The sequence below is a fragment of the Pseudaminobacter soli (ex Li et al. 2025) genome (assembly GCF_003012705.1).
Taxonomy (GTDB): domain Bacteria; phylum Pseudomonadota; class Alphaproteobacteria; order Rhizobiales; family Rhizobiaceae; genus Pseudaminobacter; species Pseudaminobacter soli.
In genome coordinates this window covers 398,735-511,391 of sequence record NZ_PXYL01000002.1, presented here as the reverse complement: position 1 = coordinate 511,391, position 112,657 = coordinate 398,735, and the positions used below count along the sequence as shown (strand labels likewise).

General features: G+C 63.0%; 109 protein-coding genes (2 of these 109 cut by a window edge). 51 read left to right on the top strand and 58 right to left on the bottom strand.

The genetic code is table 11. The features are described 5' to 3' along the window. Positions 1–441 carry the 5' portion of an efflux RND transporter permease subunit gene (locus C7I85_RS05975; protein ID WP_106723012.1) on the bottom strand. 2,694 nt of this gene lie to the left of the window's left edge, so only the first 441 of its 3,135 coding nucleotides appear in the window; its start codon is at positions 439–441; its stop codon lies beyond the left edge, outside the window. A gap of 6 nt (positions 442–447) precedes the next feature. Then, entirely contained in the window at positions 448–1,506 is a 1,059-nt protein-coding gene (locus C7I85_RS05970) for an efflux RND transporter periplasmic adaptor subunit (protein WP_181257098.1), read from the bottom strand. Positions 1,507–1,786: 280 nt separating this feature from the next. Between C7I85_RS05970 and C7I85_RS05965 the strand changes: the two genes are divergently transcribed. Continuing rightward, positions 1,787–2,512: a response regulator gene (locus C7I85_RS05965; RefSeq protein ID WP_106723104.1), complete on the top strand. Its 726-nt coding sequence runs from the start codon at positions 1,787–1,789 to the stop codon at positions 2,510–2,512. Positions 2,513–2,523: 11 nt separating this feature from the next. Continuing rightward, positions 2,524–3,759, top strand: coding sequence for an ATP-binding protein (locus C7I85_RS05960; RefSeq protein ID WP_342587289.1), 1,236 nt, complete (start codon positions 2,524–2,526; stop codon positions 3,757–3,759). A gap of 46 nt (positions 3,760–3,805) precedes the next feature. Here the strand turns inward: C7I85_RS05960 and C7I85_RS05955 are convergent, their stop codons facing one another. The 4 genes from C7I85_RS05955 to C7I85_RS05935 form a co-directional block, all read right to left on the bottom strand. Further along, positions 3,806–4,831, bottom strand: a complete 1,026-nt coding sequence (locus C7I85_RS05955) for a formate dehydrogenase subunit gamma (protein ID WP_106723009.1) — start codon at positions 4,829–4,831, stop codon at positions 3,806–3,808. A 58-nt stretch (positions 4,832–4,889) separates the two neighbouring features. Further along, positions 4,890–5,489, bottom strand: a complete 600-nt coding sequence (gene fdh3B, locus C7I85_RS05950) for a formate dehydrogenase FDH3 subunit beta (protein ID WP_106723008.1) — start codon at positions 5,487–5,489, stop codon at positions 4,890–4,892. A gap of 10 nt (positions 5,490–5,499) precedes the next feature. Next, positions 5,500–8,409, bottom strand: coding sequence for a formate dehydrogenase subunit alpha (locus C7I85_RS05945; RefSeq protein WP_106723007.1), 2,910 nt, complete (start codon positions 8,407–8,409; stop codon positions 5,500–5,502). Between the two features lie 226 nt (positions 8,410–8,635). Continuing rightward, the gene (locus C7I85_RS05935; protein ID WP_106723005.1) at positions 8,636–9,292 is read right to left on the bottom strand and encodes a TorD/DmsD family molecular chaperone; all 657 of its coding nucleotides are present in this window, start codon (positions 9,290–9,292) and stop codon (positions 8,636–8,638) included. A 284-nt stretch (positions 9,293–9,576) separates the two neighbouring features. Here C7I85_RS05935 and C7I85_RS05930 point away from each other — a divergent pair, with 284 nt between their 5' ends. Together C7I85_RS05930 and C7I85_RS05925 are read left to right on the top strand one after the other, a co-directional pair. Beyond that, on the top strand, positions 9,577–10,086 hold the full coding sequence (locus tag C7I85_RS05930; RefSeq protein ID WP_106723004.1) for a DUF3305 domain-containing protein: 510 nt from the start codon (positions 9,577–9,579) through the stop codon (positions 10,084–10,086). Beyond that, positions 10,073–10,666: a DUF3306 domain-containing protein gene (locus C7I85_RS05925; protein WP_106723003.1), complete on the top strand. Its 594-nt coding sequence runs from the start codon at positions 10,073–10,075 to the stop codon at positions 10,664–10,666. Before C7I85_RS05930 ends, C7I85_RS05925 begins: the two co-directional genes overlap by 14 nt. A 21-nt stretch (positions 10,667–10,687) precedes the next feature. Here C7I85_RS05925 and C7I85_RS05920 read toward each other — a convergent pair whose 3' ends face one another. From C7I85_RS05920 to C7I85_RS05910, 3 genes are all read right to left on the bottom strand, one after another. Beyond that, the gene (locus C7I85_RS05920) at positions 10,688–12,721 is read right to left on the bottom strand and encodes a 4Fe-4S binding protein (RefSeq protein WP_106723002.1); all 2,034 of its coding nucleotides are present in this window, start codon (positions 12,719–12,721) and stop codon (positions 10,688–10,690) included. Between the two features lie 114 nt (positions 12,722–12,835). Beyond that, positions 12,836–13,027 carry a hypothetical protein gene (locus C7I85_RS05915; protein ID WP_106723001.1) on the bottom strand — a complete coding sequence of 64 codons (192 nt, stop codon included), beginning with the start codon at positions 13,025–13,027 and terminating at the stop codon, positions 12,836–12,838. 106 nt (positions 13,028–13,133) lie between these two features. After that, positions 13,134–13,616 (bottom strand): Lrp/AsnC family transcriptional regulator, encoded by a 483-nt coding sequence (locus C7I85_RS05910; RefSeq protein WP_106723000.1) that lies wholly within the window; start codon positions 13,614–13,616, stop codon positions 13,134–13,136. Positions 13,617–13,720: 104 nt separating this feature from the next. Here C7I85_RS05910 and C7I85_RS05905 point away from each other — a divergent pair, with 104 nt between their 5' ends. Continuing rightward, positions 13,721–14,932 carry a diaminopropionate ammonia-lyase gene (locus tag C7I85_RS05905; protein WP_106723103.1) on the top strand — a complete coding sequence of 404 codons (1,212 nt, stop codon included), beginning with the start codon at positions 13,721–13,723 and terminating at the stop codon, positions 14,930–14,932. 90 nt (positions 14,933–15,022) lie between these two features. Then, complete coding sequence (locus C7I85_RS05900; protein WP_106722999.1) at positions 15,023–16,183, top strand: M20 aminoacylase family protein; 1,161 nt, start codon at positions 15,023–15,025, stop codon at positions 16,181–16,183. A gap of 36 nt (positions 16,184–16,219) precedes the next feature. Here C7I85_RS05900 and C7I85_RS05895 read toward each other — a convergent pair whose 3' ends face one another. After that, the gene (locus C7I85_RS05895) at positions 16,220–16,765 is read right to left on the bottom strand and encodes a GNAT family N-acetyltransferase (protein ID WP_106722998.1); all 546 of its coding nucleotides are present in this window, start codon (positions 16,763–16,765) and stop codon (positions 16,220–16,222) included. Positions 16,766–16,916: 151 nt separating this feature from the next. Here C7I85_RS05895 and C7I85_RS05890 point away from each other — a divergent pair, with 151 nt between their 5' ends. Continuing rightward, positions 16,917–18,614, top strand: coding sequence for a pyrroloquinoline quinone-dependent dehydrogenase (locus C7I85_RS05890; RefSeq protein ID WP_106722997.1), 1,698 nt, complete (start codon positions 16,917–16,919; stop codon positions 18,612–18,614). A 71-nt stretch (positions 18,615–18,685) separates the two neighbouring features. Further along, positions 18,686–19,291 (top strand): c-type cytochrome, encoded by a 606-nt coding sequence (locus tag C7I85_RS05885; RefSeq protein WP_106722996.1) that lies wholly within the window; start codon positions 18,686–18,688, stop codon positions 19,289–19,291. On the opposite strand, the gene C7I85_RS05880 is transcribed toward C7I85_RS05885, so the two are convergent. The 9 genes from C7I85_RS05880 to C7I85_RS05840 all read right to left on the bottom strand — a co-directional run bounded on the left by C7I85_RS05880 (position 19,273) and on the right by C7I85_RS05840 (position 29,735). Next, positions 19,273–20,376, bottom strand: coding sequence for an ankyrin repeat domain-containing protein (locus tag C7I85_RS05880; protein WP_106722995.1), 1,104 nt, complete (start codon positions 20,374–20,376; stop codon positions 19,273–19,275). The two genes, C7I85_RS05885 and C7I85_RS05880, sit on opposite strands and share 19 nt — an antisense overlap. 95 nt (positions 20,377–20,471) lie before the next feature. Then, positions 20,472–21,653 (bottom strand): substrate-binding protein, encoded by a 1,182-nt coding sequence (locus tag C7I85_RS05875; protein ID WP_245444821.1) that lies wholly within the window; start codon positions 21,651–21,653, stop codon positions 20,472–20,474. 43 nt (positions 21,654–21,696) lie between these two features. Then, positions 21,697–22,398 (bottom strand): ABC transporter ATP-binding protein, encoded by a 702-nt coding sequence (locus tag C7I85_RS05870; protein ID WP_106722994.1) that lies wholly within the window; start codon positions 22,396–22,398, stop codon positions 21,697–21,699. A gap of 2 nt (positions 22,399–22,400) precedes the next feature. Beyond that, a complete protein-coding gene (locus C7I85_RS05865; protein ID WP_106722993.1) occupies positions 22,401–23,105 on the bottom strand; it encodes an ATP-binding cassette domain-containing protein in 705 nt (234 codons plus the stop codon). Continuing rightward, positions 23,102–24,088: a branched-chain amino acid ABC transporter permease gene (locus C7I85_RS05860; protein WP_106722992.1), complete on the bottom strand. Its 987-nt coding sequence runs from the start codon at positions 24,086–24,088 to the stop codon at positions 23,102–23,104. The genes C7I85_RS05865 and C7I85_RS05860 overlap by 4 nt, the downstream gene beginning before the upstream one ends. Then, complete coding sequence (gene urtB / locus C7I85_RS05855; RefSeq protein WP_106722991.1) at positions 24,085–24,942, bottom strand: urea ABC transporter permease subunit UrtB; 858 nt, start codon at positions 24,940–24,942, stop codon at positions 24,085–24,087. The genes C7I85_RS05860 and urtB overlap by 4 nt, the downstream gene beginning before the upstream one ends. Positions 24,943–24,945: 3 nt before the next feature. Next, entirely contained in the window at positions 24,946–26,067 is a 1,122-nt protein-coding gene (locus C7I85_RS05850) for a class II histone deacetylase (protein ID WP_106723101.1), read from the bottom strand. Between the two features lie 143 nt (positions 26,068–26,210). Further along, positions 26,211–28,922: a LuxR C-terminal-related transcriptional regulator gene (locus tag C7I85_RS05845; protein WP_106722990.1), complete on the bottom strand. Its 2,712-nt coding sequence runs from the start codon at positions 28,920–28,922 to the stop codon at positions 26,211–26,213. Positions 28,923–29,153: 231 nt separating this feature from the next. After that, the gene (locus tag C7I85_RS05840; protein ID WP_181257097.1) at positions 29,154–29,735 is read right to left on the bottom strand and encodes a L,D-transpeptidase; all 582 of its coding nucleotides are present in this window, start codon (positions 29,733–29,735) and stop codon (positions 29,154–29,156) included. Positions 29,736–29,937: 202 nt separating this feature from the next. Here C7I85_RS05840 and C7I85_RS05835 point away from each other — a divergent pair, with 202 nt between their 5' ends. Continuing rightward, positions 29,938–30,639, top strand: a complete 702-nt coding sequence (locus tag C7I85_RS05835; protein ID WP_106722989.1) for an MgtC/SapB family protein — start codon at positions 29,938–29,940, stop codon at positions 30,637–30,639. Between the two features lie 291 nt (positions 30,640–30,930). Here C7I85_RS05835 and C7I85_RS05825 read toward each other — a convergent pair whose 3' ends face one another. Beyond that, a complete protein-coding gene (locus C7I85_RS05825; protein WP_245444820.1) occupies positions 30,931–33,108 on the bottom strand; it encodes a cation:proton antiporter in 2,178 nt (725 codons plus the stop codon). Between the two features lie 263 nt (positions 33,109–33,371). Then, the gene (locus C7I85_RS05820; RefSeq protein ID WP_106722986.1) at positions 33,372–34,613 is read right to left on the bottom strand and encodes an ROK family transcriptional regulator; all 1,242 of its coding nucleotides are present in this window, start codon (positions 34,611–34,613) and stop codon (positions 33,372–33,374) included. A gap of 194 nt (positions 34,614–34,807) precedes the next feature. Here C7I85_RS05820 and C7I85_RS05815 point away from each other — a divergent pair, with 194 nt between their 5' ends. The 5 genes from C7I85_RS05815 to C7I85_RS05795 all read left to right on the top strand — a co-directional run bounded on the left by C7I85_RS05815 (position 34,808) and on the right by C7I85_RS05795 (position 39,979). Beyond that, positions 34,808–36,046, top strand: a complete 1,239-nt coding sequence (locus C7I85_RS05815; RefSeq protein WP_106722985.1) for an extracellular solute-binding protein — start codon at positions 34,808–34,810, stop codon at positions 36,044–36,046. A 76-nt stretch (positions 36,047–36,122) separates the two neighbouring features. After that, positions 36,123–37,004, top strand: coding sequence for a carbohydrate ABC transporter permease (locus C7I85_RS05810; RefSeq protein ID WP_106722984.1), 882 nt, complete (start codon positions 36,123–36,125; stop codon positions 37,002–37,004). Then, complete coding sequence (locus C7I85_RS05805) at positions 37,004–37,849, top strand: carbohydrate ABC transporter permease (RefSeq protein WP_106722983.1); 846 nt, start codon at positions 37,004–37,006, stop codon at positions 37,847–37,849. Before C7I85_RS05810 ends, C7I85_RS05805 begins: the two co-directional genes overlap by 1 nt. Next, positions 37,846–38,868, top strand: a complete 1,023-nt coding sequence (locus C7I85_RS05800; protein ID WP_106722982.1) for an SIS domain-containing protein — start codon at positions 37,846–37,848, stop codon at positions 38,866–38,868. Before C7I85_RS05805 ends, C7I85_RS05800 begins: the two co-directional genes overlap by 4 nt. A gap of 37 nt (positions 38,869–38,905) precedes the next feature. Continuing rightward, positions 38,906–39,979 (top strand): ABC transporter ATP-binding protein, encoded by a 1,074-nt coding sequence (locus C7I85_RS05795; protein ID WP_106722981.1) that lies wholly within the window; start codon positions 38,906–38,908, stop codon positions 39,977–39,979. Positions 39,980–40,007: 28 nt separating this feature from the next. Here the strand turns inward: C7I85_RS05795 and C7I85_RS05790 are convergent, their stop codons facing one another. From C7I85_RS05790 to C7I85_RS05765, 6 genes are all read right to left on the bottom strand, one after another. Further along, complete coding sequence (locus C7I85_RS05790; protein ID WP_106722980.1) at positions 40,008–40,841, bottom strand: ABC transporter ATP-binding protein; 834 nt, start codon at positions 40,839–40,841, stop codon at positions 40,008–40,010. Next, the gene (locus C7I85_RS05785) at positions 40,838–41,686 is read right to left on the bottom strand and encodes an ABC transporter ATP-binding protein (protein WP_106722979.1); all 849 of its coding nucleotides are present in this window, start codon (positions 41,684–41,686) and stop codon (positions 40,838–40,840) included. The genes C7I85_RS05790 and C7I85_RS05785 overlap by 4 nt, the downstream gene beginning before the upstream one ends. A 3-nt stretch (positions 41,687–41,689) precedes the next feature. Then, complete coding sequence (locus C7I85_RS05780) at positions 41,690–42,544, bottom strand: ABC transporter permease (protein WP_106723099.1); 855 nt, start codon at positions 42,542–42,544, stop codon at positions 41,690–41,692. A 10-nt stretch (positions 42,545–42,554) separates the two neighbouring features. Then, positions 42,555–43,499: an ABC transporter permease gene (locus C7I85_RS05775; RefSeq protein WP_106722978.1), complete on the bottom strand. Its 945-nt coding sequence runs from the start codon at positions 43,497–43,499 to the stop codon at positions 42,555–42,557. 88 nt (positions 43,500–43,587) lie between these two features. Further along, entirely contained in the window at positions 43,588–45,177 is a 1,590-nt protein-coding gene (locus tag C7I85_RS05770; RefSeq protein ID WP_210203022.1) for an ABC transporter substrate-binding protein, read from the bottom strand. Between the two features lie 21 nt (positions 45,178–45,198). Then, the gene (locus C7I85_RS05765; protein WP_106722977.1) at positions 45,199–47,202 is read right to left on the bottom strand and encodes a CocE/NonD family hydrolase; all 2,004 of its coding nucleotides are present in this window, start codon (positions 47,200–47,202) and stop codon (positions 45,199–45,201) included. A 133-nt stretch (positions 47,203–47,335) separates the two neighbouring features. Between C7I85_RS05765 and C7I85_RS05760 the strand changes: the two genes are divergently transcribed. Then, positions 47,336–48,124: a helix-turn-helix domain-containing protein gene (locus C7I85_RS05760; RefSeq protein ID WP_106722976.1), complete on the top strand. Its 789-nt coding sequence runs from the start codon at positions 47,336–47,338 to the stop codon at positions 48,122–48,124. A 7-nt stretch (positions 48,125–48,131) separates the two neighbouring features. Here C7I85_RS05760 and C7I85_RS05755 read toward each other — a convergent pair whose 3' ends face one another. The 5 genes from C7I85_RS05755 to C7I85_RS05735 form a co-directional block, all read right to left on the bottom strand. Beyond that, complete coding sequence (locus C7I85_RS05755) at positions 48,132–49,754, bottom strand: aminotransferase class V-fold PLP-dependent enzyme (RefSeq protein ID WP_210203021.1); 1,623 nt, start codon at positions 49,752–49,754, stop codon at positions 48,132–48,134. A 94-nt stretch (positions 49,755–49,848) separates the two neighbouring features. Next, positions 49,849–50,310 carry an Lrp/AsnC family transcriptional regulator gene (locus C7I85_RS05750; protein ID WP_181257106.1) on the bottom strand — a complete coding sequence of 154 codons (462 nt, stop codon included), beginning with the start codon at positions 50,308–50,310 and terminating at the stop codon, positions 49,849–49,851. Between the two features lie 177 nt (positions 50,311–50,487). Beyond that, positions 50,488–51,696: a 3-oxoadipyl-CoA thiolase gene (pcaF, locus tag C7I85_RS05745; protein WP_106722973.1), complete on the bottom strand. Its 1,209-nt coding sequence runs from the start codon at positions 51,694–51,696 to the stop codon at positions 50,488–50,490. Between the two features lie 2 nt (positions 51,697–51,698). Continuing rightward, positions 51,699–52,496: a CoA-transferase subunit beta gene (locus C7I85_RS05740; protein WP_106722972.1), complete on the bottom strand. Its 798-nt coding sequence runs from the start codon at positions 52,494–52,496 to the stop codon at positions 51,699–51,701. Then, positions 52,493–53,350, bottom strand: a complete 858-nt coding sequence (locus tag C7I85_RS05735; protein WP_106722971.1) for a CoA transferase subunit A — start codon at positions 53,348–53,350, stop codon at positions 52,493–52,495. The genes C7I85_RS05740 and C7I85_RS05735 overlap by 4 nt, the downstream gene beginning before the upstream one ends. A gap of 132 nt (positions 53,351–53,482) precedes the next feature. On the opposite strand from C7I85_RS05735, the gene C7I85_RS05730 reads away from it, so the two are divergent. Continuing rightward, positions 53,483–54,253: an IclR family transcriptional regulator domain-containing protein gene (locus tag C7I85_RS05730; protein WP_106722970.1), complete on the top strand. Its 771-nt coding sequence runs from the start codon at positions 53,483–53,485 to the stop codon at positions 54,251–54,253. A 27-nt stretch (positions 54,254–54,280) separates the two neighbouring features. Here C7I85_RS05730 and C7I85_RS05725 read toward each other — a convergent pair whose 3' ends face one another. Continuing rightward, complete coding sequence (locus C7I85_RS05725; RefSeq protein ID WP_106722969.1) at positions 54,281–55,012, bottom strand: GntR family transcriptional regulator; 732 nt, start codon at positions 55,010–55,012, stop codon at positions 54,281–54,283. 214 nt (positions 55,013–55,226) lie between these two features. Between C7I85_RS05725 and C7I85_RS05720 the strand changes: the two genes are divergently transcribed. Both C7I85_RS05720 and C7I85_RS05715 read left to right on the top strand, forming a co-directional pair. Further along, on the top strand, positions 55,227–56,240 hold the full coding sequence (locus C7I85_RS05720) for an SIS domain-containing protein (protein ID WP_106722968.1): 1,014 nt from the start codon (positions 55,227–55,229) through the stop codon (positions 56,238–56,240). A gap of 83 nt (positions 56,241–56,323) precedes the next feature. Next, positions 56,324–57,136 carry a PfkB family carbohydrate kinase gene (locus C7I85_RS05715; RefSeq protein WP_106722967.1) on the top strand — a complete coding sequence of 271 codons (813 nt, stop codon included), beginning with the start codon at positions 56,324–56,326 and terminating at the stop codon, positions 57,134–57,136. Between the two features lie 40 nt (positions 57,137–57,176). Here the strand turns inward: C7I85_RS05715 and C7I85_RS05710 are convergent, their stop codons facing one another. From C7I85_RS05710 to C7I85_RS05690, 5 genes are all read right to left on the bottom strand, one after another. Further along, entirely contained in the window at positions 57,177–58,061 is an 885-nt protein-coding gene (locus C7I85_RS05710; RefSeq protein ID WP_106722966.1) for a DMT family transporter, read from the bottom strand. Further along, positions 58,051–59,022: an amino acid ABC transporter permease gene (locus C7I85_RS05705; RefSeq protein ID WP_106722965.1), complete on the bottom strand. Its 972-nt coding sequence runs from the start codon at positions 59,020–59,022 to the stop codon at positions 58,051–58,053. Before C7I85_RS05705 ends, C7I85_RS05710 begins: the two co-directional genes overlap by 11 nt. A 19-nt stretch (positions 59,023–59,041) precedes the next feature. After that, positions 59,042–60,322 (bottom strand): NAD(P)/FAD-dependent oxidoreductase, encoded by a 1,281-nt coding sequence (locus C7I85_RS05700; RefSeq protein WP_106722964.1) that lies wholly within the window; start codon positions 60,320–60,322, stop codon positions 59,042–59,044. A gap of 64 nt (positions 60,323–60,386) precedes the next feature. After that, a complete protein-coding gene (locus tag C7I85_RS05695; protein WP_106722963.1) occupies positions 60,387–61,214 on the bottom strand; it encodes a transporter substrate-binding domain-containing protein in 828 nt (275 codons plus the stop codon). A 274-nt stretch (positions 61,215–61,488) separates the two neighbouring features. After that, positions 61,489–62,358 carry a MurR/RpiR family transcriptional regulator gene (locus tag C7I85_RS05690; RefSeq protein ID WP_106722962.1) on the bottom strand — a complete coding sequence of 290 codons (870 nt, stop codon included), beginning with the start codon at positions 62,356–62,358 and terminating at the stop codon, positions 61,489–61,491. Positions 62,359–62,502: 144 nt separating this feature from the next. On the opposite strand from C7I85_RS05690, the gene C7I85_RS05685 reads away from it, so the two are divergent. Genes C7I85_RS05685 through C7I85_RS05665 form a run of 5 tightly spaced genes read left to right on the top strand, consistent with a single transcriptional unit; the run spans position 62,503 to position 67,781 of the window. Then, positions 62,503–63,753, top strand: coding sequence for an ABC transporter substrate-binding protein (locus C7I85_RS05685; protein ID WP_106722961.1), 1,251 nt, complete (start codon positions 62,503–62,505; stop codon positions 63,751–63,753). A 57-nt stretch (positions 63,754–63,810) separates the two neighbouring features. Then, positions 63,811–64,725: a carbohydrate ABC transporter permease gene (locus C7I85_RS05680; protein ID WP_106722960.1), complete on the top strand. Its 915-nt coding sequence runs from the start codon at positions 63,811–63,813 to the stop codon at positions 64,723–64,725. Positions 64,726–64,727: 2 nt separating this feature from the next. Further along, the gene (locus C7I85_RS05675) at positions 64,728–65,564 is read left to right on the top strand and encodes a carbohydrate ABC transporter permease (protein WP_106722959.1); all 837 of its coding nucleotides are present in this window, start codon (positions 64,728–64,730) and stop codon (positions 65,562–65,564) included. Between the two features lie 22 nt (positions 65,565–65,586). Then, entirely contained in the window at positions 65,587–66,789 is a 1,203-nt protein-coding gene (locus C7I85_RS05670) for a trans-sulfuration enzyme family protein (RefSeq protein ID WP_106722958.1), read from the top strand. An 8-nt stretch (positions 66,790–66,797) separates the two neighbouring features. Then, positions 66,798–67,781 (top strand): carbohydrate kinase family protein, encoded by a 984-nt coding sequence (locus C7I85_RS05665; protein ID WP_106722957.1) that lies wholly within the window; start codon positions 66,798–66,800, stop codon positions 67,779–67,781. 447 nt (positions 67,782–68,228) lie between these two features. Here the strand turns inward: C7I85_RS05665 and C7I85_RS05660 are convergent, their stop codons facing one another. The 11 genes from C7I85_RS05660 to pcaD all read right to left on the bottom strand — a co-directional run bounded on the left by C7I85_RS05660 (position 68,229) and on the right by pcaD (position 77,873). Continuing rightward, positions 68,229–68,945 (bottom strand): ABC transporter ATP-binding protein, encoded by a 717-nt coding sequence (locus C7I85_RS05660; RefSeq protein ID WP_106722956.1) that lies wholly within the window; start codon positions 68,943–68,945, stop codon positions 68,229–68,231. Further along, positions 68,926–69,690: an ABC transporter ATP-binding protein gene (locus C7I85_RS05655; protein ID WP_106722955.1), complete on the bottom strand. Its 765-nt coding sequence runs from the start codon at positions 69,688–69,690 to the stop codon at positions 68,926–68,928. Before C7I85_RS05655 ends, C7I85_RS05660 begins: the two co-directional genes overlap by 20 nt. Further along, positions 69,690–70,691: a branched-chain amino acid ABC transporter permease gene (locus C7I85_RS05650; protein ID WP_245444819.1), complete on the bottom strand. Its 1,002-nt coding sequence runs from the start codon at positions 70,689–70,691 to the stop codon at positions 69,690–69,692. The genes C7I85_RS05655 and C7I85_RS05650 overlap by 1 nt, the downstream gene beginning before the upstream one ends. Further along, positions 70,691–71,554 carry a branched-chain amino acid ABC transporter permease gene (locus C7I85_RS05645; protein ID WP_106722954.1) on the bottom strand — a complete coding sequence of 288 codons (864 nt, stop codon included), beginning with the start codon at positions 71,552–71,554 and terminating at the stop codon, positions 70,691–70,693. Before C7I85_RS05645 ends, C7I85_RS05650 begins: the two co-directional genes overlap by 1 nt. Before the next feature lie 66 nt (positions 71,555–71,620). Beyond that, the gene (locus tag C7I85_RS05640) at positions 71,621–72,793 is read right to left on the bottom strand and encodes an ABC transporter substrate-binding protein (RefSeq protein WP_106722953.1); all 1,173 of its coding nucleotides are present in this window, start codon (positions 72,791–72,793) and stop codon (positions 71,621–71,623) included. A 151-nt stretch (positions 72,794–72,944) separates the two neighbouring features. Beyond that, complete coding sequence (pobA, locus tag C7I85_RS05635) at positions 72,945–74,114, bottom strand: 4-hydroxybenzoate 3-monooxygenase (protein ID WP_106722952.1); 1,170 nt, start codon at positions 74,112–74,114, stop codon at positions 72,945–72,947. 107 nt (positions 74,115–74,221) lie between these two features. Then, entirely contained in the window at positions 74,222–75,274 is a 1,053-nt protein-coding gene (locus tag C7I85_RS05630; RefSeq protein WP_106722951.1) for a 3-carboxy-cis,cis-muconate cycloisomerase, read from the bottom strand. 15 nt (positions 75,275–75,289) lie between these two features. Further along, the gene (pcaG, locus tag C7I85_RS05625) at positions 75,290–75,907 is read right to left on the bottom strand and encodes a protocatechuate 3,4-dioxygenase subunit alpha (RefSeq protein WP_106722950.1); all 618 of its coding nucleotides are present in this window, start codon (positions 75,905–75,907) and stop codon (positions 75,290–75,292) included. A 1-nt stretch (position 75,908) separates the two neighbouring features. After that, positions 75,909–76,664 carry a protocatechuate 3,4-dioxygenase subunit beta gene (gene pcaH / locus C7I85_RS05620; protein ID WP_106722949.1) on the bottom strand — a complete coding sequence of 252 codons (756 nt, stop codon included), beginning with the start codon at positions 76,662–76,664 and terminating at the stop codon, positions 75,909–75,911. Beyond that, positions 76,661–77,068, bottom strand: coding sequence for a 4-carboxymuconolactone decarboxylase (gene pcaC / locus C7I85_RS05615; protein WP_106722948.1), 408 nt, complete (start codon positions 77,066–77,068; stop codon positions 76,661–76,663). Before pcaC ends, pcaH begins: the two co-directional genes overlap by 4 nt. After that, a complete protein-coding gene (gene pcaD, locus C7I85_RS05610; RefSeq protein WP_106722947.1) occupies positions 77,061–77,873 on the bottom strand; it encodes a 3-oxoadipate enol-lactonase in 813 nt (270 codons plus the stop codon). The genes pcaC and pcaD overlap by 8 nt, the downstream gene beginning before the upstream one ends. A 94-nt stretch (positions 77,874–77,967) precedes the next feature. Between pcaD and pcaQ the strand changes: the two genes are divergently transcribed. Then, positions 77,968–78,885 carry a pca operon transcription factor PcaQ gene (gene pcaQ, locus C7I85_RS05605; RefSeq protein ID WP_106722946.1) on the top strand — a complete coding sequence of 306 codons (918 nt, stop codon included), beginning with the start codon at positions 77,968–77,970 and terminating at the stop codon, positions 78,883–78,885. Positions 78,886–78,958: 73 nt separating this feature from the next. Here the strand turns inward: pcaQ and C7I85_RS05600 are convergent, their stop codons facing one another. Continuing rightward, complete coding sequence (locus tag C7I85_RS05600) at positions 78,959–80,551, bottom strand: ABC transporter substrate-binding protein (protein WP_106722945.1); 1,593 nt, start codon at positions 80,549–80,551, stop codon at positions 78,959–78,961. A 14-nt stretch (positions 80,552–80,565) separates the two neighbouring features. Next, positions 80,566–81,222 carry a helix-turn-helix domain-containing protein gene (locus C7I85_RS05595; protein WP_245444818.1) on the bottom strand — a complete coding sequence of 219 codons (657 nt, stop codon included), beginning with the start codon at positions 81,220–81,222 and terminating at the stop codon, positions 80,566–80,568. A 177-nt stretch (positions 81,223–81,399) separates the two neighbouring features. On the opposite strand from C7I85_RS05595, the gene C7I85_RS05590 reads away from it, so the two are divergent. The 7 genes from C7I85_RS05590 to C7I85_RS05560 all read left to right on the top strand — a co-directional run bounded on the left by C7I85_RS05590 (position 81,400) and on the right by C7I85_RS05560 (position 86,314). Further along, on the top strand, positions 81,400–82,485 hold the full coding sequence (locus C7I85_RS05590; RefSeq protein ID WP_245444817.1) for an ABC transporter permease: 1,086 nt from the start codon (positions 81,400–81,402) through the stop codon (positions 82,483–82,485). 9 nt (positions 82,486–82,494) lie between these two features. Beyond that, a complete protein-coding gene (locus tag C7I85_RS05585) occupies positions 82,495–83,403 on the top strand; it encodes an ABC transporter permease (RefSeq protein WP_106722942.1) in 909 nt (302 codons plus the stop codon). Continuing rightward, the gene (locus tag C7I85_RS05580; protein WP_106722941.1) at positions 83,400–84,236 is read left to right on the top strand and encodes an ABC transporter ATP-binding protein; all 837 of its coding nucleotides are present in this window, start codon (positions 83,400–83,402) and stop codon (positions 84,234–84,236) included. Before C7I85_RS05585 ends, C7I85_RS05580 begins: the two co-directional genes overlap by 4 nt. Further along, positions 84,233–84,973, top strand: coding sequence for an ABC transporter ATP-binding protein (locus C7I85_RS05575; protein WP_106723096.1), 741 nt, complete (start codon positions 84,233–84,235; stop codon positions 84,971–84,973). The genes C7I85_RS05580 and C7I85_RS05575 overlap by 4 nt, the downstream gene beginning before the upstream one ends. Before the next feature lie 123 nt (positions 84,974–85,096). After that, positions 85,097–85,504, top strand: coding sequence for a fluoride efflux transporter CrcB (gene crcB / locus C7I85_RS05570; protein WP_106722940.1), 408 nt, complete (start codon positions 85,097–85,099; stop codon positions 85,502–85,504). Beyond that, complete coding sequence (gene crcB / locus C7I85_RS05565; protein ID WP_106722939.1) at positions 85,501–85,974, top strand: fluoride efflux transporter CrcB; 474 nt, start codon at positions 85,501–85,503, stop codon at positions 85,972–85,974. Before crcB (C7I85_RS05570) ends, crcB (C7I85_RS05565) begins: the two co-directional genes overlap by 4 nt. A 1-nt stretch (position 85,975) precedes the next feature. Beyond that, positions 85,976–86,314 carry a DUF190 domain-containing protein gene (locus C7I85_RS05560; RefSeq protein ID WP_106722938.1) on the top strand — a complete coding sequence of 113 codons (339 nt, stop codon included), beginning with the start codon at positions 85,976–85,978 and terminating at the stop codon, positions 86,312–86,314. 20 nt (positions 86,315–86,334) lie between these two features. Here C7I85_RS05560 and C7I85_RS05555 read toward each other — a convergent pair whose 3' ends face one another. Both C7I85_RS05555 and C7I85_RS05550 read right to left on the bottom strand, forming a co-directional pair. Beyond that, positions 86,335–88,323, bottom strand: coding sequence for an FAD-dependent oxidoreductase (locus tag C7I85_RS05555; RefSeq protein WP_106722937.1), 1,989 nt, complete (start codon positions 88,321–88,323; stop codon positions 86,335–86,337). 44 nt (positions 88,324–88,367) lie between these two features. Then, positions 88,368–90,404 carry an NADH:flavin oxidoreductase gene (locus tag C7I85_RS05550; RefSeq protein ID WP_106722936.1) on the bottom strand — a complete coding sequence of 679 codons (2,037 nt, stop codon included), beginning with the start codon at positions 90,402–90,404 and terminating at the stop codon, positions 88,368–88,370. Between the two features lie 127 nt (positions 90,405–90,531). Between C7I85_RS05550 and C7I85_RS05545 the strand changes: the two genes are divergently transcribed. The 6 genes from C7I85_RS05545 (at position 90,532) to C7I85_RS05520 (ending at position 95,738) form a co-directional block, all read left to right on the top strand. Then, positions 90,532–91,188: a TetR/AcrR family transcriptional regulator gene (locus tag C7I85_RS05545; protein WP_106722935.1), complete on the top strand. Its 657-nt coding sequence runs from the start codon at positions 90,532–90,534 to the stop codon at positions 91,186–91,188. Then, positions 91,188–91,985, top strand: coding sequence for a pyrroline-5-carboxylate reductase family protein (locus C7I85_RS05540; RefSeq protein WP_106722934.1), 798 nt, complete (start codon positions 91,188–91,190; stop codon positions 91,983–91,985). Before C7I85_RS05545 ends, C7I85_RS05540 begins: the two co-directional genes overlap by 1 nt. Before the next feature lie 163 nt (positions 91,986–92,148). Next, positions 92,149–93,150, top strand: coding sequence for an ABC transporter substrate-binding protein (locus C7I85_RS05535; RefSeq protein WP_106722933.1), 1,002 nt, complete (start codon positions 92,149–92,151; stop codon positions 93,148–93,150). Positions 93,151–93,257: 107 nt separating this feature from the next. Beyond that, positions 93,258–94,145, top strand: coding sequence for an ABC transporter permease (locus C7I85_RS05530; protein WP_106722932.1), 888 nt, complete (start codon positions 93,258–93,260; stop codon positions 94,143–94,145). Continuing rightward, complete coding sequence (locus tag C7I85_RS05525) at positions 94,138–95,193, top strand: quaternary amine ABC transporter ATP-binding protein (protein WP_106722931.1); 1,056 nt, start codon at positions 94,138–94,140, stop codon at positions 95,191–95,193. The genes C7I85_RS05530 and C7I85_RS05525 overlap by 8 nt, the downstream gene beginning before the upstream one ends. A gap of 164 nt (positions 95,194–95,357) precedes the next feature. Beyond that, entirely contained in the window at positions 95,358–95,738 is a 381-nt protein-coding gene (locus tag C7I85_RS05520) for a YbhB/YbcL family Raf kinase inhibitor-like protein (RefSeq protein WP_106722930.1), read from the top strand. A 60-nt stretch (positions 95,739–95,798) separates the two neighbouring features. Here the strand turns inward: C7I85_RS05520 and C7I85_RS05515 are convergent, their stop codons facing one another. Continuing rightward, a complete protein-coding gene (locus tag C7I85_RS05515) occupies positions 95,799–96,458 on the bottom strand; it encodes a peroxiredoxin (protein WP_106722929.1) in 660 nt (219 codons plus the stop codon). Between the two features lie 263 nt (positions 96,459–96,721). On the opposite strand from C7I85_RS05515, the gene C7I85_RS05510 reads away from it, so the two are divergent. Genes C7I85_RS05510 through C7I85_RS05500 form a run of 3 tightly spaced genes read left to right on the top strand, consistent with a single transcriptional unit; the run spans position 96,722 to position 99,585 of the window. Beyond that, positions 96,722–97,273, top strand: coding sequence for a MaoC family dehydratase (locus C7I85_RS05510; protein WP_106723095.1), 552 nt, complete (start codon positions 96,722–96,724; stop codon positions 97,271–97,273). A 6-nt stretch (positions 97,274–97,279) separates the two neighbouring features. Further along, positions 97,280–98,440 (top strand): CaiB/BaiF CoA transferase family protein, encoded by a 1,161-nt coding sequence (locus C7I85_RS05505; RefSeq protein ID WP_106722928.1) that lies wholly within the window; start codon positions 97,280–97,282, stop codon positions 98,438–98,440. 23 nt (positions 98,441–98,463) lie between these two features. Beyond that, complete coding sequence (locus C7I85_RS05500) at positions 98,464–99,585, top strand: extracellular solute-binding protein (RefSeq protein ID WP_181257105.1); 1,122 nt, start codon at positions 98,464–98,466, stop codon at positions 99,583–99,585. Between the two features lie 21 nt (positions 99,586–99,606). Here the strand turns inward: C7I85_RS05500 and C7I85_RS05495 are convergent, their stop codons facing one another. Next, positions 99,607–100,446 (bottom strand): amidohydrolase family protein, encoded by an 840-nt coding sequence (locus C7I85_RS05495; protein WP_106722926.1) that lies wholly within the window; start codon positions 100,444–100,446, stop codon positions 99,607–99,609. A gap of 63 nt (positions 100,447–100,509) precedes the next feature. Further along, complete coding sequence (locus C7I85_RS05490; RefSeq protein WP_106722925.1) at positions 100,510–101,295, bottom strand: IclR family transcriptional regulator; 786 nt, start codon at positions 101,293–101,295, stop codon at positions 100,510–100,512. Positions 101,296–101,460: 165 nt separating this feature from the next. On the opposite strand from C7I85_RS05490, the gene C7I85_RS05485 reads away from it, so the two are divergent. The 11 genes from C7I85_RS05485 to C7I85_RS05435 all read left to right on the top strand — a co-directional run bounded on the left by C7I85_RS05485 (position 101,461) and on the right by C7I85_RS05435 (position 111,746). Next, entirely contained in the window at positions 101,461–102,780 is a 1,320-nt protein-coding gene (locus C7I85_RS05485) for an extracellular solute-binding protein (RefSeq protein WP_106722924.1), read from the top strand. A 125-nt stretch (positions 102,781–102,905) separates the two neighbouring features. Continuing rightward, a complete protein-coding gene (locus C7I85_RS05480; RefSeq protein WP_181257095.1) occupies positions 102,906–103,844 on the top strand; it encodes a carbohydrate ABC transporter permease in 939 nt (312 codons plus the stop codon). 2 nt (positions 103,845–103,846) lie between these two features. Next, entirely contained in the window at positions 103,847–104,716 is an 870-nt protein-coding gene (locus C7I85_RS05475) for a carbohydrate ABC transporter permease (protein WP_106722923.1), read from the top strand. 2 nt (positions 104,717–104,718) lie between these two features. After that, positions 104,719–105,816: an ABC transporter ATP-binding protein gene (locus C7I85_RS05470; protein WP_106722922.1), complete on the top strand. Its 1,098-nt coding sequence runs from the start codon at positions 104,719–104,721 to the stop codon at positions 105,814–105,816. Between the two features lie 2 nt (positions 105,817–105,818). After that, complete coding sequence (locus tag C7I85_RS05465; RefSeq protein WP_106722921.1) at positions 105,819–106,934, top strand: mandelate racemase/muconate lactonizing enzyme family protein; 1,116 nt, start codon at positions 105,819–105,821, stop codon at positions 106,932–106,934. Beyond that, the gene (locus C7I85_RS05460; protein ID WP_106722920.1) at positions 106,934–107,263 is read left to right on the top strand and encodes an L-rhamnose mutarotase; all 330 of its coding nucleotides are present in this window, start codon (positions 106,934–106,936) and stop codon (positions 107,261–107,263) included. Before C7I85_RS05465 ends, C7I85_RS05460 begins: the two co-directional genes overlap by 1 nt. Continuing rightward, a complete protein-coding gene (locus tag C7I85_RS05455) occupies positions 107,256–108,329 on the top strand; it encodes a Gfo/Idh/MocA family protein (RefSeq protein ID WP_106722919.1) in 1,074 nt (357 codons plus the stop codon). The genes C7I85_RS05460 and C7I85_RS05455 overlap by 8 nt, the downstream gene beginning before the upstream one ends. A gap of 1 nt (position 108,330) precedes the next feature. Next, a complete protein-coding gene (locus C7I85_RS05450) occupies positions 108,331–108,780 on the top strand; it encodes a MaoC/PaaZ C-terminal domain-containing protein (RefSeq protein ID WP_106722918.1) in 450 nt (149 codons plus the stop codon). A 28-nt stretch (positions 108,781–108,808) separates the two neighbouring features. Beyond that, positions 108,809–109,540 carry an SDR family oxidoreductase gene (locus C7I85_RS05445; RefSeq protein ID WP_106722917.1) on the top strand — a complete coding sequence of 244 codons (732 nt, stop codon included), beginning with the start codon at positions 108,809–108,811 and terminating at the stop codon, positions 109,538–109,540. A 48-nt stretch (positions 109,541–109,588) separates the two neighbouring features. Next, positions 109,589–110,434 carry a fumarylacetoacetate hydrolase family protein gene (locus tag C7I85_RS05440; protein WP_106722916.1) on the top strand — a complete coding sequence of 282 codons (846 nt, stop codon included), beginning with the start codon at positions 109,589–109,591 and terminating at the stop codon, positions 110,432–110,434. Positions 110,435–110,468: 34 nt separating this feature from the next. Further along, positions 110,469–111,746, top strand: coding sequence for an L-fuconate dehydratase (locus C7I85_RS05435; protein WP_106722915.1), 1,278 nt, complete (start codon positions 110,469–110,471; stop codon positions 111,744–111,746). Between the two features lie 41 nt (positions 111,747–111,787). Here the strand turns inward: C7I85_RS05435 and C7I85_RS30900 are convergent, their stop codons facing one another. Both C7I85_RS30900 and C7I85_RS05430 read right to left on the bottom strand, forming a co-directional pair. Continuing rightward, positions 111,788–111,961 carry a hypothetical protein gene (locus C7I85_RS30900; protein ID WP_181257094.1) on the bottom strand — a complete coding sequence of 58 codons (174 nt, stop codon included), beginning with the start codon at positions 111,959–111,961 and terminating at the stop codon, positions 111,788–111,790. Between the two features lie 96 nt (positions 111,962–112,057). Beyond that, positions 112,058–112,657: the 3' portion of a hybrid-cluster NAD(P)-dependent oxidoreductase gene (locus tag C7I85_RS05430; RefSeq protein WP_106723093.1), read on the bottom strand. 498 nt of this gene lie beyond the right edge of the window; the window shows 600 of its 1,098 coding nt (coding positions 499–1,098); the start codon falls outside the window, past its right edge; the stop codon is at positions 112,058–112,060.

Genomic DNA, 112,657 nt, shown 5'->3' with positions numbered 1-112,657 from the left:
GGACGCCTCGACCACGAAGGAGAGCAACGCGTTGCCGCTGGCGTTGACACGCGTGACCACCGGTTCCGAAGCGCCGGCCGGCAGGTCGGCCTGCACACTGGAAACTGCGTTGCGGACGTCGTTGGTCGCTTGTTCGGGATCTGTGTTCAGCGCAAACTCGACGGTGATTGTGGCCGAACCCTCGTTGAGGCTTGTGGAGGCGTCGTCCACGCCATCGAGCGTGGCGACCGCGTTCTCGATCACCTGCGCGACCTGGACTTCCATCTCGCTGGGCGCCGCACCCGGCTGGGAGACCGAGACGGTAACGGTGGGTAGGTCGATATCGGGTGTGTTGTTAATGCGGAGTTGCATGAAGCCCCAGATCCCCGCCACCGTCAGCGACAGGAACAGGACGATGGTGGGAACCGGATTGCGGATCGACCAGGACGAGATGGCATTCATTCTGGATTACTCCGCGCTCGCGGTCGCCGCGCTGTCGCTCACGCGAACGAGGTTGCCGTCGCTCAGGAAGCCGGCCCCGGAGACGACGATGCTCTCTCCCTCGGAGAGGCCGGATAGAATGGCGACGCGGCCGCCCGCTCGTTGGCCGGTTTCCACGCTTCTCGACTTGACCTTGCCGTCGTCGCCGAGCACGAAAACAGCGGGCTTGCTGCCGCGCCAGACCAACGCGTTCTCGGCAACCGTCAGCGCGGGCCGGTTCGAGGCGTCGATCGAGACGCGGGCGAACATGCCCGGCTTGAGCCCGGCGCCGTTTTCCAGAGCGATCCGGACGGTGCCGAGCCGGGTAGCCCGATCGACCTTTTCTGCGACGGACGATACCGTGCCCGCGCTGATCCTGCCGGCGGCATCCGTCACGGTTGCCTTCTGGCCGCGTGCAATGGAAGGCAGGTCCTTGTCGGGGAGCCGCACTTCGACCTCCAGTCGGTCGTCTCGAATGATTGTCATGAGTTCAGTTCCCGCCTGAACGATCGAGCCGACCACGGCGGGCTTGCTGGCAATAACTCCATCGAAAGGCGCGGTGATCTCGGTCCGGTCGACTTGGACCCTGATCCGATTGGCCGCAGCTTCTGCCTGGGCCACTTGCGCACGGCCTGTCTGCACAGCGGTCGCCTTTCCTTCGGCGGTCTCGACGCTGACCGCGCTGCTCTTGAGCAGCTTTTCGGCGCGGGCCGAGGCCATTTCGGCGGACGCCAGCGTGGCGCGTGCCTGCTCGATTGCAGCCTCCTGCTCGGTGAGTTGCGCCCTAAGCAGCGAGCTATCGAGGCGCGCGAGCACGTCTCCCTTCTTCACGCGGTCGCCTTCCTCGACGAGGACTTCGGTCAACTGCATGCCGCCGGATTCAGTGCTGATAGCGGCTTCCTGCCAAGCAGTCACCGAGCCGGTGCCAGCGACGACCGAGGCGACCTGTTCGGCCTGGACCGGCTCGACGGCTACCGTCAGTGAGGCCGCTTGCGAGGCCGCCGGCTCATCAGTTGGGGCTACGGAATTGGGCCGGCCATAGGCCATGAAGATCGCCGAGACTGCCGCTAGAGCAGGGAGCGTCCCGACAAGAAAATATCGTCTACGCATTATCTTGTTCATATCCTCGTCCGTGGTGGCGGTGAGAATAGGAAGCATCCTTTGCTGCGATGCGTCGGTTTGTTTCTCGGCGTGTCCCGCAAAGGCGAATATGTATCTGAATGTTGCTGATGGCCGGGCAGCAACATTCGGTTGCAAAATTGTCGCGCGGGTTCTCCGCGAGAGACCCTATAATTGCCTCCGAACAGACCGCAACGAGCACAAGCTGATGCAGCAGGCACCGCATATCCTTGTCGTCGACGACGATCGCGAAATCCGAACCCTCCTGAGCCGCTACCTGGATAGTCAGGGTTTTCGCGTGTCCGTCGCTGCGGACAAGCGCGAGTGCGAACAGAAAATGGCGTCCGGCCACTTCGACCTGATCGTACTGGATGTGATGCTGCCGGATGGCTCGGGGCTCGACATCTGCCGGGGCCTGCGTGATCAAACACCTCATATGCCGGTGATCCTGCTTACCGCCTTGAAGGAAGACGTCGACAGGATCGTCGGGCTGGAGCTCGGCGCGGACGACTATCTGGGCAAGCCGTTCAATCCACGCGAGCTTACGGCACGGATACGCGCTGTCCTGCGGCGAACCGCCTCGGAAGGCGCGACCGGCCCCCGCGCCCAGGGCTATCGTTTCGCCGGCTACACGCTCGAGCCGGACACCCGCCACATCACCGGACCCGAAGGGAGCCCTGTCGATCTGACTGCAGCGGAGTTCGATCTGCTTCAGGTCTTTCTCGAAAGACCTGGCAGGCTGCTTTCGCGCGACCAGCTTCTTGACCTGACGCAAGGCCGCGAGCGCGACCCGACGGATCGCTCGATCGACGTTTTGATGAGCCGGTTGAGGCGCAAGCTGGGCGAAGCTCCGGAAAGACCGCTGTTCAAGACAGTGCGGAATGGCGGCTACCAATTCGCCGTGCGTGTCGAAGCAGTGGACGCCCAGCCATGACTTCGCTTCGCATGCGCATCGCGCTACTGTTGATCGTGGCGATCATAACCGTCGTCGGCTTGGCTACGCTTGCCGCCGTCAGCGTCATCGGCGAACCTGAGCCCGAGGGGGGCTTGCAGCCCGTCTTGCGCCAAGTCGAATTGCTTGCTCGCGTCGCGTCCGAAAACGGCGAGCGTGCGCGCGCTGCCGGAATTGACATTCGCGACCAGCCGGCCGCGGGTCAACAGGACGCGAAACTTACCCGCATTCTCGGGAACACACTGCGAGACCGTGGAGCGGCGCCCGCCGCTGTCGTGACCTCTACGCCTGGCCGCGTGGGCAAGACCGCTTCCGTGCAATTGCCGGACAGTCACTGGCTGGTTGTCGACTTCCCTGACTTCTCGCCCCCACGGGATGCCTGGTTCGTTCTGGCCGGCTGGATAACGCTGATCGTGCTCGGGGTCACGGTCGTTGCCCTGTACTTCACGTCCGTGCTGACTCGTCCGCTCGAGATGCTGCAGGCGGCGGTGGCGAGGATTGGGCCCGACGGCGTGCTGGCGCCGCTGCCCGAGACAGGTTCGGGCGAGCTGCGCGCGACGGCGCGCGCGCTCAACCATCTATCGGCCCGGCTCAAGGCCGCCATGGAGGGGCGCATGCGCCTGGTCGCCGCCGCCGGCCACGATCTGCGCACGCCGATGACCCGCCTGCGCTTGCGCGCGGAATTCCTCCCGGAGGAAGACCGCGAGAAGTGGCTGAATGACCTGGACGAACTGGACCGCATCGCCGACAGCGCCATCAGCCTGGTGCGCGAGGAGGTGCAGTCGCAGGACCTCTCTGAGCCCGTAGCGCTCGACAGGCTGCTAAAAGAAATCGTCTCCGAGCTGACCGCGCTGAAGCTTCGGGCCAGACTAGTGAGCGCCGATCAAGCTTGCGTACGGGCGGGCGCGCTCAACCTTCGGCGGGCGTTGCGCAACCTCATCGTGAACGCCGCCACACACGGCAAGGGCGCGACCGTCGAGCTCCAAACAAGCAATGGTCAGGCCATCGTCACCATCAGTGACGATGGCCCCGGCATCCCCCCAGAGCTTTTGGACAAGGCATTCGAGCCATTCTTCCGGGTCGACCCAGCGCGCCGGCAGTCCGTCCCAGGTGCGGGCCTTGGCCTAGCAATCGCAAAAGAGATCATCGATCGCTACGGTGGGACGATCACACTCGCCAATCGTCCTGGAGGCGGTCTCGTCCAGAAGATCGCGTTCAACCGCGCCTGACCAAGAAAGCGCCGTCCAGGCCGGTTCTCTGATGAGAGCTTCGTCGTTACTCGGCGGGTGTCGACCGCAAATCCTGTTCGGGTAGCTTGTCGGCCTTGACCTCCTTCTCGAGCCAAAGGCTGTGGTGCTCCTTCGCCCAGTTGACATCCACGGTGCCCTTCCCCATCGCCTCGAAGGCACCTTGCATGCCGATCGTCCCGATATAGATGTGAGCGAGCATCACCGCGAAGAACAGCACAGCCACGATGGAATGAACCATGTGGGCCGCGTGCATGTTGCCTATGTCGGTGCCGTAGAAGGGAAAGATCAGCACATAGCCGCTGATAGCCACTGCCGCACCACCCAGCACGACTATCCAATAGACGGCCTTCTGGCCGGCATTGAACCTATCCGCTGGCGGATGGTCGTGGCCGACAATGCCGCCACCTCGCTTCAGCCATTCGACGTCTGTCTTGTTGGGAATGTTCCCTCCCAGCCACATCAGGAAGATGAGCACCACGCCAATAGTGAAAGGGAAGCTGAGATAGTTGTGCGCATACTTGGCCCACTCGGACCACGTCGAAAAAGCGTCATGCCCCATCAATGGCATCAGCAATTTCTTGCCGAAGGTTATGTTGAGGCCCGTAAGTCCGAGAATGATAAAGCAGGTTGCTGTCATCCAGTGCACGAAACGCTCGAAGGCATTGAAGCGCACGATGGTGCGGCCAGAGCGGCCGCTTTCCAGCCGCACCATGCCGCGCGTCAGATAGAATGCGACCAGGATGACGAGCATGCCAAGTATCGCAATGGCAGCGATCCATCGCAGTGCGATCTCATGAAAGGCGCGCCATTCCCTGCCGGCTGGTTGAATCAACACCGCGGCCCTCTTATCGGGTATGATGATGCGTCCGGTGATACGCGGCTCCTGCTGCAGAAGCTGTTGCTCGGTCACGCCTTGCGCTGTCGGATTGATGATCGTCGTCGCGGGTTGCTGCGTTTGTTCCTGAGCGCTGATGGGAGAGGAAAGCATCGTCAGTCCCGCGAGAACGCAAGCGCCTGCGATATTGCGAATTGCGGCGGCAAGACTGCTCATGTCTCATCCTCCCTTGCTCATCGTTGGCGGTCGCAGCACCCTGGCCGCGGCGGGGCCATTACGATTTGCTGACCTCTTCGCCATAGGCGGTCTTCCATCCCCAGGCGCCTGAGCTGTAGCCGCGCTGATCCACCCGTTCGCGGAATATCTGCTCGATGACTTCGCCGTCGCCGGCCAGAAGCGACTTGGTCGCGCACATCTCGGCGCACAGCGGCAGCTTGCCTTCCGCGAGGCGATTGGCCCCGTATTTCTCATACTCCTCCTTGCTGCCGGTCGGCTCCGGCCCACCGGCGCAGTAGGTGCATTTGTCCATCTTGCCGCGCGAACCGAAATTGCCGAGGCGCGGATATTGCGGCGCGCCGAAGGGACAGGCGTAGAAGCAATAGCCACAGCCGATACACTGGTCCTTGTCATGCAGCACCACGCCGTCGTCGGTGGTGTAGATGCAGTTGACCGGACACACCGCCATGCAGGGCGCGTCCGTGCAGTGCATGCAGGCCATGGACACCGAGCGCTCGCCCGGCAGGCCGTCATTGATCGTAACCACGCGGCGTCTGTTGATGCCCCACGGCACCTCGTGTTCATTCTTGCAGGCGGTGACGCAGGCATTGCATTCGATGCAGCGCTCGGCATCGCAGAGAAACTTCATCCGTGCCATTCTAGCCTCCTTACGCCGCCGCGATCTGGCAGAGCGTGGCCTTCGGTTCCTGCATGCCGGTTGCCGGGTCGTAACCGTAGGTGGTCATGGTATTGGCGCTTTCGCCAAGCACTATCGGGTCAGCGCCTTCCGGATAGTTCGGGCGCAGATCCTCGCCGCCGAACCAGCCGCCGAAGTGGAAGGGCATCCAGGCCACGCCCTTGCCCACTCGCTCCGTCACCAGCGCCCGCACCTTGGCCTTCGAGCTGTTCTCCGCGCCCGTGACCCAGACCCAGGCGCCGTTGACGATGCCACGTTCACCGGCATCGGCAGGATTGATCTCGATGAACATGTTCTGCTGCAGTTCGGCGAGCCAGGGATTGGAGCGTGTCTCCTCGCCGCCGCCCTCGAACTCCACCAATCGGCCCGACGTCAAGATGAGCGGGAATTGCTTGGCGACCTGCCTATCCACCGCCGATTTCTGTACCGAGAAGCCGATGTTGGGCAGGCGGAATTGCACCTCGTCCTGTCGCGTAGGATACTTCGCCACCAGGTCGACGCGCGGCGTATAGATCGGCTCGCGGTGGACGGGGATCGGGTCGGGCACGCCGAAGGCGTTCATGCGGGCGCGCGCATTGCCATACGGTAGACACCCGTGCTTCATCGCCACGCGCTGGATGCCGCCGGAGAGATCGGTCGACCAAGAAACCGCATCAGCCTTGTCGCCGCCGATCTGCTGGATGGTTGCGAGCTCGTCGGGTGCCAAGTCGTGGTCCCAGCCGAGCTTCTTGAGCACCCCATAGGTGAATTCGGGATAGCCGTCCTGGATCTCTGAGCCGAGCGAATAGGAGCCGGACGCCAGCAGGTTGACACCGTCCCGCTCCACGCCGAAACGAGCGCGGAATGTGCCGCCGCCGTCCATCACGTGCAGGTTGGTGTTGTAGAGCAGCGCTGTGCCGGGATGCTTCAGTTCGGGCTTACCCCAGCACGGCCACGGCAGGCCATAATAGTCACCCTTGGCCGGCCCGCTCGTGGCGCGCAGCGTCACCAGGTCGAAATCCTTCTGGTTGGCCATGTGCAGCTTGAGCCGCTCGGGCGACTGTCCGCAATAGCCGGTGCTCCAGCTGCCGCGGTTCATCTCGCGCAATATGTCCTCGGCTTCCGGCAGATTGTTCTCGACCTTGATGTTCTTGAACATCTTGTCGGCGAAACCGAGCCTCTGGGCGACCAGATACATGATCTCCAGGTCGTCCTTGGCCTCGAAGCTGGGCTTAACGATTTGCTCGCCCCATTGCAGCGAGCGGTTGGAGGCGACACGCGAGCCCTTGGCCTCGAACTGGGTGCAAGCCGGCAGGAGCCATGTTCCGTCCTTGCGTCCGGCCTTGACTGACAGCGACGCCCAGGTCGTCGGGTGGGGATCGACCACCACCAAAAGGTCGAGCTTGGCCAGCGCCTTCAGCGATTCCGGGATACGGGTGATGCTGTTGGAGGCGTGCCCCTGCACGAACATCGCTCGCACATTGTCCTTCTGATGCACCTGGTCCTTCGGCAGCAGCACCGCGTCGAACCAGCGTGTCAGCGGTATGCCCGGCGCCTCCATGATTTCCTTGCTGTCGAAGCGCGATACGAACCAGTCGTAGTCCACCTGCCAGACGCGCGACCAATGCTTCCAGGCGGTATCCTTGAGGCCGTAGTAGAAGGGCAGCGTAACGATATCGAGGCCGACATCGGTGGCGCCCTGAACGTTGTCATGCCCACGCAAGATGTTGGCGCCAGTGCCGGGTTTGCCGACATTGCCCGTCAGCAGCAGCAAGATGCAGCTGGTGCGAACATTGGCAGTGCCCACCGTGTGCTGGGTCTGCCCCATGCACCAGATAAGCGTAGCCGGCTTTTCGGTGGCAAACAGCCTGGCGATGTGTTCGACCTGCGCGCCCGGCACGCCAGTGACGCGCTCGACTTCGTCGGGCGGCCATTTCTCGATTTCCTTCAGCACATCGTCATAGCCATAGACGCGGCTCTGGATGAATTCCTTGTCCTCCCAGCCGTTCTTCACGATGTGCCACATCAGCCCGTAGAGGAAGGGAATGTCCGTTCCCGGCCGCAGCCGCACATAGTCGGTGGCGTGGGCGGCCGTGCGCGTCATGCGCGGGTCAACCACGATCATGTTGGCGTTATTGAGCTCCTTGCCCTCCAGCATGTGCTGCATGGCGACCGGATGGGCCTCAGCCGCATTGCTGCCGACATAGAGCAACGTCTTGGCGTTGCGCATGTCGTTGATGCTGTTGGTCATGGCCCCATATCCCCAGGTGTTGGCGACACCGGTGACGGTGGTGGAATGGCAAATGCGGGCCTGATGGTCGGTGTTGTTCGTGCCCCAGAAGGCGCCGAGCTTACGGAACAGATAGGCGCCCTCGTTGGTGAACTTGGCCGAGCCCAGCCAGTAGACGGAATCCGGCCCCGACGTGCCGCGTATCTGCATGATCTTGTCGCAGATCGCGGAGATCGCCTCGTCCCAACTGGCCCGCTGCCACTCGCCATTGACCATCTTCAGCGGGTATTTGAGGCGCCGGTCGCTATGCACCAGCTCGCGCACGGACGCGCCCTTGGCGCAATGCGAGCCACGATTGATGGGGCTGTCGAAGCTCGGTTCCTGGCCGATCCAGACGCCGTTGGAAACCTCGGCTGTGACCGTGCAGCCGACTGCGCAATGGGTGCAGACGTTCTTGCGGATCTCGACGGTGGCACCGGGCGCCGGCGGCGGCCCCGCCCTGGCCTTGCGCATATTGGCGAGCGGCAGGGCGCCGATGGTTGCAAGCCCTGCGGCTGCGAGCCCGGAGCGGCGCAGGAAGCTGCGTCGGTCGAGGCGCGCGAGGCCCTGTCCTTCGGCGAATGCTGCAAGATGGGTTTGACGAACGGGGCGGTCTGAACGCTTGATGAGCATGTCACTCTCCCCGGCCCGGATAGCGGTTGACCCGGTAGTAGGTCTTCACGTGCTCGGTCTTGCGGTAAAGGGACCTGGTCCGCTCCTCACGGCTTTCGCTGGCGGCCTGGGCTTCCTTGCCTTGTGTAGTTGCCATTGCCAGGGGAGAGAGAGCGAGAGCCCGTAGAAAATCACGCCGTCGCACGTTGTTTTCGCTTCTATTTGCCATCCTTCGCCTCCGATCCCGTCACGCCGGCAGGGCAAATGCCTCCGTCTCGATTTCGATGAACAGGTGTCCCAGCCGACCAACTTGTCTGTAGAAATCGCAGCCCGCCGAGCGCTCCAGATCCAAGAACAGGCGACCAAGCCATGGCTTCAGATGTCTGTCGAAAAATGCCGCCTGAACTGTCGCATCCACTGCGCCGTAGGTGTTGAGGGCAAAGCCGGCCATGACCTCGCACAGCAGCGCGCCGTGGTCTTCCGGTTCGGCATTTCCTTGGGCGCGTTCAATTCCGAGCCGGCGCAGGTCGCCGCGCAACCGAGCGAGCGGGCGCTCGTTGACAAACCCGGTGAGATAATAAGAGGCATAAGGCAGAAGCACGCTTCGACCGACGCCAATGAACAGCCGGAAGTGATCCCGCTCTAGGTCATCTGGGTCGCTCTCACGCGCGGCCGCTGCGAGAGCGCTATGCGCACGACCAAGCTGGGTTCCGTCGCCCTCAATCGCGGCCAGTCGCTCCAGCAACTCACGGTCCGGTGGATGGAGGAGCAGCCTTGCGAGCAGGATATATTCCTGCGCGCGGGCGCGGTCGACCTCGTCGTCCGATCCCGCATTTCTCCCTTGCCCGGCGGGAGGTACAATCCAGCCCGGGTCCGAAACAAATTGCGCTGCGGCGACTCTCATCTCACCGCTCCGGTCGACACAAACGCGCTAAGCGACGCGGTTTCCCACAATCTGCGCGAAAGCCCTAACGCGATGGGAATTATGCACGTGCATCGCTCCACCGCCTCAAGGCGGCGAGGCACCGTTGATGAAAATGCGGCGTCTGCTTGCAGTTGAGAGTCTACCGAAAAGCTTCAGACGTCAACTACAATAGATAGGACTTTCGTCCCACTGGGGTGCGGCCACGCGAGAAAAGCATTATCTTTCTCAAGGAAGACTATGGAGGCGGTAGGTTGAGTAACCCGATGCCGCATCTCAGCATCCCGGCGGGGATCGTGGTGGAACGACGCAAGGCCGCGTCTTCCTGGATCGATTTCACGTGGCGGCCCGTGTCGGTCCTCGCGGGCGAGCCGGTTGCCGAGCCCGGCACATGCCTCAGCGACGACGGAGAAACCGCAACCTTCTATGCCGGCGTCGTACATTTGGACCTCTACAGGACCGAATCCGACCGCTACCGCGACAATCTTACGTCGCCCCGACCTTCCGTGTGGGTGGCGATCGTCGCGACCGACGGTGCTCCGCTCTGCTCCGTTGTCGCGGCTACGATCGATCCCGCGGAAGGCGAGGCACTGTCGGAGCCAGGCACTTTGGTAGAGGCGGTTCCGCTGCCGCTTGCCATTGCCGAGTGGATAGCGGAATTCGTGGCGCGCCATCCGGTCGAGGAGAATTTCGTCAAACGTAAGCGGGATCGCGCCGACCCCGAAGCGCTGGCGCGCCGGTTGCCAACTCTCGAGAAAAACGATGGCCGAGAATGAAGGCGTATTCACACGCTGGTCGCGCCTGAAGCGGCGGGCCACGGAAGGGTCCAGGAAGGCCGGCGAACCCGAGCCGCCCGAAACCGAGAGCGCTCCGAGCGCCACCGACGAAGCTGCTGCCGATCTGACGCAACTACCGTCGCTCGATTCCATCAATGCAACCACCGATATTCGGGGATTTCTTGCGGCTGGCGTTCCAAAGCACCTACGCAACGCTGCGCTACGACGCGCTTGGTCTGCCGACCCTGCGATCCGCGACTTCATCGGCCCAAACGAGAATTTCTGGGACCATTCCACCGGGAATGTCCCAGGTTTCAAGCAACTCGCATCATATGCATCTTCCCGATTGCTTGCGCAGGCTCTCGACGGGGAGCCCCGCAAGGAAACAGGCGGTGAGCCAGTGACCGCCATCTCGGAAATATCGGGCTCCGCGCAGCCCTCCCAACCGAAACGATCTGCAATTCCCGACGATAGAAGTGAGACGACGCACAACACGTCAGAAGATGCAGCCAAACAGCAACCGGCGGACAACCGCGCCCGCCATCACGGCGGCGCCGTCCCGCATTTCGACCAGAAATGAGGTCGCTGCAAGATCTCGATTTCAATGTTTGTCGCGACCGTCCTTTTCGGCATCACGCGCCCGCAGGAAATCGTCGGTGGTGAGAATTGGTCGCCGCTGCGGCGCCGTTGGGTCGAAGCCTTCATGCACCATCGCGATGGCGCGGCAATTCTCGCACATGCGCACCAGATCGATGTGACCGGCATTTTCGCCGCGATACATCCAATGCTTTTCCTCGAGTTTCGCCACGATACGCTCGATGGTGCTCTTGGTGCCGAAGGGAGTGCCGCAGGAAATGCACAGGAACGGCTCCTCCTCCTTCAAAGTGCGGCGCGGTGCTTGCCAGGCTGCGAAATCGAGGCGCGGATCGAGCGTGATGGCGTCTTCCGGACAGGTCGCCTCGCACAGTCCGCATTGCACGCAGACGATCTCATCAAAGCGCAGCATGGGACGGTCCGGCTCAGCCGAAAGCGCTCCGGTCGGGCAGGCCGTGACACATGAGTGGCATAGCGTGCAGCGCTCGACATCCAGCGTGACGCTGCCAAAAGGAGCGCCATTCGGCAGACCAACCCGCTCGACAGGCACGGGCGCCCCGCGGCGCATTTCGCTAAACGCTGTCTCCATGAGGCTCCGGCGACCGCCAATCGGCAGGAACGACGAAGGTTCAGCTGCCTCGATCCCCTCGGGGATCGCATCGAGGCCAATGCGCAACTGGTCGGGATCATCGGTCTGAAGGATGCGGATGGCATCTTCGCCAAAGCCCAGGGCGGCAACCGCTGCCCCTGTCCAGCCCACCAGCCGCCGCAAACCCTCAATGTCATGTTGGGGTCGATCACGCGTCAGGAACACCGCGCCGGTCCCGCCATAGGCGAAGATCGACGCGATGCTTTCCGGACCGACCTGCGTAACCTCGTTGACGCGAAATGGAATGACATTGGCCGGCAGGCCGTCACCGTGGCGAGCGAGCGCGTCGATCAGCGCTTCGCCGTGATCGCCATCATGAAACAGGATGATGGCTTGCCTGCCCCCAGCGACGCGATAGGCCGCAAGCATAGTGCGCAAGCGCTCTGTGAGGCTGTCCGGCCCCGGCATCGCGTAGCTCGCAGCACCCGTGGGGCACGCCGCCGCGCAAAACCCGCATCCGCCGCAGATGGCCGGGTCGATAACCACGACATCGCCACTGGGCGTAATGGCCCCGGCTGGACACAGGTCGAGACAACGATGGCAGCCGACGATGCCTGACCGCGAGTGGGCACAGAGCGATGCATCGAACTGGACGAAGATCGGCTTGTCGAAAGTGCCGACGAGCTCACTCGCCCGGAAGATCGCCTTTTCCACCGCGACAGGGTCACGCGGATCGGCGCGCACATAGCCCGCACGTAGGTTTGGCGCAGGGAAGAGCGGCGCATTGCCCGTCAGATCGAGGATGATGTCGCAGTTGGAAATCGCGCCATCGCGCGACTTACCGAAGCGCAATACGTCGCGTGAAGATGGAGATGGAAAGGCAAAGCCGTCTATCGTCAGTTCGAAAGCGCCGAGATGCCCCCGCGCGGTGCGGATGTCGCCCTTGAGCACGGGAAAATCATTGACGCGGCGCGGCACGATATTTTCCGGGTGCGTAAGAAGCACGGTAATGTCGAGCCTCTCTGCAAGCCGGCGGCCGGCCTCGATCGCCACATCGTCGCGACCATAGATCAAGATGATGCCATCGCTCTCGAAGGTGATCGGGGCAAAGGGCTCTTCCGGCTGCGCACCGGCAAGCAGCGCCGCCGCTTTGGGCCCCGCCAGTTCGGCTGCATCCGACCAGCCGCCATTCTCTCGGATATTGGTGAAGATGAGGTCCGCGAAGGACGCTTCGGCGGCTGCCTCGCGAAACAGCGGTGCCTCCTGCGTGCAGGCTACCGTAACGGGTTCGCCCCGCGCAATCGCTTCCCTGAACAGCGGCAGGTCGGCGCCGCACAGCTGATCCGCCTGGGAAATGCCGCAGGAGCCGCAGCCCCGCGCAATCGCCTCGCGATCGAGCGGCATCGACCTTTCGCAACTGCAGATCAAGAGATGCCTTTTCGCATCGCTCATTTCTGCTCCTCCGCGCCTCAGCGCGTCAACGGCCGTCGCCCGCCATGTTTCCCAGCTTATATTCTTATCCAGCGACCAAACATAAGGGAAATATCGACGCCGGCCGGCCTGCGGTTATCCCACTTGCGGATGAGCCGAGGCCGTATCTTTCCAGGCGTTCCCTATCAGGTTGTGACCCGGGTTGCCGACGCGGGTACTGGACGTCGCGAAAGCTTGGTAGACGGGCTTCTGGATCGCGGCGAGCCCAAATAAGCCGGCAATTGCGATGATGATCGCGATAACCACTGCAGTGATAAAGGCTTTCATGACCTTGTTCCCACCTGCGTGCCTATTTTCAACTATGGACCTTGCCCGCGCCAAATCAAGACTTGTGTGATGGCTGGTCACGTTGCTAGCAGTCGAACTTGGCCGGTCAGCTATCTACCTGAACGCTTAGTCCCACCTTGACCCGGTCCATCGCAACAAATGTCCGGAAGCGTTTGACGTTGTTGTTGCCAAAGAAGAGACGCCGCGTCAGAGCCTCATAATCGGCCATCGTCGGGACAACGATGACAAGAATGAAGTCGGCCTCTCCGGTCACATAGTAGCATTGCTGGATTTCCGCGGCGGCCGCGAACTCCCTTTTCGCCTCTTCGATCTGGTCGGCCGTTTCGCTGATGACCTCCACCTCGACAAAGATGGTGATGGCCTGACCGACCGCCACCGGATCGAGGACGGCGACGTTCGCTTGGATAACCCCGTCTTCCGCCATCCGCTTGATCCGCCGCTGCACGGCAGGTGCTGACAGGTTGACAACCTCACCGATGGTCCGCTGCGGCGTGGTGTTGTCCTTCTGAAGAATGGCCAGAATCTTGCGGTCGAAGGTATCCAGTTGCGGCTGAACGGGTTTGCTCAAGTACCACCTCTAATGAAACAAACTTGCAATTCGGTCGCCAATTATCAGCGCACATTTCGCCCTGCGTGCAATAAGTTTCAGCAGCAAACTGAAAGGAGGCGATGATGTTTCTGCTCAACACCACTCCCGACTACCGCAGACCACTCGATCCGAGGGACGCCGAAACGCTTGGTGTCGCCTCAGCCGAGGAGGTCGAGCGCCAACTCGCCTTCCGAGACAATCATGCCGAAACGCCTCTCGTGGCGCTTCCCGGACTGGCCGCGGAGATCGGCGTCGCCGCGATCCACGTCAAAGACGAGGGCCATCGCCTTGGGCTGGGAAGTTTCAAGGCGCTCGGCGGAGCCTATGCGGTGATCCGGCTTGTTCTTGAGCACGCCGAAAAGGAACTCGGCCGCACGGTCGATATCACGGAGCTCCATTCGTCTGAGGTCCGCGCCGTTGCGCGCGCCATGACGGTGGCCTGCGCGACAGACGGCAACCACGGCCGGTCGGTTGCGCAAGGCGCGCAGCTTGTCGGCGCGCGAGCGGCAATTTTCGTTCATTCCGGCGTCAGCGCCGAGCGCGTCGCAGCCATTGCCCGCTTTGGCGCGGACATGATCCGCGTCAATGGCACCTATGACGATTCCGTCCGGGAGGCCGCCCGCGTAGCCGAGGCCAAGGGCTGGACTATCGTCTCTGACACGTCCTGGCCAGGCTACGAGCGCATTCCCGGATTGGTGATGCAAGGCTACACGGCGCTCGTGCGCGAGGCCTTGCGGAAAATGCCGGAACCGCCGACCCATGTGTTCATCCAGTCCGGCGTTGGCGGCATTGCCGCGGCGGTGGCCGGCCACCTCGCGATCAAGTTGGGCGACCGCCGCCCCATTTTCACGGTCGTCGACCCCGCCCGATCGGCCTGCATCGTTGAAACGGCGCGCGCGGGACATCCGGTGACGGTTGCTCATGGGGAGCCGACCGTCATGGCCATGCTCGAGTGCTACGAGCCCTCGCTTGTTGCCTGGCGTGTTCTCTCCCGCGTCGCCGATGCGTTCATGACGGTCGATGACGAGGATGCGATCGCGGTCATGCGGCGGCTGGCCAATCCTGTCGCCGCCGACCCGGCCATCGTCGCCGGCGAAAGCGGCGGTGTCGGGCTGGCCGGACTAGTGAAGGCCGTCGCCGATCCCGCAATCAAGGCCGCACTGCGCATCGACGCAGACGCGCGCATCTTCGTGGTGAACACGGAAGGGGCAACCGATCCGGGCAAATACCAGGAGATCGTCGGGCTCGCTCCTGCTGCAGTGGCGGCGAAGAATGAGGCAGGAGCCGAAGCGTGAGCAGGGAACACACGGCTGACGGAGACCGGGTCGCAGGAGCCAATATCCTTCTTGACGTCGTTCGCCAACTTGCAACGAAGGATAGCTGACATGACCGTCGACAAAAATGCGCTTGTTGGGGAAATGACCGCCTGGCGGCGCGACCTGCACGCCCATCCTGAATTTGGCTTCGAGGAAAAAAGGACCTCGGCTTTCGTGGCGCAGAAGTTGCGGGAGTTCGGGCTCGACGAAGTCGTCGAAGGTGTTGGCGGAACGGGCGTCGTCGGAACGCTGCGGTGCGGGAGCGGCAACCGCGCCATCGCCCTTCGCGCCGACATGGATGCGCTGAGGATCGCCGAACAGGGTAACCTAGCCTATCGATCCCAGAGTCCGGGCGTCATGCATGCGTGCGGCCATGATGGCCATACGGCGATGCTGCTCGGCGCGGCCAAGATACTGGCAGAAGAAGGTGGCTTTGACGGCACGGTCCGCTTCATTTTCCAGCCTGCCGAGGAATGGGGCAAAGGGGCGCTGGCCATGCTCGACGATGGCCTGATGCAGCGATTTCCCTTCGATGAAATCTACGGCATCCACAATATGCCTGGCCTGCCGACCGGGCATTTCGAGACCCGTCCCGGCCCGATCATGTCGGCGGAGGACAATTTCGAGATCGTCCTGAAGGGCGTCGGCGGCCATGCCGCGCGCCCGCACTCGGGCAACGAAGTGCTGGTCGCGGCCTGTGCGCTGGTGACCAATCTCCAGACCATCGTGTCGCGGCGGCTCAGCCCCGCCGATATCGGCGTCGTCTCGGTCACGGAGCTCATCACCGACGGCACGCGCAATGCGCTTCCGGGGCTGGCCCGCATTCTCGGCGACGCTCGCAGCTTTCGCCCGGAGGTCAGCGCGGCAATCGAAAGCCAGATGCGCATCATCGCGGAAGGGACGGCAATGGCCCACAATGTTTCAGCCGAGGTCACATATACGCGGGAGTTCGTGCCCCTGGTCAACGACGCTACACTTGTCGACGAAGCTTTCGCCGCGGCGTCAGAGATTTTCACCTCCGAAAACATCGCGATAGCGGCGGAGCCGATGACCGGTTCAGAGGATTTCGCCCGTTTTCTTGCTCATGTCCCTGGCTGTTTCGTGTTCCTCGGCAACGGCGTGGACTCCGCGCCCCTCCACAACCCCAACTACGATTTCAATGACGACGGGCTTATCCACGGGGCAAGCTTCCATGTCGGCATTGCTCGCAGACGGCTGAGCGCTCGGTGAGCCAATGCCGAGCCGCTCTAGGTGGATTTGCGGTGTCTAACTGATGGCGGGCGTCGAGAGCACGTAGCGCCGCTGCGTGATTTCCTGCCCGCGTGGACGTGATACCACGCGAGCGGTGTCGAGCGGCTGAAACCCAAGTTTCAGCAGTACATTGCCTGACGCCTGGTTGTCGGCGGCGTGGCCGGAGCGAAGTTTCGACAGGCCGATCGCGCCGAATGCAAACCGCACCACGGCCTGCGCCGCCTCCAAGGCATAGCCGCGCCCGCAACTGACCCGTTCGAACCAATAGCCGAGCTCGGCCTCTCGCCCGGAGATTTCGTCAATGTCGGCTACTCCAATGAGCCTTCCCCGCAGCTCGACGGCGAACCGATAGGCCTCGCCCCCCGCCCATTCGCGTTCATGGTCGGCGAACCAGCGCCTGATTTCCTCTCGATCCGGAGGAAATGAGGCCATGCGCAGCATCCGCGTCACCTCCCAGTCAGACTGGATTTCGAACGCGCGCTCCGCATCGGCAGCGCCGGTCGGGCGTAGAACGAGACGCTCGGTGACAATCCGGCAGGGAGGGATAGGAGCAGAGTTCATCAGTCAGTCCCTAGCTATGGTTTTCAGTGGTTGGTGAGATCACTTCCACCCTTGCGGCCGTCGCTTGACGCTGCGGAATGTGATAGGTTGTAGGTTCCGTTCGCTCTAGACGAGCGTTTTGTCAGCACACTGAGTGCTGAGGGAGGAAATCATGACATACTGGTCGAAGAAACGCGCTGGTGGCGCGGCCGCCTGCGTATTTGCCATGCTGGCTGGAACCATCTCGGTCGCGTCGGCTCAGGAAGCAAGGACACATACCCCGGTCACCCAAGACATGCTGAACAAGGCCGAGAGTGACGGCAACAACTTCCTCCATACAAATGCGAACTATAACCAGACCCGCTACTTCCCCAATCAGCAGATCAACAAGGACAACGTCAAAAACCTGCGGCCGGCCTGGATCTTTCAGACCGACGTCGTCGAGACTATGGAAACGACGCCAATTGTCGTCAATGGCGTCATGTATGTGACGACGGCCTTTGACCATGTCTACGCGCTGGATGCGCGCACCGGTGAACAGATCTGGCAATACAAGCACCCGATGGGCCAGATCACGACCTTCTGCTGCGGCCCGAACAACCGAGGCGTCGCCGTCTTTGGAGACAAGGTGTATCTGGGGACACTCGATGGTCAGCTCGTAGCGCTCAATGCCCAGAATGGATCGGTCGCCTGGAAGAAGGATGTCGCAGACCCGGCCCTCGGCTACAGCGAGACGATGGCGCCGACCGCCGTCGACGGCAAGATTCTCATCGGCACCAATGGCGGCGAATACGGCATCCGTGGTTTTGTGAAGGCCTATGATGCGGAGAAGGGCGACCTTCTTTGGACGTTCAATACCATCCCGGAAAAGACCGTCGGCGTCTGGGCCACGCACGATGCGACCGGTCGTGATCTGCATCGCGACATTAAAGCGGAAAAGGCCGCGCTCGCGAAATCGGGCGATCCATACAAGACGTTGGGCGGTGGTGTGTGGCAGAACCCTGCGGTCGACCTGGATACCCGGCGCATCTACTTCGTGGTCGGCAACCCGTCCCCCGACCTGGACGGCTCGCTCCGGCCCGGGGACAACCTCTACACGGACTCGCTCGTCTCGGTGGACCTCGATACGGGCAAATATGTCTGCCATTTCCAGTACATCCCCCACGACGTATGGGACCTTGACTCGGTCAGCCCGCCGATCATCACTCAGGTTAAGACCGACACCGGCGAGACGGTGAAGGGCATCCTGCATGGCGGCAAGACCGGGCACGTTTACGTGAACAAGGCGGACGACTGCAGTCTCATCCGCTTTTCCGAGGCCATGGTCCCGCAGGAGAACATGTGGACTCTGCCGACGGCCAAAGGCGCTCGAATGCTTCCTGGCGCCAATGGCGGCGTGGAATGGTCGCCGATGGCGATCGACGCCGACCATTCGCTTGCCTATGCGATCAATCTAAACCAGCCGATGACGTATCAGGTGGAAAGCACACCTTATCCCGAGGGCAAGTTGTGGCTCGGCGGCGCCTTCAAGGTCATTCCCACAGAAGAGCAGTGGGGTAACGTAACGGCGGTCGACTACAACACCGGCAAGATTCGGTGGCAGGCGAAGACCGAGCAACCGATGATTGGCGGCGTGCTTGCCACCGCTGGCGGTCTGGTGTTCACAGGTGAAGGCAACGGCCTGTTCAAGGCCTATAACGCCGAGAATGGTGACGTATTGTGGAGCTTCCGCGCCGGTGCCGGTGTCAACGCTCCGCCGGCCTCCTACACGGTAGATGGTGAGCAATACATCGTCGTAGCCGCCGGCGGCAACACGCAGCTGGACTACAAGCGCGGAAACGCCATCGTCGCATTCAAGCTTGCTCAATAGGAAGCTCTGCTTCCGACAGGCGAAGCGCTTTTGCGCTTCGCCTTCCTTGCGCCCACACTGGAGAAGTAGCAATGCGAGCCGTTTACCTAGGAAGCATGCCGGTATTCGTGGCGGTCCTCGCGCTGTCGGTCGGCCACCCCACAAATGCGCAACAGGCTACGGTTACATCTCCTCCGCCGGAGATCGCGGACAAAGTGCAACTATGCGCGAGCTGCCACGGCGCAGACGGAAAACCGGTCGTCGAAAAGGTGCCGATCATCTTTGGCCAGCACATGTTCTATCTTCTCACCGAGCTCAAGGATTACCGGGCGGGTCGCCGCGCCAACGAGATCATGGCTCCGATCGCCGCCCAGCTTTCCGATGACGAAATGAAAGCGCTTGCGACCTATTTCGCGGCTCAGCCCTGGCCGAACTATTCGGAAGTCAGCAGCCCGGAGGACAACGCGCGGGCTCAGAGCCTCGCTGTCGAGGGGCAGTGTACCCAGTGCCATCTCGGAGGAATGCTGGGCGACAGCCGCAACCCCCGCCTCAACCACCAGAAGGTCGACTATCTGACCCAGACGATGACCGATTTTCGGGGTGGTGTCCGCAAGAATGCCGCGGCCATGGCAGCTATTGTCAAGGACTGGTCCGACGCCGACATAGCAGCGATGAGCCACTATCTCGCCGGGCTCTGACCGGTCGGCTGCGTCTGAAGCGCCTCGAGCACGGCAGCATCTGACGCAAGATCGGCGGCTGTTTTCCCTTGTCCGTCCCTCAAGGTCGCATCAGCGCCATGTGCCAACAGCCATCCGACCATTTCGGCATGTCCGCGCTCTGCCGCGATCATCAAAGCCGAACGTCCCCGGTCGTCCACGGCATGGACGCTCGCGCCGCGCGCCACCAGTAGCTCCGCCGTTTCGAGACCATCATGCGCGACAACGATATTCGGGTAGCCGGCGGCCCACATCAATGCCGTCAGCTTGTGTGCATAGACCCTATTCACGTCAGCGCCAGCATCGAGCAGCATTCGCACGATCGGCGTCAGGCCCTTCGCCGCAGCATAGACGAGCGGACCTTTGCCGGTTCCGTCCGGCTCATTCGGATCGGAGTGACGATCCAGCAGGACACGCACGAGCTGCTCGTCGCCGTCGAACGCGGCAGTGGCCAGCAAAGTCGACCCGCGTGGAGCGAGGCCGGTGGTCGAAGCCCCGCGTTCCAACAGAAGTAGCACCACGTCGTGGCGCTGGCGTGCAATCGCAAGCGCCAAAGCTGTCGAGCCGTCCAGATTGGCATGATTGATCTCGGCGCCCCTATCGAGGAGCAATCCGACCAACTCCTTGTGGCCGCTTTCTGCGGCGTAATGCAGCGCCGTGTTGGACACGCGGTCGCGTGCGAACACGGAAGCGCCGCGGTCCAGGAGTTCCAGCAGGACCGGCGTGCAACCTAAATCGGCTGCCCGAAACAGGAAACTGTTGAGGCGGGCGGGATTGAGTTGGCTTTCGGCCTGCACAATGCGTCCTTGCAGCCAGCCACAGGTTAGCGGATTGAAGTCGCTGCCCTTCTCTGCAGCTGAGGCAATTTGGCTGCAGGCGAGCACAAATGCGGTTGCAAGAACTACACGACCGCGCACAGAACGCTCCCATGAACTCTTGGCCACCTCAAATATAGATGAAGTTGAGTGGTTTGTCCGGGCTCCTTTTCTGCGGATCGACGATTCCCGTCGCCTGGTCCGGTTGTCGTGACTGCCTCCGGTGGCTCTGGAACGGAGGCTCCGGCTCATCTTCGCTCTCTGCAGAGGCTACGATGAACCAGAACTCCCCCGATCTCAGTAAACCCACCTTGATCCGGTCACTACTGATGGGACAGGCGCCCACGTTACAAGGTGCAGTAAGGAGTCACCGGCTTTATCGTGCCAAAATCGCTGACGATCTCGTAGCTGACACCGTCTTCCAGCGCCTTACCGATATAGGAGTGGCAAAGCGTGTGGTTGTTGGTGGCATCGACCCTGACCGTTCCTTGCGGCGCCTCGAATTCCACCTTGGGCAGGGCGGCCAGCACCTCCGCATCCGCGAACGAACCAGCCTTTTCCGCGGCCAGGGCATAGAGGTGAAGGCCGTTATAGCCGGCTTCGCCGATACCGTTCACCATCTTCTCCTGGCCGAACTTCTCGCGGAAGCTGGCGATGAACTTCTTGTTCACGGGATTGTCCAGCGACATCCAGTAGGGCTGCGGCGCGTAAGTGCCGGCGGCCACGCCTGCGGGCAGCGCGTCCTTGTTGAACACCTCGTCGAGCGGCGCGATGAGCGGCTGCTTCACGTCGAAGCTGCGATACTGCTTCAGCTGCGTGACCGCGTCATTGCCGACGACCATCGACCAGACAACATCCGGCTTCAGGTCGCGGATCTTCTGGAATGCCGGGCCGAAATCCGTGGTGCCAAACGGACAATAGTCCGCGCCGACGATCTTGCCGCCGACCTTTTCGTAGGCTGCGGTGATAGCCTCGGTCATCTTCTGCGGCCAAGCATAGTCGGATGCCATGACGTAGATCGTCTTGCCCAGGTTTTCGGCCACCCAGGGCATCATCGGATCGACCTGCTGCATGGGGATCGGGCCGGTTGCCACGAAATACTTGTCGCATTCCCCGCCCTCGAAATTCGTCGGGTAGAAGAAGAGCTTCTTGGCGCGCGACGTGACCGACAGAGTGGCGCTGCGCTCGGGCGAGATGATGGTGCCCATCACGACATCGACCTTGTCCTGGTTGATGAGCTTGCGGGCCTTGTCGACGGCTCCCTTGGTCGTGGTCTGGTTGTCTTCGATCACCAGTTCGACCTTCCGTCCGCCGATACCGTTGGCGGCATTCAGCTCGTCGGCCGCCAGGCGATAGCAGTTGAGCAGCGTTTCGCCGAGAATGGCCTGAAGCCCGGTGATCGGTATCGACAGGCCGACCTTCATCGTGTCGGCTGCGCGCAGGATGCCAGGCATTCCGATTGCGGAAGCGGCCGCGAACGCGCCGCCAGCCTTGATGAGGGTTCGCCTGTTCAGGATAAGCTTTGTCATTGTTATGTTCCCCTTCGAATTTCGAGCGGGCACGATGCACGCTCTAGAGAGCCAGTAATTCTTTGAGAATAGTCTCGTCAGCCAGTTCGGCCGGCGTTGCCGAATGCACGATCTTGCCCTTCTCGATCACGAAGCAGCGATCTGAAGCCTGGAGCGCGAGATCCAGATTCTGTTCCACCAGCACGACGGCGAGCCCGCGTTCGCGAGCGATGCGCGGAATAATGTCCGCGATCGACTGGACGATATTGGGCTGGATGCCTTCCGATGGCTCGTCGAGAAGCAGGACGGAGGGGCGACCGCACAAAGCCCGACCGATTGCCAGCTGCTGCTGCTGGCCGCCGGAAAGAGTGCCTGCGATCTGCCCTTGCCGTTCGCGCAAGATCGGGAAGTAGTGGAACACATCTTCTGGAATGCCCTGCCCACCGCGCAGACTAGCCGCGCGGGTTCCCACCTCGAGGTTTTCGCGAACCGTGAGGGCGTTGAATATGCCTCGCCCCTGAGGCACATGCGCAATTCCGGCCCGCGCGCGGCGGAAGGCCGGCAGGCGGATCAGCTCTTGCCCATCGAGCGTGATGGAGCCGGAAGTGGCACGCAGCCAGCCCGCAATGACGCGCAGCATCGTCGTTTTGCCGGCACCGTTGCGACCGAGCAGTCCTACAACCTCTCCGGCCTCGACCCGCAGGTCGATACCGTTCAAAACGGGCAGAGCGCCATAGCCGCCGGAAAGTCCGCGGATCATCAGCATCCTCAGCGCCTCCCCAGATAGACGTTGCGGACCGTCTCGTCGGCTTCGATCTCGCGGAACGGTCCGCTGCGCAGCTTGCGGCCCTGGTGAAGCACCAGCGTTTCGCAATCCAGCGCACGGACGAAGCGGATGTCGTGCTCCACCGCCACGATCGAGAACTCGCCTTTCAGTCGCAATAGCAGTTCTGCAGTGGCGAGCGTTTCCTGCGGCGTCATGCCGGCAGTCGGCTCGTCGAGGAGCAGAAGCTTGGGGCCGATTGCGATTGCCATGCCGATTTCCAGCCATTGCTTCTGCCCATGGGCGAGTTCTCCGGCAAGCTTACCGGCAACCCGGTCGAGTTGGACGAGCTCCAGCAATTCCTTTGTGCTTCGCGCCGCCGATGCGGTTCCCCAGCGGGCGACGTCGAGGTTCTCTTCGACCGACAGCGAGGGAAAGACAGACGGTATCTGGAATTTGCGCGCAACGCCGAGCCGCGCGATGCGGTTGAGGCCGAGCCCAGTGATCGATGTTCCGGCAAAGAGGACCGAACCTTGAGACGGTCGCAGGGTGCCCGTCAGCACATTGAGGAAGGTGCTTTTGCCGGCGCCGTTCGGCCCGATAATGCAGGAAAGCTCCCGCTCGCCCACGGCATAGTCGATGCCGTCCAGTGCCTTCAGACCGCCGAAACGGACGCCGATGCCTGATGCTTTGAGCAGTGCTTGGCTCATCGGGCAGGCTCCGTCTTGCGGAAGATCGCCTTGAGCCGAGAGAAGATCGACAGAACTCCATCGGGAAGGGCGAACACGATGACGATGAAGAGGAGGCCGAGGATGAGTGGCCACAGGCTCGGATTGAAGCTGCTGATCTCCTGCTGCGCACGCTGAATGACCAGCGCACCGACCACAGGCCCAAGCAGCGTGCCGCGCCCGCCGACAGCCACCCAGACGGTGACTTCGGTCGAGAGAAGAAGGCCGGAAAGATCCGGTGCGATCAGTCCCGCCATGCAGACGTAGAGCGCGCCAGCCAGTCCCGCGATCGCCGCCGAAACGACGAAGGTGAGGAGCAGGCGAAGCGAAGCGTTGTGCCCGAGTGCAGCAGCACGAACCTCGTTGTCCTGGATCGCGGTGAGCACCTTGCCCCAGCGTCCGCGGCTGAGCTGCCAGAGCAGCAGCACGACAATGGCGACGATAATCGAGATGAAGACGTAGCTCGCAAGATCCTGGCCGAGGTCGATGCGGATGCCCGCGAAATCGATCTCGAGCGGCGGGATGCCGATCAGCCCGCTGTCGCCTCCGGTCACCGAGCTCCACGAGATGGCGGCCTGCTGGCAGATGACACCGGTGGCAAGCGTGACGATCGTGAAGTAGCTGCCGCGGATGCCACCGAAGAAAAGGAAGTACCCGATTACGGCGGCGAGGAGTGCGGCGGCGGCTATGGCGCCCAGAAGGCCGACGAGGCCCGCCAAGGGAACGGACCCATTGAGCGTGATAAGCGCCATGACATAGCCGCCGAGGCCGAAGAAGGCTGCGTGGCCGAAGCAGAGGATGCCGGTCCGGCCCCAGAAGAAGTCCAGGCTGGCAGCGAACAGGCCGAATATCAGAGCATCGCGGATGACCGTGAGCTGGTAGCCGTCCGCAAAGAACGGATAGACGATCAGGAGGATCAGTCCGGTGGCGAAGAGCGTGAGCCAGTTGCGGTCGCGTTCGGTCATCGGAAAGCTCCGCCCAAGAGGCCATTGGGCCGTAGGCGCACGACAATGATGGCGGCGAGCAGAACGAGCGCCTGCGCCAGAGATGGCGAAATCTGGTAGTTGAGGATGCTGGTCAGCCCGCCGACGAAGACGCTGCCGGCGAGCAGGCCGGCGATCGATCCCGCGCCTCCGACAATCACGACGAAGAATGCATTCGCCAAGTAGTTCACGCCCATCTGCGGAAGCACGATCGCCAGGGGCGCGACCAGCCCGCCGGCAAGACCGGCAATGGCCGCGCCGAAGGCGAATGCAATTGCGTAGCTGCGCCGGGTGTTGATGCCTACGCCCTCCGCCATCTCCCGGTTCTGAATGACCGTGCGGATGTCGAGGCCGAACGAAGTTCGGTTCACCAGCAGGATGACGGCAGTCAATGTTGCGGCCGCAATGCCGATCAGGATCAACCTGTAGGCGGGGTACACGGCCACTATCAAGTCGACTGTGCCTTCCACCGGCGGTGACACCGGCTTGGCGCCCAGGCCGAAGGCGAGTTCCAGGCTCTGCTGCAGCACGAGGCTGATGCCCCACGTTGCAAGGATCGTGGACATGGGGCGGGAATAAAGGTGTCTGATCACCGCATATTCAAGGACCATGCCAACCAGCCCACCAACGACGGGTGCCGCGAGCAACCCAAACCAGAACGATCCGCCGAGCGACTGAACGAAATAGACGGTGAAGGCGCCGATGGTCACGAACTCGCCATGGGCGAGGTTCGTGACGTTCATGAGGCCGAAGCTGATCGCTAAGCCAAGCCCGACCAGCAGGAGGATGCTGATTAGGGTTAGCGCATTGAGGGTTGTGACAGCAGCGAACTCCATAGGTCAGGCCGCACTTGCCAATCGCGACCGCAGCCGCGCCACAAGGTCCTCTGCCTCGGAGATCACTTTTTCCTGGGATGGCTGGACGTCATGCCCGGCCCACTCGTCGATATGGTCGGACAGCGGGTCGACAACGTCCGTGCGCTGGTTGGCGAGGGTCTCGATGACGGCGTGTCCACAGAAGGGCACATAGCCTTCGGAATATCCGCCTTCATGGGACATTACGAGACGGCCCTCGCAAGTCTCGGCGGCAAGCGCAACCATGCGCGCGGCAAGTCGCCGGAAGCATTCGCTGTTCAGCATCATGCGGCCAAGCGGATCGAAGCCGGAGGCGTCGAAGCCCGATGCGACGACCACGAGGTCGGGGCCAAACGCGCGGACGGCAGGTATCACCACCCGATCGAAAGCGGCCTCATATGCACCTGTGCCGCTGCCTGCGGGCAGAGGAACGTTGATGTTGTATCCCTGGCCTGCGCCTTCGCCATTGGCGGTAATCGCGCCGCGGCCGGTCGGATAAAGATTGTCCTGATGCAGCGAGATGGTGAGCACGGAGGGATCGGAATAGAAGATGGTCTCCGTCCCATTGCCGTGGTGGACATCCCAGTCGACCATCGCCACGCGGCGAACGAGCCCTTCGGCCTGAAGCCGGCGGATCGAAACGCCGATGTTGGAGAACAGGCAGTTGCCCATTGCCGTGTCCGGTTCGGCGTGGTGGCCTGGTGGGCGGGCAAGCGCATAGGCATTATCAACCCGTCCTGTCAGCACCGCGCGCATGGCAGTGTAGGTCGCGCCGGCCGAGAGAAGAGCGATCTCAAAGCTGTTGAACCCGATTGGCGCCTGGGGACCGGCGAAGCTGCTGCCGCCTTCGCTCAGCGACTTGATGTTGTCCACATGGCGCCGGGTATGTACCCGTAGCAGATCTTCGACAGAGACCGGTTCCGGCATGAGCGGAACCAGGTGGCGCGCAAGGCCGCTGACCTGCATCAGGCTGTGAAGGCGGCGCTTGGAGCCCGGCGATTCAAGGTGACGGCCCGGTTCGACGAACTTGCCGGGCGGCATCATGTCGGCGCTCGGGCCGGTGTCGTGCCACATCAGGTGTTCGTGGTAGCAGAACCCGGTCGCCATGGCCTCGATCCTTGAAATCATTCCGAAATTTTGCGCGTCGCGTAGCTCGATCAGCCGACCCGGGGACTAGGCCGCCCTCGGCACACCGAACCGCCATCTGACTGGAAATTGCATTAGCAGGCTAAGGAGCAGTGTACCCGACCCTAAAGGAGGGTGGTCTGCAATTTTCTTCCCCCTCCTTTCGAGTGGGGCTGCAGCACAGCTTGCGCCGCACGGACCGCCTGCACGCGGTTGGCAACGGCGAGCTTGCCGAAGATATTCTTCAGGTGCCATTTGACGGTGGTCTCACTGAGCGAGAGCGCTGTCGCAATCTCCTTGTTGGAAAGCCCGTCCGACAGGCTTTCGAGTAGCTCCAGTTCCCGCGCCGTGAGACCGTGGAGGCCATCTGGCTCGATCTCTCGAGGGGCTCCGCCGAGCTGGTGGCTCTTTTGCGTGACGCTCAGGATTTTCCGCACGTAGCCATGCAGCGGCGGTTCTAGTGCCGAACCCGCCAGAAGCGCCTCCAGCATTTCAGCCATCGGCAATCCCTCGTCGGCAAATGATCGGATGAAGCCCGATGACTGGGCAAGCTTAAGTGCTTCAACGAGATGCTGCAGGGCTTCCGAGTGCATCCTGTCGAGGTGGCATAATTTGGCTGCCAGTATGAGCGCTAGTATGTGTCGGCGCCTTCGTCCCGTACTTCGGGTCCTTGCCAGGAGCGCGTCGAGGATCGAACCGGCTTCGGCATGTTTGCCTTCGGCCATAAGCAGCCGCGCCTCGGCGAAGAACTCGAATTCGTTCGCTATGTCCATTCCGTCCCTGATTGCTCCGGCGCGATGGCTATCCAGGCAATTTCGGGCGACGAGAACTTCCCCTCTTTCGAGCAGGAGCCTGATACGTTCGTGGACAAGGGTCGACGCAAGCCGGACATAAACCGTTCCGCGCACGGTCTCATAAATCCGTCCGAGCATTTCCAGGGCCTCTTCCGAGCGCCCGTTCAAGGCCAGAGCGCGGGCATAGGTCGGCAAGCTTGCCAATGGGTAGAGGATGATGACGGAGCCTTCGATGAGAGGCCCAAGGGTCTCGACGAGCGAGAGCGCCTCGCCGGAGGAATCTGTCTCGTAGACAAGTTCAGAAAGGAGCGTACCTGCCAAAGCTTCCGCGTATGAATTCGGGCCGACCTTAGCACGAGCTTCCGCGATCGCTTCGCGAAGCAGGGTCTCAGCGATGGGCAGACAGGCTGCGCTGCGTTCGACAACCGCAAGGTAGCAGGTGGCGATCGTCGTGCCCAACAGACTGCCGCTGCGGTCATGGGCCTTGCGGGCGGAACCCAGCGCGCGCCGGGCCTCGTCAAGATTGCCCAGGGCATAGTGGTTATAGCCGGCCACATTGGCTGCGGCCCCCTCCATGAACCAGGCATCGGGAGCTAGGTGCCTGAGGGCGGAAAGGGCGCTGTCGCGAGCCTCCTCATACTTCTCGAAGGTGCTGTAGACGGCCGATGCCAACACCTCAAGCTCGACCTCTATCGAAGTGCCGGCCATGGTTCCGGGGTCTGACTTGTCGACCGGTCCGCTCTCGATGAGGCGGCGAGAGGTTGCCAGAGCCTCCAGGGCTGCATCGGGTTGGCTGCTGTGCACGGCAAGCCAGAGCGCGATGAGCTGCAGGCGAACCCGCTGCCCGACGAGCTTGGCAGGAAGCAGCGACAGAAGCTGGCGCACATAAACCAGCTGGCACTGAGCGATGAGTTCCAGGCCGTTATTTTCTACCAGTGAGGCCGCCCGCCCTTGATCGCCTGCTGTCAGCGCATGGCGGATGGCCTCGGCGAGCATCCCTGTCTTGCCGAACCAGTCCGCTGCCGCAAGATGCAGGGATGCTATTAAGTCCGGCTCTCTTCGTTCGAGCTCCCGGCGCAAAAAGTCCCGGAACAGGTGATGGTAACGGAACCATCGGCGTTCATCATCCAGTGCGACGAGGAACAGATTGTGCGCCTCGATCTCGCCAAGGATCGAAGCGGCGTCTCGCTCGCGGAGCACGGTCCGGCAGGCTTCCGCATCGAAGCGCTCGAAAACCGAACTGAGCAGCAAGAAACGCACAAGCTCCGGCCGCAGTCTGGCCATGACATCCGTCAGCAGAAAATCCGCTATGTTGCGGTGAGCACCGGACAGGGTTGCGGCGACAATCTCTGGCTGGCGTTGCGGACCAATTGACAGCGAGGCGAGTTGCAGACCGGCGGCCCAGCCTTCGGTGCGAACGCAAAGGACATCGAGGGCGTCTGGGGCCACGTTGAGACCGAGTTTCCCGTTCAGAAAGGCGTCGGTTTCTTCAAGATCAAAGCGCAGTTGGTCCGGTCCGATCTCGAAAAGATCGCCGGTGACCCTGAGCCTTGCAAGAGGCAAGGAGGGAACATCCCGCGAGCCCATGACGAAAGAGACGTTGGGAGGCGCCTGCCTTATGAGCTGCTCGACAAAGCCCCTGACGGCCTCGCTTTCCACGAGGTGATAATCGTCGACAAAGATGGTTGTCCCCCTGTCATGCGCGAGGCCCGCAGCAATTGCGTTGAGCACTGCCGACGGGCGCAAGAGGGGGCTCGACCGATGCGACCTGTCCAGATCGTCCGGGTCCTTTACCGCGTGTCTCAGGGCCTGGATGAAGTGATCGAGGAACGCGGCTTCGTTGTTGTCATCGGGCTCGCACGACATCCATGCGGTGACGCGGCCGGCGGCTTCCAGCTGATCCCGCCACTGAGACATGGTGGTCGACTTCCCGAAGCCAGCCGGCGCCATGAAGAGGACGAACCGGGTCTCGGCATGCGGCTTGAGCGACGTCAGGATCGCGCTGCGTCGCACCGACCGGTTCGTCTGTCTGATCGGCTTCATCCTCAATTGCCCAATCTCGTCGCGCGGCTTGTGGCTGGCTTTTCCGGAACCGGAGTTGCTTTGCCGTATCGTTGGGCACGCATATTTCCCGTAACCGAAGCGGATCGCAATCGGCTTCGGTGCTTTCCGTCGAGGCTTATGCTCGCATTTCGATGACCGTGTCGGAGGCGCTGCGCGGCGAATGTCGGCGTCGTCATACTTGGATGCGTCCAACTCAGCCGTCTAGGGTCCCTAAAGGACAACTACCGGCGTCCCAACTTTCACGCGGTTGTAAAGGTCCTCTACGTGCGCGTTCAGCATGCGGATGCAGCCATTGGATACGGCACGGCCGATCGTCCATGGCGCGTTGGTGCCATGGATCCGATAGAGGGTGTCACGTCCTCCCTGATAGAGGTAGAGCGCACGAGCACCGAGCGGATTGTGAGGGCCACCCTCCAGGCCTTTGGCATATTTGCCATATTCGCGCCGATTGCGCCGGATCATGTCCTTGGTCGGTTTCCAATGCGGCCATTCTTCCTTGCGACCGACAACGGCGCGGCCAGACCAAGCCAATCCTGCCTTGCCCACGCCAACGCCGTAACGGCGCGCTACGCCCGGCTGTTCGACCAAGTAGAGAAACCTCTTATGTGGGTCGACGACCACCGTGCCGGGCGGATAGTCGCGGGAGAATGCGACCGACTGTGGCGCGTATTTTGGATTGAGAACAAAGTGCCTCTTATGCCTAACCGCCGACGCTCTATGCCCCGCAATGCCAACCTGGGGTACCAGAAACGAAGCGACCAGCCCGAGCACGAACGATCGGCGACTGAACATGAACCGCCCTCCTCGCGCGAAATGCGCCTGAATGGCGATATCTACCCCCAACAGTCTAGCCCACGCTCGTGTTACGTCCAAGGGGATGAAGCGATAGCTTCGAGTTCGCAGCATGGGCGAACAGACAGCCGAGGAACTCGGCCGGTGATGGCGCATTTAGATCAGTCAGGATTAGTCGGTTGGCGATGCGGAGAGGTCGGGCATGCCACTGAACCCAAGCTGGCAGGAGATTCTGCTTCGCCTTCTCCTTACACTGATAGCCGGCGCGCTGATCGGCTTGAACCGTGAAGCCCATGGCAAGGCCGCGGGCCTCCGGACCACGATACTGGTCGGGCTCGCAGCGGCCATCAGCATGGTCCAGGCCAACTTACTGCTGTCCGTCGGCGGCAAGACCCCCGACTCCTTCGCCGTTATGGATGTGCTGCGCTTTCCGCTCGGCGTGCTTACCGGGGTCGGCTTCATCGGCGGCGGCACCATTTTGAGAAAGGGCGATCTTGTCAGCGGGGTTACGACGGCGGCAACGCTTTGGGTGATGACGGCCATAGGCCTGGCATTCGGCGGAGGACAGCTCTGGCTTGGATTTGCCGGCACCCTGCTCTCGCTGGTGACGTTGCTGGCCCTGAAATGGGTCGATCTCAGAATCCCGCGCGAGCACCACGCCATGGTGGCGCTCGGCACCGGTGGTGTGACAGCGCCCGATCTTGCCGCCATCCTCAAGCCGCTCGGCTATGAGGCGCGGCTTGCCGGCACGGATCGCCTTGGCCGCGCCGGTGCGCGACGGTTCGTGTTTGATGTCTCTTGGACCCGGCCCGAGCCTTCCGAACTGCCGCCGGCCCTGCTGGCGACGCTTGCGCAATACGGTGACGTCGAGGAAATTCGCATGTCCAGCGAGACTACGGGCTAATGCATGCCGTTACCTGGCGAAGATGGCCAGGAGAAGAGCCAGCACAACGATGCCTGCCAGCCCGGCAATGAAAATCAGTCGCCGCGTTCGGGTGCGCAAGACTATCTCGCCTTGCCGTGCCTGCTCGGCTGAAAAGACGGGACCCTTTGAGTGATGATCCCTTGCCTTGCTGGGTTCCTTCATCTCAGACTGCCTATCTCACCACAAAAAGATCGGCCGGCGATCTGATGCCCTTCCCCTCCCGTTAACAAGGGTTGGCGGCAAACGTTCCTCCAACACGCGGGTGTTGTATCAGCCCTGTCCGGCGCGCAGTCCGCGTTCGCTGGCTACAAGCACGATCGGCTGCGGGCATTTAGCGACAACAGACATCGCGGTGGGCCCAAAGAACAAGTCGGATCCGGGCCGCTGTGCCGCGCCCATGACCACGAGCGCGGCCTGCCTCGCTTCACGACAGATCGCCTCATCGGCGCTGGCATGTGTGCGGATCACCGTCCGAACCGGCACATCGTACCGGTCCGCGAGTTCCACGATTTCCTTGAGCATTGCCTCCTCCCGCCAGCGGGATATGGAAGGGCGCCGACCGACCCGCTTTTCGCGAATTACATAGAGGACCTTGACATGCGCCTTGCGCGGCCGCGCCAGTGCCAGGGCTATGTCCGCAGCTCGGCGCGCGACCTCCGTTCCGTTGATCGGGACGAGGATGGTCGAACCCTTGGTGAGCCTGGGCATCGGGCGGGCATTCGCCTCCCCTTGCAAGACAAGACAGAGCGCTCCGTCAAACCCGGCGGCGATATCGTGGAGCCTGGGTGCGAAAGCTCCGTTGCCGCTTGTGCTCCCGGCCAGCCCCACGAAGAGCAAGTCATATCCTTTGCGGGATTCGCCAGCCACAGCCTCGGTGGTCACTGGGATCTCATTCCGCGCGGTCAGGTGAATCTCCTCCACCTCGGTACCTTCGTCCTGCTGCACGGCGTTGGCGCTCGACTTTGCCGCCCTCCTCAACTGCCTGACATGTTCGCGAGGTTTGCCACCGGGCAGGCATGAGGACAGGTCTGCATGCTGGCGCAACAGTGTGATCGGCATGCCGCTGCCGCCCCCGATTATGCCGGCAAGCCGCGTGGTGAACTTCCCAATGGCGCTGTCGTCCACGATGACAAGCAGACGTTCCAATCCGGCCACGAAGCCGCGCTCGTCCAGCGCTTCATGCTCGATACGCTCTTTCTCCTCAACGCCCATCGGCAGTCGCCGGAGCGCCCAACGCAGCATGGGCGGCATCGACAGGGTCGTGCAGACCGCCATGGTGACGATCATGGTGAAAAGGGTGCCCGACAGGATATTTGCCGACAGGCCGATGCTCGCCACGATGACCTCGGTCGAGCCGCGTGCGTTCATTGCACAGCCGACGGCCGTCGCTTCTTTCCAGGACATGCCGGCGGCCCTTCCGCCAAGGAAGGCACCGCTGAACTTGCCGACGCTGGCAATCGCGATGAGTGCCACGGTAAGCAGGGCGAGGTACGGATCTGCAAGCACGGTAAGGTTCGCCGATAGCCCGGCCATGCCGAAGAACACCGGCATGAACAGCGCGGTGATGATGCCCCGCAACTGCGCCTCGATGTGCCGCGACAGGATTGGCGACTCGCCGATCAGAATACCGGCCACGAAGGCGCCGAGCACCGTATGGACGCCAATCAGGTTGGTGATCCAGGCCATGGTTCCCATGATGATGAGGATCACGGTGATGACAGCGTACTCGCTCTGGAGCTCGTCATTGCTCCAGCGGATCAACGAAAAGACAATCCGCCGCCCGATGGTGAAGCTGAAGATCATGAAGGCCGCGAGCGCCGCGACTGTGCCCATCAAGGACAGTGGCTCGACCTTCCCATGCGTGGCGATGCCGAAGGTGACGGCGATGATGAGCCAGCCGATCGTGTCCTCGATGATGGCGGAGGAAACGATGATCTGCCCCAGATTGCGGCGCATGAAGTTCATCTCGCGAACCACCATGGCCACGATCTTTACCGACGAGATCGACAGCGCCGTGCCTAAGAATATCCCGGCGACCAGGCGCTGGTTCGGATCGGGCAACAGCGATTGCGGCAGGAAGAACGAAAACGCGAAGCCTAAGACGAAGGGGACGATTATGCCTGCCGTCGATATGGAGAGGCAGGCGGCGCCGACCCGACGCACCAGCTTGAGGTCGGTCTCCATGCCCGTAAGCATGAGCAGCAGCAGGATACCCAGCTGGGACACCGCCTCGATCATGCTCTTCTGAGCTGGATCGGACGGAAAGACGCTGTGCTGCAGGGATGGCCAAAGCCAGCCGAACAAGGTCGGCCCGAGAAGGATGCCGCCAATGAGCTGGCCCATGATCGCTGGCTGGTCGAACCGCTGAAAAAGCTCGCCAAGGCCGCGTCCCACGACAAGCAGAAGCACGAGTTCCAGCACGAAGATACCTTCGCTGGAGCCGGTCAAGCCCACCCCGGCAGCCGCTGAATCTGGTGCGGTCGCGGCACTGGCCTGTGACGCGACGATCAACAGAAAGCACGCCACGCAAGCCATCCGGCCGCGTCCTTGACGACTTTCTCTGGCCATCGTCTTCTCCGCCATCTGTCCGGCACAATGTACTACGCCTGCAGACGTTACGCACTTGTGCCAAATCAGGGGTGGAGGCCCCAAACGCAAAGGCGAGCCCGGATTTTGATTTCGCCAGGGGCTCGCTACGCTGACGCTTTAGTTCAAGACCGGAACATGTAGTCCGACGCTGGCCGCGCCTTCAGGATAGCCGAAAAGCGCGGGTCGAAGGCACGGGAGATGGGCTCTGCCGCCGCGCCGAGCGCCACCGCCCAGGGATCGCCAAGGCCGGGCTGCAGGCGCGGCTGCGGAAAACGTTCCTTTCGCTCGGACACCGAGGACAGCAAGGGCTGCATCCGCTCCACCAATTTTTCGATGAGCGAGCGCGGCGCGCCGCCGCAAAGGATGATCGTCTGCGGATCGAACACCGATTCCAGGAGTTGCACCGTCCATCGCAGGCGCTCGGCCGCCTTGTCGATCCAGTTTTCCACACGTCGGTCGGCGCGCGTGACGGCATCGGCGATCAGCGCGAACAGCTCCGGATCGGCCGGATCGAGCTCGAGTGCCTTACACAGCGAGGCGATCGACGCAAAATGCTCCAGCGGGGCGACGCTGCCCGCATTGTCCGGTGACAGCGCCAGCACCATGCCGATTTCGCCGGCATTGCCATAGGCGCCGCCATAGCGCTCCCCATTGACGATGAGCCCTGCGCCAAGGCCGTAACCAAGGAAAACGCAGATGGCATGGTCGACGCCATGGGCGGCGCCGAGCAGCTTTTCGGCCGTCGCGGCCGCCGCCGCGTCGTTCTGAAGTGCGACCTCCAGGCCGGTTCCTGCGGCGACGGTCTGCACGAGCGGAAAGTTCTGCCACGCCGTCATCGCCCAAGGATCGCCATAGGGCGCGCTGATGCCGAACGGTCCGGGCATTGCGATGCTGAGGCCCACGAGCCGCTCTTCTGCCTGCGGAATGCGGCCACATAGCTCGAGGCGTGCGCGTTCGACGAGGCCGAGCACCACTTTCACGCCCTCGGTCGGCCCGCCTTCGGGAAGATTGGCCTCCATCCGCGCCAGAACGTCGCCGACCAGATTGACCGCGATGGCGCGCGTCACATGCCTGTCGATCTGCAGGCCGATGGCGAAGGCGCCCTCGGGCACGAGCCGGTAGAGCGTGGCCGGCTGCCCCCTGCCCTTGCGCAAGACGCCTTGCGACATCACCAGCCCGTCGCGCGACAATTCCTCGATGATGTTGGAGACCGTCTGCGGCGTCAGCCGGGTCGCTCGCGCGAGGTCTGCACGGGACAGCGCACCGTTGACCCTGAGCGCATCGATCATGACGCGGCGGTTGTGCGCGCTTGCGCCGCCGAGATTGGTGCCGCTTTTGGCCCGAATTTGCCGCATCTCGTTCATAACCGACCCTCTTGACAGTTTCCCGATATTGACCGAGGAATATTTCAAGACAATTGATTTAATGAGAAAATGCAAGTTTTTCGGTAAAGAGGGGCCAGCCGGGGCAAAATGCAGGCTGGGCTCGGTTGCTTCCGAAAAAGCGTTGATCAAAATTCGATGTCAGAAGTCCAGGACCACCCGGTGGAGGAGAGAGAATGTTGAAATCCATCAAGACGGCGCTGCTCGGCGCAACCCTTTTCAGCGCCGCGCTCAGCGGCGTCGCCCATGCGGAGACCAAGCTCAACGCGCTTTTCATGGCGCAGGCCGCCTATAGCGAAGCCGACGTGCGCGCAATGACGGACGCCTTCACCAAGGCCAATCCGGACATCTCGGTCAATATCGAGTTCGTTCCCTATGAAGGCCTGCACGACAAGACCGTGCTCGCGCAGGGTTCGGGCGGCGGTTACGACGTCGTGCTGTTCGACGTGATCTGGCCGGCCGAATACGCCACCAACAACGTGCTGGTCGACATCTCCGACCGCATCACGCCGGCGATGAAGGAAGGCGTGCTGCCGGGCGCCTGGACCACGGTCGAGTATGAAGGCAAGCGCTACGGCCTGCCGTGGATCCTCGACACCAAGTATCTCTTCTACAACAAGGAAATCCTTGAGAAGGCCGGCATCGCGAACCCGCCGAAAACCTGGGCCGAGCTTGCCGACCAGGCCAAGATCATCAAGGAAAAGGGTGTTCTAGATACGCCGATCGCCTGGAGCTGGTCGCAGGCCGAAGCCGCGATCTGCGATTACACGACGCTGGTCAGCGCCTTCGGCGGCGACTTCCTGAAGGACGGCAAGCCCGCCTTCCAGACCGGCGGTGGCCTGGATGCGCTGAACTACATGGTGACGTCGTATTCGTCGGGCCTGACCAACCCGAACTCGAAGGAATTCCTCGAGGAGGACGTGCGCCGCGTGTTCCAGAATGGCGAGGCTGCTTTCGCCCTCAACTGGACTTACATGTACAACATGGCCAACGACCCCAAGGAGAGCAAGGTCGCAGGCAAGGTCGGCGTCGTGCCGGCACCGGGCGTCGAAGGCAAGAGCGAGGTCTCGGCTGTCAACGGCTCGATGGGCCTTGGCATCACCACCACCAGCAAGCACCAGGACGAAGCCTGGAAGTACATAGAGTTCATGACGTCGCAGGCGACGCAGAACGCCTACGCCAAGCTCAGCCTGCCGATCTGGACCTCGTCCTATGACGATCCGGCCGTCAGCGCCGGCCAGGAAGACATGATCGCTGCGGCCAAGGTCGCGCTGGCGGCCATGTATCCGCGCCCGACGACTCCGAAGTACCAGGAGCTGTCGACCGCGCTGCAGCTGGCCGTCCAGGAAGCCATCCTTGGCCAGTCGAAGCCTGAGGATGCGCTCAACACCGCTGCAGAGAACAGCGGCCTCTGATAATGTAGATTTGCCTCGCGGGCGGCGTTTAACGACGTCGCCCGCGTGCATTTAGGGTACGGTTGGGTTCCGCTTCATGTCCAGCTCTTGGATCAACACGCGCGCATGGCTCCTGATGCTGCCGCTGCTGATCGTCATGGTGGCGGTCATCGGCTGGCCACTCATCGACACGGTGCGGCTCTCTTTCACCGACGCCAAGCTGGTGGGCACCTCCGGCAATTTCGTCGGCTTCGACAACTATCTGAAGATGCTGTCGAATTCCGGTTTCCAGCGCGCCTTCCTCACCACCACGTGGTTCGCCGTCATTTCGGTCACGGCCGAGATGGTCGTGGGCGTTGCCGCTGCCCTGCTGCTCAACCAGCAGTTCTATGGCCGCACCGTTCTGCGGGCGCTGATGATCTTGCCGTGGGCGCTGCCCACTGTGGTCAATGCCACGCTCTGGCGGCTGATCTACAATCCCGAATATGGCGCACTGAATGCGGCGCTGACGCAGATCGGGCTGCTCGACGCCTATCGTTCCTGGCTCGGCGAGCCGGGCACCGCGCTTGCTGCCCTCATCCTCGCCGATACCTGGAAGAATTTTCCGTTAGTGGCGCTGATTGCGCTCGCCGCCTTGCAGGCTGTGCCGCGTGACATCACCTCGGCGGCCATGGTGGACGGCGCGGGCGCCTGGTCGCGCTTCCGCTTCGTCATCCTGCCCTACCTTGCCGGCCCGCTGATGGTTGCGCTGGTGCTGCGCACTATTGAGGCCTTCAAGGTGTTCGACATCATCTGGGTCATGACGCGCGGCGGTCCGGCGAACTCGACGCGCACCTTGTCGATCCTCGTCTATCAGGAAGCGTTCTCGTTCCAGCGCGCGGGGTCCGGCGCGTCACTGGCGCTGATGGTTACATTGATGGTGACGGTGCTTGCCGCGATCTACGCCACCGTCATCCGCAAGACCGCGGGAGCGAACTGATGGAACGGCGCAGCCTCACGGCGACCATCTTCATTCACGCCTTCGCGCTTCTTCTCGCCGCGGTCATCGTCGCGCCGGTAATCTGGCTGTTCGTGATGAGCATTTCCTCCACCGCCGACCTTACCGCAAAGCCCCTGCACTGGTGGCCGGAGACGGTCGATCTGTCGCGCTATACGCGCTTGTTGACGGCGGTGGCCAACACCGAGGGCGCCGCCTTCGTTGCAGCCCTGTTCAACAGCTTGCGCGTTGCCGGCATGGCCACAATTGCTGCGCTGCTGGTTGCCATTCCCTCCGCCTGGGCAGTGTCGCGCACGCCGACGGTCGGCTGGTCGCTCTATGCCGTGATCGCCACCTACATGCTGCCGCCGGTCGCTCTGGCCGTGCCGCTCTACATGGCGCTCGCCGCGCTCGGCCTTCTCAACACCGTTTACGGCCTCGCGCTGGTCTATCTGACCATCCTCGCGCCCTTCACCACCTGGCTCTTGAAGTCCGGCTTCGACTCCATTCCCCGCGAGATCGAAAGCGCGGCCATGATGGACGGCGCGCGGCTTGACCAGATCCTCAGGCTCATCACCTTGCCGCTTGCAGCGCCGGTGATGGCCACTGCCGCCCTCTTCGCTTTCCTGCTTGCGTGGGACGAATTCTTCTATGCCCTGCTTTTTACCTCCGACCTCAGGGCCAAGACCCTGACGGTGGCGATCGCCGACCTCGCCGGCGGCAGGGTGTCCGACTACGGCCTGATCGCGACGGCCGGCGTGCTTGCCGCCTTGCCGCCGGTGCTGATCGGCCTGTTCATGCAGCGCGCCCTGATCTCGGGGCTGACACAAGGCGGCGTCAAGGGATGACAGTGACAGTACAGAACGAACGCCCCGCCGGCCTGGTCGCCATCGAAAACGAAATGGCCAGGCAGAACGCCGACGCCATCGCCTCTTTCGAAGCGGCGAAGCCGGTTGCCGAAAAGATCGCCGTGGCGCTGCGCGCCACCGGTCGCCTGTTGTTGCTCGGCATGGGCGGCTCGCATGCAGTTGGCCGCGCCGTCGAGCCGCTCTATCGCGACCTCGGCATCGATGCCGTCGCCGTGCCGCTGTCCGAACAGCTCGGCCAGCCGCTGCCGCTTTCCGGGCGCACCATCCTCGTCACCTCGCAGTCGGGCGAGAGCGCCGAGGTGCTGCGCTGGTTCGCCGAGGCCGGCGTGCCGGAAAACACCTTTGGGCTGACGCTCGACGGCAATTCCACGCTTGCCAAGACCGTGCCCTGCCTCGCCGGCGTCGGCGGCAACGAGCAGGCTTTCGCCGCTACGCGCAGCCTCACCATCAGCTTCGCGCTGCATCTTGCCGTGCTTGCCGAGCTTGGCGCCGACCCCACGCACGCGCTCGAAGTCCTCAAGAATCCGTCTAACGTCTCCGTTGATGCTGCCGCCGCGTCGCTTGCCAACGTGACCGCAATCGTCACCTCAGGCCGCCGCACACAGGGTGTGGCGGAAGCCATCGCGCTCGGCCTCACCGAGCTGTCGCGCGTGCCGTGCTTCTCGCTCGAAGGCGGCCAGCTGCGCCACGGGCCGATGGAAATGCTAGGACAAGATGTCGGCGTGGTGCTGTTCCGCGCCGCCGACGCGACCTCCGAGCTCGTCGCCCGCATGGCCGTTTCGGCGTCCGAGGCAGGCTCGCCCGTGGTCGTGTTCGACGCCTCAGGTGAGGAACCGGTTGCCGGCACCGAGACCGTGGCAACCAATGTCACCAGCGGCGCCGCTGCCATCTTCGCATTGCTGCCGGCCGCGCAGCGCTTCATGCTGGCTTTTGCCTCCGCACGCGTGGCCGATGTCGGAACGCCGGTCCGTTCCTCCAAGATTACCAAGGTCGAGTAGGCCCCATGACCCTGCACATCATCGACGGAGAGAGCCGTTGAGCGCCCTGGACATCATCGGCGTGCGCAAGCGCTACGGAACGGTCGACACGCTGAAGGGCATCGACCTGTCGCTGGACAGCGGCGAGTTTCTGGTCCTGCTCGGGCCGTCGGGCTGCGGCAAGTCCACCTTGCTGAACATCATCGCCGGGCTTGCCGAGCCCACTGGCGGCGACGTGCGCATCGACGACCGCTCCGTGGTCGGCGTGCATCCCAAGGACCGCGACATCGCCATGGTGTTCCAGTCCTACGCGCTCTACCCGAATATGTCGGTGGAGCGGAACATCGGCTTCGGCCTCGAAATGCGCAAGGTTCCCGCAGCCGAGCGTGCCGAGGCGGTGAAGACGGCCGCAAAGATCCTGCAGATCGAAAACCTGCTCGAGCGTCGTCCCTCGGAACTTTCCGGAGGCCAGCGCCAGCGCGTCGCCATCGGCCGCGCGCTCGTGCGCAACCCGCAAGTGTTCCTGTTCGACGAGCCGCTGTCCAATCTCGACGCCAAGCTGCGCATGGAAATGCGCACCGAGCTGAAGCGTCTCCACCAGATGCTTGGCACCACCGTGGTCTATGTCACGCACGACCAGATCGAGGCGATGACGCTCGCCACCCGCATCGCGGTGATGCGCAATGGCCAGATCGAGCAGCTTGCCACGCCCGCCGAGATCTACGAGCGTCCGACGACCCTCTATGTCGCCGGCTTCGTCGGCTCGCCGTCCATGAACATGCTCGACGCGCACATTGCCGATGGTGTTGCCCGCATCGACAGTTCCGATGTCGTCATTCCGCTGCCCTACGAAACCTCCGCCAAGGGCAGGCCCGACCAGAAGCTGGTGCTGGGCATCCGCCCGGAAAGCCTGCGTCTTGCCTCGGACGGCGAAGCGCCGGCATTCGAGGCCAATGTCGAGGTGGTGGAACTGACCGGTCCGGAGCTTGTCATCAGCGCAACGGTTGGCCAGCAGCGCATTACCGCAAGCTTGTCGCCGAAATCCGACATCCAGGCCGGCACGCGCCGCCGCTTCGCGCTCGACGCCGACGCCCTGCACATCTTCGACAAGGAAACGGAAAAGCGGCTGTAGCCTGACGGGGCAGCCCCCTGCCCTGTTCCTACGCTCGCGCCACCCGGTTCTTGAGATGCAGGTTGGAAGCGAGCAGCAGCTTGGTATAGTCCTCGGCCGGCGAGCCGAAGATGCTGTCGTTGTCGCCTTCCTCGATCATGCGGCCCTTGTAGACGATGCCGATGCGGTCTGCGATGTGGCGCACGACATGCAGGTTGTGCGTGATGATCAGGATGGCAAGACCGAGCTTTTCCTGAAGGTCGCGTAGCAGGTTCAACAGCTCTCCCTGCACTGAAACGTCGAGCCCTGCCGTCGGCTCGTCGGCAAGGATCAGCGCCGGCTCCAGCGCGAGCGCCCGCGCCACGCCGACACGCCTAGCCTGGCCGCCCGAAAGCTGGTGTGGATAGCGGCCTGCGAAATCCTCTGGCAGGCTGACCAGCTTCAGGAGCCGCCGCGCCTCGGCGGCCATATCCTTCTTGCTGACGCCGTGGATGCGGAAAGGCTCGGTAATGATCGACTGCACCGTCAGGCGCGGGCTGAGGCTGCCGACCGGGTCCTGGAACATCAGGCCGAAGCGGGCGCGGATAGCCCGCAGCTCGCCTTTAGAAGCGCCTACCACTTCGCGCCCGTCGATCCGCACCGAGCCGCTCGCCGGCAACAGGCCCGCCGCTGCCCTGAGCAGGCTGGTCTTGCCCGAACCGCTTTCGCCGATGATGGCGTAGATTTCGCCTTTGGCGACTGACAGCGATATGCTGTCGACCGCAACCAGCGGAGAGGAATTGGTCAGCAGGCCCTTGCGGCTGTAGCTGACGCGCAGGTTCGAGATGCGAAGGGCCTCATCGCCGGCGTGGTCCTGGGAAAATGTTGCTGCGGCGATGTTCATGAGCGGGCAGCTTCCAGAAAGTCGGCGGGAATGGTCGGCAGCATGCGCGTGCGCTCTTCGAGCCCGGCCGGATCGCATTCGATCAGCGCGCGCGTATAGGGATGCTGCGGGTTGGAAAACACGGTGTCGATGTCGCCGCTTTCCACCACCTCACCCTTATACATGACCGCGACCTTGTCACAGAGCCGGGCCACCGCGCCGAGATGGTGCGACACGAACAGCACCGAACAGCCATAGCGCTGCTGCAGGTCCTTGAGCTTATCGAGGATCTGCACTTCCAGCGTTGCATCGAGCGCGGTGGTCGGCTCGTCGGCGATCAGCAGCTTGGGCCGGCAGAGCAACGCCATGGCGATTGCCAGCCGCTGGCGCATGCCGCCTGAAAGCTCGAAAGGATATTGCTTCATCTTCTCGGCCGGTTCGGGAATGCCGACTTCCGCCAGCATGGCGATGGCTCGGTTCAGCTTCTCCTTCTTCGAGATGTTTTCGCGGAACTGGATGTCCACCATCTGGCGACCGATGGAGATCACCGGGTTGTGGCTCTGCATCGGGTCTTGGAAGACGATGGAGACCTCCGCGCCGCGCATCATGCGCAGTTCGCGCGCGGAAAGCTTGAACAGGTCGCGCCCATTGATGGCGATGCCGCCGCCGGTGACTTCCGCATTGTTGGCCATCAGCCGCAGGATGGCCGAGATCAGCGTGGACTTGCCGCAGCCGCTTTCGCCCACCACGCCAACGATCTCGCCCGCGCCGATGGTCAAATCGATGTTGCGCAACGCCTTCAGCCGGCCCTGCTCGGTGCGGTAGTCGATGCTGAGATTGGATACTTTCAGAACGGGTTCGCTCATGTCCTACCTCGTCCTGCGCAGCTTGGGGTCGGCCACGTCGCGCAGCGCTTCGCCAAGGAAGGTGAAGCCGAGCGTGGTCATGACGATGGGGAGCGCGCCTGCGATGATGAGCCAAGGCGTGCTGCGGATCAGCGCATAGCCGTCCTTCAGCAGCGAGCCCCACGACGGCGTAGGCGGCTTCACGCCCATGCCGAGGAACGAAAGCCCCGCCTCCAGCGCGATCACGGCCGGAATGTCCATCGAAGCGAGCACCACAAGCGTGCCTAGGATGTTGGGCAGGATGTGGATGAGCAGGATGCGCGGCATGCGCGCGCCCATCGCCTCTTCGGCAGTGATGAACTCGGACGATTTGAGCGTCATCGTCTGCGTGCGGGCGATGCGGCCATAGATCGGCGCCGAAGTGACGATCACCACCAGCATCACCGTGCCGAGGCTGGGACCGACAAGCGCCACGAAGGACAGCGCCAGCATGACCGTCGGGAACGAGCGCAATGTGTCGAACAGAAGCATGATGGCATTGTCGAGCCAGCGCGGGCCGTAGCCCGCGACCATGCCGAGCAACAGGCCGAGGCCGAGGGCTGCGGCAATCGAGGGCAGTGCCACCTGCAGCGCCACGCGCCCGCCCAGGATCATGCGCGAAAAGGTGTCGCGGCCGAGCTGGTCGGTGCCAAGCCAGTGGGAGGCAGTGGGGCCGCTCAGCCGCGCCTTCATGTCGATGGCGGTCGGGTTGAAGGGCGCGAGCGAGGGCGCAAAGATCGCACTGCCGACCAGCGCAATGACGATGACAAGCCCGAGCAGGCCGAGCGGATCGCGCAGGATGAGCTTGGCGCTCTTGAGGAGTTCGGATTGCTGCTTCATCGCCATCCCCTCAGAGCGCCTTGCGCACGCGCGGGTCGAGCGCGGCGTTGGCGAGGTCGGCAATGGCCGTGGAGAGCACGAACAGCATGGTCGACACCAGAACCGCGCCCATCACCACCGGATAGTTGCGTGAGGTGATGGAATCGATGACCAGCTTGCCGATGCCGGGCCGCGCGAACACCATCTCAGTGAACACCGCGGCCGAAAGCAGAAAGCCCATGCCCACGCCCAGCATGGTGATGATGGGCAGGATGCCGAGCTTCAGCGCATAGCCATAATGGATGCGCCATTCGCTGAGGCCGAAGGCGCGCGCGGTGCGGATATGCGGCTCGCCAAGCACCTCCAGCATGGACGCGCGCACCATGCGGGCGATGTAGCCGACCCAGGAGAGGCCGATGGAAAAGCCCGGCAGCGCGAGATAGCGCAAGCGGTCGGCAAAACTGTCCGGGTCGCCCGCGCCGATGGCGGGCAGCCATTGCAGCTGTACCGCGAAGATCAGCAACGCAAAGAGACTGACGACGAAGGCAGGTGCCGCTACCACCGCGATCGACAGCACGCCGGTGAGCCGGTCGATCAGGCTGTTGCGATGCGAGGCCGAATAGACGCCGAGGATGGTGCCGAGTACGACCGGCCAGATGATCGCGGCGGCAATGAGTTCAAGCGTGTAGGGCAGCTGTTCGAAGACGATGGTTGCCACCGGACGGTTCTCGAACACGTCCATCCCGAGATCGCCGCGCAGGAGGTTCAAGAAGAACAGGCCGATCTGGGTAATGAGCGGCTTGTCGAGGCCCATCCTGATGCGCAGGGCTTCTTGCATCTCGGGTGTGGCGCGCGGCCCCAGCATGGTGCGCGCGGGATCGCCCGGCACCATATGCACCATGACCAGAAGCAGCGTCATCGCGACCACGATGATCAGCGCGGCCAGGCCCAGCCGCTTGATCGTATAGAAGAGCATCGCAGCCCTGCCTTTCCCTGAATGCAATCACTCGGCAACCTGACGGCCCGCCATACGACGGGCCGCCGCGTAAAGCCGGTTTGAGGGACTACGCCTTTTCGAAGTAGCGCAGCAAGGTGAAGCCATCGGGGCGCAGCGCCGGCTTGATGGCGTTGTTGTAGAGAATGGCGGTCGCCTCATGCGTGAGGAAGCGGTAGGCACCGGTTTCCTCCATCATATCCTGCGCCTTCCTGTACATCTCGTCGCGCTTCTGCGTGTCGGTTTCGATGGCAGCGGCCTCGTGAAGCGCGTCGAACTCCTTCGAGCAATAGCGCTCCCAGTTCCACTTGCCGACCTGCGCACAGGTAAACCACGAGGTGGCGTAGTACGGGTCGGGCAACATGGAGAAGCGGTTCAAGACCAGTTCCAGTTTCTTCCACTGGTCGCCCGAAGCTTCTTCGCCCAGCGTCCAGAAGGTCGCCGCTTCGTGCACGTTCACTTCAACCGCTATGCCGATCTCCGCGAGGTTCGCCTGGATGATCTGCGCGGCGGTGACGAAGGTCGTCGTGTTGTTGACGTCGAGCGTTAGCGACACATTGGTCTCGCCCGACTCTTCCAGCAACTGGCGCGCCTTCTCGATATCACCTGCCTCGGGGATCAGCGACTGCTCGCGGTGGCCCACTAGGCCCGGCGCGATGAGGCCGGTCGAGGGCTTGGCAATGCCGAAGTATGCAGCCTCGGTGATCATCGGCAGGTTGATCGCATACTGGATCGCCTGGCGAAGCTTCGGGTTCTGAAGCTTCGGATTGTCCAGGTTCATGCCGAGCCAGACATAGTAGAGCGACGGATATTCCTTCAGCACGCCGTTCTTGGGTGCTGCACCACGCAGCCGCTCGACCGACGAGACAGGCACCGCGGTGAAATCCAGCTCGCCGGCCTCGAAGGCGATCTCGGCGCTGTTTTCGTCATCGATCGGCAGGATTTCGATGCTGTCGAAGGCGGCCGGTGAGCCCTTCCAGTCGGGGTTTCGCACCAGCACCACCTTCTGGCGTGGCTGCCACTCCTTGAACATGTAGGGCCCCGATGCGGTGGGCGCCGAGGTCGCGATGCGGCCGCCGGCTTCCTGGAACGCCTTCTTGGAGATGATGTTGCCGGTGATGTGCGGCAGCGCGATCGACCACAGTGGCGCGAACGGCTCCTTCAGCACGATCACGCCCTCGCGCTCGCCGGTCACCTCGACATGGCTCAGCGTGCCCATGTCGGGTTTGTTGGGCGAATCCAGCGCCGGATCGACAATGCGCTCGAACGAGTACTTCACGTCCTCGGCGGTCATCGCGCCATAACCGTTGGTGAAGCCGATGTCGTCGCGTAGCGCGAACTTGATATGCGTCGAGTCGACCTGTTCGATGGAGGTTGCCGCATCGAGCTGCCAGCCCCATTCGCTGCCCGGATTGTACTGGATGAGCTTGTTGTAGATCGGGGCCTGCACCGCTTCTCCCGGCAGGCCCGACGAGAAGGCCGGGTCAAGTGACTTCAGGTCCGAATAGGCGCGCACGCGCAGGGTGCTGCCAACGGCCGACCAGGCAGGCTTCGGCAGGCCGCCCGCCGCAGCCGCGGCGCCGATGGCTGCCGCGCCCTGCAGGAAGCGCCGGCGGCCCATATTCAGGCCAGCCCATTCGATATTCATGTTCTTCTTCATGTTCGTTCCCTTGTCCCCGGCTTAGATGTGATCGCGCGGGATATTCTGGTTCCAGTGGTGCTCGTACACCGGTTTGCCATTCTCGAAAGTCGATATGCCGGCCTCGATAAGGAAATGCGTGGCGTCGCAGGTCATGCGATGGTGCGAGTGCGTGCGGATTTCCCAGCCGTCGCGCTTGATATCCATGGTCCACTCGGCAAGCGCCTCCGCCGTGAGCGGATCGTCCGGCTTGACGGAAAAGCGCTGACGCACATTGGAATGGGTCGCGAGACCAGTCTCGAGGTCGCGATTCCAGCCAAAATCGTCGAACGTCTCGAAGAAGCTGCGGCCGTCCACGTCCACGCCGCGTTCGGTGCTGTCATGAGCATCGGTCAGCTTCTCGACCGCAAGCACCGGATAGCTGCGCGCAGGCTCGGGTGCTGCGGTCTTGTCCTCCGGCTGCACGCCTTTTCGCACCGGCAGTGAAACCGTGCTGTCGTGCAGCTCTACCGTGACCTTCGCCGCCTCCGGGCTCGGCCAGACCATCGGCCAGTAGCTGGTCGACAGCGCCAGCCGGATGGAACTGCCCTTCGAGAAACGGTGGGCACACTGGTTGAGCGGGAAACGCACGCGATAGCGCTTGCCCGGCTCCAGTGCCTCGGGGTGCTCATGCGAATTGCGATGTGCAAGATTAAACGGGCGGTAGCTGACGAGGATCGAGGTGCCGTCGGGCGCCACCTCGCACAGGCGGCCAACGAGGAATGCTGCCGGCTTGTCCGAGATCACGTCGAGCTCAATCACCGGCGCGCCAATGATTTCGACATCCGCTTCCAGCGGGCCGCTGTCGAAGCAGGCCGAGAGCGCATCGTCTACGCGCTGGTCGCCCGGCAGCTCGTTCGCCATGCGCATGCCGGCGCAGAAATTGCCCGACGCCTTGCCGAGATCCTGCGGCGTCGAGACCACCACCTCACCGTCCGACTGCGCGCCGAGCGTGCCGGCGCCGAGATGGAAGGCCTGCATGGCCACATTCGGCGAAGGCCAGCTTTGCTCCGCCACCCAGCGGCCAGAACGCTCGCCGAACTCGGCCATCGGTGCCTGGAAATCCTGCACGAAGACGCGATAGTCCGGCAGGTTTTCCGCGCCGTTCTCCTCGCCCTTCAGCCAGCGGTCGAACCAGCGGAGAACTTCGCCATGAAAATCCGCCTTGGGCAGTACGCGGGCGATGTGGGGATATTTGTGGTCCCACGGCCCCATCAGCGCCTTGGCCGGCGCCTCGAGATTTTCAGCGATTGCCGCCGCCGTGTTGCGGTAAGCATCCGCCCAGCCGCCGATGCACAGCACGGGTGCTTCGATCGACTGCCAGTCCTCGCACAGCGAACCATGCTTCCAGAAGGCATCGCGACGCTGATGCGAAAGCCAGTTGGCTGCCAGGTTGGGCAGGTTCTTCAGCCGCTCAAGCCAGATGTCGCGCCAGCCCTCGCCGGCCAACTCCGGATCTGGCGGCCGCGAGGAATAAGCCAGCATCTGCTGCGCCCAGGTCATGTTGTCGTTGAGCAGGCAGCCGCCCATGTAGTGGATGTCGTCGGCATAGCGATCGCTGGTGGTGCAGACGCTGACGACAGCTTTGAGTGCAGCCGGGCGGCGCATGGCGATCTGCAGCCCGTTGAAGCCGCCCCAGGAGATGCCGATGATGCCGACCGCGCCTGAGCACCAGGGCTGCGCGGCGATCCAGGCCACGACTTCTTCGCCGGTGGCCAGTTCGTCCTCGGTGTATTCGTCGGTCAAGAGGCCTTGCGACTCACCATTGCCGGCGATGTCGACGCGAATGCCGGCATAGCCGTGCTGGGCAAAGACGGGATAGGTGGTCGCGTCGCGTGCCGCGGTGCCATCGCGCTTGCGGTAGGGCAGATATTCGAGGATCGCAGGAACCGGCTTTTCCTGCGATGCATCCGGCAGCCAGAAACGCGCCGCCAGCCGGCGGCCATCCTTCAGCTCGATCCACTCGTTCTCGAGCACGGTAAAGTTCTTGTCGGGTTTGTTAAGCAATCCTCGCCCCTTGCCTTCGTCCGCCAAACTTGAGGTGCGCACTCTATGACTGGCCTTGCGTCATGCAACTGCGCTATATGCAGCGACCTGCAGCGAGTTTGCGCTAGTTGGGAAACGGCAATCGGAGTGACGAATGGACGACGGGCACCTGGCAGAAAACCTCCGCTGGGCGTGCAGCACCAAGCCTTCGATATCACTCATCTGCCGCGAACTCGGCATCAACAGGCAGCAATTCAATCGTTACGTCACCGGAGAAAGCCGGCCTTCGGCCTACAATCTGTCGCGCATCGCAACCTATTTCGGGTTGATGCCGGCGGACTTCGAACGGCCTGAGAAAGGGTTTCGCGAGCGCTTTAGGGAGATACGCAATCCCGGCAACGCGATCTCGGACCTCGTACAGAGCGCCTTCCCCGGCGACGTCGCGGCACTGCGCCCTTATCTGGGCTACTACCAGACCTATCACACCTCGCCGTCCTGGCCGGGCATGATCATCCGCGCCTTCTGCTCGGTCTACGAGCATGAGGGCTTGGTCTATGTGAAGACGGTGGAGCGGATTCGCGACAAGGGCCGCGAGATCAGCCAGCTGGGCAAATATCAGGGACTGGTGTCCTATCTGCGCGACAGGATCTTCATCGTGGAAAAGAGCACGCTGCAGCATCTCGTTTCCGAAACGATCCTGCTGCCGGCCACGGTGCACCAAAAGCTCTACCTGAAGGGCATGACCTTCGGCCTGTCATGGCGGCAGGCCAACCTGCCCTATGCCTCGCCCATGATCTGGCGGCACCTGGGCACTGCCGCCGACACCCGCAAGGGTGTTGCCGAATGCGGCGCCCTGCCTATCGATTCGTCGAAGATACCGCCGCTGGTTCGAAGCTTCATCGGCGACAGTTCGGCGCGCGTCGGCATCGTGCCGGAGAAATAGGCGCCGTCTATCGGGCGGGGGCCTGCACGCTTTCGCCCGGCATCCAGAACCAGCGAAGCTCTTCCGCTTCCCGGCTCAAAGCGCCATGGGAATCCGTCTTCCGGGCAGCGGCCGCGTCAGCTAGTTCCTCGGCCAGCTGCAAACAGGTCGCGAAGTCCGGCGTGGCAGCGCGGGGCTCCGGTGAAGACTCTGGATCATTCCAGATGTCGGCCAGTTCGGTAAGTGATGTCGGCCGGGGCGCCGGTGCATCGGCCATGCGCCATACGCCAGCCCGCGCATCGACTTTGTAGAGCGGCAAAAAGTCGGCGCCGCGGCGCGCGATGAAGCGCACTGCCGAAACGATGTAGTCAACCGTCTCCTCGCTGAAGAAGTAGTTGAAGCCGAGCCGCACCCAGCCGGGCCGCAGCAGGCTTTGGCCGCCGGCCACAAGTGCTTCGTGCCGCGCCGCTTGGTCCGCCGGGATGGCCAGCAGGTCGTGCGCATACGGCCCGGCGCAGGAGCAGCCGCTGCGGGCCTGGATGCCGAACAGGTCGTTGAGCAGCGCGGTGACGAAACCGTGGTGCAGCGTCTTGCCGCCGGCATGGATGTTGAAGGCGAAGATGCCGACGCGTGCGGCGGTGGGCGAACCCAAGACCTCGATGCCGGGTTCGGTGAGCAAAGCCTGCATCACCTTGGCCACGACGGCACCTTCGCGCCGCTCGATCTCTTCCGCGCCCACGCTCGATTTCAGCTCCAGCGCGATGCCGGTGCGAATGTCGGCGACGATGTTGGGCGTGCCCGCTTCCTCGCGCCGCTCAGCATCCGCAACGAAGACGTGATGGTCGGCGGTGACGTAAGCGACCGTGCCGCCGCCGGCGACAGACGGCACCTTGCCGCACAGCAGCGCGCGGTCGGCAACCAGCAGGCCCGAAGCCCCCGGCCCCCCGATGAACTTGTGCGGCGACAGGAATATAGCGTCGATATGGTCGCCCCTGCCCGGCGCGCTTTCGGCCATGTCGATCGGCATATAGGGCGCGCCGGCGGCATAGTCGCAGAAGAACAGTGCGCCGTGCCGGTGCAGGAGTGCTGCCAGCCTGCGCACGTCGGTCTTGATGCCAGTGACGTTGGAGGCGGCCGAAAACGCCCCGATCTTTTTCGCGCGGCCTTCGTGCTTAACCAGCAGGCGCTCCAGCGTGTCGAGGCAGATCTGCCCCTCCTCGTCGAGCGGCACGCGCTCGACATCGACCAGCGCCTCACGCCATTGCAGGTCGTTGGAGTGGTGTTCGTAGGGTCCCACGAATACGACCGGCCGCTCGGCGTCGGCCTTCTCGCGCAAATGCGCCGGCGCATAGAGCCCCATGGCGCGGATCAGCTTGTCGATGGCGCCCGTCGCGCCCGAGCCGGTGAAGATCGCCGCATGCCGCTCGCCCGCCCCCGCCGCGCGCTTGGCCGCCGCGCGCGCCATTTCGCGCAGCCGCGTCGTCTCGCGGCCGGTGAAGGAAGTCTCGGTGTGGGTATTGCCGTAGAAGGGCAGCACTTTCTCACGCACCGCCTCCTCGACAAAATCCAGCGCCCGGCCCGAGGCTACGTAATCGGCATAGACTAGCGGACGGGAGCCGAACGGCCCCTCGATCGGCATCCCCTCGCCCACCACGCCTTGCCTGATCTTCTCGATTAGAGATTTATTTTCAGAGCATGATCTTGTCCGAAAAGTCTGCAACTTTTCGGGATCATGCTCTAGCCCGTCAGGCGACGACACCGAGGGGCAGCTCGGTTGAATATTTGATCTGTTCCATGGAGAAGCAGGACGTGACATCGCTCAGCTCGATCTCGTCGATGAAGTTCTTGTAGAATGCGTCGTAAGCGGCGTTGTTCCTGGTGATGACCTTGAGCAGGTAGTCGTATTCGCCTGCCAGCCGGTTCACCTCCACGATCTCCGGGAACTTGCCGACGGCCGCGCTGAAACGATCCAGCCAGCCCCTGTTGTGCTGGTTGGTGCGGATCATCACGAAGACCGTCAGTTCGAGCCCGACGCGCTCCTGGTTCAAGAGCGTTACCCGCCCGTCGATGAACCCTTCGCGCTCCAGCCGCTGCAGCCGCCGCCAGCATGGCGTCGGCGAAAGGCTGACGCGCTCGGCGATGGCTGATACAGATAGGCTAGCATCCTTTTGAATTTCGGAAAGAATCTTTTTATCGAAGTCATCAATTTGCAAGACGCATCTCCATTTCCAGGAATCTTGAGGATGAACATTTCTACACCCTTCCGATTTCGTCCGAAACGGAAATGACCCGTCTAATTCGCGCGGGCCATCGCACCCGCCGCGCAAAGAAAAAGCCCGGCGTCAGCGACGCCGGGCTCCCAAAAGTACGGTCTATGATTCGGCTTAGACGCGCTCGAGCGCGATCGCGATACCCTGGCCGACGCCAATGCACATGGTGGCAAGTGCAAGCTTGCCGCCGCGTTCCTTGAGCTCCAGCGCTGCCGTGCCCGAAATGCGCGCGCCCGACATGCCGAGCGGGTGGCCCAGCGCGATCGCGCCGCCATTCGGGTTCACGTGCTCCGCGCCCTCGGGAATGCCGAGGTCGCGAAGTACGGCGATGCCTTGGGAGGCGAATGCTTCGTTGAGCTCGATGACGTCGAAGTCCGACGGCTTGATGCCAAGGCGGGCGCACAGCTTCTTGGTTGCCGGTGCCGGGCCCATGCCCATGATGCGCGGGGCCACACCTGCGGTCGCGCCGCCGATCACGCGCGCGATCGGCGTCAGGCCGTATTTCCTGATCGCGGCTTCCGAGGCGACGATGAGTGCGGCAGCACCATCATTGACGCCCGAGGCGTTGCCTGCCGTCACCGTGCCGCCTTCCTTCTTGAAGGGTGTCGGCAGCTTGGCCAGCGTCTCGACGGTCGTGCCGGCGCGCGGATGCTCGTCCTTCGCCACCGCGAGGGGGTCACCCTTGCGCTGCGGGATCGTCACCGGCGTGATCTCACGACCAAGGCGGCCGCTTTCCTGGGCGGCCACGGCCTTGGCTTGACTGCGCGCGGCAAAGGCATCCTGATCAGCGCGACTGATGGAAAAATCCTCGGCCACGTTCTCGCCGGTCTCTGGCATGGAATCGACGCCATACTGCTTCTTCATCAGCGGATTGATGAAGCGCCAGCCAATGGTGGTGTCGTAGATCTCGGCATTGCGCGAGAAGGCGGTGTCCGCCTTGGGCATGACGAAGGGCGCGCGGCTCATCGATTCCACGCCGCCGGCGATCATCAGCTCGGCCTCGCCGGCCTTGATGGCGCGCGCCGCGGTGATGACGGCATCCATGCCAGAGCCACACAGGCGGTTCATCGTCGTGCCGGGTACTTCGACCGGCAGGCCAGCCAAGAGCAGCGCCATGCGCGCGACGTTGCGGTTGTCCTCGCCCGCCTGGTTGGCGCAGCCATAGATCACGTCGTCGACGGCAGCCCAGTCGACGGAGGCATTGCGCTCGACCAGCGCCTTCAGCGGGATTGCGCCGAGGTCGTCGGCACGCACCGAGGAGAGCGAGCCGCCGAAACGGCCGATAGGCGTGCGGATGTAGTCACAGATATAGGCGTCAGCCATGTTCAAGCCGCTTTCCCTTTTGCGGTTCCCTCATGCGCCGCCTTGGTGCGGGCCTGCAGGTCGCGCAGCGTTTTGAGTTCCAGTTCGGTTGGCGCTGGCGTCGTAGCAACTTCCTCGGCAAATTTCACCGTCCAGCCGCAGGTTTCCTGCACCTTTTCGCGCGTCCCGCCCGGATGCAGCGAAACCACCGTGAACTCCTTGGTTACCGGGTCCGGCTTCCAGATGGCAAGGTCGGTAATCAGCAGTGTCGGACCGGCCGTGTCGATGCCCAGCCGCTTTCGGTGGTCGCCGCCGTCGCCGTGGCCGAAGGAGGTGTAAAAATCGATCTTCTCGACCATGCCGCGCTTGGACTGCGCCATGGTGATGTAGATTTCCTTGGACGAGGTCGCGATCTCCGGAGCGCCGCCGCCGCCCGGCAGTCGGGTTTTCGGATGGGCGTAGTCGCCGATGACGGTGGTGTTGATGTTGCCGAACCTGTCGATCTGCGCGGCCCCCAGGAAGCCGATCGAGATGCGGCCGCCCTGCAGCCAGTAGCGGAACATTTCCGGCACCGAAACGGTCGTCACGGCCGTGTCGCACAATTCGCCGTCGCCGATCGATAGCGGCAGCACGTCGGGCGCGGTGCCGATGGTGCCGCTCTCATAGATCAGCGTGATGTCGGGCGCATGCGTCAGCCGCGCCACGTTGCAGGCGGCCGACGGGGCGCCGATGCCGACGAAGCACACGTCGTCGCCCTTCAGCGCGCGCGAGGCGGCAATCGTCATCATCTCGTTCGGGGTGAAGCCCAGTTCGTTGCTCATTTGGCGTCCCTCAGATTCTCGACGCGACCGGCGAAATCTTCCGGCTTCGATTCCATAACGTTCTTCTGCATCCAGGCCAGGAACTGATCGCGCTCGGCGGCGATCTTGTCCCATTCGAGATAGGATGCGTTGTCGCGGATGTAGTAGCCGTGCGTGTAGGAAGGATGCGCGCCCCCAGGCACCACGGAAATGGCGGTGACGGTCCAATGCGGCAACACCGTCAGGTTCGGGTGCACGTCGTCAAAATCGTCCACCACTTCCTCGACCGTGACGACGGCGCGCTTGGCGGCCAGCACGGCTTCCTTCTGGATGCCGATGATGCCCTCGATCAGCACGTCGCCCTTCTTGTTGGCCTTCTGGGCATGGATGAAGGTCACGTCCGGGCGTACGGCCGGCACGGCGGCCAGCTTCTCGCCAGTGAAGGGGCACTCGATCGACTTGATGTTCGGATTGACCTTGGCGAGTTCGGCGCCGCGATAGCCGCGGAAGATAGCGCAGGGCAGCCCGGCCGCGCCGGCCTCATAGGCATTGGCCATGGCAGCGTGGCTGTGCTCCTCGAGCTCGATCGCACGCGGCCAGTTGTTCTCCACCGCGTCGCGCAGGCGGCGCAGCAGGCCCACGCCCGGATTGCCGGCATAGGAGAAGATAAGCTTCTTCACCATGCCCATGCCGATCATCTGGTCGTAGACCAGGTCAGGGGTCATGCGGATCAGGGTGAGATCCTTGAAATCCTGGCGGATCGCTTCATGCACCGCCGCCGTTGGAATGAGATGGGTGAAGCCCTCGAAGGCGACGGCATCGCCATCCTTGAGATTGTCGGCAACCGCTTGCGACAGGGGCAGGAATTTGGCCATTGCGCTCTCTTGTCGTTTGGTCAAAAGTTCGCATTGCGAACATTTGTTTTGTATGCGATACTTTGTGCATGAATATTGCTCGAGAGTCAATCTTCGGCGCAGCCCGTAGCTGCGCTCGCGGAGGCATTCCCCATGCGCGATGAAGCCACCGCGCGAGACCATGTGAATTCGCTGGAGCGCGGGCTTGGCGTCATGGAAATCCTTGCCGCCCATCCGACCGGGCTGACGCTCACGGAAACCGCCGAAAAGGCTGGGCTGACGCGCGCCGGCGCGCGGCGCTTCCTGCTGACGCTCGTCGCCACCGGCTATGCCACGCAGACCGGTCGGCTGTTTGCGCTTTCGCCGCGCCTACTGTCGGTCGCCCGCACCTGGCTGCAGGGCACCTCGCTCTGGGCCTTCGCCGAGCCGTTCATGCGCCAGACCGCCGCCGCACTGCAGGAATCCTGCTCGGCCACGATTCTGTCGGGCGAGGATGTCGTCTATGTAGCCCGCGCCGCCGGTCCGCGCATCGTCAGCCTGGAGCTGCATGTTGGCTCGCATCTGCCGGCTTATTGCACGGCTATGGGGCGTGTGCTGCTGTCGGGACTAAAGCCCGACGATGTCGACACTTTCCTCGCCCGCATCACGCTCGCGCCGAAGACCGAAAGGACTCTTACGGGCCCGAAACGGATTGCGGAGGCCGTCGCGAAAGCGCGTCGCGACGGCTACGCGGTGGTCGACGAAGAGCTGGAAATTGGCCTGCGCTCAATTGCCGTGCCGCTGCGCGACCACTCCGGAGCCGTCGTCGCCTCGATCAACGTCTCGACCCAGTCCGCGCGCCATTCCGTTGCCGAAATGGAGCGAGATTTCCTGCCTCTCTTGAAGCAGACAGCAGCGAAGATCGAAGACTTCTTCGTGCAGTAGCTGCTGCCGCCTCAGTCAGCTCAGAGCCTACTTGCGAGTCAAGCTGAAGGAAAAATGGCTGCCACGGTGATAGTCGATGGCATAGTTCACCGGTACGCCGGCCGCATTGAAGCAGGTCTCGGTGATCCGCAGCGCCGGGCCAAAATCCCTCAGATCGTGCCGCTCGATAACGTCGTCGGGCAGCATTACTGAGGATACGGTGGCGGCCGACATGCGCGGCCTGTTTCCGTATTGCTCAAGAAGCCCGAGCAACGATCCACTCCAGTCGATATCGTAGAGCCGGGTCGGAATGATGCTCCGGGGCACGTAGTCGATGCAATAGAGGATCGGCTCGTCGTCGTGCAGCCTTATGCGCTCGATGCGAATGACGCGGTCTGAGGGTGAAAGCTGTAGACATTCGGCGACGCGCTTGTCCGGCTTTTCCTCCGAAATCGACAGCACCTTGTTGACCGTCGTGTATCCGTAGTGGCGCGCCATGTCGGTGACGCTCTCGAAGGCCGTGATCGGCCTGTCGACCTGAACGGCTGACAGCGCCGAGACAAAGCGGCCGCGGCCGTGCTCGACATAAATGATGTCGTCCTGCTCGAGCAGTTTCAGGGCTTCACGCAAGGCGGGGCGGGAAATCTTGAAGCGCTGCGTCAGCTGTGCCTCGGTCGGCAGCTTGTCGCCCGGCTTCAGTCCTTCGGAACGAATGAGATCTGCGATCCGATCGCGAAGCTGGATAGCCAGCGTGCGTGAATCGCGAAGGGGCTCATCCACGGGCTTGCCTCGTAAGATTGTTAGCGCAACCCTGTTCTTGTCTGACAAATCCATGAAGGTCAAGCCTGTAACATCTCGCGCCGCGGCCTTTCCCTGTCGCAAAGCCCACCAGAAACCAGAACCGTCGGCTTGACAGCCGCTGGCGACGATGTCAGTTGTCTTACAACTTACAAAACTACTTTGCGTTTTCATCGGGACTATCGAGAGCCGAACCATGCTGAACTTCGACGAACAAAGATTCCTGCGCATCCAGTCGGGTGCCGTTGCCCTCCAGAAGCACTTGGAAGCGGCCATCACCTCCTGCCTTACCGCCGGAGCGGAGAATATCTTCTTCCTGGGCACGGGTGGTGCGGCGATCCTCATGCAGCCTGCCTCGCAACTCTTGCAGCGCCGTTCACGCTTCCCTGCCTTCATCGACATGCCGGCCGAACTCGTCATCACGGGATCGGCTCACCTGACAGAAAAGTCGATCGTCGTGATGCCCTCGCTTTCGGGCACGACCAAGGAGAGCGTCGCGCTTCTCGGCAAGCTGAAGGAGATCGGCGCCAAGATCATCACACTCGTCGGCAATGAGGAAACGCCGCTCGGCAAGGGTGGCGACCATGTCTTCGTGAACTTCGCCGAGGACGATACTTCCTGCGAGTCCTTCTATCTGCAGTCGCTTTTCATTGCGCTGGCGATCATGAATTGCCGCGGCGAGATCGAAAATTACGAGCAGGTGATTGCCGAGCTTTCGAAGCTGCCGGAACTGCTGCTTGAGGTGAAGCGCGCCTATGAGCCGAAGGCCGAGGCATTTGCAACCATCCTCGCCGCCTCGGACTACCACATCGTCACCGGCGCCGGTAACGTCTGGCCGGAGGCCTTTTACTACGGCATGTGCATTCTCGAGGAGATGCAGTGGATCCGCACCCGCCCGGTGCATGCTTCCGACTTCTTCCATGGCACGCTCGAACTGGTCGAAAAGGGCGTCAGCGTCATCCTGTTCAAGGGCGAGGACGAGTTGCGGCCGCTCGCCGAGCGGGTGCAAAACTTCGTGCCCAATTACACAGAGAAGCTTGCGGTGCTCGACACGGCGGAGTTCGCCCTCCCCGGCCTGTCGCCGGAAGTGCGCGCGCTGGTCTCGCCCATCGTGCTGGCCACGGTTCTGGAGCGTATCAGCGCCCATCTGGAAGTCATGCGCAACCATCCGCTGACGATGCGCCGGTACTACAAGCGCGTCGCCTATTGACCCGGAAGGGATTTCGGCCAGGCCTATAAGCCGCGAATGCGCCTTTCCGCGTTCGCGGCTTTGCCGTCCTCCAAGAGGTTTTGATGAAGACCTTCCGCTTCGCCGCTGTCGGCGACAATTGTATCGATCGCTATCAGCCGCCCGTCTCGCAGTCCTTCGTCGGCGGCAATGCCGTGAACGTTGCCGTGCAACTCGCCCGCCTTGGCCACGTGTCCTACTACTTCGGCGCCGTCGGGCGCGATGCGGATGGATTGAGAACGCGTCGCTTGTTGTCGGAAAACGGCGTCCGGCTCGTCCACCTTCAAGAGCGCGACGGCGTGACGGCCTATACCGATATCGAGGTCTTGCCCTCGGGCGAGCGCATCATGGCCTTCGAGGACTTTGGCGTGTGCGCCGGTTATCGGCCTGACGCGGCCGACATTGAGGTCCTCAAGACGATGGACCACGTGCATATCGGCTGGATGGATGACGGCGGCGCACTGCGCCGCACGCTTGCAGCAGCCGGCGTCAGCCTCTCGCAGGACATTTCCGTGAACGCCGATCCGAAAAACCTCGGCATCGATGGGCTTGCGATCGCATTCGGCTCGGCGGGCGACGAAGAGCAGGTCGGCGAGGAAATGCTCCAGCGCATGCTTGCACAAGGCGCCCGGATCGCCGTGGTGACGCGCGGTTCAAGGGGCTCGGCGGCAAGCGATGGGATTGTGCGCGCTTCGACCGGCATCCGCGCCGTCGACGTGGTTGATACGACCGGAGCCGGCGACAGTTTCATCGCCGGCTTCCTGGCTCAACATGTTGCTGGCGCATCGCTACAGGAATGTCTGGAAGCCGGCCGGGATCACGCGGCGCAGACCTGCACCCATGTCGGCGGGTTCCCGCAAAAGCCGCAACCGCTCTGAAGCGGCGCCTGAGCGCTGACGCGGCCGGACAGCCGCAGGATCATTTGAGCACGAGCCAACCGGACAGGATGATGATCGCCGCGCCGGCCAGCGTGTGAAGCTCGACGGGAGTCGAGAAGAAGAGCAGCCCGAACAGGCAGCCCCAGATGATCTGGCTGTACTGGAATGGTGCGACCACCGAGGCTTCGCCGATGCGGAAGGCGCGGACGAGCAGCGCGTGGCCGTCCAGCATCATGGCCCCGCCGGCAAGCGCGAGTGCCAGATCACCGGGGCTGACTGGCGCAAACCCGCCGCTGGCCGCCGCCACGCCAAGCGCTACCGGTGCCAGCACGACCAGCATGCTCGAGACAAGCGCCTCATCTGTCTCGGCCGTATTGGTCCGGCGCAGCAGGACGAGCGAAAGCGCGAAGAAGACAGCCGATCCGACAGCCGCCGCATGACCCATATTAAGCGGGGCGACGCCCGGCTTGAGGGCGACAGCAACACCGGCGAAACCGATCAGCACGCCCGCCCAGCCAATTGCTGAAAGCCGCTCGCCCAGCAAGACAAAGCCGAGCACCGCAACCAGGATCGGCGTCAGGAAGGCAAGCAGGTATGCCTCCGCAAGCGGCAAGACGGCAAAGGCGTAGTGGATCAGCAAGGTGTCGCCGGCAAGCAGCAGCGCACGCAGCAGCGCCACCCCTGGATGGCGGGGAATGAGGCGTGACCCTCGCCCGGTGGAAAATGCGTGACCGAGCAGAAGAAGCAGCCCCGCGGCGGTGATGAGGAATGTCACTTGCGGCGCCGGCATGCCTTCCGCAAGTATCTTCACGATTACATCAGTGCATGAGAAGACGGCAAAGGCGGAAAGCACGAGCAGTACGGCACGATTGTTCGACGGCGCGACCACGCCGTCGACATCTGCCGAAGACGTTTCAGCGGACATTGGAGCGGCCGAAGCGTTCTTCGATGAGCGACTGGCCGTATTCCAGGCAGATCGACAGAATCCAGTAGATCATGGAGGCCGTGATCAGCATCTCGATGTGCCGGAATTCCGTCTGACCCTGCGTGCGGGCGAGGTACATGATTTCCCAGACGCCGACGACCGACACCAGCGACGAGTCCTTCAGCATGGCGATGAACTGGTTGCCCGTCGGCGGGATGATGACTCGCATCGCCTGCGGCAGGATCACCAGGGCCATGGTCTGGGAAGGGTTGAGGCCGAGTGCGGCCGCGCCCTCCGACTGGCCGCGCGGGATGCTCTCGATGCCGGCCCGGAATATCTCGGTCATGTAGGCGCCGTAGCAAAGCGAAAGCGCGAGAATACCAGCCGGAACGGCGCCGATAACATAGCCCACCTGCGGCAGCCCGAGATAGATGATGTAGATCTGCATGAGCAGCGGCAGGCCGCGAAACAGCGACGTGTAGAAGGTTGCCAGCCCGTAGATCACGCCATTGTTCGACAGTTTGCCGATGGCGCCTACGAGCGCGATTGCCGTCGCAATCGCGATCGAGATCGCGGAAATGTAGAGCGTCGTGACCACGCCCTGCGTGATCAGGAAGCTGATCTTCTTGGCGATGAACGCGAAAGACAGATCAAAGGAATAGAAAAACAGCATCAGGAGAGCGAAGAGCTCCGCCCAGACCGCGACGATTTGCTGGGTACGCGAAAGCTGGTGCAATGCCTTCCAGTTGGCAGCCACGATGAGCGCAATCAACAGCGCGGAGACGAACCGGCTAATAGCGGGGTTTTCGCTCAGCCAGGTCTCGGCCGAGGGCAATACCCGCCCGATCCAGGCTGAACTGATGCCAAGCTGGTAGAGCGCAAGCGTCACCAGGGCGAGAATCACCAGGCCCGCGGCGCGCCGCGATGCTTCCGGATAGCTGAGTATCAATCGGCCGAGCATGATGTCGATCTTTCGCTTTTCAGGCAGCGCGCTCGCGCCACCAGTCCTGAGCCTGGAGTTTCCAATAGGTGAGCTGCGCAACAGCGAGGCCGGCCAGACCGCCGGCCCAGACGAGGCCGAAGGGCTCGAACAGCTTGTAGCGATCCGACTCTCCAAGGATGCCTTCGGCGACGACCTTGCCGCCGATTGCCGTGGTGTTGAGCCCGTGCCCGCCAAAGGCCGTGCAATACCAGACGCCGGGGCTCATGCGCCCGATCTGGGGCATGAGATGACGGGCATAGGACATAAGGCCCGACCAGGCGAGCTCCGTCTTGAGGCCGGCCAGTTGCGGATAGGTTCCCACCATCTCGGCCCGCAGCTCGCGAACGAGGGTTTCCGTCGAGGCGGCGCGGGTGGTGATACGCCCGCCCCAAAGCAGGCGCTTGCCGTCATCGACGACGCGGTAATAGTCGCCGGCTCGGCGGTTGTCGCCGATGGCGTCCGTGGTCTGGATCGCGGAGGCGATGAGTTCCGGCGCTTTTTCGCTGACCATCACATAGGTCGCGATCGGCAGGAAGGAGCGCTTCAGCTTTCCGTGCAGTGAATCCGTGTAGCCGCCGGTGGTGAAGACGACGTTGCGCGCCCGAACTTCCCCGTTCAGTGTCATGACACGCTTTTGAGCACCGGTCAGATCGATGGTTTTGGCCGGCGATCCTTCAAAGATGCGGCCGCCGAGGCGCTCGATTTCGCGCGCGACGCCGCGCAGATAGTTGAGGGGATGCATGTGGAACGATTGGCCGTCGCGCACCGCCTGGAAGTAGCGGTCCGACTTCAGCACGCCGCGTACCCGGTCGCGATCCATGAATTCGAGCTCGTAGCCATAGCGCTGGCGGGTTTGCTCGACATATGCCTTGAGGCTGGCGCCGTCCTCGTAGCGCAGCACGCTCATCAGCCCCGCCTTCGGCTTCGCGTCGTCGATCGCAAGCGCCTGAATGGTCTGGCGAACGAAATCCACGCCCTCGATCGACATCAGGTGCAGACGCCTGGCTGCGTCTTGTCCGGCGATCCGGGCGATCTGGTCAGTGCCGGTGGCATAGCCGGGGCCGACGAACCCGCCATTGCGGCCCGAGGCGCCGAACCCGACGCGCTCAGCTTCGAGAACCACCACGGACTGCCCCGCTCTTGCGAGCTGCAGCGCCGTCGTCAGTCCGGCAAGGCCGCCACCGACGATCAGGGTATCGCATTCTTCCGTGCCGGCGAGCGACGGACGCTTCTTCGGATCGGACATGGTCCGCTTGTAATAGGTATCTGGGTAGGTCATCGCGCGCCTGGGTCTTTCAAGAAAAGGAAAGGCACGGGCGCGCATTCGGCCCGTGCCGGTCGACTCAGTCTGCGCTGTAGTCCTTGCCGTACCACTTGGTGGTGAGCTGGCCGAGCGTGCCGTCCTTCTTCATCTCCGCGATGATGCCGCCGACCTTGGCCGTCCACTCCGGATCTGCCTTCTCGGCGATCACGACGAGCGGCTCGCGGAACGCATATTCGCCTTCAAGCACGCGGACCGGGTAACCGTTCTTCATTGCGTTGAGAGCCGTCTGCTCAGGCGCGATCACCGCATTGATGCGAACGCCATCACCGAGTCGCAGGTCATCGAAAGGAAGCATCGAGTCGGCATAGGTACGGACCTCACCGGGCTCCAGCTTGTATTCGATCGGGGGCAGGCCCGGCGCGTCGATCTCAAGCCGGCGATTAATGAAATCTTCCGACGTGGTTGCCGTTTCAACGCCGATGACCTTGCCGTTGAGGTCGGCGACCGACTTGGCGGTGCTGTCCTTGTGCACGGCGTAGACGTAAGGGCTGTAATAGTAGATGCCCACGAAATCGATTACTTGCGCGCGGGCTTTGGTCGGCGTCACCGAACCGACGCCAAGGTCATAGCGCCCCTGCCAGTGGCCGCCGGTCAGCGTCGCCCATTCGGGCGTCTCGAAGCTCACCTCGACGCCGAGGCGCTTGGCGATCTCGCGCGAAACGTCGATGTCGAAACCGACCATCTCGTTGTTGTCATCGAGATAGCTCTGCGGCGGCCAGCCGCTGTTGGTGGCGACAACCATCGCCTTCTTTCCCATGACGCGGTCGAGCGTCTGCCCGGCATGGGCAGAGACCGCGAAGGCGACAAATGCAGCACCAATGGCCAGTCGTGCGATGAGCTTTTTCACGTAGTCCTCCCGTTCACTCCCGTCAGAACGATCCCCAGTCTATGTAAGATGTCTGACAACATAACCTGTCAGATCGTTTCCTCCGGAGTCAAGGGCCTACCACGGCGGAACGATGAAACGATTGGATCAAGCCATGCAAATTCGTAATGACAGTTGCCGCTTTCGAATGCAGGCCGTTTGCAACTGCATGGTTTTGTCCGTGACCAGGAAGAAGCCGAATATCCGTGAATCCGGTGAAGGAACCGCGCCTGCGCGACAACCGGCTGCATGATGCTCATCGGATCGACTTCGGGAGGATGGCGTTGACCATGCGCTCCTCATTCATCTGGGCGGCATCCGGGGCCCGAGCGACCAATGCGGCGTAAAGGGCGTCGACAAGCGTCAGCTGGGCGATCTGTGCCGCCATGGGCTCGCTGCGCAACTCATACGAAACACTGACCAGGACCAGGTCGGCGAGACGCGCCAATGGAGACCTTTGGTTGCCGGTGATGCACAACGTCGATGCGCCGCGCGCTTTGGCTTCCTGAAGCAGAAGCACGGGGTCGTTGGTAATGCCGGAATAGGAAATGGTAACCACAATGTCCTTGGGCCCCAGCAGCGAAGCGTGCATGAGCTGCAACTGCGAATCCACTGGCGCATCGCAATGCAGGCCCAGCCGGAAACAGCGCTGATAGAACGCCTGCGCAACGATACCGGATCCGCCTATGCCGCCGATAAGGATGTGGCGAGCACCCGTAATAAGGTCGAGCGCACGAGTGAAAGTCGGCTGGTCGAGCATCGTCAGCGTATCGCTGATCGCCTGAATATTGGCGGTGAAGACACGATTGGCCCAGCCAAAGTCGCCTTCGACCTCCGTCGCCTGGTCAAGCGCCCTGGCGGGCCGTTCGCCCGAATCCCTTACCAGCGCCAGCTTGAGATCGGTAAAACCTTCAAAGCCGGCCGTACGGCACATGCGCAGAACCGTGGTGTCGCTGACCTCGATGGTCTGGGCGATCGCGGACATGGACTGGCGAATGGCCAGGTCGATGTTGTCCAGAATCCAGGATGCGACGCGGCGTTCCGAGTCCGAAAGCGCCGGCAGCGCGCTGCGCAGCCGGCTCGCAGCATTGCCCCCGCCGCCAGAGATATTGGGATGATCGATCATGCCCGCCTCATTCGGAAACCCTCCCAGATCACCGGTGCGTACATTCTGGTGATAAGTGGTGCCACTGTAGACACTATATCGAGAATGTGGCACCACTGCATGCCCTCGCGCAAGGTGCGCGAAACCGTAGGGAGGAGTTAAATCATGCGTCTGCGTGCAGTTGCGCTTGGCATCGCCGCTTCCGTGTCGATGAGTTTTTCCGCGCTGGCCGGCGAGCTGACCTTCTGGCACGCCTATTCCGGACAACAGGACAAGGTCGACTTCATCAACTATGCGCTCGAGGAATTCGGCAAGGCGCATCCCGATATCAAGCTCAACGTGGTCGCTGCCGAGCAGTCTTCGTACAAGACCAAGCTGAACACGGCCATGGCTTCCGGCAATCCGCCGGACGTCTTCTACACGCTGCCGGGCGGCTTCCTTGGCGCCTTCGTGGCCGGCAACCAGATGTATTCGCTGGATGATGCACTGGCCAAGGACGGCTGGGGCGAAAGCTTCCTGTCGAGCGCTCTCGCTCAGACTACGATGGGTGGCCACACCTACGCTGTGCCGATCGACATCGACTCTTCCGTCTTCTGGTACAACAAGAAGCTGTTCGCCGAGAAGGGCTGGACGGCTCCCGCAACCTATGACCAGCTGCTCGAGTTGTGCGAGAAAATCAAGGCTGACGGCCTCGTGCCCTTCGCTCTCGGCAACAAGGATTCCTGGCCGGCGACGTTCTGGTTCCAGTATCTCGAAATGCGTCTGAAAGGCTCGGGCATCGTCTCCGGCTTCGTCGCCGGAAACGCTGACGCCACGCTCGGCTCGGAAGGCACCGAGGCGTTCAAGCGCATCGCCGACCTTTCGGCGAAGGGCTACTTCCCGGTCGGTTTCAACGGCATGAGCGACCAGGAAGCCAACATGCTCTTCCTGAATGGCCAGGCCGCGATGATGCTGAATGGCACCTGGCAGATCGGCGCCTCGGCCGATGCTTCGGACGACTTCGAACTCGGCTTCTTCCCATTCCCGACCGTTGCCGAAGGCAAGGGCGACCAGAGCGACATCCTTGGCGGTGTGGCTGCAGCCTTCGGCATCGCCGAAAAGACCACCAACAAGGAAGATGCGGTTACGCTGTTGCGCTTCCTGACCTCGCCCGCAGTGATGACCAAATATGTCGAGCTGCGTAAGACGATGGTCACCGTCAAGGGCGCCACGACTGAAGCGGCCGCAGGCCCCGTGCTCTACGGCATCAGCAACGACCTGATGGGCAAGGCGGCCAATCTCGATCCGTTCTACGACACCGCCATGCCGCCGAAGGGCACCGACACCTACTACACTTCGCTGCAGGGCGTGCTCGATGGGTCGGTCGCGCCGGCCGATGCTGCCAAGCGCCTGGAAGAAGCGCTGAAGGCGAAATAACAGGTCGACAAGGTCGCGCCGCTCCAAGTGACGCGACCAAGTACGGAGAAGACCCCCATGGCATCTGGAGCAGCGGCCGCCAGTTCGGCGGTGAGACGCGACAGCCGCTACGCGCTGCTGTTCCTGCTGCCGACGCTGGTCCTCGTTGTGGGGTTCGTCGCCTACCCGGTCGTCTATTCCTCCGTCCTTTCTTTTTACGAGTGGAACGGCACCGCCACACCGGTCTTCGTCGGACTGGACAATTTCCTGCGGCTTGCCGGCGACGGCTTCTTCTGGGCAGCGCTCGCTCGCAATCTTGCCGTGGCCGCTTCGGCCATCGTCCTGCAGGTGCTGCTGGCGCTGGTCATTGCTTATTGCCTCGTGCGCATCGTTGGTAGGATCGGCCGCCTCTTCCTCTTTCTCTATCTGGTGCCGGTTATCGTCAGCGAGATCTGCATCGGTCTGCTCTGGCGTTTCATCTACAATCCCTATTTCGGCTTGCTCAACGCAGCACTGAAGGCCGTGGGCCTGCAGAGCTTGGCGACCGGCTGGCTCGGTCAATCATCAACGGCATTCGCGGCGGTCGTTGCGGTGATGAGCTTCACCTATCTCGGCCTTTATGTGCTTCTGTTCGTTGCCGCCGTGCGCAATGTTCCCGACAGCATCTATGAAGCCGCGGCGCTTGATGGCGCCGGACATTTTCGTTCCCTGTTTTCTATGACCATACCGATGGTGTGGGACTCGGTGCGCGCCAATGTGATGCTCTGCATCATCGGCTCGCTGAAGACGTTCTCGCTCGTCTTCGTGCTCACCAATGGCGGACCGAACCATGCCAGCGAGGTCGTCTCGACCTACCTCTACAAGATCGGCTTCAACGCTTTCGAGATGGGCTATGCGGCGACCATAGGCTTCGCCCAGATGTTCCTGACGGCGATCGGCGCCTGGATCGTCTTTCGCGGGCTGCGCAGCAGCAAAGCGGGCAGAGGCGATTGAGCATGCATCTCAATTCGCGTTGGAGCATCACTCGCATCGGGGTGCTCGCGTTCCTCTCGGTTCACGTTCTGGTGGTGATCTTCCCCTTCGTGTGGATGGCCTACAGCACGCTGAAGACCAACAAGGAATTCATGCGCTCGGTCTGGTCGCTGCCGGCGACGCCGAGCCTCGACGCCTTCGTCCAGGCATGGAACACCGGCGCGCTCGGCACCTATTCGCTCAACTCGCTGATCGTGATGCTCGGCTCTACGGTGTTGGCCGTCGTCGTTGCCACAGCCGGCGGCTATGCGCTCGCCGTCTATCGGCCGCGCTGGCTGGCCGGTATCGAGATCGGCCTTATGATCGCCATGGCCATCCCCGCCTATGTTGCGCTCGTGCCGTTGGTGGTGATGCTGCGTGCGATGAACCTGCTCGACACGCATCTTGGCGTGGTTCTGCCGACGGCCGCCTTCAACGTGCCGGTTACCCTCTTCATCATGCGCGCTTTTTTCGTGACGCTGCCCCGCGACATCATTGAAGCGGCGCGCATAGACGGCTGCAGCGAGTTCGCCATTTTCTGGCGTATCGCCGTGCCCATTGCGCGGCCTGCCATGTTCACCGCCGCCATCGTCAACATGATCTGGGTGTGGAACGACTTCCTGTTCCCGCTCGTCTTCATCAACTCGCCGGCCAAGAAGACGCTTCCCGTCGGCCTGGCAGATTTCGTGGGCGAGCACATCACCAACTACCCGGTGATGCTGGCTGCAATCTTCCTGGCCGCCATCGCGCCGCTCGTCCTTTTCGTTTTCTTCGAACGCCAGATCACCACCGCCCTGACCGGCGGCGCGGTCAAGGAATAAGCCCCCCTCAAGGAGTATCCGCATGTCGTCCAAAAAGCTCGATTTCGCCAGCCGCGCCGTATTCTATGAACCCGAACCGGAGTCGCAGTCGGTCAGCTACCCGATCTACATGTCGGCCAACTTCCAGTATGGCGGCGACATCTACGACCAGATCGTCGCCGGCGCGCGCAAGGAAGTGAATATCTACAGCCGTTGCGGCAATCCGACGGAATACAAGTTCGAGGAGCACATCGCTCAGTTGACCGGCGCCGATGCCTGCCTTGCCACCGCATCGGGCATGGCCGCGATCTCGCACGCCCTGTTCGGAATACTGAAAGCCGGCGACCACATCGTCACCGACCTCACCACCTATTCAAGCACCCACGAATTCTTCGACCACCGGATCGGCGATTTCGGCATCACCGTGACCTTCGTCGACACCAGCGACCCCGTACAGGTGGAGCGCGCCTTCACCGACAAGACCAAAGTGCTGTACTTCGAGGCGCTTGCCAATCCGACCATGAAGGTGCCGCCTATGCGCAAGCTGGTCGAACTGGCGCATAGCCGCGGCATCGTGGTGATCTGCGACAACACCTTTGCCAGCCCCGCGGTCTGCCTGCCCCACTCCTTTGGCGTCGACGTTGTGGTGGAAAGCGCCACGAAGTTCATAGGTGGCCACAACGACGCGGTCGGCGGCGTCATCACGCAGAAGTCCGACATCCTGCCCAAGGACTGGCTGGAAGATGTGCGGTGGAACACGTTGAACAAGCTCGGCGCGCCGCTGTCGCCTTTCAACGCCTGGCTGCTGCTGCGCGGCGCGCAGACGCTGGCGCTGCGGGTGGAGAAGCAGTGCTCCAACGCTGCGGCCCTTGCCCGCTATCTCGAAGGCCACGAGAAGGTGAAGCGCGTCTTCTATCCCGGCCTGCCCTCGCACCCGAACCATGAGTCGGCCAAGGAGCAGCTGCGCAATTTCGGCGCGATGCTGTCCTTCCAGGTGGAGAGCGAGGAACACGGAGTTCGTCTGCTGAAGCGTCTCCAGCTTTGCTGCTTCGCGGCCAGCCTGGGTGGCCTACGCACGACAACGCAGGTGCCCGGCACGATGGCATTCCTCGACATCCCCTCGCAGGAACGTCACGCCATGGGCATCGTCGACGGCCTGGTCCGCTTCTCGGTCGGCATCGAACATATTGACGACATCATCGCTGATGTAGAACAGGCACTCGACCAGATGCATATCGATGTCTAGGAGCACTCTTGCCCGCAGTCGCAATCCTCGGCGACATCAACGTTGACCTGACTTTGCAGGTCGCAGCCTATCCGCCGGAAGGCGGTGAAGGCATCGCCGAGCGGCAGATGCACGGTATCGGTGGCTCGGCCACCAATACCGCGCTTATCCTGGCCAGGCTCGGCCAGCCGGTCCGCTTCATAGGCAGGACCGGCGCCGACGCCTGGGGCGACTGGTGCACGGTCGAGATGGCAGCGGCGGGGATCGACACCCGCTGGATCAGCCGCGACGCCGAGGAGCCGACCCAACTCAACATCGTGGTGGTCGGGGCCAGCGGCGAACGCACCATGTTCTCCTATCGCGGCGCCAACGTGAAACTTGGCGCCGATGACGTCAAACCGGCGGCATTAGCGGAAACCGCCCTACTCCACCTTTCGGGCTATGCTCTGCTCAAGGCCCCTCAGAGCAATGCCGCACTGCGCGCCGTCGATCTGGCACGCACCGCAAACATCCCCATCACACTGGACATCCCCTCAGGCATCGCCGGCGCGATCGGACCGGCGGTCACGGGCCTTTTGCCAGAGATCGACACGCTGTTCCTCGGCGAGCTAGACGCCAAACTGCTTGGCAGCCAAGGTCAACAAGCAACGCTTGATGCCGCCGCCCACGGCCTCATCGAAGCCGGGGCGACGAACGTGGTGATCAAGCGTGGCGCTGAAGGCTCGGTCCTCTATCGCAAAGGGCAAGAGATACATTCGCCGGCCGTCAAGGTCGACGTCATCGATACGACCGGCGCGGGCGATGCCTTCGCCGCCGGCTACATATTCGGATCGCTCGCTGGCCTTTCGGTACCCGCCACCGGTGCCTTGGCAAATGTGGCTGGGGCAATTGCTGCCTCCAACTTGGGGCCGAGCGCGAGCGCCGTCAGTCGCGATGCGCTTCTCGATGGAATTTCCAAGGCCGGGATCGACCCGTCTCTTCTGGCGGAAATCCAACCCCAGATTCGTCGCTAGCAGTCGAAGCTGCTGTTTGAAGCGGGTGAGCAGCGCCGGAGCCGCTTTGTACTTTCGGCCACTTTTACGTGATTGGTCGGTTTACGACATGACACGTAGCCGGAATTGCTTTATTCGGCCTCGCTTAACAATCGCAACATCGGGAGGGATGGCTTAGCGAGGTCCAACTTGACGGATACCGCCCCTCGATTTGAATGTGTCCAGGAGTCCGACGGGACCTGGAAGGTTTGGGATAATATCCGCAAGAAGCCCGCGTCGCTGGGAGGCCAGCTGCTGGTCAACCGACCGTTGTCTCGCTCGGAAACCGCCTGTGCCATCCTGAATAGGATTTATTCAGGCGATCTTCAGCGGAAGACCCTTCAACCTCTCAATCGAATCCTCGCCGGATCCGATGAGAAGCAAGGCTAGCCGAGTGATCTGCCGCTGAAAGCCTATTGAGGGCTACTGTTAGTGCAGCCCGCCGACGCCCAGCAGTTTTTCCACCACGTCCTGCTGTCCGGAAAGATCGGCCGGCGCGCCCGACCACGCGACACGGCCGCGCTCAAGAATGATCGCGTGGTCGGCGAAGTCGAGCGCGCTCTGAATGCGCTGCTCGACCAGCAGGATCGTCATATCGCCCGCGGCGGCAAGCTTGGAGAACGCTGCCATCAGTTCCTCGCAGATGACCGGCGCCAAGCCTTCCAGCGGCTCATCAAGCAACAGCACGGTCGGCTTGCCCAGAATGGTGCGGGCGGTCGAGAGCATCTGCTGCTCGCCGCCCGAAAGCTGCGAGCCGAGATTTTTCCGGCGCTCCTTGAGCCGCGGGAACATGTCGTAGGCTTCCTCGATCGCCGAGCGGTCTCGGTCCTTCAGGCCCACGAACAGGTTTTCCTCGACCGTCAGCGAGGGGAAGATGCAGCGTGCCTGCGGCACATAGCCGAGGCCGGAGCGTGCGCGCGACGCGCTTTCCATATTGCCGAGCTCTTTGTCGCCGAGGCGGATCGTGCCGCCATAGCGCTTGGTCTGGCCCGCGATAGTGGCGAACAGCGTGGTCTTGCCCATGCCGTTGCGGCCCAGAACGGCTAGGCGGGAGCCGGCGGCAACGGAGAAGCTGACGCCCTCCAGAACGCGCGTCGGGCCGTAGCCGGCGCTGAGATCGGTGACTTCAAGCGGCGCTGCGGTCATTGGCGTAGTTTCCGAGATAGGCTTCGCGCACGCGGGCGTCCTTGGTCACATCCTGCGGTGAGCCGTCGAAGATGATGGCGCCGGCGGCAAGCACGACGACGCGCTTGGCGAAGCGGAAAACGAGATCCATGTCGTGCTCGATCATCAGCACGGCAAGGTCGGCAGGCAGGCCGGCAAGGGCCGCCTCGATGCGCGGGGTGTCGCTCTGCGGCACGCCGGCGGCGGGCTCGTCGAGCAGCAGCACCTTCGGCTTCAGCGCGAGCGCCAGCGCGATCTCCAGCAGGCGCTGCTGGCCATAGGCGATCTCGCTAACCTTGCGGGTGGCGATATGGTCGATGCCGAGCGTGTGCAAGAGTTCGCCCACCTCGGCCATCACGTCGGGCATAGCGTGGAAGTTGCCGAGGATGCGGCGCGCGCGTCCGGTGCGCTGCAGCACGGCCAGCGCCACATGCTCTTGCGGCGTCATGTCGGCGAACAGCCGCGTCACCTGGAACGAGCGCACCAGCCCCTGCTGCACGCGCTTGGTGGGCCCCAGCGAAGTCACGTCCCCGCCGCCGAGCGTCACCTTGCCGGAATCCGGCTGCAGGTGCCCGGTCACGAGGTTGACGAAGGTGGTCTTGCCGGCGCCGTTGGAGCCGATCAGCGCCACCCGGTCGCCGGGCGCCATCGAGATCGACACATCTTGCGTAACGGCAAGGCCGCCGAAGGATTTTTTGAGGTTCTGGACCTGGAAGACCGCGCTCATCACTGCCTCCGGGAACGGTTCAGAAGCTGAGCCGCCGTGCCATAGAGTCCTTTCGGCGCAAACAGCACCACGGCGATCAGCAGCGCGCCGACGATGGTGAGCCAGTGGAACGGATTGACCGCCGAGACGAAGTCCTTGAACACCATGAAGCTGACGGTGCCAATCAGCGCGCCAAAGAGCGAGCCTGTGCCGCCGAGCACCAGCATCACTAGCGACTCCGCCGAGGTGGTGAAGCTCAGACTGTCGAGGCCGACGACCTGGGTGGAGATGGCATTGAGCGCGCCGCCGATGCCGGCCACAGCGCCGGAAATCACGTACATGCGCAGCAGCGTGCCCTGTACCGAAGCGCCCATGGCGCTGACGCGGATCGGGTCTTCCTTGATGCCCCGGCACAGCATGCCGAAGGGCGAGCGCACCAGAATGCGCAGCAGCATGAAGACGATGACCAGCAGCGCGATGCCGAAGCCATAGGCGGTGTGGCCCCAGAGGTCGAACTCGAACACGCCGAACACCGGATCGGGCGAAATGCCGGAAAGACCGTCACTGCCGCCGGTCCACTCCGACGCCTTGTTGGCGATCTCGTGGAAGAGGTGCACGACGGCGATGGAAAGCACGAGTTGCGCCAGGCCATGGCCGCGCAGGATCACCGCGCCGGAAACCAGCCCCGCCACCGCGCCGCCGAGGGCGCCGATGGCAACCATGGCGATCGGGTCGTTGATGTCGAAATGCGCGGCGGCAATGCCGGCTGCATAGGCCCCTGCCCCGAACAGCGCGGCATGGCCGAGCGTGGCGATGCCGCAATAGCCTGTGACGAGATCGAGCGACAGAACCAGCAGCGCAATCGCAGTGATGCGCGTCAGCAGCGCGAGGTTGTTGGGGAACAGCAGAAAGCCGATCGCCGCAACGATCAGGATGACGGCTAGGCCCGCCAGATCGCGCAGCAGCCGGTTGGGGCTAGAAGTCGCCTTGGCCGTCGGAGAAGTGGTTTCGAGAGCGGCCATTATTTCTTCCTGCCCAGAAGTCCGCGCGGGAAGGTGCAGACGATTGCGATCACCGCGAGGTAGAAGAAGAACTCGCCATATTCCGGCAACAGATAGCGGCCGGTCGTGTCAATGCCGCCGAGCACGAGACAGGCGAGCAGCGCGCCGGGAATGGAGCCCGCACCGCCGACCGAGACGACGACGAGGAAGGTCACCATGTAGCGCAGCGCGTAATAGGGCTCGATCGGCAGCAGCTCGGCGCCGACGATGCCGCCGAAAGCGGCAAGCCCGACCGCGACCGCGAAGCTGACCGCATAGACGATCTTGGTGCGCACGCCGAGCGAGGCGGCCATCGCGGCGTTGTCGACGGATGCGCGCAGCTTCACGCCGAAGGGGGTCTTTTCGATCAGGAACCATAGGCCGCCGGCAACCACCACGCCGCAAGCGATGGCGAACAGCTTATGCGCGGCAATGGAGCGGAAGCCGAGATCGACCGGACCCCGCAGCGTATCGGGCAGCGGGATCGTCTTCAGCGTCGGGCCGAACACATAGTTGGCGATGCCGATAACGCAGAAGGTGATGCCGATGGTCATCAGCACCTGCGTCAGTTCCGGCGCACCATAGATGCGGCGGTAGAGGAAGCGCTCGACGGGAATGGCGATGATGATCGTGCCGACGACCGCGATCAGGATCGCGGCTGCATAGCCGAAGCCGAGTGTCTGCGCCGCGTAGGAGGCGATGTAGCCGCCGATCATCGCAAAGGCGCCGTGGGCAAGATTGACCACGCGCATCAGGCCCATGGTTACCGACAGTCCGATCGAGATGACGAACAGCACCATGCCATAGGCAAGGGCATCGGTCCCAACGCTGAAAACGGTTTGCATCGCTCTTTCCGGCAAGGCGCCCGGAAGCCACCTTCGGCCACCGGGCGTCGGTTCTGATAAGTTCGCTTACTTCGCGGCAGCCAGGCCGGGATCGCCCTGCTTCTCGAAGGTTACGATTTCCTTGTTGTAGTAGGTGCCATCGTCGGCCTTGGCCACTTCGCGCAGATAGATGTTCTGCGTCATGTGGCGGCTCTCCGGATCAATCGACACCGGGCCACGCGGGCTTTCCCAGGCCAAGCCCTTCACGGCGTCCACGGCCTTCTGCGCGTCCTGCTTGCCGCCCGTCGCCTCGATCATCTTGTAGATGACGTGCATGCCGTCATAGGCGCCGACAGATGGGAAGGACAGTTCTGCAGGGGTGCCGATGGCCTTCTGAGCAGCCTCGACGAACTTCTTGTTTTCGGCCGAGTCGTGCGAGACGGCATAGTGGAAGGTCGTCAGCAGCCCTTCCGCCGATGCGCCGAGCGCCGGCAGGTCGGACTCCTGCGTGAGATCGCCCGGCGCGAGGAACTGCACGCCGGCGCTCTTCAGGCCGTTGTCGTTATAGGCCTTGACGAAGCCGAGCGTGGTCGGGCCCGACGGCAGGAAGGCGAAGAGCGCATCGGCTCCGGAATCCTTCACGCGCTGCATGATCGGGCTGAAGTCGTTGGTCGACAGCGGCATGCGGATCGAATCCACGACCTCGCCGCCCTCGGCGGTGAAAGTGGTCTTGAATGCATTCTCGGCGTCGACGCCCGGGCCGTAGTCGCTGACCACGGTGATGACCTTCTTGACGCCACGCTCCTTGGCGACCTTGGCCATCGGCGCGGAGGTCTGCCAGGTGGTGAAGGAAGTGCGCACGATCAGCGGGCTCTTGGTTACGATCGCTGAGGTCGCGGCATTCATGACCACGAGCGGCACGTTGGCCTGCTTGAGCAGCGGGGTGACGGCCATCGCATCCGGCGTGAAATAGAAGCCGGCCAGATACTGCACGCCTTCCTTGACAACCAACTCCTGCGCCAGCGCCTTGGACTGGGCCGGGTCGGCCTGCGGCACGTCGCGATAGACGATCTCGATGTCGTCGTCGCCGATTTTGCTGCCGTTCAGCGCCATATAGGCGTCGATGCCGGCCTTGAAGTTCTTGCCCTGGATGGCGAACGGGCCCGAGAAGGGTCCGACGACGCCGATCTTGATCGTATCGGCATAGGCCGAACCGCAAAGCGCCAGCGCGGCAACCGCGCCCAGAAGTAGCTTCTTCATTTTTCCTCCACGATACCCTCCCGGCTCGATGCTGCGCCGGGCTACATCAATCCATTGGGCCGCAAGTGTCATGCTCAAAACGGTGATGTAAAATGAAAAGAAACAAGCAACATATAATCAAGAGGCTATATGTGCAGCGGGTGGTCTGCCCCTAATAGGGCAAACCGACGTAATTTTCAGCAAGAGATGCCGAGGCGACCTGTGAGTGGACGAGATAGTCCAGCTCAGCCTCCTGGATGCGCTGGCCGAAGGCGTCGGTGTCGGGGAAGCGATGCAGCATGGTCGTCATCCACCAGGAAAAGCGCACCGCCTTCCACACCCGCGACAGCGCCTTGCCCGAATAGGCGTCCAGGCCGACCGATGACTTGTCGAGATAGTATTCACGCAGGCCCGAATAGAGGTAGCGCACGTCGCTGGCGGCAAGGTTAAGGCCCTTTGCACCAGTGGGCGGCACGATGTGGGCGGCGTCGCCCACTAGCGACAGTCGGCCGAACTGCATCGGCTCGGCGACGAAGGACCGCAGCGGCGCAATCGACTTTTCGAAGGACGGGCCGGTCGTGACGCGCTCAGCTGCCTCTTTCGGCAGACGGCGACGCAATTCGTCCCAGAAGCGCTCGTCGCTCCAGTCCTCGATCTTGTCGTCGAGCGAACACTGGACATAGTAGCGGCTGCGGTGTTCCGACCGCATCGAGCAGAGCGCAAAGCCGCGCGGATGATTGGCATAGATCAGCTCATGATCCGCAGGCGGCACCTCGGCGAGGATGCCCAGCCAGCCGAAGGGATAGGCGCGCTCATAGGTGCGGATCGCCTCCTGCGGCACCGACTTGCGGCTGACGCCGTGGAACCCGTCGCAGCCGGCAATGAAGTCGCAGTCGATGCGATGGGTGACGCCATCCTTCTCATAGGTGACAAAAGGCGAAGCCGTATCGAAATCGTGCGGCTGGACATTCTTGGCCTCGTAGACAGTCGTCAGGCCGGCCGCTTCACGCTTGTCCATCAGGTCGTGCGTGACTTCGGTCTGGCCATAGACCATGACACGCTTGCCGGTTAGCCCGTGAAGGTCGATGCGGTGCCGGCGGTTGTCGAAGGCGAGCGAAATGCCCTCATGCGGCAGGCCCTCGGCATGCATGCGCGCGCCAACGCCGGCTTCGTCGAGCAGGTCCACCATGCCCTGCTCCAGCACGCCGGCGCGCACGCGGCCCAGTACATAGTTGCGGTCCACGCGTTCCAGGATGACGTTGTCGATGCCGCTATTGGCCAGAAGTTGCCCGAGCAGAAGGCCGGACGGACCCGAACCGATGATCACAACCTGCGTGCGCATTTCTTTCCTTCTTGTCGTTTGCAATCAGGCCGGCCGCGCCCGATGATCGGGCTCGCAGGCTTGCCGTCGCATTCCAATTCGTGGTCGCGGAGGAAGAAAATCCGCCGCTAGGATCCAATGGCCTCGATCTGCCCGGCCAGAGTGTTCGCCTGACGGAGCGAGGCGGCAGTGGCGGCCACCATCTGCGGCAGGATCAGCCATTCCAGTGTCCAGGCCGCGCCTGAGCGCTCCTGCTCGTGCACCAGCGCCTGATGCATTCCCGAAAGCTGCGTGGCGTTGAACCGCGCAAGCGTGACCAGTACTTCGGCGGCGACCGGATTCTGCTTGTGCGGCATGGCGGAGGAACCGCCCCCGCCCCTCAACTGGATCTCGCCGCCGGTCTGCGCCATCAGCGCGACGTCCTGCCCGATTTTTCCCAAGCTGCCGGTGATCAGCGAGAGCAGATTGGCGAAGTCGGCTAGCCTGTCGCGCTGGCTGTGCCACTGCGGCGCGTCGCCAAGTCCAAGTCTCCCGGCCAGCGCGGCGCGCACGCTTGCTGCCTTGTCACCCAGCTTTTCCAGCGTCCCCGCCGCCCCCCCGAACTGCACGACGAGCAGTTCCCCGCGCTGCTGGTCCAGTCGCTTGCGGTGCCGCATCAGCGGCTCCCGCCACGACCGGACGCGGTCTGCAACCGTGATCGGGATGGCGGCCTGCATGCGGGTCTTGCCCATCAGGTAGCGGCTGCCGAAACGCGCCTCCAAGCCCGCCAGCCGCTCGATCACCTCGGCCAGCGTCGCGTCGAGATGCGAAATCACCGGCTTCAGCCGGAGGATGAGCCCGGTGTCGATCACGTCCTGGCTGGTGGCGCCGAAATGCGCCGCCTTGTCATGCGGCTTGCCGATCGCGGCGCGAAGCTGTTTGACCAGTTCCGGCACGACGACGCCGTCCTGCCCGACCCCCGCCTTCAGCCCCGCCATATCCGGCTTGAACGCCTTCAACGCAGCGACGACCGCGTCCGCAGCCTTGCGCTCGATGACGCTCTCGTCCGCTTCCGCCTCGGCCAATGCCCGCTCAAAGACAAGCATGGCCTCGATCTCGGCAGCGGCCGAAAAATGACGCGCGGTCTCGTCGTCACCGAGAAGGCCGGAGAGAACTGGATGGTCGAAGGGCGAGAAGGACATGACCAGATTCCCCGCTCAAATGTCGAAGAAGACCGTTTCCTTCTCCCCCTGGAGATGGATGTCGAAGACGTAGGCGCCGTCGGCCGCGCGCTGCGCAATCAACGTCGGCACGCGCACCTTATGCTCGATACGGGCCAGCACCGGGTCCTCGGCATTCGCCGCCTCTTCCTCGGGGAAGTACATGCGCGTCTGCAGACCGATATTGATGCCGCGCGCGACGATCCAGAAGCTGATGTGAGGGGCCATCTTGCGGCCGTTCTTGAACGGCACGCGGCCCGGCTTGATCGTCTCGAAGACGCATTCACCGGTATCCATGTCGGTGGCCTTGCGGCCCCAGCCGGCAAAGTGCGGATCGGCGGTGCCGCGCATCTCGGACGGCGAGTTGTAGAGCCCGTCGGCGTCAGCCTGCCAGATTTCGATCAGCGCATCCTTGAGTGGCGTGCCGGTGCCGTCGAGGACCCGGGCGCGGATGGTGATGCGCTCGCCCTTGGTCTTTTCGTTGACCATGGTGGCGCCAAGGTCTGCCGGATAGACGCCCTTGATGTCGCAGAAATTCGGCGTTAGGCCGATATGCACATAGGGTCCCGCGGTCTGCGACGCGCTTTCCTTGAGACGGTTGAGAGCCTGCGCCATATCAGTTGCCCTCCAGCCTGTTTTCGAACAGCGACGAGCGCCGCCCGCGCAGCACGATATCGAACTTGTAGGCGCGCGCATCCATTGGAATGGTCGCCTCGCGATCGAGCGCGGCAATCAGGGATTCAACCGCAGCCCGGTCGGGAATGGTCTTGACGATCGGACACTGCCAGATCATCGGATCGCCCTCGAAATACATTTGGGTGATCAGGCGCTGGGCAAAGCCATGCCCGAACACCGAAAAGTGGATGTGGGCTGGGCGCCAGTCGTTGACGCCATTCGGCCACGGATAGGGTCCGGGCTGGATGGTGCGGAAGGCATAGTTGCCTTCCTCGTTTGTGATGGTGCGCCCACAACCGCCGAAATTCGGGTCGAGGGCGGCGAGATAGCCTTCCTTCTTGTGGCGGTAGCGGCCGCCGGCATTGGCCTGCCAGAATTCTAGCAGCGCGCCGGGCACGCCCTTGCCGCGCTCGTCGAGCACGCGGCCGTAGACGATGATGCGCGGGCCGATGGCGCTTTCGCCGGGCTTGGCGAAGTTGTGGATCAGGTCGTTGTCAAGCTCGCCCAGCATGTTGTGGCCGAACACGGGGCCGGTGATCTCCGACAACGTATTGTCGAGCGACAGCAGCGCCTTTTGCGGCGAGCGCAGCACCGAGGTCTTGTAGTCGGGCGTGAATGCCGGCGGATGCCACAGGCGATCGCGCTGGAAGAAGGCGCCCGTCTCGGGCTTACGGTTCGAGAATGGATCAGCGCTCATTTCGCCCCACTTTCAGCGTCCATTTCGGCGAACACCTGCTTGGCGATCTTGATCGCCTGATTGGCCGCCGGCACGCCGGCATAGACGGCGACATGCAGGAAGGCCTCGCAGATGTCCTCGCGCGTGGCGCCGGTGTTGGCCGTGGCGCGCACGTGCATGGCAACTTCCTCGTCATGGCCGAGCGCCGCAAGCAGCGCCAGCGTCACCATTGACCTCTCGCGCTTGGTCCAGCCCGGACGCGCCCAGAGGTTGCCCCAGGCGGTTTCGGTGATCAACTCCTGGAAGGGACGGTCGAAATCGGTCGAAGCCCTTTCCGCGCGATCGACATGGGCGTCGCCAAGCACCGAACGCCTGACGGCAAGCCCCTCTCGATACCTCCTCGAGGGTTGATGCAGTTCACCCATGATGTCTTTCTCCGGAAGGCAGTTCGGCAAGGAAATTGCGGATGAGTTCGATCAGCGCGGCCGGCTGTTCGACGCAAGGGATGTGCCCGGCGTTCTCGATGACCTCGAAACGGGCACCGGGAATGAGCTCGGCGGTGGTGCGCACCAGTTCCGGCGGCGTCGAGCCGTCCTGGTCGCCGACGATGCAGAGCGTCGGCACTGCGATGTTTGCGGCGACTTCGGTGTAGTCGGCGTCACGCAGGGCGGCGCAAGTGCCCGCATAGCCTGCAACCGTCTGGCGCGTGAGCATATTGCGGCAACCGTCAAGCTCGGCCTTGCGATTGGCGTGGAACGCCGGCGTGAACCAGACCTTCATCACGCCATCGGATATCGCAGCGATACCGTCCTTCTCGACCGTGGCGATGCGCGCATTCCAGCCGTCCACCGTACCGATCTTGTGAGCGGTGTCGCACAGGATGAGCGCGCGCACGAGATCGGGGCGCTGCGCATAGAGGCCCTGTGCGATCATCCCGCCGACCGACAGCCCGCAAATGATCGCGTTCTTGACGTTCAGATGGTCGAGAAGGGCTTCGAGATCGCCAACATGGTCTTCCATAGCGTAGGGCGCCTCGCCGACATCCGACAGGCCGTGGCCGCGCTTGTCATAAGTCACGATGGGAAAGTCGCCGGCCAAGTGGACGATCACGTCTCGCCAGATGCGAAAATCGGTGCCGAGAGAGTTGACGAATACGATGACCGGCTTGTGCGCGGGACCACCGATGAGCTGATAGTGCAGCGTGACGCCGCCGATTTCGATGAATTGCACCGCGTTTCTCCTCATGCCGACAGTGGATTAGTTGTTTGGTTTGGTAAAATGATATTTTGTGGCCTTCCCTTAACTCGTAGGTTATGGATTTCCCATGATCGAAAGCCGCGTCCGGTTCCGCCATCTCCAGACCTTCCTTGAAGTTGCGCGCCAGAAGAGCGTGGTCAAGGCGGCGAGCATCCTCAATGTCAGCCAGCCGGCGGTCACCAAGACCATTCGCGAACTCGAGGAGGCGCTCGGCGTCGCGGTGCTGGAGCGCGACGGGCGTGGCATTCGCATCACGCGATCGGGCGAGATCTTCATGCAGCACGCGGGCATGGCGATCACCGCGCTACGGCAGGGCATCGACTCGGTCGCCCATGCTGGCGCCGAAGCCGGCCCGCCGATCCGCATTGGCACGCTGCCGACCGTGTCGGCTCACATCATGCCGCATGCCATGAAGCTCTTCCTGAAGGAGGATACGGGCGTCACCATCAAGATCGTGACCGGCGAGAACGCCGTGCTCCTCGAGCAGTTGAGGCTAGGTGAATTGGACCTTGTCGTCGGTCGTCTGGCTGCGCCCGAAAAGATGACTGGCTTCTTCTTCGAGCATCTCTATTCGGAGCAGATCGTTTTTGTGGTTCGCAGTGGCCATCCCCTGCTCAAGGGCGATCAGGACGTGTTCGAGAAGCTGAGCGAATACCCGGTGCTGATGCCGACGCGCGGCTCCATCATCCGCCCATTCGTCGAGCGCTTCTTCCTGACCAACGGCGTGGCGACAATCCCGACTGAAATCGAAACCGTGTCAGACTCCTTCGGTCGCGCCTTCCTGCGCCAGAGCGATGCGATCTGGATCATTTCCGCAGGTGTCGTCGCCGATGATCTGAAGGCCGGCACGCTCACTGCGCTGCCCATAGACACCAGCGAAACCCGCGGCCCGGTGGGCCTGACCATGCGCACCGACACGGCCCCCTCGCCCGCCTTCTCAATCCTGCTCAAGACGATCCGCGAAGCCGCGAGCGGTCACGCCTGAGAAACAAGTTCGGAGCTCCCAAAGAAAAAGGGGCCGCCAAAGGCGACCCCTGGAAGCCTGATAGGCTCTAGCCTTAGTTCTTAGTGACGAGGCGATAGTAGACGAAGTCCGAGGTCGCGCCGTTGACGTAGCCCTGGACGTTCTTGGCATGCGCCACCTGGGTGGCGGCCTGGAACAACACCACGATCGGCGACTTCTCCTGGACCTTCTTCTGCAGATCGACATACATCTCGTCACGCTTGGCCGGGTCGGCCTCGGCGCGCGCGGCCTTGGTCTCGGCATTCATCTCGGCCGGCACGGCCCAGCCGTTACGCCAGGTGGTGGTCGACTGATAATTGCCGTCCGAGTTGTCCTCGTTGTAGGCGAAGGCCTTGGCATTGGAATCCGGGTCCATGAAGTCCGGGCCCCAGTAGAGCAGCATCGCCTCATGCGTGCGCGCACGGTACTTGGTGATGACCTGCGAGCCCGTGCCGGGGATGATCTCGAAGTTGATGCCGGCCTCGGCGAAGCTGGCCTGCAGCGACTGCGCCATGTCGGTGAACGGCGTGGAGTTGATCACGTCCAGCGTCACTTTAAGCGGCGTCTTGATGCCGGCGTCAGCCAGGATCTGCTTGGCCTTGGCAGGATCGTAGCTGTAGGGCGTGTCGTCCAGCGCGCCAGGGAAGCCCTTGGGCCAGAAGGCCTGATGCACCTGCATCTGGCCCTTGAGGAACGAGTCAGCCATGCCCTGGTAATTGACCAGGTAGCGCGAGGCCTCCCAGATCGCTTCCGGCTGCAGCTTCTCATCCTTCTGGTTCAGGCTCAGGAAATGCACGGCCGCCTGCGGATAGGTCTCGACCTTGGCCGTGTCCTTTTCGGCGAGGCTCTTGATCTGGTCCGGCGTCAGGTTCTTGGCCATGTCGACGTCGCCCGAGTCGAGCAGCAGCTGCTGCGTCGCCGCTTCCGCGACGTGGCGGATGATCACGGTCTTCATCTTCGGCGCGCCGCCGAAATAGTCTGGATTGGCGGTGAGGTTGATGATCTCGGCCGGGCGGAATGCCTTGAGCACGAACGGGCCGGTGCCGGCGGAATTGGCCTTCAGCCAGGCATTGCCCATGTCGGCATTGGCCTCGTTGGCCTGAACGGTCACGGCATCGATCACCGAGGCCGGACGCGAAGCCAGCACGTTGAGCACGAAGGCGGACGAGAAGTCGCCGTCATACTTCACGACGACCTTGTTGCCGTCGGCCTTGACCATCTGGTCGATGTTCTCGGGCGTCCAGCCGAGCTGGGTCAGGATGAAGGCCGGCGCCTTGTTGAGCACCACAACGCGCTTGAAGGAGTAGACGACGTCTTCGGCGCGCAGCGGATTGCCCGAAGAGAACTTCACGCCATCGCGAAGCGTGAAGGTGATGGTCTTGGCGGCATCATCGGTCGCCCATTCTGTGGCAAGGCCGGGTGCCAGCGTCTTCACGTCCGGCGCATCGTACTGCACCAGACGGTCGTAGGTCTGCGTCACATATTCGCCCGACGAGAATTCATAGGCCTCGGCGGGGTCGATGCTGACGATGTCGTCGATGTTCTGTGCTACCACCAACGCATCGGCCGGGGTGGCGGCATAGGTTGCTACAGGCGCCAGCGGCATTGCCAGCGCTGCCGCCAGCAAGGCGGCCTTCAAAAGCTTCATGATAGTTCTCTCCCTCACTTAGGTTGTTTTCCTGCTTGTCGTTTCGTCGACCCGGCCTTGGAACTGCGCAGGGCCGGACGCGCGGGATGCGATGAGCGGAATAGCGGCAAGGTGCCGGTCCACAACAGCCGGGCGACCTCTCCGGTCTCGTTTGCCCAGGCATGCGGGCTGTTGCCACGAAAATGGAAACTGTCGCCGGCCGAGAGCGTGATCTCGTCGCAGTCGATCCGGAAGGTGACGGCACCCTGCAGCATGTAGACGATCTCCTCGCCCTCATGGCTCACCGTCTCGGAGCGGTAGCCGGCCGGAATGGTCAGGATAAAGGAGGAGAGCACATTGCCTGCGAAATCCGCGCCAAGCCGCTCATAGACGATGGAGGAACCGTCGACGGAAAACTTGTTGCGGCCGCTTGCGCGCGTCCGCCCCTCTTCGACGCCGGGCGTCGAGATGAAATAGTCGACGCCGACATCGAGGCTTCTGGCGATCTGCGCCAGCGTGCCGAGCGAGGGCGTTGCATGGTCGCGCTCGACCTGGCTCAGATAGCCGACCGATATGCCGGCCGCATCGCACAATTCCTGAAGAGTCATCTGCAGCTGCCTGCGGCGGGCGCGGATCAGCGCTCCCACCTTCGGCTGCGACGACGCCGCAGACTTGCCAACTGCAACGGACACTCTTTCTCCCGTCCCCATCAAAATTTTTTTGATCTAAGCAAAAATGTTTGTATAGTCCAAGCAGATTTTTCGACTATCCACCAACCTGAACAACGGCGGATGGCCGATGTTTTCATTCGAGGGCGGCGCCCACTCGCTTCACGAGAGGGCGGAATGCAAGGGACGGGAAAGACAAGCGTGGCATTCGAACCCGATACCGCGGCCGGCGCGGTCCTCGCCGGCACGGCAAAAGCAGTTGGCTCGGGTAGGCACAAGCGCTTCCTGCTAGGGCTTGCCGGCTTCATCTTTACGCTGGCCTTCACCTTTCTTGGGCTTCTGGCCATCACCTTCTTCATCGGCCGTGTCGTGCCGATCGATCCGGTTCTGGCAGTGGTCGGCGACCGCGCCCCGAAAGCGGTCTACGAGGCGGCACGCATCGAGCTTGGGCTCGACAAGCCGCTCATCGTGCAGTTCTTCAATTATATCGGCTCGGTGCTGCGGGGCGATCTCGGCATGTCGGTCTCGACCGGCAAGCTGGTGGCCGATGATCTCAAGCGCGTGTTCCCGGCAACGCTCGAAATGGCGACCATAGGCATCATCATCGGCGTGCTGCTTGGCGTGCCGATGGGCGTCTATGCCGCCAGCCGTCAGGGCAGCCTCGTCGACCAGGCGATCCGCGTCGTCGGCCTGCTCGGCTATGCGGTGCCCGCCTTCTGGCTCGGCCTGGTCGGGCTCGCCCTGTTCTATGCCCAGCTGAAGTGGGTGGGCGGCCCCGGCCGCGTCGACATCTTCTATGACGGGCTTGTGCAACCGGTGACCGGCTTGATCCTCATCGACAGCCTGATCGCCGGCGAGCGCGACATCTTCTTCAACGCGCTCTGGCATCTGGCGCTGCCGGCTTCCGTGCTCGGCTTCTTCAGCCTCGCCTACATCGCCCGCATGACGCGCTCCTTCATGCTCGACCAGATGGCGCAGGAATATGTGACCACCGCGCGCGTCAAGGGCGTGCCCGAGCGGCTGGTAATCTGGCGCCATGCCTTCCGCCCGATCCTGGTGCCGCTGATCACGGTGATCGGCCTCTCCTATGCCGGGCTTCTCGAGGGCTCGGTGATGATCGAGACGATCTTTTCCTGGCCGGGTATAGGCAACTACCTGACGACCGCGTTGCTCAACGCCGACATGAACGCGGTGCTCGGCGCGACGCTGGTGATCGGCGCTGTATTCATCGGCATCAACAAGCTTTCGGACGTGCTCTACCGCGTCCTCGACCCGCGCGCGCGGTAGGAGGAATTCATGGCCGCATCCCTTCGCGCCTGGCTGGTCGACGACAGCCCCTCCTCCCGCCTGCAGGCCCGGCTCGGCCGCGCATGGCGCATCGCCGGCGCTTTGTCGCGCAACCCGCTTGCCGTTGTGGGAACGGTGATCATCCTTGCACTGGTGCTTACGGCGATCTTTGCACCCCTGCTCGCCACCCATGATCCGCTGAAGCAGGATCTGACGCAGCGCCTGCTGGCGCCGAGCGCCGCCAACTGGATGGGCACTGACGAGCTTGGCCGGGACATCTGGTCCCGCGTCGTCTACGGCGCGCGCATCACGCTGGTAATCGTCACGATGGTGGCTGTGCTCGCCGCCCCGGCGGGGCTGATCATCGGCGCGCTGGCGGGGTATTTCGGCGGCTGGCCCGACCGCATCCTGATGGGCATCACCGACATCTTCCTGTCGCTGCCCAAGCTGATCCTGGCGCTTGCCCTGGTGGCCGCTCTAGGACCCGGCATCGAGAACGCTGTCATCGCCATCGCCATCACCACCTGGCCGGGCTATGCACGCATCGCCCGGGCCGAGACGCTGACCTTCAAGAACTCCGAGTTCATCTCGGCGATCAGGTTGCAGGGCGCGTCGTCGCTGAGGGTCGTGCTCGGCCATGTGCTGCCGCTCTGCACGTCCTCGATGATCGTGCGTGTGACGCTCGACATGGCTGGCATCATCCTGACCGCCGCTGGCCTCGGCTTCATCGGGCTCGGCGCTCAACCGCCGCTGCCCGAGTGGGGCGCCATGATCGCGCGCGGCCGCAGCTTCATTCTCGACCAGTGGTGGGTTGCCACCATGCCCGGCTTTGCCATCATCGTCGTCAGCCTTGGCTTCTGCTTCCTCGGCGACGGCCTGCGCGACGTCCTCGACCCCAAGAGCGGAGAACAGCATTGAGCACGCCGCTTCTGGAAATCGAAAACCTGCGCGTCACCTTCCCCACTCCGCGCGGCGAGATCGACGTCGTTCGCGGTGTCTCCTTCACGCTCGGACGCGAGCGTCTGGGCATCGTCGGCGAAAGCGGCTCGGGCAAGTCCATGACCGGCCGCTCGATCCTGAAACTCATCCGCGCGCCCGGCCGTGTCAGCGCCGACAGGCTGAGCTTCGACGGTATCGACCTGCGCAACCGCTCGGAACGGCAGATGCGCGCCATTCGCGGCGCCCGCATCTCCATGGTCATGCAGGACCCGAAATTCTCGCTCAACCCGGTGATGACCATTGGCGAGCAGATCGCCGAGGCGCTGCTGACCCACAAGCGCCTGTCGCGCCGCGAAGTGGGCCAGCGCGTGCTGGCCATGTTGGAATCGGTCCGCATCGCCGATCCGGAGCGGGTTGCGAACCTCTATCCGCACGAAGTATCGGGCGGAATGGGCCAGCGCGTCATGATCGCCATGATGTTGATCCCGGAGCCCGACCTCCTCATCGCGGACGAGCCGACTTCAGCGCTCGATGTTTCCGTGCAGGCGCAGGTGCTCGACATCATCGACGAGTTGGTCAAGCGCAAGGGCATGGGGCTGATCTTCATCAGCCACGACCTCAACCTTGTGTCGAGCTATTGCGACCGCATCCTGGTCATGAACACCGGGCAAGTGGTTGAGGAATGCCGTGCGGGCGAGCTGCAGAACGCCACGCACCCCTATACGCGCGGGCTGGTTGCCTCCATCCCGCGCCTCAATGAAACCCGCGACGAGCTGCCCGTGCTCGACCGCAGCGCATGGGCCAGCAAATGACCGCGCTTTCGCTTAAGAATCTCGACATCTCGTATGGCGAAACGCGCATCACGCACAGCGTGAGCCTCGACATCGCCGAAGGCGAGAGCTTTGCGCTCGTCGGCGAAAGCGGCTCGGGCAAGTCGACCGTTTTGAAGGCCATCGCGGGGCTCGCGCCGGATTGGACCGGTTCGATCACCGCATTCGGCAAGCCGCGCAGCCACGGCATAGACGGCCATTTCGCGCGGGCTTGCCAGATGGTCTTTCAGGACCCTTACGGCTCGTTGCATCCGCGCAAGACTATCGATGCGACGCTCAGCGAGCCGCTGAGCATCCACGGCATCGGCAACCAGAACGCCCGCGTGGAAGCGGTGATGGCCTCTGTCGGGCTCGACCGAAAATTCCGCTTCCGCTTCCCGCATCAGCTTTCCGGCGGCCAGCGCCAGCGCGTGGCGATCGCCCGGGCGCTGGTGCTGGAGCCGAAAATCCTGTTGCTCGACGAGCCGACCTCGGCGCTCGACGTGTCCGTGCAGGCGGAAATCCTCAACCTGCTGAAGCGCCTGCGCCGCGAACAGAACCTGACCTTCCTGATGGTGACCCACAACCTGCCGGTGGTCTCCTTCCTCTGTGATCGGTTGGCGGTGATGCGGCAGGGCCGCATTGTCGAAATCGCGGACGTCGCCCAGCTCAAGCAGGGTGCGCTGAGGGAACCGTATTCGCGCGAGCTGATGCAGATCAGCGCCACTCACGCGGCTTAGCCGGCTCACGCCGCAATCCGGCGCCTCGGAACGATTTCGATCGCATTCTGGTTGACAGCGCACGGGTCCTGCGGACGACTCCTTACCGACGCGGCGAGCCAGCGGCGAGGAGATTCGAAAAAGATGCTGGACGTGCTTCACGGTTTGCTGTGGGTGGTGCTGGGCAGCGCGCTTGGCGGCCCCGCGCGCTTCTTCGTGTCCGGTTTCGTCGGGCGGCGCGTAGGCGAAACCTTTCCCTGGGGCACCATGGCCGTCAATGTCAGCGGGGCGACCACGATCGGGTTGGTCGCCGCCGCATCGGCCGCCGGCGGCACTTTTGCCCCGCCCGAGGCGTGGCAGTTTGCGGTGACCGGTTTCCTCGGCGCCTACACCACGGTTTCATCCTTCAGCCTCAATACGCTCACGCTCGCGCGCGACGGCCAGATGCTACGGGCCGGCGGCAATGTGCTTTTGTCGGTCACGCTTTGCCTCAGTGGCGCGGCCATTGGCTTCGCAGCCGGTGCGGCGATGTTCGGAGCCGCCGTTTCATGAACCGGCCGGAGCCGACACACCCCACCGCCAGACCACGAGCGCAGGCCTGGCTCCGGAACTTTCGCAGCGCTGGTTCGCTCTACCTTGCAGTGTCGGCCGGCGCGGTGATTGGCAGCGTGCTGCGCGCGCTGGTTTCGCTGGCGTCGCTCGCAATGTTCGGACCAGGCTTTCCGTGGGGCACGTTGTTCGTGAATGTCGTGGGCTCGTTTGTCATCGGCTTCTATTCCACACTCACAGGCCCCGACGGCCGCCTCCTTGCCGGCAGCCGCGCACGCCAGTTCGTGATGGCCGGCATATGCGGCGGCTTCACCACCTTCTCCACCTTCAGCCTCGAAACGCTTCGTCTTGCCCAATCCGGCCACTGGCCGATGGCCGGACTGAATGTCATCATCTCGGTAATCACGTGGCTGTTTGCCGTCTGGCTCGGCCATATGTTTGCGACGCGCCTCAACCGCCTGGGAGGAATTTGACATGCAGATTCCCGAACAATCGGTACTGCTGCGGATATTCATCGGCGAGGACGATCGCGCCGACGGCCGGCCCCTCTACGAAGCCATCGTGCTGAAGGCGCGCGAGATGCACCTGGCCGGCGCCACCGTGCTGCGCGGCGGCCTGGGCTACGGCCAGTCGAGCCGGCTGCACACGGCCAAGATCCTTCGCCTGTCGGAAGACCTGCCGCTGGTGGTCGAGATCGTCGACAGCGAGGAGAAGATCAATGCCTTCCTTCCTGTTCTCGAGACGATCATGTCGAGCGGCCTGGTGACGCTCGAGAAGGTGCAGGTGCTGCACTACGGCGCACCGAAGGCCTGACCCGAACCGCAGATGCCGCCTTACAGCGCCAGCGCCATCTTGCGCCCCTCATGTATGGCGTAAGGCACCTGCCGGGCAGCGAGGCAATCGCCGATGGCCGTGAAGGCGATACCGCGTTCGGTCAGTTCCCGCGCGAGGCTGTCCTCCGCGACATTGGTCGCAGCGAAGACCAGCGCATCGGCCTCGATCAGTTCCTCCCGGCCATCGAGGAAGAAGGCGACCCGCGCGGCCGAGCCCGTCCATTCGAGGATCGCGCTCTCGGTCACGAAGCGCACGCCGAGCCGGGCCAGATTGCGGCGCAACGGAAAGTCGGCGGTGGTGCGCTGCAGTTCCTTGCCGACCAGCGGATCGGGCGTGACGATGGTAACCTCATGTCCATCCTCGGCTAGCTTCCAGGCCGTGCCACAGCCCTTCCAATTGCCGCCTTCGTCGAACACGACGACGCGTTTTCCGGGCCGGGCCTCGCCGGCCATGACGGCTTCGGCGGAGAAAAACCTGCCGCGCTCGATGCCCGGCAGTGTCTCGACCTGCGGCAGCGCGCGCTGGAAGCCGGTTTCGGGCGGCAGAGAGCCCGTGGCGACGATCACCTCATCTGCCGCCTCGGCAGCTATGTCGTCGGCTTCCATGTAAGTGTTGTAGCGAATGTCGACGCCGAGCTTTTGCAATTGCCGTTCATACCAGCCGAGCAGGTCGAGCACCTGCGCGCGGCGCGGCTGCAGGCCGGCAAGGCGGAACTGGCCGCCAAGCCGATCTGACGCTTCGGCAAGCACCACCTTGTGGCCGCGCTCGGCCGCCACACGCGCGGCCTCCAGCCCAGCCGGCCCGCCACCGACCACCAGGACGCGCTTGGAAACGAGCGCCGGCCGGAAAGTATCGCCGCCCCACTCCCATTCGCGCCCGGCCGACGGATTGACCACACAGCTGATCCAGTAGTCGCGCGAGCGCCTGCCCCAGCACATCTGGTTGCAGGAGAGGCAGCCGCGAATGTCCTCGGGCCGGCCTTCCCTCGCCTTGTTGGCGAGGTGCGGATCGGCGATCTGGCCCCGCACGATGGAAACCAGGTCGGCCATGCCCTCGCTCAGCACGCTTTCCGCATTTTCCGGCGTGCGAATATGGCTTTCGGCTGTCACCAGCGCATTCGAGACCGCGCCCTTTAGCACGGATGCGAGATCTGCGCCGAGCTTCTCGGGATAGAGGAAGGTCGGCATCAGCTTGTAGAAATCGAAATAGCCGCCCGACCCGCAGGTGACGTAGTCGATCAGCCCGTCGCGGTCGTGATGCGCGATGATTTCGGCAGTGGCCTCGCGCTTCAGCGCTACCTCGACATCGGGCTCGTCATTGACAGCCAGTCCGACAATAAAGTCCTCGCCGCAAAGTTTCCGGATACGCGTCAGCACTTCGCGGCTGAAGCGCGTGCGATTTTCAAGGCTGCCGCCCCAGCGGTCGTCGCGGCGGTTCGACCATGGCGTCCAGAACTGGTCGAGCATGCCGTGATAGGCGGCCCAGACCTCGACGCCATCGAAGCCCGCCTCTCGGCAGCGGCGGGCAGCCTGAACGAAGCCGTCGATCGTCTCCTCGATCTCGGCCTCGTTCATGCGGTGGGAGCCGTCGCTGTCATGATAGCTTGGCAGGCCGGAAGGCGACCAGGCGGCATGGAAGGAATTGTCGGCGTCACCATGCTGGCCGACATGATAGAGCTGCTGAACGGCGACGGCGCCATGCTCGTGTATGGCCTCCGTCACCTTTCGGAAATGCGGGATCACGCCATCGTCGGAGTGACGAAAGTTACCGCGCGTCAGAACCGCCGCCGCATGCACCGGCACGGGCTCGACCACCACCATCGCCGCGCCGCCCTTGGCGCGCTCGGCATAGTAGGCGGCGTGCCGCTCGGTCGGCAGTCCCTCCACAGCCATGTTGGCGGTGTGCGCCCCGAAGACGATGCGGTTGCGCAGCGTCTTGTGGCGCAGCGCAACCGGCGTGAGCAGCCGCTTGAACGTCCGTTCCTGCATTTCTCCTCCCTCCCCGGCCGGCCTCCTCCGCCGACCTGTTCGAGCTACAGATCCTTGGCGAGCCTCAGCGCGTCGTAGATCGCCGCATGCGTGTTGCGGGCCGAGACGGCATCGCCGATGCGGAAGAGCTGGAATGCGCCCTCGGCATTGCTTGCTACCTCCTGCGGCTCGCCCTCGATGAGGCGCATGTAGTCGACCGCGCCGCGGTTGCTCGATTTCGGCTTCAGCGCGAAATAGAGATCGTCCATTGGGATGGTGCCGTGGTTGACCACCACCTGGTCGACGCGGCGCACCTTGTCGACGCCGCCATAGTCGCTGCCGATATGGGCGATCAGTTCGTTGCCGTCGCGCGTCACCTTGTCCAGCCGGAAGGTGACGGTGAAGGTCACGTCCAGCTTCTGCAGACTGCGCATATAGGGCACGAGGTTCATGCCCATGACCTCGGGCGCGAAGGAACGATCAGGCGTCATCACCTCCAGCTTCGCGCCGGATTTTGCGATCACCTCCGCCGCCTGCAGCGCCGGGTTGTCGCCCGCGTCGTCGAACAGCAGAACGTTGGTGCCCGGCTTCACGTCGCCGGACAAAATATCCCAGGTGGAGACGACGAGATCGTTGCCTTCGGACAGCACTTCAGTGTGCGGATAGCCGCCGGTAGCGATGATCACAACGTCTGGCTTCTCGGCCATCACTTCGTTTTCTTCCGCCCAGGTGTTGAACCGGAAGGTAACGCCCTTGGCCGTGCACTGCGCCATCCGCCAGTCGACGATACTGATCATTTCCTGCCGTCGCTGGCTGCGGGCGGTAAGCCGCACCTGGCCGCCATGGTGGGCGGAGGCCTCGAACACAACGACCTCGTGGCCGCGCTCGGCCGAGACGCGTGCGGCCTCGAGCCCGGCAGGGCCAGCGCCGACGATCACCACCTTGCGCTTCTTGCTCGCGGGCGGGATGTCATGCGGCATCGTCAGCTCGCGCCCGGTGGCCGGGTTGTGGATGCAGTAGGCCGCGCCGCCCTGGTAGATGCGGTCGAGGCAGTAGTTGGCGCCGACGCAAGGGCGGATATCTTCCTCGCGACCTTCCATGATCTTCCGCACGATATGCGGATCGGTCATGTGCGCGCGCGTCATGCCGACCATATCGAGCTTGCCCGACGCGATAGCGTGGCGGGCGGTTGCCACATCGGGGATACGCGCGGCGTGGAAGGTCGGCATGCCGACCTCGGCGCGCACTTCGCCGGCGAAGTCGAGATGCGGCGCGCTCGGCATGCCCTGGATCGGGATCACGTCGGTCAGGCCAGCGTCGGTTTCGATATGGCCGCGGATGACGTTGAGGAAATCCACCATGCCCGAAGCCTTGAAGCGCCTGGAGATCTCAAGACCATCCTCGCGGGTCAGACCGCCGGCTATCACCTCGTCGGCGGTGTAGCGAATGCCGATGATGAAGTCCGGCCCGACGCGCTCACGCATCGCGGACAGAACGTCGAAGGTGAAGCGCAAGCGATTGTCGAGCGAGCCGCCATAGGGGGCGTCGAGCGTGTTGGTGAGCGGTGACCAGAACTGGTCCATCAGATGGCCGTAGGCCTCGAGCTCGATGCCATCGAGGCCGGCCGCCTTCATGCGCTCGGCCGCATCGGCATAGTCCTTGACTATACGTTCGATATCCCAGTCTTCCATCTTCTTCGGGAAGGCCCGGTGGGAGGGCTCGCGATTGTGCGAAGGCGAAACCGCAGGCAGCCAGTCGCCCTTGTCCCAGCGCGTGCGACGGCCAAGATGGGTGAGTTGGATCATCACCGCCGCGCCATGCTCATGGCAGGCATCGACCACGTCCTTCATCCACGGCACCACCTCGTCCTTATAGGCGAGGATGTTGTTGAACACCGGCGGGCTGTCGCGCGCGACGGAGGCGGAACCGGCGGTCATGGTCAACGCAACGCCCGCTTTGGCGCGTTCGGCATGGTATGCGCGGTAGCGCGCCTTGGGCATGCCGTCTTCGGGATAGGCCGGCTCATGCGAGGTGATCATGATCCGGTTTCTGAGCGTGAGATGCTTAAGTTTGTAAGGCTGGAGAAGCGGGTCGTTCGACATCGTCGGATGCTCCAAGGACAAGGCGTCACAAGGATCGTAAGTGGAAATGTACATCACTGTCAATTCTGTCGACAGCACCGTACATTTTGTGTTGCGTGGCACTTGCCGCCGTGCTTAGCTTCCGGCCATGGAGCAGGAGAAAATTGGCGAAACGGGTTGGCGCGGGTCGCGCGAGGGTTGGCTCGACGCGGCTTATGAAAGCCTGATCGAAGCCGGCGTCGATGCCGTCCGCGTGCTGCCGCTGTCGAAGCGTTTGAAGCTTTCGCGCACCAGCTTCTACTGGTTCTTCGCCGACCGCGAGGCACTGCTTGCTGCCCTCATCGACCTCTGGCGGTCCAAGAACACGGGCAACCTCATCAAGCAGACCGAAAGCTACGCCGGGAGCATCGCCGAGGCGATCCTAAACGTGTTCGACTGCTGGCTAGAACCTGAGGTATTCGATTCCCGCTTCGAATTCGCGATCCGCAGCTGGGCGCAGCAATCGCCCGAGGTGGCCAGGGAAATCGATGTCGCCGACACGGCTCGACTCGAGGCGCTTCAGGCGATGTTCCTCCGTTTCGGCTTCGAGCCCTTCGCGGCCGATGTCAGGTCGCGAACGATCTACCTGACCCAGATTGGCTATATCTCGATGAAGACGGTCGAGACCCTTGCCACCCGCATGGCGCGGATCCCGAAATATGTCGAGATCTTTACCGGGCGCGAGCCCACGCCAAGCGAAATGGAGCGTTTCACCGCCCGGCACGGCTACATCACCTCAACGGAAGCAACCGGGGGTGCGGTCTGATGGCAAAGCCCACCATTGGCATCATCGGCGGCACCGGATGGCTGGGCAGCGCCATTGCCCGCTCGATGCTGAAAGCGGGTTTTCTCGAGCCATCGCAACTCATCTTGTCCAGTCGGTCCACAGCACATGGGCTCACCGGCTGGCCGGACGTTACCTGTACTGCAGACAACCAGGAACTCGCCGCACGCGCGGATGTCATCATCTTGTCGGTGCGACCCGACCAGTTTTCCGCGGTGGAGATCGATGCCCGCGGCAAGCTGGTGATCTCGGTGATGGCGGGCGTGCCCATAACAACCCTTGCGGAAAGGACCAACAGTGACCGCATCGTGCGCGCTATGCCTAACGCAGCGGCCGAGATCGGCAAATCCTACACGCCGTGGTTTGCGAGCGACGGCGCAGAGGTCGAGGACAAGGAACTCGTGCGGCGGCTTTTCGAAACATGCGGCTCGACGGACGAAGTGTTTCGCGAGGCCGACATCGATTACCTGACCGCGCTCACAGGCTCGGGTCCCGCGTTTCCAGCCTTGCTTGCGCAGGCGATGATAGGCCATGCGCTTGACAAGGGTCTGCCTCGCGACATCGCCACAAGAGCGGCGACGGCTGTCGTTGCCGGGGCAAGCCAACTGCTTGGCGTGCACTATGTTTCTCCAGAAGAGACTGTTCGGGCATTTCTCGACTATCGCGGCACCACGGCGGCGGGATTGCAGGGAATGATCGATGGCGGTTTCATTGCCGCCGTCGGCGCCGGGCTCGATGCTGCGGAGGCAGCGGCGACCGCGATGTCGCGGACCGGCTGAGAAACCGGCCAATGCATGCCCGGAGGAGATTGCGGCATGCAGCGGCCAGGCCTTTTTTGAAGCATCGCATGCGCGCTGCGGCTGCGGTACTTCGCGAAGTGGCTTTTGACGCGGTGTCGATTGTCACTTTTGTTATTCAACACCGCTTGAATGGGAGTGAACAATGAAACATCTGCTTGCATCCACCGCCCTGGCCCTTGGCCTGCTGGCGATGGGCGGCGCTGCGAACGCCGCCGAATGCGGTACCGTCACCATAGCCAACATGAACTGGCAGTCGGCCGAGGTGCTGGCCAATATCGACAAACTCATCCTCAACGCCGGCTATGGCTGTGACGCTCAGCTCGTCGTCGGCGACACGGTGCCCACGCTGACCTCGATGACTGAGAAGGGCCAGCCCGACATCGCGCCGGAAGGCTGGGTCGACCTGCTGCCCGAAGTCGTCGAGCGCGGCATTGCCGACAAGAAGCTGGTCTCCACTGTCGAGGCGCTTTCCGACGGCGGCGTCCAGGGCTGGTGGATCCCGAAGTACATCGCCGACGCCCACCCTGACATCAAGACCATCGACGATGCGTTGAAGCACCCTGAGCTGTTCCCGGCGCCGGAGGACTCGTCGAAGGGCGCCGTCTACAACGGCCCGCAGGGCTGGGGCGGCACGCTGGTCACCACCCAGCTCTTCAAGGCTTATGAAGGCGAAAAGGCCGGCTTCGTGCTCGTCGACACCGGCTCGGCCGCCGGCCTCGACGGCTCGATAGCCAAGGCCTATGAGCGCAAGGAAGGCTGGATGGGCTACTACTGGGAGCCGACCGCGCTGCTTGGCAAGTACGAGATGGTCAAGCTCGAATACGGCGTTCCCCACGATGCAGCCGAATGGAAGCGCTGCAACACGGTTGCTGACTGCCCGGATCCGAAGCGCAATGCATGGCCCAAGGATAGGGTTGAGACCCTGGTGACCACCGGCTTCGCCGATCGCGCGGGGCCGGCCATGGACTACCTCAAGACCCGCAGCTGGCCGAACGCGACCGTCAACAAGTTGCTGGCGTGGATGACCGACAACCAGGCCACCGGCGAGGAAGGCGCCAAGCACTTCATCAAGACTGGCGAGGACATTTGGACCAAGTGGGTCTCGCCCGAGGTCGCCGAGAAGGTGAAGGCTGCGGCGCAGTAAACCGGCCGAACGAACCGTCGGTGGCGCACCGCAGCGGGGCGCCACCGACGCGTTTCGAAAAGCCCAACGACACGAAACACGATCCGCTTGTTGTGAAAGGGGAATCGATGGATTGGCTGACTAGATTTCCGCATATGGACGATGACACGCTGCGTGTCCTGAAGAAGAGCATCGACGAAGGCTTCCGCGGTTTCACGCGCGCCTATGGCGACAGCATCGAGGGCTTCTTCCAGCCGCTGCAGTATTTCCTCATCCAATCCGAACGGTTCATGACCAATACGCCATGGCCGATCATCCTGCTGCTGATCGCGGCGATCGCCTGGTTCGCCACCCGCAGCTGGAGGATCGTGATCAGCTCGGTTGTCACGCTGCTGGTCATCGGCTACTTCGACATGTGGGACGACACGATGAAGACCATCTCGATGATCCTCGTCTGCACCATTTTGTCGATCGTGCTCGGCATCCCCATCGGCATTGCCATGTCGCGTTCGGACCGGCTGCAAAGCTGGATCAACCCGATCCTCGACATCATGCAGACCATGCCGAGCTTCGTCTATCTCATCCCGGTGGTCATGCTGCTCGGCATCGGCAAGGTGCCCGGCCTGATCGCGGTGGTGATCTATGCCATCCCGCCGATGATCCGGCTTACCAACCTGGGCATACGCCAGGTCGATCGCGACGTGCTCGAGGCGGCGGACGCCTTCGGCTCGTCGAGCTGGCAGAAGCTCAAGAACGTGCAGATGCCTCTGGCGCTCCCCACGATCATGGCCGGCATCAACCAGACCATCATGATGGCGTTGGCCATGGTGGTTATCGCCTCCATGATCGGCGTGCAGGGCCTCGGTCAGCCGGTGTTGAAGGCGATCGCCAACCAATATTTCACGCTCGGCGTGTTCAACGGCCTCGCCATCGTCGGCATCGCCATCGTCTTCGATCGCATCAGCCAGGCCTATGGCAAGCGGCTGCAAAGGCACCTGGAGGTCATTCATGGCTGAGCCGCAGAAGAACGCGGAAAACGGCATCCATATCCGCAACCTCTACAAGATCTTCGGCCATGGCGCGGCAGGCTATGTTGATATGGTCAAAAAAGGCATGACCAAGGCCGAGCTGAATGAGAAGCACGGACATGTTCTGGGCCTCAAGGACATCAACATCGACATGCCCGGCGGCGATATCTTCGTCATCATGGGCCTGTCGGGGTCCGGCAAGTCGACGCTGATCCGTCACATCAACCGGCTGATCGATCCCACCGCCGGCGAGGTGCTTGTCGGCGACGCCGACGTGGTGAAGATGAACCCGCGCGAGCTACGCGATTTCCGTCGCCACAAGACGGCGATGGTCTTCCAAAAATTCGCGCTGCTGCCGCATCGCAACGTGCTGGAAAACACCGTCTACGGGCTCGAGGTGCAGGGCGTGCCGCGCGCCAGGCAGGTGGAGTCGGCGATGCGCTGGATCGAGCGTGTCGGCCTAAAGGGCTTCGAGCAGAAATATCCCAACCAGCTGTCCGGCGGTATGCAGCAACGCGTGGGCCTGGCGCGCGCGCTGACCAATGACGCGCCGATCCTGCTGATGGACGAAGCGTTTTCGGCGCTCGACCCGCTGATCCGCATGGACATGCAGAGCGTGCTCCTTGACCTGCAAAAGGAGATTAAGAAGACGATCGTCTTCATCACCCACGACCTCGACGAGGCGCTGCGCCTTGGCGACCGGGTGGCGATCCTGCGCGACGGTGAAGTGATCCAGCAGGGCACCGCCCAGGACATCGTGCTCAATCCGGCCGACGGCTATATCGCCAACTTCGTCAAGGAGGTGAACCGGGGACGTGTTATCCGGCTCGATGCGGTCATGGCTCCGATCAATGCAGGCGCCCAGCCTGCCTCGGTCCGGGCACATGCCGACACCACGCTCGACGAGGCCGCGACCATGCTGACCAAGGCCGGGCAGACCGAGCTTTCGGTCGTCAATGGCAACGGCGAACAGATCGGCCGGCTGGACCTGCAGCGGATCATTTCGGCCATGGTGACGCCGGCGGCCGGAAACTGAAGCATTCACGATGAGACGGAAGACGGAGGACAGCCCAGCTTGTCCTCCGTCAGCATCGCACCGACCGCGGGACCGAGTTTTCAACCCGCGATCTCCGCCCTATCTTTCCTCGCGCGAAAAGCATCGGCGCTCCGCGCGCGATGGCAACGAAAGGGACCAGAACCATGCGTCTCTTGCTGGCAAGTACGATCCTCGCCGCCCTCACCGCAACGGCACATGCCGAGATGAAGGTTAGCTTCGACTGGGGACCGACGAAGAAGTGCTTCGACCCCAATTCGCCGCCGTTCAAGGTGTCGGGCGTTCCAAGCGGCACGGCGACGCTCGACTTCCACATGACGGACAAGAACGCGCCGAACTTCAACCACGGCGGTGGCCAGGTTCCCTATAAGGGCGAGGCCTCTGTGCCCTACGGCGCCTTCAAATACAAAGGTCCCTGCCCGCCTTCCGGCACGCATACCTATGTTTTCACCGTGAAGGCGCTGGACGCGAAAGGCAAAGTTCTGGCGACAGCCAAGGCGCAACGCGATTTCGCGCATCAATCCTGAAAACGCGACGAGCCCCGCCGGAGGCGAGGCTCGCTTTCTTCACGCGGAGTGACGGGAACTTCAGGCCTGCGGCTGCTTGGTCTTGCGCAGGTAGGGCAGGATGCGGTCAAAAGCGCCGAAGCGCTTGACGGCGTCTTCGTCCGACACCGCTGCTGTGATGATGACGTCCTCGCCCTGCTTCCAGTTCGCCGGTGTTGCCACCTGGTGCTTGGCGGTGAGCTGTATGGAATCGAGCGCGCGCAGGATCTCGTCGAAGTTGCGGCCCGTGGTCATCGGATAGGTCAGCACGAGCTTGATCCGCTTGTCGGGTCCGATGATGAAGACAGAGCGCACGGTCGCATTGTCGGCCGGGGTACGCCCTTCGGAGGTATCGCCTGCCGCGGCCGGCAGCATGTCATAGAGCTTGGCGACCTTGAGGTCGCGGTCACCGATCAGCGGATAGTCGACCACATAGCCGGTGGCGACGCGGATATCGTCCTTCCACTTGTCGTGGCTCTCGACTGGATCGACGGAGATGCCGATAATCTTGGCGTTGCGCTTAGTGAACTCGTCGGCGATGCCCGCCATGGCTCCGAGCTCGGTCGTGCAGACCGGGGTGAAGTTTTTCGGGTGCGAGAAGAGCACCGCATAACCATCGCCGATCCAATCATGGAAGTGGATCGTGCCCTTGGTCGTTTCGGCGGTGAAATCCGGTGCAATGTCATTGATGCGAAGGCCCATAGCGTCGCTCCCGTTTTGGTTATGGAAAAATAGACTTCGATCATACCGCAATCGGTGTCCGGGCCGAAGCGCTTATGTCGCGATCCCTTTCCCAAATTGGACGTAGGCAGGCGAAAAACACCTCCTTCCGCGAGCTGGGCTGGAAGGTGATTTCAGCTTGCATGTTTCATCCATATGTGAAAACTGTATTCATAAAAGAAGATATGGGGAGGCTGACCGGTCGCACGACGATCTGGCAGCACATTTTCGAAACGGAAGCATCGATGACGGATTTCGCGCCCACGGTGGGCATTTCTTCCACGCGGCCGCACAACATGCCGGCCGACCATGCCGAGATACCGGTGTGGAATTCGGAGAACTGGTTCTATGAGGACTGGCCCGTCGGCCAGAAGATCCGCTCGCTACGCCGGACCATGTCGGAGGGGGACAGCCACCTCTTCAACACGCTGGTGCTGGACATCCACCCTTACGTGCAGGACCAGATGTTCGCCGAAACCGAGGGCATGTTCGGCAAGCGGCTGATCGCCGGCGCCTTCGTGTTCTCCGCCGGCTTGGGGCTTGTCGCCACCAACTGCGTCAACGCCTTTTCCTATGGATACGACAAGCTGCGCTTCATCAAGCCGGTGTTCATCGGCGACACCATCTACGCCATCCGCACCAACCTCGACAAACGCCCACGCTATAAGGAGCTGGGCCTGATCCGCGCCAGCTATGAGGTATTCAAGGGCGAAGGCGAACTGGTGCTCTACTGCGAGCACCTGCAGACCGTGAAATATCGCAACCCGGCCGATTTCGCCGGCAAGACTGAGAAATAGCCCAAGATGAGCACAGACACCGACCTGCCGCTGACGGGCCTCGTGGTGGTGGACATGAGCCAGTTCCTGTCCGGGCCCTATTGCTCGCTCAGGCTGATGGATCTCGGCGCGCGCGTCATCAAGATCGAGCGGCCGGATGGCGGCGACCTGTCGCGAAGGCTTTATCTCAGCGACACCGAGATCGGCGGCGATTCCACCATCTTTCATGCGATCAACCGCGCCAAGGAAAGCCTGGCCATCGACTTGAAGAATGAGGACGATCTCGCCGCGCTGTGCACGCTGCTGGCCAAGGCCGACGTGCTGATCCAGAATTTCCGCCCCGGCGTGATCGAGCGGCTCGGCCTCGACTACGAGGCGGTGCGCAAGATCAACCCGCGACTGGTCTATGCCTCGATCAGCGGCTACGGCGAGGAAGGCCCCTGGCTGAAGCGGCCGGGGCAGGACCTGCTGGCGCAGTCGCGCTCGGGCGTGATGTGGCTGAACGGCGACGAGGAACAAGGCCCAGTGCCTTTCGGCCTCGCCATCGGCGACATGTTGGCCGGCGCTGCGGCGGCACAAGGCATTCTGGCCGCCTTGGTGCGGCGCAGCGTTACCGGCCAGGGCAGCCATGTGGAGACGAGCCTGCTCGAAGCGCTGGTGGACCTGCAATTCGAGGTGCTGACCACACATTTGAACGACGGCCGGCGCCTGCCCCGGCGCTCCAGATTCCGCAGCGCGCATGCCTATCTCGCGGCGCCCTACGGCGTCTATCCCGCTAGGGACGGCTACCTCGCCATCGCCATGACGCCGATCCCCAAGCTGGCGGACCTGCTCGGCCTCGAAGAGCTTGCGCAATACCGCGACGATCCCGCCAGCTGGTTCACGGCCCGCGACGAGATCAAGGCAATCATCGCAAAACGTATCGCCACCGGAACGATCGAGGAATGGCTGGCCATTCTGGAGCCGGCTGACATCTGGTGTGCCAAGGTGATGGACTGGAACGAACTACTGGACAGCGAAGGTTTCCAGATGCTCGACATGTTGCAGACCGTGACGCGCGAGGACAACGTGTCGATCACTACGACCCGCTCGCCGCTGCGCATTAACGGGCAGCGGCCCGTGGTAGCGCGCGCAGCACCCCGCATCGGCGAGCACAGTGCCGCCATCCGCGCGGAGTTCGGTCTGTGAGCCCGCCCGTGCGCCTCAAAGGCATGACCTGGAGCCACCCGCGCGGTTACGACCCGATGGTTGCCTGCTCCGCGATCTGGGAACAGCGCACCGGCGTTCGCATCGACTGGGACAAGCGTTCCCTGCAGGATTTCGAATCCTTCCCGGTCGAGGAACTGGCGCGTGCCTACGACCTCATCGTCATCGACCACCCGCATGTCGGCCAGATCACGGCCGAGGGATGCCTTGCGCCGCTCGATATTCCGGGACGCGAGGCGGAGCGCTCGGAACTGGCCGGGGCAAGCGTCGGCCAATCCTATCCGAGCTACAACTGGGAAGGCCGACAGTGTGCGTTTCCAATCGATGCGGCGACGCAGGTTCAGGCCTGGCGGCCCGATGCGCTCGACGCGCCGCCGACAAAGTGGAGCGATATGCTGGATCTAGCGCGCGACGGTCGCGTCGCGCTGGCGTTGCGGCCCCCGCATTCGCTGATGTCCTTCTATACGCTCGCCGGCAATCTCGGTCATGCTTGCGCGGTCGAAGGCGACATGCTCATCGCGCCCGAAGCCGGCGCGACCGTGTTCGAGATGCTCCGTGAAATCGCCGATCTGCTCGACCCCGCTTCACGGGAAATGGATCCCATCGCGGTGTCGGAAAGGATGGCGGAAGCCGGATCAAAAATCGTCTGCTCGCCGCTGATCTACGGTTATGTCAGCTATTCGTTTCCCGGCTTCCGACCCAATCGCCTTGCCTTCGTCGACATTCCTGAGGCCGGCAAAAATGGGCCGGTCGGCTCGGCGCTCGGCGGCACCGGCATCGCCGTTTCGGCCTTTTCGCGGGCGCGCGAAGCAGCCATCAATTTCGCCTATTGGGTGGCTGGCAGCGAGGTACAGCGCGGACCTTACGCGGCGGCCGGCGGCCAGCCCGGCCATGCGCACGCCTGGGAAGACGATGGCGTCAACGCGGCGACCAGCGGCTTCTACAAGGCCACTCGCGCGACGCTGGAAGGCGCATGGGTGCGCCCGCGCCACAATGGCTATATGGCTTTCCAGCAGGCCGCATCCGACCGTCTCAACGAGGGCCTCGCCGGGCGCCAAGCGCCGCGTGCCGTGATCGAAGACATTAATCGGCTGTTCCGCGAGAGCTTTGCGGGCGTCAGCCGATAACCATGAAATCTGGAAACTGGTTTACACCAGTTTCCAGATCCGCCTCGCATTGCCGGAAAGCAGCTTTGCGCGCTCGTCGGCCGAGGCGCCGGCCAGCAGCGCATGGGTTGCGGCCACCCATTGGGACAGGCCGCCGCCGAGCGTGCAGACTGGCCAGTCGCTGCCCCAGACCACGCGATCCCAGCCAAAACTTTCGATGGTGTGCTCGACATAGGGGCGCAGCGTCTCGACCGTCCAGCCATCGGGATCGGCATAGGCAACCACGCCCGAAATCTTGACCATGATATTGTCGCGCCGGCCGATTTCCGCCATGTGCTCGCGCCAGGGATGCGCAGTCCCGCCCTTGATGTCGGGCACGCCGCAATGGTCGAGCACGAACTGGACGTCAGGCGCGAGATCGGCAAGCGCAATCGCCTTGGAAATCTGATGCGGCAGCACGCAGAGATCGAAGGTTAGCCCCGTGCCGGCAAGCCGCCGAATATTTTCGCGAAACAGCGTACCTTCCGACAACTCGTCGGGCAACACATGCAGAACGCGCCGGAACCCCTTCACGAAGGGGTTTTGCCTTTGGCGTTCGAGATAGGTGGCAAAGCCCGCCTCCTCCGGACGGCAGGCGGCGATGGCGCCCGCGATGATGTTGCCCGGTTGCTCAGCCAGCTCCTGCACATAGGCGGTTTCGGATTCCATCTCGGCGGGATCCACATCGACTTCCATGTGAAGCGTGGCCGAAATCCCGGACCGCTTGGCTTCGCGTGCATATTCCTCGTAGCGGAAGTCGCGGTTGAGGGTCGCCACCCCGGCAAGCCAGGGATAACGCAACGCCGAGAGGTCTATCAGGTGTAGATGAGTGTCGACGATCATGGGCGCTCCTCCTTCGCCTCCCCTCGCGGGCTCTCGCAAGGGAATCATATCTTCAAATACGAATCACTCCTGCGGGCGAACGTCCGATCCGGCGAGCAGCGACAGCTTGCCGGTGGTCGCGCGCAAAAGCTCGATGGTGCGCGTGATGTCCGGCGCGTGCGGGGTGTTGACGAGCGTGATGTAGGGCACGGTCAACGCCGCAATGGCCTTGCCGTCGGGCCCGATCACGGGCGCCGAAAGGTTGTAGACGCCCGCCGTCTGCATGCTGCTCATCATCTCGTAGCCGCGCTCGCGGATCAGGTCGAGCCGCTTGAAGAAGTCATCATTCAAGACCGGTTGCTCGGTGCTGCGGCTGCTCTCGGCAATCATCATCTTTCGCTCCTCCGGCGAGCGGAAGGCCAGCAGCACGTGACCGGAACCGGTATCGAACAAGCTGATATGCGAGCCGACGCGAATGGAAATGCCCCAGTAACCCGGCGCTTCCTGCTGCGCGATGACCACGGCAGCGCCCCGGTCGAACACCGCAAGCTGGTTGGCCTGGCAGGAGGTTTCGGCGAGTTCCCGCATCAGCGGCGTGGCATAGGACACCAGTCGCCGCACCGGCGCGTGCAACTGCGCCAGGCCGAACAGTTTCAAGGTCAGCGAATAGCGATCGCCGTCGATCTTGGTGACGTAGCCACGCCGCACCAGCCGGTCGAGCATCCGGTAGAATTCGTTCGGGCTGCGGTCGAGCTTCTTGGCGATCTCGGCCTGCGTCAGCCCACCATCCACCCCGGACAACAGCTCCAGAATGTCCAGCCCCTTGTCGAGCGCCGGCGCACGGTAGCGATCTGTCTCCTCGTCCTCCAAGGAAAAATCCTCCAGTGAATTACTCCTTGCATATACGCATAAAGCCAGAACGAAGGAAGAAGTTTCAACTTGACCTGCCCATGAATTTGCTTTTCTTATATGAATGAAGCGCTCACTTATGAGCGCTCATGCGGCGCTTGCGCGCCGTTTGGAGGGAGGAAGGATATGAACAGATTGCTTTCCGGCGTCTCGGCCGGAGTTCTATTGATCGCCGTCGGCTCGAGCGCCGCTCTCGCCGCGGACCTGCCCGGAAAGTTCGAAGGCGTCACCATCGACGCCAAGCTGATAGGCGGCCAGCAATATGAGGCACTTTACACCCGCATCGGCGAATGGGAGAAGCTGACCGGCGCAAAAGTGAACGTGCTGTCGAAGAAAAATCACTTCGAGCTCGACAAGGAAATCAAGTCGGACATCGCCTCGGGCAGCGTGACCTGGTGCGTGGGCTCCAACCACTCGTCCTTCGCGCCGCAATATCCCGGCATCTATACCGACCTGTCGAAGCTCCTGCCCAAGGAAGAGATCGACGCCTTCGTCCAGGCCAACATCAAGGCCTCCACGCTCGACGGCAAGCTGGTGATGCTGCCGCGCGCCCAGTTCGACGTTTCCGCGCTCTACTACCAGAAGAGCCTCTATCAGGACGAGGCCAAGAAGAAGGCCTACAAGGAGAAGTACGGCGAGGATCTGACACCGCCGGACACCTGGGACGAGGTGGCCAAGCAGGCCGAGTTCTTCGCCAATCCGCCAGACTTCTACGGCACCCAGTACGCCGGCAAGGAAGAAGCCATCAACGGCCGCTTCTACGAAATGCTGGTGGCCGAGGGCGGCGAATATCTCGACAAGGACGGCAAGCCCGCCTTCAACTCCGAAGCCGGCGTCCGCGCGCTCGACTGGTTCGTCAACCTCTACAAGGCCAAGGCCGTTCCGGCCGGCACCACCAACTATCTCTGGGACGATCTCGGCCAGGGCTTTGCCTCGGGCACCGTGGCGCTCAACCTTGACTGGCCGGGCTGGGCTTCCTTCTTCAACGATCCGAAGTCGTCCAAGGTGGCTGGCAATGTCGGCGTGAAGGTGCAGCCGAAGGGTTCTTCGGGCACGCGCACCGGCTGGTCAGGTCACCACGGCTTCTCGGTCACCGAGAACTGCGCCAACAAGGAAGCTGCCGCTTCGCTGGTGTGGTGGCTGACTAACGAGGACAGCCAGAAGCTGGAAGCTGCGAATGGTCCGCTGCCCACCCGCACCGCCGTTTGGGAATGGGACATCGAGCAGGCCAAGGCCGATCCGTACAAGACCGAGGTCCTGCAGGCCTTCCAGGAAGCAGCGCAGCACGCCTTCCCGGTGCCGCAGACCGCCGAGTGGATCGAGATCTCGAACGCCGTCTATCCCGAGCTTCAGGCCGCCATCCTCGGCGACAAGACCTCCAAGCAGGCGCTTGACGATGCTGCCGCGAAGGCGACTGGCATCCTTCAGGAAGCCGGCAAGCTTTAAGGCATAAGCCAGCAGCCAGTGGCTGCTGATGCCCAAAACCTTCTCCCCGCTCCGGCGGGGAGAACAGACGGGGCGTTTGCACCCGCCCCCTTCAAAAGTCGCATGGAAAGACGGAAGGTCGCCCGATGAGCGCCACCGCCAGAGAAGAAATTCTGGAACAGAGATCGATAAGGCTCCCGCGCCTGCCCGCGCCGGTGCTTCTGCTCATGCCGGCGATCGTCGTGCTGGCGGCGGTGGTAATCGTGCCGCTTTGCCTTTCGCTCTATTCGAGCTTCACGCCATTCCGCCTGACCAAGCCGGAGACCTTCTTCGTCTTCATCGGCTTGCGCAACTACGCCAATCTTTTGGCCGACTGGGATTTCTGGGCCGCTTTCGGCCGCACCGTGCTTCTGCTGACAGTCGCGCTCAACCTCGAAATGTTGCTTGGCCTGGGCCTTGCGCTGATGGTGGAAAAGGCGACGCGCGGTCAGCGCATCCTGCGCACGCTTTTGATGTTTCCGATGATGTTCTCGCCGATCCTCGTCGGTTTCCAGTTCAAGTTCATGTTCAACGACAATATCGGCCTGGTGAACAATGCTCTGCAGGCGCTCGGCATCACCGGGACTGCCATTCCTTGGCTGATCGAAGGGCACCTTGCCTTCATCGCCATCCTCGTCGCCGAGATCTGGTCGGCCACTGCGGTCTTTGCCATCCTCATCCTGGCTGGCCTGCTCGCCATGCCCAAGGAGCCGCTGGAGGCCGCGCGCGTCGACGGCTGCACGCCATGGCAGACCTTCCGCTATGTAACCTGGCCCTTCATAATGCCCTTCGCCTATATCGCCATGACGATCCGCTCGCTCGACGTCGCGCGCGCCTATGACATCGTCAAGATCATGACCGATGGCGGCCCGGCCAAGCGCACCGAACTGTTGTGGACGCTGATCTCGCGCACCGCCTATTCGGACGCAAAGATGGGTCTGGCCAATGCGATGGCCTATGTGTCGATCCTGCTGTCGATCCTCTTCACCGTCTATTTCTTCCGCAAGCTCGCCGCGGCGCGCACTCAGATCGGTGCGGAGTGGTAAGCATGCGAGACGAAAACGCCTCCCATCGCCTGAAGCGCCGCCTGCTCAAGCTCGCCCACGCGGCTGGCCTGTTCGCGGCCATGACGATCATCTGCATGCCGGGCCTCTGGATAGTGCTGTCGTCGCTACGCCCGACGGTCGAGATCATGGCGAAGCCACCGGCGTGGATACCGCAGGAACTGTCCTTGGACGCCTATGTCGCGATGTTCAGCGGCGTCGGCAAAGGCGGCATCCCGGTGCTGGAATATTTCCGCAATTCGCTCATCATCTCCGTCACCTCCACGGTGGTCGCGATTGCTGTCGGCATGGCCGGCGGTTACGCCTTCGCGCGCTATCGCTTTCGCGGCAAGTCGGGCCTGTTCCTTGGCTTAATGCTGACGCGCACCGTGCCCGGGATTGCCCTGTCGCTGCCGCTTTTCTTCGTCTACGCACGGCTCGGCATCATCGACACCCATTTCGGGCTGATCATGGCCTATGTGGCACTCAACGTGCCCTTCACCATCTGGCTGATCGACGGCTTCTTCCGGCAGGTGCCAAAGGATCTTGCTGAAGCCGCACAGATCGACGGCTGCACGCGCTGGCAGGCCTTCTGGCAGGTGGAGTTTCCGCTCGCCGGCCCCGGCATCGCATCGGCCGGCATCTTCGCCTTCCTGACCTCGTGGAACGAATTCGCGCTCGCCTCGCAGCTCACCCGCTCGGTGAACTCGAAGACGCTGCCGGTCGGCCTGCTCGATTACACGGCCGAGTTCACCATCGACTGGCGCGGCATGTGCGCGCTGGCCGTAGTGATGATCATCCCGGCCCTCACCCTCACCTTCATAGTGCAAAAACACCTCGTTTCCGGCCTCACCTCGGGCGCGGTGAAAGGCTGACAATGGCAACCGTATCCCTGAAAAAGCTGGTCAAGCGCTACGACAATCTGGAGATCGTGCATGGCATCGATCTCGACGTGGCCGACCGCGAGTTCATTGCGCTGGTCGGGCCGTCCGGCTGCGGCAAGTCGACGACGCTGCGCATGATCGCGGGCCTGGAGGACATTTCAGACGGCGCCATCGAGATCGGCGGCCGCACGGTGAACGACCTGCCGCCCCGCGCGCGCAACATCTCCATGGTGTTCCAGTCCTACGCGCTTTATCCGCATATGACGGTGCGCGAGAACATGGGCTTTTCGCTCAAGATCGCCAACGAACCCAAGGCCGAGATCGAGCGGCGCGTCAACGAGGCGGCCGCCATCCTCGACCTGAATCATCTTCTCGAACGGCGCCCCTCGCAGCTTTCCGGCGGCCAGCGCCAGCGCGTCGCCATGGGCCGCGCCATCGTGCGCCAACCCGACGTATTCCTGTTCGACGAACCGTTGTCGAACCTCGACGCCAAGCTGCGCACCCAGATGCGCACCGAAATCAAGAAGCTGCATGCCAAGGTGCAGTCGACCGTCATCTACGTCACCCACGACCAGGTCGAGGCGATGACGCTGGCCGACCGCATCGTCATCATGCGAGACGGCCATATCGAGCAGGTGGGCACGCCGGACGAGGTGTTCCGCCGCCCGGCCACCCGTTTCGTGGCCGGTTTCATCGGCTCGCCGCCGATGAACCTGCAGGAGGCAACCGTAGATGACGGCAAGCTACGCTTCGCAAACGGATCGAGCCTGCCGCTGCCCCGGCAGTTCCAGCCCAATGTCGCCGCCGGCCAGAAGGTGGTGTTTGGCCTGAGGCCCGACGATCTCTACCCGACCGGCCACGGTATCAATTCCGGCGACGACGCCGATGTGCACGGCGCCGAGCTTCCCGTCTCGATCACCGAGCCGCTCGGCAACGAAACGCTGGTGTTCGCCGAATTCGACGGCCACGACTGGGTGTCGCGCATGCTGAACCCCAAGCCGCTGAAGACCGGGGATCGCATCGGCATGAGCTTCGATCTCAGCCAGGCTCATCTCTTCTCGGCTGAAACCGGCCGCACGCTCAGGGGCTGATCATGGCGAAGATCGAGAAAGTCGAACTGCGGATGGTCGACCTGGTGCCCAAGGTCAAGCGCACCGACGCCATCCAGAGCTTTGTCAGCCAGGAAACGCCCATCGTCACCATCACCGACGCCGACGGCGCGGTCGGCACCGGCTACAGCTACACCATCGGCACCGGCGGCTCGTCGGTCATGCGGCTACTTGCCGATCATCTGGCGCCGCGCATCGTCGGCCGCGACGCCGACTGCATCGAGGCGATCTGGCACGAACTGGAATTCGCCACCCACGCCACCACCATCGGCGCCATCACCTCGATTGCACTGGCCGCCATCGACACCGCGCTCTGGGATTTGCGCGCCAAGAAACAAGACCTGCCGCTCTGGAAACTCGCCGGCGGCGCCAAGGACCGCTGCCCGCTCTACACCACCGAAGGCGGCTGGCTGCACATCGAGACCGAGGCGCTGGTGGAAGACGCGCTTGCCGCCAAGGCCAAGGGCTTTCGTGGCTCCAAGGTCAAGATCGGCCGCCCGCACGGCTCGGAGGATCTGGCCCGGCTGTCGGCGGTCCGCAAGGCGGTGGGCGACGGCTACGAGATCATGACCGACGCCAATCAGGGATTTGTCATCGACGAGGCAATCCGGCGCGCCGCGCGTCTCGCCGAACTCGACCTCGCTTGGATCGAGGAGCCCCTGCCGGCCGACGACATCGACGGTCATGTTCGCCTCAATAGGTCGACTTCGACGCCGATTGCCATTGGCGAGTCGCTCTATTCGATCCGGCATTTCCGCGAATACATGCAGAAGGGTGCCTGCTCCATCGTGCAGGTGGATGTCGGCCGCATCGGCGGCATCACGCCCTGGCTCAAGGTAGCGCATGCGGCCGAAGCCTTCGACATCCCCGTCTGCCCGCATTTCCTGATGGAGCTGCATGTCAGCCTCGCCTGCGCGGTGCCGAACGGCAAATACGTCGAATACATTCCCCAGCTCGACGAACTGACCGCCAGCCGCATGCGCATCGAGGACGGTTATGCCCACGCGCCGGGCGAGCCGGGCATCGGCATCGACTGGGACTGGGACGCCGTGCGCGGCATGAGCATTCCCGAATTCACGCGTGAGATCGGGAGGGCCTGATGCAGCGAATGGGTATGATGATCGGGCTGAAGCCCGAAAAGGTCGCCGAATACAAGCGCCTGCACGCCGCCGTCTGGCCCGACGTGCTGGCGATGATCTCGGCCTGCGACATCCGCAACTACTCGATCTTCCTCAAGGAGCCGGAGAACTTGCTGTTCGGCTATTGGGAATACTATGGAACCGATTTCTCGGCCGACGCGGCCAAGATGGCCGCGGACCCCACGACGCAGGAGTGGTGGGCGGTGTGCATGCCCTGCCAATCGCCGCTCGAGACGCGCAAGGAAGGCGAATGGTGGTCGATGATGGAGGAGGTGTTTCACCATGACTGAACTGTTCGACCCCACCTCCCTCGCCCAATCCTGGCCGCTGCCTGAAAACCCGCGCCCGATCGTGACCTTTGGCGCCGGCTCCATCGTCGGCGATGCGCACTATCCAGCCTATCGCAAGGGCGGTTTTCCGATTGCCGGCCTCTTCGACCCCGACCGCGAGAAGGCTGAAAAGCTGGCTTCAGCCTGGGGCGTCACGGCCTATTCCTCGCTTGCCGAGGCAGCCGCAGTCGAGAACGCCATCTTCGATCTTGCGACGCCGCCCAGCCGTCATGTGGAAGTGCTCGAGGCCCTGCCGGATGGAGCGGTCGCGCTGATCCAGAAGCCGATGGGCGCCGACCTGGCGCAGGCGACAGAAATCCTTGAAATTTGCCGGCGCAAGAAGCTCACAGCCGCCGTCAACTTCCAGCTGCGCTTTGCGCCCATGATGCTTGCCTTGAAGGATGCCATCGCACAAGGCTGGCTCGGCGAGGTGATCGACTTCGACGCTTGGCTGGCGCTCGACACGCCGTGGCAGCTCTGGCCCTTCCTCAAGGGCCAGCCGCGCATCGAGATTGCCATGCACTCGATCCACTATCTGGACCTCATCCGCCAGCTGCTCGGCGATCCGCAAGGGGTTCATGCCAGGACGCTCGGACACCCCGCGCATGATGTCGCGCAAACGCGCACCAGCGCCATTCTCGACTATGGCGACCGGGTACGCTGCGCGCTGTCGATCAACCACGATCACAAGTTCGGCCGGCCACACCAGGCCTGCGAGTTCCGCATCTGCGGCACCGAGGGCGCGGCCTATCTTCAACTCGGCGTCAATCTCGACTATCCGCGCGGCGAGCCGGACATTCTGGAGATCTATCCCAAGGGCGGCGACGGCTGGGTGTCGGTGCCGCTGAAGGGTGCCTGGTTCCCGGATGCCTTCGTCGGCCGCATGGCCAATCTGCAGCGCTTCGCCTCCGGCGAGGATGCCGATCTCGTAGGCTCGGTCGAGGACGCCTGGAACACGATGGCGCTGGTGGAAGCCGCCTATCGCTCCAGCGCAAGCCCGGCGACGCCCATCGAGAAGCGGGCCTGACATGGAACAGACGATCTATTTCGAGGACTACGAGATCGGCCAGTCTCGGCTGACCACCGGCCGCACGATCACCGAGACCGATTTCATCGTCCATGCCGGGCACACAGGCGATTTCTTCCCGCACCACATGGATGCGGAGTTCATGAAGTCGACGCCCTTCGGCCAACGCATCGCCCATGGCACGCTGGTGTTCTCCATCGGCATCGGGTTGACTGCGACGGTGATCAACCCGGTCGCCTTCTCCTACGGCTATGACCGGCTGCGCTTCGTGCGCCCGGTATTCATCGGCGACACGATCCGCACCCGCACCACGATCGTTAGAAAGGAAGACGACCCCAAGCGCGTCGATGCCGGCCGCGTCTTCGAGCGCTGCGAGGTCATCAACCAGCGCGAGGAGGTCGTGCTGGCAGCCGAACACATCTACATTGTCGAGCGCCGCAAGGCAGCTTGAGCGAACAACCGATCAGGGAACGAAGGCTATGACACATCTTGAGGGTAAGACGGTGCTGGTGACGGCCGCGGCGCAAGGGATCGGGCGGGCCACCGCCCTTGCCTTCGCGCGCGCCGGCGCCGAGGTGGTCGCCACCGACATCAATGAGAGCCTGCTGGAACAACTCACCAGCGAGCCGCGCATCACCGCCCGCAGGCTGGACGTGCTGAACGATGCGGAGGTCGAGCAGCTGGTCTCCGAGATCAACAAGATCGACGTGCTCTTCAACTGCGCCGGCTTCGTCCACTCCGGCACGATCCTCGAGGTGAAGGACGAGGAACTCGACTTCGCCTTCGATCTCAACGTACGCTCCATGGTGCGGACCATCCGCGCCGTGCTGCCGGGCATGATCGCGCGCGGCGGCGGCGCCATCATCAACATGTCTTCGGTCGCTTCCAGCGTGAAGGGCGTGCCGAACCGCTTTGCCTACACGACCACCAAGGCCGCCGTGGTCGGCCTCACCAAGGCTGTCGCTGCCGACTACATCGGCAAGGGCATCCGCTGCAACGCCATCTGTCCCGGCACGGTGGAGAGCCCGTCGCTGGAAGACCGCATGCGCGCAGGCGGCGACTATGAGGCCTCGCGCGCCGCTTTCATCGCCCGCCAGCCGATGGGCCGGCTGGGCACACCGGAGGAGATCGCCGATCTTGCGGTCTATCTCGCCGGCGCCACCTATACGACCGGCCAAGCCTACGCGATTGACGGCGGCTGGGCGATGTGATGACGGACCCCTTGCAAAAGCACGGTCCATTTTTGAAGGAGATTTGACGTGAAGCTATTGCGCTATGGCGAGGTCGGCCGCGAGCGGCCTGGCCTGATCGACGCAGATGGCAACATCCGCGACCTGTCGCAAAACATCGCCGACCTGTCGGACGAAACGCTGGACCCGGCGGCACTCGAGCGGCTGTCGCATGTCGACCCGTCGACGCTGCCGCTGGTGCACGGAAATCCGCGCCTCGGCCCCTGCGTTGCTGGCACCGGCAAGTTCATCTGCATCGGCCTCAACTATTCCGACCACGCCGCAGAGACCGGTGCCACCGTGCCGCCCGAACCGATCATCTTCATGAAGGCGACTTCGGCCATCGTCGGCCCGGATGACGACCTACTGATCCCGCGCGGCTCGGAAAAGACCGACTGGGAGGTCGAGCTCGGCGTTGTCATCGGCCGCCATGCAAAATACGTCTCGGAAGACGAGGCGCTGGACTATGTCGCCGGCTACTGCACCATCAACGACGTCTCCGAACGCGCCTTCCAGACCGAGCGTTCGGGCCAGTGGACCAAAGGCAAGAGCTGCGACACTTTTGGTCCCATCGGCCCCTGGCTGGTGACCAAGGACGAGGTTGCTGATCCCCAGGACCTCGGCATGTGGCTGACGGTGAACGGCGAGAAGGTGCAGGACGGCTCGACCAAGACCATGGTCTACGGTGTCAAATATCTGGTTTCCTATCTCAGCCAGTTCATGAGCCTGCATCCGGGTGACATCATTTCCACCGGCACGCCTCCTGGCGTCGGCATGGGCATGAAGCCGCCGCGCTACCTGAAGGCCGGCGACGTCGTCGAACTCGGCATCGAAGGCCTCGGCAACCAGCGCCAGAACGTCAAGGCCGACGCGTAAGCGTCGGTCACCACCCCTCACTCGTGAGCAGACCGTGACCCGCATCACCGATCTTCGCGTATTCGACTTGCGCTTTCCAACCTCGCAGAGCCTCGACGGCTCGGATGCGATGAACCCGGACCCGGACTATTCCGCCGCCTATGTCGTTCTCGACACGGACAAGGATGGTCTGGCGGGTCATGGTCTGACCTTCACCATCGGCCGCGGTAACGAGGTCGTGTGCCTCGCCATCCAGGCGCTCAAGCATCTGGTGGTCGGGCTCGATCTCGACTGGGTCAAGGAAGACCCCGCCCGCTTCTGGCACCATGTGACCGGCGACAGCCAGCTGCGCTGGATCGGCCCTGACAAGGGCGCAATGCATCTGGCCGTCGGCGCGGTGGTGAATGCCGTCTGGGACCTCTGGGCCAAGGAAGCCGGCAAGCCCGTGTGGCGTCTGGTGGCCGACATGCCGGCCGAAGAAATCCTGAAGATCGTCGACTTCCGCTACCTGACCGACGTGCTGACGCCCGACGAGGCACTGGCGATCCTCAAGAAGGCTGAAGCCGGCAAGGCCGAGCGTATCGCCATTCTCGAGCGCGAAGGCTATCCCTGCTACACCACTTCGGCCGGCTGGCTCGGCTATGATGATGAGAAGCTTCGGCGCCTGTGCCGCGAGGCAGTCGATGCCGGCTTCAACCACATCAAGATGAAGGTCGGCCGCGACCTTGAGGACGACATTCGCCGGCTCACCATCGCACGCGAAGTGATCGGCCCCGATCGCATCCTGATGGTCGACGCCAACCAGGTCTGGGAGGTCGGCCAGGCGATCGAATGGATGGGCAAGCTTGCCTTCGCAAAACCTTTCTTCATCGAGGAACCTACCAGCCCCGACGACATCGCCGGCCATCGCAAGATCCGCGAGGCGATTGCGCCGGTGAAGGTGGCGACCGGCGAGATGTGCCAGAACCGCATCATCTTCAAGCAGCTCATCGCCGAAGGCGCCATCGACGTGGTGCAGATCGACTCCTGCCGCATGGGTGGGTTGAACGAGGTGCTGGCGGTGCTGCTGATCGCGGCCAAGTACAACATGCCCGTCTGGCCGCATGCCGGCGGCGTCGGTCTTTGTGAATATGTGCAGCACCTGTCGATGATCGACTACATCGCCGTCTCCGGAACCAAGGACGGCCGCGTGATCGAATATGTCGACCACCTGCACGAGCATTTCCTCGAGCCATGCGACATCCGCAATGCCGCTTACATGCCGCCGGCAGCGCCCGGTTTCTCCATCGAGATGAAGCCGGCCTCCATCGCTGCGCACGAGTTCAAGGGCTGACATGCGAAGCGACCGGCGCTGACTGCGCCGGCCGTTTTTCTTCAGGCCCTGCCGTATTTCGGCAGTCCCGCTCCGTCGATCAACTGCAGCAGCAGTTCGCGCAGGCGAATGGCGCCGCCGGACAGCGACGGGCGCTTGTCCATTCTTGCGACCTCGTCCGCCGCCGCTTTCGCGACATCCGCATTGCGTGGCAGCCAGAGCAGCCAGGCGATCAATATGTCTTCCGGCTGAGGCTGGGCATCGGCAGACGCTAGGCCCCAACGCATGTTCCGGCGTGGCGTGACGCCGGGCAATCTTTGCGATCCCATGCGTCAGGCCTCGATCTCGAGGGCCGAAAGCGGGCGCGAGCAGCAGGCCAGGACAAAGCCGTCGGCGATCTCGTGATCGAGAATGCCGCCATTGTGGTTCATCTCGACCTCGCCGGAGACCTTCTTGACCTTGCAGGTGCCGCACAGGCCGAATTCGCAGGCCGCCGGAATGCGCACGCCGGCCGCGCGAGCGGTCTGCAGCACGGTCTGACCCACCACGCATTCGGCATCGACTTCGGAAAGCGAGAAGCGGATCGGAGTCGCTTCGGCAACGGCATCCATGCCTTCCTCGCCGGCTGCGTCACCAGCGAAGGACACTGGCTCGGCCGGCGGCGCGCCAAAGCTCTCCTGATGGTAGTGCGCCATGTCGAAGCCTGCAGCTTCCAGCATCTGACGCACCGCGCGCATGAAGGGGTCGGGCCCGCAGCAGAAGATTTCGCGCTCGCGGAAATCCGGCGAGAGAAGCGGCAGGCGCACGGCGTCGATGCGACCCATATGGCCGAACCAGCTTTCGCGGCTCGACCGCTCCTCGACCAGGAAGCCGAGCGAAAGACCCGGCATCTGGTTGCCGAGCAGCTCGAGTTCCTTGCGGAAGATGATCTC

What these genes read in the sequence shown, in the direction of transcription:
- C7I85_RS05970 (WP_181257098.1), bottom strand. Translation starts at nt 1,506, where the DNA reads ATGGCCTATGGCCGGCCCAATTCCGTAGCCCCAACTGATGAGCCGGCG.
- C7I85_RS05965 (WP_106723104.1), top strand. Translation starts at nt 1,787, where the DNA reads ATGCAGCAGGCACCGCATATCCTTGTCGTCGACGACGATCGCGAAATC.
- C7I85_RS05960 (WP_342587289.1), top strand. Translation starts at nt 2,524, where the DNA reads ATGCGCATCGCGCTACTGTTGATCGTGGCGATCATAACCGTCGTCGGC.
- C7I85_RS05955 (WP_106723009.1), bottom strand. Translation starts at nt 4,831, where the DNA reads ATGAGCAGTCTTGCCGCCGCAATTCGCAATATCGCAGGCGCTTGCGTT.
- fdh3B (WP_106723008.1), bottom strand. Translation starts at nt 5,489, where the DNA reads ATGGCACGGATGAAGTTTCTCTGCGATGCCGAGCGCTGCATCGAATGC.
- C7I85_RS05945 (WP_106723007.1), bottom strand. Translation starts at nt 8,409, where the DNA reads ATGCTCATCAAGCGTTCAGACCGCCCCGTTCGTCAAACCCATCTTGCA.
- C7I85_RS05935 (WP_106723005.1), bottom strand. Translation starts at nt 9,292, where the DNA reads ATGAGAGTCGCCGCAGCGCAATTTGTTTCGGACCCGGGCTGGATTGTA.
- C7I85_RS05930 (WP_106723004.1), top strand. Translation starts at nt 9,577, where the DNA reads ATGCCGCATCTCAGCATCCCGGCGGGGATCGTGGTGGAACGACGCAAG.
- C7I85_RS05925 (WP_106723003.1), top strand. Translation starts at nt 10,073, where the DNA reads ATGGCCGAGAATGAAGGCGTATTCACACGCTGGTCGCGCCTGAAGCGG.
- C7I85_RS05920 (WP_106723002.1), bottom strand. Translation starts at nt 12,721, where the DNA reads ATGAGCGATGCGAAAAGGCATCTCTTGATCTGCAGTTGCGAAAGGTCG.
- C7I85_RS05915 (WP_106723001.1), bottom strand. Translation starts at nt 13,027, where the DNA reads ATGAAAGCCTTTATCACTGCAGTGGTTATCGCGATCATCATCGCAATT.
- C7I85_RS05905 (WP_106723103.1), top strand. Translation starts at nt 13,721, where the DNA reads ATGTTTCTGCTCAACACCACTCCCGACTACCGCAGACCACTCGATCCG.
- C7I85_RS05900 (WP_106722999.1), top strand. Translation starts at nt 15,023, where the DNA reads ATGACCGTCGACAAAAATGCGCTTGTTGGGGAAATGACCGCCTGGCGG.
- C7I85_RS05895 (WP_106722998.1), bottom strand. Translation starts at nt 16,765, where the DNA reads ATGAACTCTGCTCCTATCCCTCCCTGCCGGATTGTCACCGAGCGTCTC.
- C7I85_RS05890 (WP_106722997.1), top strand. Translation starts at nt 16,917, where the DNA reads ATGACATACTGGTCGAAGAAACGCGCTGGTGGCGCGGCCGCCTGCGTA.
- C7I85_RS05885 (WP_106722996.1), top strand. Translation starts at nt 18,686, where the DNA reads ATGCGAGCCGTTTACCTAGGAAGCATGCCGGTATTCGTGGCGGTCCTC.
- C7I85_RS05880 (WP_106722995.1), bottom strand. Translation starts at nt 20,376, where the DNA reads ATGAGCCGGAGCCTCCGTTCCAGAGCCACCGGAGGCAGTCACGACAAC.
- C7I85_RS05875 (WP_245444821.1), bottom strand. Translation starts at nt 21,653, where the DNA reads ATGACAAAGCTTATCCTGAACAGGCGAACCCTCATCAAGGCTGGCGGC.
- C7I85_RS05870 (WP_106722994.1), bottom strand. Translation starts at nt 22,398, where the DNA reads ATGCTGATGATCCGCGGACTTTCCGGCGGCTATGGCGCTCTGCCCGTT.
- C7I85_RS05865 (WP_106722993.1), bottom strand. Translation starts at nt 23,105, where the DNA reads ATGAGCCAAGCACTGCTCAAAGCATCAGGCATCGGCGTCCGTTTCGGC.
- C7I85_RS05860 (WP_106722992.1), bottom strand. Translation starts at nt 24,088, where the DNA reads ATGACCGAACGCGACCGCAACTGGCTCACGCTCTTCGCCACCGGACTG.
- urtB (WP_106722991.1), bottom strand. Translation starts at nt 24,942, where the DNA reads ATGGAGTTCGCTGCTGTCACAACCCTCAATGCGCTAACCCTAATCAGC.
- C7I85_RS05850 (WP_106723101.1), bottom strand. Translation starts at nt 26,067, where the DNA reads ATGGCGACCGGGTTCTGCTACCACGAACACCTGATGTGGCACGACACC.
- C7I85_RS05845 (WP_106722990.1), bottom strand. Translation starts at nt 28,922, where the DNA reads ATGAAGCCGATCAGACAGACGAACCGGTCGGTGCGACGCAGCGCGATC.
- C7I85_RS05840 (WP_181257097.1), bottom strand. Translation starts at nt 29,735, where the DNA reads ATGTTCAGTCGCCGATCGTTCGTGCTCGGGCTGGTCGCTTCGTTTCTG.
- C7I85_RS05835 (WP_106722989.1), top strand. Translation starts at nt 29,938, where the DNA reads ATGCCACTGAACCCAAGCTGGCAGGAGATTCTGCTTCGCCTTCTCCTT.
- C7I85_RS05820 (WP_106722986.1), bottom strand. Translation starts at nt 34,613, where the DNA reads ATGAACGAGATGCGGCAAATTCGGGCCAAAAGCGGCACCAATCTCGGC.
- C7I85_RS05815 (WP_106722985.1), top strand. Translation starts at nt 34,808, where the DNA reads ATGTTGAAATCCATCAAGACGGCGCTGCTCGGCGCAACCCTTTTCAGC.
- C7I85_RS05810 (WP_106722984.1), top strand. Translation starts at nt 36,123, where the DNA reads ATGTCCAGCTCTTGGATCAACACGCGCGCATGGCTCCTGATGCTGCCG.
- C7I85_RS05805 (WP_106722983.1), top strand. Translation starts at nt 37,004, where the DNA reads ATGGAACGGCGCAGCCTCACGGCGACCATCTTCATTCACGCCTTCGCG.
- C7I85_RS05800 (WP_106722982.1), top strand. Translation starts at nt 37,846, where the DNA reads ATGACAGTGACAGTACAGAACGAACGCCCCGCCGGCCTGGTCGCCATC.
- C7I85_RS05790 (WP_106722980.1), bottom strand. Translation starts at nt 40,841, where the DNA reads ATGAACATCGCCGCAGCAACATTTTCCCAGGACCACGCCGGCGATGAG.
- C7I85_RS05785 (WP_106722979.1), bottom strand. Translation starts at nt 41,686, where the DNA reads ATGAGCGAACCCGTTCTGAAAGTATCCAATCTCAGCATCGACTACCGC.
- C7I85_RS05780 (WP_106723099.1), bottom strand. Translation starts at nt 42,544, where the DNA reads ATGAAGCAGCAATCCGAACTCCTCAAGAGCGCCAAGCTCATCCTGCGC.
- C7I85_RS05775 (WP_106722978.1), bottom strand. Translation starts at nt 43,499, where the DNA reads ATGCTCTTCTATACGATCAAGCGGCTGGGCCTGGCCGCGCTGATCATC.
- C7I85_RS05770 (WP_210203022.1), bottom strand. Translation starts at nt 45,177, where the DNA reads ATGAAGAAGAACATGAATATCGAATGGGCTGGCCTGAATATGGGCCGC.
- C7I85_RS05760 (WP_106722976.1), top strand. Translation starts at nt 47,336, where the DNA reads ATGGACGACGGGCACCTGGCAGAAAACCTCCGCTGGGCGTGCAGCACC.
- pcaF (WP_106722973.1), bottom strand. Translation starts at nt 51,696, where the DNA reads ATGGCTGACGCCTATATCTGTGACTACATCCGCACGCCTATCGGCCGT.
- C7I85_RS05740 (WP_106722972.1), bottom strand. Translation starts at nt 52,496, where the DNA reads ATGAGCAACGAACTGGGCTTCACCCCGAACGAGATGATGACGATTGCC.
- C7I85_RS05735 (WP_106722971.1), bottom strand. Translation starts at nt 53,350, where the DNA reads ATGGCCAAATTCCTGCCCCTGTCGCAAGCGGTTGCCGACAATCTCAAG.
- C7I85_RS05730 (WP_106722970.1), top strand. Translation starts at nt 53,483, where the DNA reads ATGCGCGATGAAGCCACCGCGCGAGACCATGTGAATTCGCTGGAGCGC.
- C7I85_RS05720 (WP_106722968.1), top strand. Translation starts at nt 55,227, where the DNA reads ATGCTGAACTTCGACGAACAAAGATTCCTGCGCATCCAGTCGGGTGCC.
- C7I85_RS05715 (WP_106722967.1), top strand. Translation starts at nt 56,324, where the DNA reads ATGAAGACCTTCCGCTTCGCCGCTGTCGGCGACAATTGTATCGATCGC.
- C7I85_RS05710 (WP_106722966.1), bottom strand. Translation starts at nt 58,061, where the DNA reads ATGTCCGCTGAAACGTCTTCGGCAGATGTCGACGGCGTGGTCGCGCCG.
- C7I85_RS05705 (WP_106722965.1), bottom strand. Translation starts at nt 59,022, where the DNA reads ATGCTCGGCCGATTGATACTCAGCTATCCGGAAGCATCGCGGCGCGCC.
- C7I85_RS05700 (WP_106722964.1), bottom strand. Translation starts at nt 60,322, where the DNA reads ATGACCTACCCAGATACCTATTACAAGCGGACCATGTCCGATCCGAAG.
- C7I85_RS05690 (WP_106722962.1), bottom strand. Translation starts at nt 62,358, where the DNA reads ATGATCGATCATCCCAATATCTCTGGCGGCGGGGGCAATGCTGCGAGC.
- C7I85_RS05685 (WP_106722961.1), top strand. Translation starts at nt 62,503, where the DNA reads ATGCGTCTGCGTGCAGTTGCGCTTGGCATCGCCGCTTCCGTGTCGATG.
- C7I85_RS05680 (WP_106722960.1), top strand. Translation starts at nt 63,811, where the DNA reads ATGGCATCTGGAGCAGCGGCCGCCAGTTCGGCGGTGAGACGCGACAGC.
- C7I85_RS05675 (WP_106722959.1), top strand. Translation starts at nt 64,728, where the DNA reads ATGCATCTCAATTCGCGTTGGAGCATCACTCGCATCGGGGTGCTCGCG.
- C7I85_RS05670 (WP_106722958.1), top strand. Translation starts at nt 65,587, where the DNA reads ATGTCGTCCAAAAAGCTCGATTTCGCCAGCCGCGCCGTATTCTATGAA.
- C7I85_RS05660 (WP_106722956.1), bottom strand. Translation starts at nt 68,945, where the DNA reads ATGACCGCAGCGCCGCTTGAAGTCACCGATCTCAGCGCCGGCTACGGC.
- C7I85_RS05655 (WP_106722955.1), bottom strand. Translation starts at nt 69,690, where the DNA reads ATGAGCGCGGTCTTCCAGGTCCAGAACCTCAAAAAATCCTTCGGCGGC.
- C7I85_RS05650 (WP_245444819.1), bottom strand. Translation starts at nt 70,691, where the DNA reads ATGGCCGCTCTCGAAACCACTTCTCCGACGGCCAAGGCGACTTCTAGC.
- C7I85_RS05645 (WP_106722954.1), bottom strand. Translation starts at nt 71,554, where the DNA reads ATGCAAACCGTTTTCAGCGTTGGGACCGATGCCCTTGCCTATGGCATG.
- C7I85_RS05640 (WP_106722953.1), bottom strand. Translation starts at nt 72,793, where the DNA reads ATGAAGAAGCTACTTCTGGGCGCGGTTGCCGCGCTGGCGCTTTGCGGT.
- pobA (WP_106722952.1), bottom strand. Translation starts at nt 74,114, where the DNA reads ATGCGCACGCAGGTTGTGATCATCGGTTCGGGTCCGTCCGGCCTTCTG.
- C7I85_RS05630 (WP_106722951.1), bottom strand. Translation starts at nt 75,274, where the DNA reads ATGTCCTTCTCGCCCTTCGACCATCCAGTTCTCTCCGGCCTTCTCGGT.
- pcaG (WP_106722950.1), bottom strand. Translation starts at nt 75,907, where the DNA reads ATGGCGCAGGCTCTCAACCGTCTCAAGGAAAGCGCGTCGCAGACCGCG.
- pcaH (WP_106722949.1), bottom strand. Translation starts at nt 76,664, where the DNA reads ATGAGCGCTGATCCATTCTCGAACCGTAAGCCCGAGACGGGCGCCTTC.
- pcaC (WP_106722948.1), bottom strand. Translation starts at nt 77,068, where the DNA reads ATGGGTGAACTGCATCAACCCTCGAGGAGGTATCGAGAGGGGCTTGCC.
- pcaQ (WP_106722946.1), top strand. Translation starts at nt 77,968, where the DNA reads ATGATCGAAAGCCGCGTCCGGTTCCGCCATCTCCAGACCTTCCTTGAA.
- C7I85_RS05600 (WP_106722945.1), bottom strand. Translation starts at nt 80,551, where the DNA reads ATGAAGCTTTTGAAGGCCGCCTTGCTGGCGGCAGCGCTGGCAATGCCG.
- C7I85_RS05585 (WP_106722942.1), top strand. Translation starts at nt 82,495, where the DNA reads ATGGCCGCATCCCTTCGCGCCTGGCTGGTCGACGACAGCCCCTCCTCC.
- C7I85_RS05575 (WP_106723096.1), top strand. Translation starts at nt 84,233, where the DNA reads ATGACCGCGCTTTCGCTTAAGAATCTCGACATCTCGTATGGCGAAACG.
- crcB (WP_106722940.1), top strand. Translation starts at nt 85,097, where the DNA reads ATGCTGGACGTGCTTCACGGTTTGCTGTGGGTGGTGCTGGGCAGCGCG.
- crcB (WP_106722939.1), top strand. Translation starts at nt 85,501, where the DNA reads ATGAACCGGCCGGAGCCGACACACCCCACCGCCAGACCACGAGCGCAG.
- C7I85_RS05560 (WP_106722938.1), top strand. Translation starts at nt 85,976, where the DNA reads ATGCAGATTCCCGAACAATCGGTACTGCTGCGGATATTCATCGGCGAG.
- C7I85_RS05555 (WP_106722937.1), bottom strand. Translation starts at nt 88,323, where the DNA reads ATGCAGGAACGGACGTTCAAGCGGCTGCTCACGCCGGTTGCGCTGCGC.
- C7I85_RS05550 (WP_106722936.1), bottom strand. Translation starts at nt 90,404, where the DNA reads ATGTCGAACGACCCGCTTCTCCAGCCTTACAAACTTAAGCATCTCACG.
- C7I85_RS05545 (WP_106722935.1), top strand. Translation starts at nt 90,532, where the DNA reads ATGGAGCAGGAGAAAATTGGCGAAACGGGTTGGCGCGGGTCGCGCGAG.
- C7I85_RS05540 (WP_106722934.1), top strand. Translation starts at nt 91,188, where the DNA reads ATGGCAAAGCCCACCATTGGCATCATCGGCGGCACCGGATGGCTGGGC.
- C7I85_RS05535 (WP_106722933.1), top strand. Translation starts at nt 92,149, where the DNA reads ATGAAACATCTGCTTGCATCCACCGCCCTGGCCCTTGGCCTGCTGGCG.
- C7I85_RS05530 (WP_106722932.1), top strand. Translation starts at nt 93,258, where the DNA reads ATGGATTGGCTGACTAGATTTCCGCATATGGACGATGACACGCTGCGT.
- C7I85_RS05525 (WP_106722931.1), top strand. Translation starts at nt 94,138, where the DNA reads ATGGCTGAGCCGCAGAAGAACGCGGAAAACGGCATCCATATCCGCAAC.
- C7I85_RS05520 (WP_106722930.1), top strand. Translation starts at nt 95,358, where the DNA reads ATGCGTCTCTTGCTGGCAAGTACGATCCTCGCCGCCCTCACCGCAACG.
- C7I85_RS05515 (WP_106722929.1), bottom strand. Translation starts at nt 96,458, where the DNA reads ATGGGCCTTCGCATCAATGACATTGCACCGGATTTCACCGCCGAAACG.
- C7I85_RS05510 (WP_106723095.1), top strand. Translation starts at nt 96,722, where the DNA reads ATGACGGATTTCGCGCCCACGGTGGGCATTTCTTCCACGCGGCCGCAC.
- C7I85_RS05505 (WP_106722928.1), top strand. Translation starts at nt 97,280, where the DNA reads ATGAGCACAGACACCGACCTGCCGCTGACGGGCCTCGTGGTGGTGGAC.
- C7I85_RS05500 (WP_181257105.1), top strand. Translation starts at nt 98,464, where the DNA reads ATGACCTGGAGCCACCCGCGCGGTTACGACCCGATGGTTGCCTGCTCC.
- C7I85_RS05495 (WP_106722926.1), bottom strand. Translation starts at nt 100,446, where the DNA reads ATGATCGTCGACACTCATCTACACCTGATAGACCTCTCGGCGTTGCGT.
- C7I85_RS05485 (WP_106722924.1), top strand. Translation starts at nt 101,461, where the DNA reads ATGAACAGATTGCTTTCCGGCGTCTCGGCCGGAGTTCTATTGATCGCC.
- C7I85_RS05480 (WP_181257095.1), top strand. Translation starts at nt 102,906, where the DNA reads ATGAGCGCCACCGCCAGAGAAGAAATTCTGGAACAGAGATCGATAAGG.
- C7I85_RS05475 (WP_106722923.1), top strand. Translation starts at nt 103,847, where the DNA reads ATGCGAGACGAAAACGCCTCCCATCGCCTGAAGCGCCGCCTGCTCAAG.
- C7I85_RS05470 (WP_106722922.1), top strand. Translation starts at nt 104,719, where the DNA reads ATGGCAACCGTATCCCTGAAAAAGCTGGTCAAGCGCTACGACAATCTG.
- C7I85_RS05465 (WP_106722921.1), top strand. Translation starts at nt 105,819, where the DNA reads ATGGCGAAGATCGAGAAAGTCGAACTGCGGATGGTCGACCTGGTGCCC.
- C7I85_RS05460 (WP_106722920.1), top strand. Translation starts at nt 106,934, where the DNA reads ATGCAGCGAATGGGTATGATGATCGGGCTGAAGCCCGAAAAGGTCGCC.
- C7I85_RS05455 (WP_106722919.1), top strand. Translation starts at nt 107,256, where the DNA reads ATGACTGAACTGTTCGACCCCACCTCCCTCGCCCAATCCTGGCCGCTG.
- C7I85_RS05450 (WP_106722918.1), top strand. Translation starts at nt 108,331, where the DNA reads ATGGAACAGACGATCTATTTCGAGGACTACGAGATCGGCCAGTCTCGG.
- C7I85_RS05445 (WP_106722917.1), top strand. Translation starts at nt 108,809, where the DNA reads ATGACACATCTTGAGGGTAAGACGGTGCTGGTGACGGCCGCGGCGCAA.